This is a genomic window from Deltaproteobacteria bacterium (genome assembly GCA_026712905.1).
Lineage (GTDB): Bacteria > Desulfobacterota > Binatia > UBA9968 > JAJDTQ01 > JAJDTQ01.
Genome location: JAPOPM010000021.1, coordinates 1 through 93,911, shown reverse-complemented (window position 1 = coordinate 93,911; position 93,911 = coordinate 1). Strand labels below are relative to the sequence as shown.

The 93,911-nt window shown below is 66.6% G+C and carries 83 protein-coding genes, 3 tRNA genes, 1 other RNA gene and 3 pseudogenes; 19 read left to right on the top strand and 71 right to left on the bottom strand.

Translation table 11 applies throughout. From position 1 onward, the window contains the following. Window positions 1–150: 150 nt before the first annotated feature. On the top strand, window positions 151–678 hold the full coding sequence (locus OXF11_01615) for a gamma carbonic anhydrase family protein (protein ID MCY4485798.1): 528 nt from the start codon (window positions 151–153) through the stop codon (window positions 676–678). A 10-nt stretch (window positions 679–688) separates the two neighbouring features. Here the strand turns inward: OXF11_01615 and mutM are convergent, their stop codons facing one another. The 7 genes from mutM to OXF11_01580 form a co-directional block, all read right to left on the bottom strand. Beyond that, on the bottom strand, window positions 689–1,510 hold the full coding sequence (gene mutM / locus OXF11_01610; GenBank protein ID MCY4485797.1) for a bifunctional DNA-formamidopyrimidine glycosylase/DNA-(apurinic or apyrimidinic site) lyase: 822 nt from the start codon (window positions 1,508–1,510) through the stop codon (window positions 689–691). Between the two features lie 90 nt (window positions 1,511–1,600). Next, window positions 1,601–2,407 (bottom strand): 16S rRNA (adenine(1518)-N(6)/adenine(1519)-N(6))-dimethyltransferase RsmA, encoded by an 807-nt coding sequence (gene rsmA / locus OXF11_01605; protein ID MCY4485796.1) that lies wholly within the window; start codon window positions 2,405–2,407, stop codon window positions 1,601–1,603. Window positions 2,408–2,459: 52 nt separating this feature from the next. Further along, window positions 2,460–3,455, bottom strand: coding sequence for a tRNA (adenosine(37)-N6)-threonylcarbamoyltransferase complex transferase subunit TsaD (gene tsaD / locus OXF11_01600; protein MCY4485795.1), 996 nt, complete (start codon window positions 3,453–3,455; stop codon window positions 2,460–2,462). 79 nt (window positions 3,456–3,534) lie between these two features. Next, the gene (locus tag OXF11_01595) at window positions 3,535–4,173 is read right to left on the bottom strand and encodes a tetratricopeptide repeat protein (GenBank protein MCY4485794.1); all 639 of its coding nucleotides are present in this window, start codon (window positions 4,171–4,173) and stop codon (window positions 3,535–3,537) included. A gap of 28 nt (window positions 4,174–4,201) precedes the next feature. Next, a complete protein-coding gene (locus OXF11_01590; protein MCY4485793.1) occupies window positions 4,202–6,463 on the bottom strand; it encodes a PBP1A family penicillin-binding protein in 2,262 nt (753 codons plus the stop codon). Between the two features lie 12 nt (window positions 6,464–6,475). After that, window positions 6,476–7,876: a DegQ family serine endoprotease gene (locus OXF11_01585; GenBank protein ID MCY4485792.1), complete on the bottom strand. Its 1,401-nt coding sequence runs from the start codon at window positions 7,874–7,876 to the stop codon at window positions 6,476–6,478. Continuing rightward, window positions 7,873–8,304 (bottom strand): DUF1844 domain-containing protein, encoded by a 432-nt coding sequence (locus OXF11_01580; GenBank protein MCY4485791.1) that lies wholly within the window; start codon window positions 8,302–8,304, stop codon window positions 7,873–7,875. The genes OXF11_01585 and OXF11_01580 overlap by 4 nt, the downstream gene beginning before the upstream one ends. A 183-nt stretch (window positions 8,305–8,487) precedes the next feature. Between OXF11_01580 and cysK (OXF11_01575) the strand changes: the two genes are divergently transcribed. Both cysK (OXF11_01575) and OXF11_01570 read left to right on the top strand, forming a co-directional pair. Continuing rightward, entirely contained in the window at window positions 8,488–9,408 is a 921-nt protein-coding gene (gene cysK, locus OXF11_01575) for a cysteine synthase A (protein MCY4485790.1), read from the top strand. Between the two features lie 71 nt (window positions 9,409–9,479). Next, a tRNA-Glu gene (locus OXF11_01570) sits at window positions 9,480–9,557 on the top strand. A 23-nt stretch (window positions 9,558–9,580) separates the two neighbouring features. On the opposite strand, the gene ispD is transcribed toward OXF11_01570, so the two are convergent. From ispD to OXF11_01550, 4 genes and pseudogenes are all read right to left on the bottom strand, one after another. Continuing rightward, window positions 9,581–10,270, bottom strand: a complete 690-nt coding sequence (gene ispD, locus OXF11_01565; protein ID MCY4485789.1) for a 2-C-methyl-D-erythritol 4-phosphate cytidylyltransferase — start codon at window positions 10,268–10,270, stop codon at window positions 9,581–9,583. 85 nt (window positions 10,271–10,355) lie between these two features. After that, window positions 10,356–10,841 carry a CarD family transcriptional regulator gene (locus OXF11_01560; GenBank protein ID MCY4485788.1) on the bottom strand — a complete coding sequence of 162 codons (486 nt, stop codon included), beginning with the start codon at window positions 10,839–10,841 and terminating at the stop codon, window positions 10,356–10,358. A gap of 242 nt (window positions 10,842–11,083) precedes the next feature. Then, window positions 11,084–11,527 carry a ribosomal protein S18-alanine N-acetyltransferase gene (gene rimI / locus OXF11_01555; GenBank protein ID MCY4485787.1) on the bottom strand — a complete coding sequence of 148 codons (444 nt, stop codon included), beginning with the start codon at window positions 11,525–11,527 and terminating at the stop codon, window positions 11,084–11,086. Window positions 11,528–12,722: 1,195 nt separating this feature from the next. Next, window positions 12,723–12,962, bottom strand: a pseudogene (locus tag OXF11_01550) (YfhL family 4Fe-4S dicluster ferredoxin). A gap of 189 nt (window positions 12,963–13,151) precedes the next feature. Here OXF11_01550 and OXF11_01545 point away from each other — a divergent pair. Then, window positions 13,152–13,227 (top strand) — tRNA-Cys (locus OXF11_01545). A 13-nt stretch (window positions 13,228–13,240) separates the two neighbouring features. Here OXF11_01545 and OXF11_01540 read toward each other — a convergent pair. After that, window positions 13,241–15,061 carry a long-chain fatty acid--CoA ligase gene (locus tag OXF11_01540; protein ID MCY4485786.1) on the bottom strand — a complete coding sequence of 607 codons (1,821 nt, stop codon included), beginning with the start codon at window positions 15,059–15,061 and terminating at the stop codon, window positions 13,241–13,243. 86 nt (window positions 15,062–15,147) lie between these two features. Continuing rightward, window positions 15,148–16,263 carry a DegT/DnrJ/EryC1/StrS family aminotransferase gene (locus OXF11_01535; GenBank protein MCY4485785.1) on the bottom strand — a complete coding sequence of 372 codons (1,116 nt, stop codon included), beginning with the start codon at window positions 16,261–16,263 and terminating at the stop codon, window positions 15,148–15,150. A 133-nt stretch (window positions 16,264–16,396) separates the two neighbouring features. On the opposite strand from OXF11_01535, the gene coaE reads away from it, so the two are divergent. Next, window positions 16,397–17,050 carry a dephospho-CoA kinase gene (coaE, locus tag OXF11_01530; protein MCY4485784.1) on the top strand — a complete coding sequence of 218 codons (654 nt, stop codon included), beginning with the start codon at window positions 16,397–16,399 and terminating at the stop codon, window positions 17,048–17,050. On the opposite strand, the gene efp is transcribed toward coaE, so the two are convergent. From efp to OXF11_01500, 6 genes are read right to left on the bottom strand one after another with little or no spacing between them, the layout of a single operon-like run. Then, on the bottom strand, window positions 16,983–17,543 hold the full coding sequence (gene efp, locus OXF11_01525) for an elongation factor P (protein MCY4485783.1): 561 nt from the start codon (window positions 17,541–17,543) through the stop codon (window positions 16,983–16,985). The two genes, coaE and efp, sit on opposite strands and share 68 nt — an antisense overlap. Before the next feature lie 58 nt (window positions 17,544–17,601). Further along, entirely contained in the window at window positions 17,602–17,946 is a 345-nt protein-coding gene (locus tag OXF11_01520; GenBank protein MCY4485782.1) for a histidine triad nucleotide-binding protein, read from the bottom strand. A gap of 17 nt (window positions 17,947–17,963) precedes the next feature. After that, window positions 17,964–18,323, bottom strand: coding sequence for a Rieske 2Fe-2S domain-containing protein (locus tag OXF11_01515; protein MCY4485781.1), 360 nt, complete (start codon window positions 18,321–18,323; stop codon window positions 17,964–17,966). Between the two features lie 22 nt (window positions 18,324–18,345). Continuing rightward, window positions 18,346–18,834 (bottom strand): Rieske 2Fe-2S domain-containing protein, encoded by a 489-nt coding sequence (locus OXF11_01510; GenBank protein ID MCY4485780.1) that lies wholly within the window; start codon window positions 18,832–18,834, stop codon window positions 18,346–18,348. A gap of 43 nt (window positions 18,835–18,877) precedes the next feature. Next, window positions 18,878–19,207: a hypothetical protein gene (locus OXF11_01505; protein ID MCY4485779.1), complete on the bottom strand. Its 330-nt coding sequence runs from the start codon at window positions 19,205–19,207 to the stop codon at window positions 18,878–18,880. A 1-nt stretch (window position 19,208) separates the two neighbouring features. Beyond that, window positions 19,209–20,033, bottom strand: a complete 825-nt coding sequence (locus OXF11_01500; protein ID MCY4485778.1) for a 3'(2'),5'-bisphosphate nucleotidase CysQ — start codon at window positions 20,031–20,033, stop codon at window positions 19,209–19,211. Between the two features lie 87 nt (window positions 20,034–20,120). On the opposite strand from OXF11_01500, the gene OXF11_01495 reads away from it, so the two are divergent. The 4 genes from OXF11_01495 (at window position 20,121) to metF (ending at window position 25,067) form a co-directional block, all read left to right on the top strand. Beyond that, a complete protein-coding gene (locus OXF11_01495; protein ID MCY4485777.1) occupies window positions 20,121–20,837 on the top strand; it encodes an HAD-IA family hydrolase in 717 nt (238 codons plus the stop codon). A 103-nt stretch (window positions 20,838–20,940) separates the two neighbouring features. After that, window positions 20,941–21,969, top strand: coding sequence for an amidohydrolase family protein (locus OXF11_01490; protein ID MCY4485776.1), 1,029 nt, complete (start codon window positions 20,941–20,943; stop codon window positions 21,967–21,969). Window positions 21,970–21,981: 12 nt separating this feature from the next. Next, a complete protein-coding gene (locus tag OXF11_01485; protein MCY4485775.1) occupies window positions 21,982–24,204 on the top strand; it encodes a xanthine dehydrogenase family protein molybdopterin-binding subunit in 2,223 nt (740 codons plus the stop codon). After that, complete coding sequence (gene metF / locus OXF11_01480) at window positions 24,201–25,067, top strand: methylenetetrahydrofolate reductase [NAD(P)H] (protein MCY4485774.1); 867 nt, start codon at window positions 24,201–24,203, stop codon at window positions 25,065–25,067. Before OXF11_01485 ends, metF begins: the two co-directional genes overlap by 4 nt. A 78-nt stretch (window positions 25,068–25,145) precedes the next feature. Here metF and OXF11_01475 read toward each other — a convergent pair whose 3' ends face one another. Together OXF11_01475 and OXF11_01470 are read right to left on the bottom strand one after the other, a co-directional pair. After that, window positions 25,146–26,633, bottom strand: a complete 1,488-nt coding sequence (locus OXF11_01475) for a UbiD family decarboxylase (protein MCY4485773.1) — start codon at window positions 26,631–26,633, stop codon at window positions 25,146–25,148. Between the two features lie 94 nt (window positions 26,634–26,727). After that, window positions 26,728–27,876, bottom strand: coding sequence for an ABC transporter ATP-binding protein (locus OXF11_01470; GenBank protein MCY4485772.1), 1,149 nt, complete (start codon window positions 27,874–27,876; stop codon window positions 26,728–26,730). A gap of 278 nt (window positions 27,877–28,154) precedes the next feature. Between OXF11_01470 and OXF11_01465 the strand changes: the two genes are divergently transcribed. From OXF11_01465 to OXF11_01445, 5 genes and pseudogenes are all read left to right on the top strand, one after another. Beyond that, complete coding sequence (locus OXF11_01465) at window positions 28,155–29,528, top strand: dihydroorotase family protein (GenBank protein ID MCY4485771.1); 1,374 nt, start codon at window positions 28,155–28,157, stop codon at window positions 29,526–29,528. 19 nt (window positions 29,529–29,547) lie between these two features. After that, entirely contained in the window at window positions 29,548–30,465 is a 918-nt protein-coding gene (locus OXF11_01460; GenBank protein ID MCY4485770.1) for a xanthine dehydrogenase family protein subunit M, read from the top strand. Window positions 30,466–30,479: 14 nt separating this feature from the next. Then, window positions 30,480–30,977 (top strand): (2Fe-2S)-binding protein, encoded by a 498-nt coding sequence (locus OXF11_01455; protein ID MCY4485769.1) that lies wholly within the window; start codon window positions 30,480–30,482, stop codon window positions 30,975–30,977. Then, a complete protein-coding gene (locus OXF11_01450) occupies window positions 30,970–33,261 on the top strand; it encodes a xanthine dehydrogenase family protein molybdopterin-binding subunit (protein MCY4485768.1) in 2,292 nt (763 codons plus the stop codon). The genes OXF11_01455 and OXF11_01450 overlap by 8 nt, the downstream gene beginning before the upstream one ends. A gap of 31 nt (window positions 33,262–33,292) precedes the next feature. Next, window positions 33,293–34,234 (top strand): annotated as a pseudogene (locus tag OXF11_01445) (GTP-binding protein). A 320-nt stretch (window positions 34,235–34,554) separates the two neighbouring features. Here the strand turns inward: OXF11_01445 and OXF11_01440 are convergent. The 6 genes from OXF11_01440 to OXF11_01415 all read right to left on the bottom strand — a co-directional run bounded on the left by OXF11_01440 (window position 34,555) and on the right by OXF11_01415 (window position 38,237). After that, window positions 34,555–34,770 carry a hypothetical protein gene (locus tag OXF11_01440; GenBank protein ID MCY4485767.1) on the bottom strand — a complete coding sequence of 72 codons (216 nt, stop codon included), beginning with the start codon at window positions 34,768–34,770 and terminating at the stop codon, window positions 34,555–34,557. A 142-nt stretch (window positions 34,771–34,912) separates the two neighbouring features. Beyond that, window positions 34,913–35,533: a recombination mediator RecR gene (recR, locus tag OXF11_01435; GenBank protein MCY4485766.1), complete on the bottom strand. Its 621-nt coding sequence runs from the start codon at window positions 35,531–35,533 to the stop codon at window positions 34,913–34,915. After that, complete coding sequence (locus OXF11_01430; GenBank protein ID MCY4485765.1) at window positions 35,530–35,856, bottom strand: YbaB/EbfC family nucleoid-associated protein; 327 nt, start codon at window positions 35,854–35,856, stop codon at window positions 35,530–35,532. Before OXF11_01430 ends, recR begins: the two co-directional genes overlap by 4 nt. A gap of 23 nt (window positions 35,857–35,879) precedes the next feature. Continuing rightward, entirely contained in the window at window positions 35,880–37,775 is a 1,896-nt protein-coding gene (gene dnaX / locus OXF11_01425; GenBank protein ID MCY4485764.1) for a DNA polymerase III subunit gamma/tau, read from the bottom strand. Window positions 37,776–37,892: 117 nt separating this feature from the next. Further along, window positions 37,893–37,990, bottom strand: an RNA gene (gene ffs / locus OXF11_01420) — signal recognition particle sRNA small type. A 157-nt stretch (window positions 37,991–38,147) separates the two neighbouring features. After that, window positions 38,148–38,237: transfer RNA gene (locus tag OXF11_01415), tRNA-Ser, on the bottom strand. 229 nt (window positions 38,238–38,466) lie between these two features. Here OXF11_01415 and OXF11_01410 point away from each other — a divergent pair. Next, entirely contained in the window at window positions 38,467–39,441 is a 975-nt protein-coding gene (locus OXF11_01410) for an alcohol dehydrogenase catalytic domain-containing protein (protein MCY4485763.1), read from the top strand. A 22-nt stretch (window positions 39,442–39,463) separates the two neighbouring features. Here the strand turns inward: OXF11_01410 and phnE (OXF11_01405) are convergent, their stop codons facing one another. The 5 genes from phnE (OXF11_01405) to OXF11_01385 all read right to left on the bottom strand — a co-directional run bounded on the left by phnE (OXF11_01405) (window position 39,464) and on the right by OXF11_01385 (window position 43,886). Beyond that, window positions 39,464–40,318 (bottom strand): phosphonate ABC transporter, permease protein PhnE, encoded by an 855-nt coding sequence (gene phnE, locus OXF11_01405; protein MCY4485762.1) that lies wholly within the window; start codon window positions 40,316–40,318, stop codon window positions 39,464–39,466. Window positions 40,319–40,344: 26 nt separating this feature from the next. Continuing rightward, window positions 40,345–41,190, bottom strand: coding sequence for a phosphonate ABC transporter, permease protein PhnE (gene phnE / locus OXF11_01400; GenBank protein MCY4485761.1), 846 nt, complete (start codon window positions 41,188–41,190; stop codon window positions 40,345–40,347). Window positions 41,191–41,200: 10 nt separating this feature from the next. Then, complete coding sequence (locus tag OXF11_01395) at window positions 41,201–42,013, bottom strand: ATP-binding cassette domain-containing protein (protein ID MCY4485760.1); 813 nt, start codon at window positions 42,011–42,013, stop codon at window positions 41,201–41,203. After that, complete coding sequence (locus tag OXF11_01390) at window positions 42,010–42,873, bottom strand: putative selenate ABC transporter substrate-binding protein (GenBank protein MCY4485759.1); 864 nt, start codon at window positions 42,871–42,873, stop codon at window positions 42,010–42,012. The genes OXF11_01395 and OXF11_01390 overlap by 4 nt, the downstream gene beginning before the upstream one ends. Window positions 42,874–42,938: 65 nt before the next feature. Further along, window positions 42,939–43,886, bottom strand: coding sequence for a selenium metabolism-associated LysR family transcriptional regulator (locus OXF11_01385; GenBank protein ID MCY4485758.1), 948 nt, complete (start codon window positions 43,884–43,886; stop codon window positions 42,939–42,941). Between the two features lie 143 nt (window positions 43,887–44,029). Here OXF11_01385 and OXF11_01380 point away from each other — a divergent pair, with 143 nt between their 5' ends. Next, window positions 44,030–45,091 (top strand): aminomethyltransferase family protein, encoded by a 1,062-nt coding sequence (locus tag OXF11_01380; protein ID MCY4485757.1) that lies wholly within the window; start codon window positions 44,030–44,032, stop codon window positions 45,089–45,091. An 85-nt stretch (window positions 45,092–45,176) separates the two neighbouring features. Here the strand turns inward: OXF11_01380 and OXF11_01375 are convergent, their stop codons facing one another. The 22 genes from OXF11_01375 to pheA form a co-directional block, all read right to left on the bottom strand. Then, a complete protein-coding gene (locus tag OXF11_01375; GenBank protein MCY4485756.1) occupies window positions 45,177–45,629 on the bottom strand; it encodes a redoxin domain-containing protein in 453 nt (150 codons plus the stop codon). 52 nt (window positions 45,630–45,681) lie between these two features. Beyond that, window positions 45,682–46,230 (bottom strand): NUDIX hydrolase, encoded by a 549-nt coding sequence (locus OXF11_01370; protein ID MCY4485755.1) that lies wholly within the window; start codon window positions 46,228–46,230, stop codon window positions 45,682–45,684. 47 nt (window positions 46,231–46,277) lie between these two features. Beyond that, the gene (locus tag OXF11_01365; GenBank protein ID MCY4485754.1) at window positions 46,278–47,063 is read right to left on the bottom strand and encodes a pseudouridine synthase; all 786 of its coding nucleotides are present in this window, start codon (window positions 47,061–47,063) and stop codon (window positions 46,278–46,280) included. 2 nt (window positions 47,064–47,065) lie between these two features. Further along, window positions 47,066–47,761: an SMC-Scp complex subunit ScpB gene (gene scpB, locus OXF11_01360; protein MCY4485753.1), complete on the bottom strand. Its 696-nt coding sequence runs from the start codon at window positions 47,759–47,761 to the stop codon at window positions 47,066–47,068. Then, window positions 47,751–48,518 carry a segregation/condensation protein A gene (locus OXF11_01355; GenBank protein MCY4485752.1) on the bottom strand — a complete coding sequence of 256 codons (768 nt, stop codon included), beginning with the start codon at window positions 48,516–48,518 and terminating at the stop codon, window positions 47,751–47,753. The genes scpB and OXF11_01355 overlap by 11 nt, the downstream gene beginning before the upstream one ends. 69 nt (window positions 48,519–48,587) lie before the next feature. After that, window positions 48,588–49,565, bottom strand: coding sequence for a tryptophan--tRNA ligase (gene trpS / locus OXF11_01350; GenBank protein MCY4485751.1), 978 nt, complete (start codon window positions 49,563–49,565; stop codon window positions 48,588–48,590). A 10-nt stretch (window positions 49,566–49,575) separates the two neighbouring features. Beyond that, window positions 49,576–50,232 (bottom strand): site-2 protease family protein, encoded by a 657-nt coding sequence (locus OXF11_01345; GenBank protein MCY4485750.1) that lies wholly within the window; start codon window positions 50,230–50,232, stop codon window positions 49,576–49,578. Window positions 50,233–50,297: 65 nt separating this feature from the next. Further along, complete coding sequence (xerD, locus tag OXF11_01340; protein ID MCY4485749.1) at window positions 50,298–51,215, bottom strand: site-specific tyrosine recombinase XerD; 918 nt, start codon at window positions 51,213–51,215, stop codon at window positions 50,298–50,300. Beyond that, window positions 51,205–53,949: a [protein-PII] uridylyltransferase gene (gene glnD / locus OXF11_01335; GenBank protein ID MCY4485748.1), complete on the bottom strand. Its 2,745-nt coding sequence runs from the start codon at window positions 53,947–53,949 to the stop codon at window positions 51,205–51,207. Before glnD ends, xerD begins: the two co-directional genes overlap by 11 nt. Then, window positions 53,946–55,058: an N-acetylmuramoyl-L-alanine amidase gene (locus OXF11_01330; protein MCY4485747.1), complete on the bottom strand. Its 1,113-nt coding sequence runs from the start codon at window positions 55,056–55,058 to the stop codon at window positions 53,946–53,948. The genes glnD and OXF11_01330 overlap by 4 nt, the downstream gene beginning before the upstream one ends. After that, window positions 55,059–57,659 carry a DNA mismatch repair protein MutS gene (mutS, locus tag OXF11_01325; GenBank protein ID MCY4485746.1) on the bottom strand — a complete coding sequence of 867 codons (2,601 nt, stop codon included), beginning with the start codon at window positions 57,657–57,659 and terminating at the stop codon, window positions 55,059–55,061. It lies immediately after the preceding gene. Between the two features lie 30 nt (window positions 57,660–57,689). Next, window positions 57,690–58,019: an XRE family transcriptional regulator gene (locus tag OXF11_01320; protein ID MCY4485745.1), complete on the bottom strand. Its 330-nt coding sequence runs from the start codon at window positions 58,017–58,019 to the stop codon at window positions 57,690–57,692. Further along, on the bottom strand, window positions 57,970–58,401 hold the full coding sequence (locus OXF11_01315) for a type II toxin-antitoxin system RelE/ParE family toxin (GenBank protein MCY4485744.1): 432 nt from the start codon (window positions 58,399–58,401) through the stop codon (window positions 57,970–57,972). Before OXF11_01315 ends, OXF11_01320 begins: the two co-directional genes overlap by 50 nt. Window positions 58,402–58,557: 156 nt before the next feature. Continuing rightward, on the bottom strand, window positions 58,558–60,153 hold the full coding sequence (locus OXF11_01310) for a VWA domain-containing protein (protein ID MCY4485743.1): 1,596 nt from the start codon (window positions 60,151–60,153) through the stop codon (window positions 58,558–58,560). Between the two features lie 22 nt (window positions 60,154–60,175). Continuing rightward, the gene (locus OXF11_01305; protein MCY4485742.1) at window positions 60,176–61,573 is read right to left on the bottom strand and encodes a magnesium chelatase; all 1,398 of its coding nucleotides are present in this window, start codon (window positions 61,571–61,573) and stop codon (window positions 60,176–60,178) included. A gap of 72 nt (window positions 61,574–61,645) precedes the next feature. Further along, a complete protein-coding gene (locus tag OXF11_01300; GenBank protein MCY4485741.1) occupies window positions 61,646–61,948 on the bottom strand; it encodes an integration host factor subunit beta in 303 nt (100 codons plus the stop codon). 30 nt (window positions 61,949–61,978) lie between these two features. After that, window positions 61,979–63,781, bottom strand: a complete 1,803-nt coding sequence (locus OXF11_01295) for a 30S ribosomal protein S1 (protein ID MCY4485740.1) — start codon at window positions 63,779–63,781, stop codon at window positions 61,979–61,981. Further along, on the bottom strand, window positions 63,778–64,461 hold the full coding sequence (cmk, locus tag OXF11_01290) for a (d)CMP kinase (protein ID MCY4485739.1): 684 nt from the start codon (window positions 64,459–64,461) through the stop codon (window positions 63,778–63,780). The genes OXF11_01295 and cmk overlap by 4 nt, the downstream gene beginning before the upstream one ends. Window positions 64,462–64,526: 65 nt before the next feature. Beyond that, the gene (gene aroA / locus OXF11_01285) at window positions 64,527–65,804 is read right to left on the bottom strand and encodes a 3-phosphoshikimate 1-carboxyvinyltransferase (protein MCY4485738.1); all 1,278 of its coding nucleotides are present in this window, start codon (window positions 65,802–65,804) and stop codon (window positions 64,527–64,529) included. Between the two features lie 2 nt (window positions 65,805–65,806). Then, window positions 65,807–66,661: a prephenate dehydrogenase/arogenate dehydrogenase family protein gene (locus OXF11_01280; GenBank protein ID MCY4485737.1), complete on the bottom strand. Its 855-nt coding sequence runs from the start codon at window positions 66,659–66,661 to the stop codon at window positions 65,807–65,809. Beyond that, entirely contained in the window at window positions 66,661–67,767 is a 1,107-nt protein-coding gene (hisC, locus tag OXF11_01275) for a histidinol-phosphate transaminase (protein ID MCY4485736.1), read from the bottom strand. The genes OXF11_01280 and hisC overlap by 1 nt, the downstream gene beginning before the upstream one ends. Further along, a complete protein-coding gene (gene pheA, locus OXF11_01270; protein ID MCY4485735.1) occupies window positions 67,764–68,840 on the bottom strand; it encodes a prephenate dehydratase in 1,077 nt (358 codons plus the stop codon). Before pheA ends, hisC begins: the two co-directional genes overlap by 4 nt. Before the next feature lie 183 nt (window positions 68,841–69,023). Here pheA and OXF11_01265 point away from each other — a divergent pair, with 183 nt between their 5' ends. Further along, entirely contained in the window at window positions 69,024–69,899 is an 876-nt protein-coding gene (locus OXF11_01265; GenBank protein MCY4485734.1) for a DMT family transporter, read from the top strand. A gap of 159 nt (window positions 69,900–70,058) precedes the next feature. Here the strand turns inward: OXF11_01265 and OXF11_01260 are convergent, their stop codons facing one another. Genes OXF11_01260 through OXF11_01245 form a run of 4 tightly spaced genes read right to left on the bottom strand, consistent with a single transcriptional unit; the run spans window position 70,059 to window position 74,780 of the window. Further along, on the bottom strand, window positions 70,059–71,546 hold the full coding sequence (locus tag OXF11_01260; GenBank protein MCY4485733.1) for a chlorohydrolase family protein: 1,488 nt from the start codon (window positions 71,544–71,546) through the stop codon (window positions 70,059–70,061). Window positions 71,547–71,578: 32 nt separating this feature from the next. Beyond that, a complete protein-coding gene (locus OXF11_01255) occupies window positions 71,579–72,571 on the bottom strand; it encodes an ornithine cyclodeaminase family protein (protein ID MCY4485732.1) in 993 nt (330 codons plus the stop codon). A gap of 20 nt (window positions 72,572–72,591) precedes the next feature. Beyond that, complete coding sequence (locus OXF11_01250; protein ID MCY4485731.1) at window positions 72,592–73,644, bottom strand: hypothetical protein; 1,053 nt, start codon at window positions 73,642–73,644, stop codon at window positions 72,592–72,594. 47 nt (window positions 73,645–73,691) lie between these two features. Next, the gene (locus tag OXF11_01245) at window positions 73,692–74,780 is read right to left on the bottom strand and encodes an amidohydrolase family protein (GenBank protein MCY4485730.1); all 1,089 of its coding nucleotides are present in this window, start codon (window positions 74,778–74,780) and stop codon (window positions 73,692–73,694) included. A 609-nt stretch (window positions 74,781–75,389) separates the two neighbouring features. Here OXF11_01245 and OXF11_01240 point away from each other — a divergent pair. Next, the gene (locus OXF11_01240; GenBank protein ID MCY4485729.1) at window positions 75,390–75,926 is read left to right on the top strand and encodes a DUF3800 domain-containing protein; all 537 of its coding nucleotides are present in this window, start codon (window positions 75,390–75,392) and stop codon (window positions 75,924–75,926) included. Window positions 75,927–75,992: 66 nt separating this feature from the next. On the opposite strand, the gene OXF11_01235 is transcribed toward OXF11_01240, so the two are convergent. The 3 genes from OXF11_01235 to thrC all read right to left on the bottom strand — a co-directional run bounded on the left by OXF11_01235 (window position 75,993) and on the right by thrC (window position 80,309). Continuing rightward, a complete protein-coding gene (locus OXF11_01235) occupies window positions 75,993–77,585 on the bottom strand; it encodes a UbiD family decarboxylase (protein ID MCY4485728.1) in 1,593 nt (530 codons plus the stop codon). A 4-nt stretch (window positions 77,586–77,589) separates the two neighbouring features. Beyond that, complete coding sequence (locus OXF11_01230) at window positions 77,590–78,957, bottom strand: UbiD family decarboxylase (protein MCY4485727.1); 1,368 nt, start codon at window positions 78,955–78,957, stop codon at window positions 77,590–77,592. A 77-nt stretch (window positions 78,958–79,034) separates the two neighbouring features. Beyond that, window positions 79,035–80,309, bottom strand: coding sequence for a threonine synthase (thrC, locus tag OXF11_01225; protein MCY4485726.1), 1,275 nt, complete (start codon window positions 80,307–80,309; stop codon window positions 79,035–79,037). Between the two features lie 387 nt (window positions 80,310–80,696). On the opposite strand from thrC, the gene OXF11_01220 reads away from it, so the two are divergent. Next, window positions 80,697–83,120: a putative Ig domain-containing protein gene (locus OXF11_01220; GenBank protein ID MCY4485725.1), complete on the top strand. Its 2,424-nt coding sequence runs from the start codon at window positions 80,697–80,699 to the stop codon at window positions 83,118–83,120. Between the two features lie 59 nt (window positions 83,121–83,179). Here the strand turns inward: OXF11_01220 and cysK (OXF11_01215) are convergent, their stop codons facing one another. The 10 genes and pseudogenes from cysK (OXF11_01215) to miaA all read right to left on the bottom strand — a co-directional run bounded on the left by cysK (OXF11_01215) (window position 83,180) and on the right by miaA (window position 93,478). Beyond that, window positions 83,180–84,214, bottom strand: coding sequence for a cysteine synthase A (gene cysK / locus OXF11_01215; protein MCY4485724.1), 1,035 nt, complete (start codon window positions 84,212–84,214; stop codon window positions 83,180–83,182). A 44-nt stretch (window positions 84,215–84,258) separates the two neighbouring features. After that, the gene (locus tag OXF11_01210; GenBank protein MCY4485723.1) at window positions 84,259–85,131 is read right to left on the bottom strand and encodes a DUF6282 family protein; all 873 of its coding nucleotides are present in this window, start codon (window positions 85,129–85,131) and stop codon (window positions 84,259–84,261) included. Window positions 85,132–85,184: 53 nt separating this feature from the next. Continuing rightward, window positions 85,185–85,874: an aspartate/glutamate racemase family protein gene (locus OXF11_01205; protein MCY4485722.1), complete on the bottom strand. Its 690-nt coding sequence runs from the start codon at window positions 85,872–85,874 to the stop codon at window positions 85,185–85,187. Between the two features lie 23 nt (window positions 85,875–85,897). After that, window positions 85,898–88,165, bottom strand: a pseudogene (locus OXF11_01200) (xanthine dehydrogenase family protein molybdopterin-binding subunit). Between the two features lie 83 nt (window positions 88,166–88,248). After that, window positions 88,249–88,746 carry a (2Fe-2S)-binding protein gene (locus OXF11_01195; GenBank protein ID MCY4485721.1) on the bottom strand — a complete coding sequence of 166 codons (498 nt, stop codon included), beginning with the start codon at window positions 88,744–88,746 and terminating at the stop codon, window positions 88,249–88,251. Next, window positions 88,743–89,636: a xanthine dehydrogenase family protein subunit M gene (locus tag OXF11_01190; protein MCY4485720.1), complete on the bottom strand. Its 894-nt coding sequence runs from the start codon at window positions 89,634–89,636 to the stop codon at window positions 88,743–88,745. Before OXF11_01190 ends, OXF11_01195 begins: the two co-directional genes overlap by 4 nt. Before the next feature lie 3 nt (window positions 89,637–89,639). After that, window positions 89,640–90,596, bottom strand: a complete 957-nt coding sequence (locus OXF11_01185; protein ID MCY4485719.1) for a TIGR03619 family F420-dependent LLM class oxidoreductase — start codon at window positions 90,594–90,596, stop codon at window positions 89,640–89,642. An 83-nt stretch (window positions 90,597–90,679) separates the two neighbouring features. Beyond that, window positions 90,680–91,441 carry a hypothetical protein gene (locus OXF11_01180; GenBank protein MCY4485718.1) on the bottom strand — a complete coding sequence of 254 codons (762 nt, stop codon included), beginning with the start codon at window positions 91,439–91,441 and terminating at the stop codon, window positions 90,680–90,682. Next, entirely contained in the window at window positions 91,438–92,394 is a 957-nt protein-coding gene (locus OXF11_01175; GenBank protein MCY4485717.1) for a CoA transferase subunit A, read from the bottom strand. The genes OXF11_01180 and OXF11_01175 overlap by 4 nt, the downstream gene beginning before the upstream one ends. A 154-nt stretch (window positions 92,395–92,548) precedes the next feature. Further along, window positions 92,549–93,478, bottom strand: a complete 930-nt coding sequence (gene miaA / locus OXF11_01170; protein MCY4485716.1) for a tRNA (adenosine(37)-N6)-dimethylallyltransferase MiaA — start codon at window positions 93,476–93,478, stop codon at window positions 92,549–92,551. Between the last annotated feature and the right edge of the window lie 433 nt (window positions 93,479–93,911).

The window sequence follows — 93,911 nt, the reverse complement described above, 5'->3', positions numbered from 1 at the left end:
CGGCGGCATCAAAAAGTTGACCGTCTGAACTCTCAGTATTATCGTTAAGACACCAGAATGTAGTGCCAGAAGAAAAAAATCGACCCGCTAACCCCCCGAATTATAATGACTTTCATTTACCTATGTTAAACTTGGGCTAAGGAGATATTCATGCTCATCCAGTACAAGGGGCAGCGCCCCAGGGTTTCGCCGGAGGCGTTCATCGCTCCCACGGCCGTGCTCATCGGCGATGTCACGGTGGAGGCCGGAGCCAGCATCTGGTTCGGCGCCGTGCTCCGCTCCGACGAGAACCAGAACCCCATCGTCATCGGCCCCAGGACCAGCATCCAGGACAACTGCGTGATCCATTCCGGCGAGGGCGCCGTGATCATCGACGAGGACGTGACCGTGGGGCACGCCGCCATCATGGAGGGGGCCACCATCCGGCGCTCGGCCATCATCGGCATGAACGCGACGTTGCTCGAGGACACCGAGATCGGCGAGGAGTCCCTCATCGCCGCCGGCAGCGTGGTGGTGCCGCACACCCGCATTCCCGCGCGCTGTCTGGCGGCCGGCACCCCGGCCAAAGTCAAGAAGGAGATCAGCGGCGAGGCGCTGAACTGGATCAAGATGGGCTCTTCCACCTACACCGAGCTGTGCCGGAGCTATCTGGGCGGCGACTACAAGGTGGTGGGATGAGGGCGGCGCCCTACCGTTGGCACACCGGGCAGTAGAACACCCCACGGTTGCCCAGGCCGATGCGCTTGATGGGCGTCGCGCAGGTCCGGCAGGGGGCGCCCTTGCGGTCGTAGACTTGCAGGCGCCATTGGAAGCCGCCGCGCTGGTCGTTGCCGTCACGGTAGTCCGACACCGAACTGCCGCGCCAGCGGATGGCTTCGCGCAGTAGCGCGGGAATGGCATCCGCCAGTTCCCGGGTGAGCGCGCGCGAGACCCGGTGTCCCCTGCGGGTGGGGCGTACCCGCGTACGGTGAAGCACTTCGTTGATGTAGATGTTGCCGAGGCCGCAAACGATGCGCTGGTCCAGCAACAGGTCGCGGATGCTGCGGCGCGAGCGGTGCAGCAACGGGTAGAGGTAGCCGGCCGTGAAACCCCGGTCCAGGGGATCGATTCCGAGGTCCGCCAAGGGCGGCCACGCCGCGACTTCCCCTTCCGGCAGGACCACGCACATGCCGAAGCGGCGCGGGTCGTGGTAGCGCAGCTCGCCCCCGTCGCTCAGTCCGAAGACGATGTGATCGTGCTTCTCCAGGGACGCACCGCGCGGCCGGAACACCAGCTTGCCGGACATCCCCAGGTGTGAAACCCACGTCCAGCCGCCGTCCAGCGCCGCCAGGATGTACTTGCCGCGCCGGTTCACGGCCTGCACCGTCCGGCCTTCCAGGCGGGAGGCGAAATCCGCGGCCACCGGCCGCCGCAGGCGGTCCTCGATGACGCGGACCTCCAGAATGCGCACGCCGTTGAGCCGCTCGTTCAGAGTGCGGCAGACGGTTTCCACCTCGGGCAGCTCAGGCATCTCCCCTGCTCCTCGCCGCGCGCCCGCCAACCACCTCGCCGGCCCGGACCGCCACCCCGGCGGGTTGCCGGCTTTCCACCGCCACCCGTCTCAACGCCTCGCCTCCCGCGCGTCCCCGAGGGCTCGGGCGAGCCGACCGAACTCGTGCAGGTCCAGGGTTTCGGCGCGGCGGCGCGGATCGACGGCTGCCTTCTCGAAGACCGAGTCGCCCGCGCCGCCGAGCAGACCGGCCAAGGCATTGCCGAGCATCTTCCGCCTTTGGCCGAAACCGGCCCGCACCACCGCGCGCAACCCTGGTATCTCTTCGGCGGGAAGCGCCGGCGGGTCGAGCAGTTCGATTCGCAGCAGCGTGGAATCGACCTTGGGCCTGGGCGTGAACGCCTCGGGCGCCACCGGCACCTTTTCGGTCACGCGGCCGTAAAGCCGAGACCAGACCGAAAGCGCGCCGTACGACGGTGCGCCGGGCGCGGCCGTCAGCCGGCGAGCCACTTCCTTCTGCAACATGACCACAAGGAGGGAGAAATGCCGCCCTTCCTCGAACAGCCGCAACAGCACCGGCGCGGCCACGCTGTAAGGAAGGTTCGCCACGACCTTGACCTTGCCGGCGGGCAGCAAGCGGTCGAGATCGGCCTCCAGGACGTCGTCGCACACCAGATGAAAGCCCGCGTGCGATGCCAGCGGGCCCTCGCCCAGCCAGCGCACCAAGAGGGGATCCACCTCAACCGCCCACACCTGGCGCTCCGCCCCTACCAGACGCCGCGTGACGAAACCGAGGCCGGGTCCCACTTCCAGGATGCGGTCATCCTCGCCAAGGTGTAAAAGTCGCAGGATCGCGTCGATGACGCGCTCGTGTACGAGGAAATTCTGACCCCGCGCCTTGCTGGGCGTAAACCCCAGCTCGCGCCACGCGGCTCTGGCTTCCTGATACAGCGTCGCGATGGAGACGTCCTCAGAGGGTCAGGGCCGGGTCGGCGTTGAGACGGGGGCCGTCGCGGTCGCCGTCGGCCAGCCGATGGCTGCCCACCAGGGCCACCATGGCGCCGTTGTCGGTGCAGAAGCGCAGCGACGGGTAGTGCAGCTCGGCGCCGGCTTCCTCGGCCTTCTCGGTCATCTTGCCGCGCAGGCGGCTGTTGGCCGACACGCCGCCGCCCAGCACGATGCGGCGGATGCCGGTGTCCGCCACCGCTCTCAGGGTGGGCGCGATCAGCATGTCGACCACGGCTTCCTGGAAGCTCGCCGCGATGTCCGCCATATCGTCACGCCAGTCGTCCTTCCGCTTGCGCGTCAGATAGTGCCACACGGAGGTCTTGAGGCCGCTGAAGCTGAAGTCGTAGGGGGTGCGCAGGCGCGCCCGCGGGAAGGCCACCGCGCGCGGGTCGCCCTGCTTGGCGAGGTCGTCGACGACGCGGCCGCCGGGGAACCCCAGGCCCATCATGTTGGCCACCTTGTCGTAGGCTTCGCCGGCGGCGTCGTCGAGGGTCCCGCCCAGATGCTCGTAGTCGCCGACGGAGCGCACGAGGTAGAGCAGCGTATGCCCTCCGGACGCCACCAGCGCGAGATAGGGGAAGCTCACCTCCCTCTCCAGGAAGATGGACATCACATGCGCTTCCAGATGGTTGACCCCCACGTAGGGAATGCCCGAGCGGAAGGACCACGCCTTCACGAACGACAGACCCACCAGCAGCGAACCGGTCAGCCCGGGGCCGCAGGTGACGGCGAGGCCGTCGAGGTCGGCGGCCGCGACGCCTGCCTCGGTCAACGCCTTGTCCACCATGGGCTGAATGGCGTGGATGTGCTGTCGCGAGGCCATCTCCGGGACGATGCCGCCATAGGGCGCGTGCACCGCATCCTGGGACGAGACCAGATTGGCCCGAACCACCCTGCCGTCCTCGAGCACGGCCGCCGCCGTGTCGTCACACGATGTCTCGACCCCCAGCACGATCACGATGAACCTCCATGAATTCCCGGATGTATCCGGTCCCGTGGCCCGTCCCGGACTGTCTCCGGCGGTGCATCTCGACAGCCTACCATGACAACGCCTTGGAGCGCTGCCGCGCCCACAGGAGCCCGCGATGCGCCGACGGGTTGGTGGGATCCAGGGACAGCGCCCTGCGGTACGCGGCGCGCGCGGGCTTGAAACGTCCCAGGGCCCGCAGGTTGTCGCCGCGCAGGACCAGGGTCTGCACGAGCCAGGGACGGTTGTATCCCAGCACGGCCTCGGCCACCTCCAGGAAGTCCAGCGAGGCCTTGAAGTTGCGCAACCGGTAATGGCTCACCGCGATGTAGTAGTGCGCGTACGGGTTGGAGCCGTCCAGAGACAGACTCCTCTCCAACTCCATCAAGGCCAGGCCGTATTGACCGGACCGAAGCAGTTGCCGTGCACGTTCCGTGCGGCTCTGGGACGCCACCCGCCGGGGCGACGAGCCCGGCTGCATCGGCAGGTCGGGCCGTGGGACGCGGGCTGTCGGCGGCGCCGTGGAAGGGCTGCTCCCCGACCCGGGCTCCGCCGGCGCCGTGGAAAGACCGGTCCCGGGGCGCGGCGTCACGGGCTCGGGTGGCGGCTCCACCCGGCTCGGCGGAAGGCCCGCCGCCGGGACGCCGCAACCCGCCAGCAGGGCGGCGAGCGACAGCCAGGCGCACGCGTGTAGCCAATGCGTGATCATGAGCAGGTTCGCTCCGCTCGACCCGCCTTCACCGGCCCGCCGCCCGCGCGAACGCGTTCCGGCGCGGACCGGGGACCGTTCCGGTGCGCGGATGCGCGCCTCGGGCCGACGTTCCGGGAGGGGTGACGAAATCCGTCACCGGCAACCGGCTGGTGGCGTCCTTCATGAAGTCCGTCCAGATGGGCAGGGCCGCGCGGGAGCCGGACAGGCCCAGCTCCGACTGGCGGTCGAAACCGACCCAAACCAGCGCCAGCAGGTCCGGCGTGTATCCGGCGAACCACGCGTCGCGCGAGTCGTTGGTGGTGCCGGTCTTTCCCGCCGCCGGACGGGTGAATCCCAACTCGCGCACGCGCTGGGCGGTGCCCCGCTCCACCACCCCCCGGAGCATGGTGTGCATGTCGAAGGCCACCCGCGGCGAGAGGACGCGCTTCACCCTTATGTTGCGCTTCTCCAACACTTCCGCGTCACGGTCGAGCACGTTCTTGATGGAGAGGAGATGGGTGCGCACGCCGTTGTTCGCCATCGCGGAATAGGCGCCGGCCAACTCCAGTGGCGTCACTTCCACGGCGCCCAGGGACAACGACGGCAACAGCGGCAGACGGCTCTGGATGCCCATCCGATAGGCCATCTCGCGCACCTTCTTGATGCCCACATCCTGGGCGATGCGCGCGGTGGCGGCGTTGAGGGACTTCTCCATGGCCTGGCGCAGGGTCACCCAACCCTCATACGTGCGGTTGTAGTTCTGCGGCGCCCACTCCTCGTTGCCGTAGCTCCACGTGAACGGCGTGTCCTCGACGTACGTGGTGCTGTCATAGGCCCCCGAGCCCTGCGACGACCCGTGGGTGAGTGCCGCCAGATAGACGAAAGGCTTGAACACGGAGCCGGGTTGCCGCTTGGCCTGGGCCACCCGGTTGAACTGGGACTTGCCGTAATCGCGCCCGCCCACCATGGCCTTGATCTCGCCGGTCTGCGGCTTGATCACCACCAAGGCGCCTTCGAGATCGTCCTGCTTGGCCGTCTGCCTGAGATGGCGGTAGTCCTGCTCCAGTCTGGCGAGCCCCTGGGACAGAGCCTTCTCCGCCGCCCCCTGAAGCTGCAGGTCGAGACTCGTGAAGATGCGCAGGCCATCGGCGGTCAGCGTGTCCTGGCTGTAGTGCTCGGCCAGCTCCTTCTTTACGTAGTCGGTGAAGTAGGGCGCGCTGTTGGTCAGCCGGACGGGCTCGCGCTTCTCGAAGACCTCCTGCAGTGCGTGCTCGTAGGCCCGGCGCGTGATGATGCCGTCGCCCACCAGTTTGGCCAGAATCACGTTGCGCCGGCGCGTGGCGTCGCCGACGCTGCGGTAGGGAGAGTAGCGGTTGGGCGCGCGGATCAGCCCCGCCAGCAGGGCGGTCTCGCCGACCGTGAGCTGCTCCGGCTCCTTGGCGAAGTAGAACCGCGCCGCCTCCCATATTCCGAAGATGCCCTGAGCGCCGTTCTGGCCGAGATAGATCTCGTTGAGGTAGTTCTCCAGAATCTGGTCCTTGCTGTACAGCCACTCGGTGATGAGCGCCATCAGCGCTTCCTTCACCTTGCGCTCAAGGGTGCGCTCGCTGTCCAGGAAGAAGTTCTTCATCAACTGCTGCGTCAGCGTGCTGCCCCCCTGCACCACGCCGCCGCGGCGCACGTTGGCCAGGAAGGCGCGCATCACCGCCACGGGGTCCACCCCCCGATGGTAGTAGAAACGCTCGTCTTCCACCGCCAGCACCGTCTTCCGCACTCGCGCCGGCACTTCGTCCAGGCGCACCACCCGCCGCTGTTCCCGCACCCGGTCGTAGAAGCCGGTCACCACCTCGGGCTCCAGCTCGAGAGACGGCAACACCTCGTTGTCGTCCAGCCGTTGGATGCGATGGATCGTGCCGGACTTGAGGGAAATGCGCACGGGGAAGCCGCGGAAATCGCGCAACGGGTAGCGGAAATCGTGCAGAAACACTTCGATGACGGCATTCTTGCCGAGAATCCGGTACTCGCCCTTGGTCCGGGGGCGGGACTTGGAGATGCGATAGCCCAAGCGGCGCAGCTTGTCGCGCACGTCGTCCGCGGACAGGTACATGCCCGGATAGATGATCTTGCTGTCGGCGTAGATCTTGGAGGGGAACTCCCACTTGCGCCCCTCGAACTTGGCCTTGACGATGCCGCTCAAGTGCGAGACGTACCAGGCGCCCAGCCCGGCCCCCGCCAGACCCAGCACGACGAACAGCGCCGCCGTGATCTTGAGAAAGCGTATGAGGAATCGCTTGAAGCCGCGTTTCATGAATGGCGTTCTTCAGCGAGGAACCCGCAACGCCAGGAACAGCGTCGTATCCTCGCGCCGCACGAGAAACAGAATGCCGGTCCCCTTGTCCAGACCGCCGACCACGCGCCTGAAGTCCTGCACGCTGTCGACGCGCTTGCGATCGATCTCCAGGATGACGTCGCCCGCGCGAATGCCGGCCGTCTCCGCCGGACTGCCCGACTCCACCTCGGTCACCACGACCCCCCGGCGGCTCCGTGAGCCGGGCATGAACCGCTGCGCGTCCCTCACGGTGAGGCCCAGGTCGTTGTCGTCCTCCAGGGCCACGACGACCTCGTCGTCACCCAGCTTCGCGACGGTCACGCGCAACGCCACCGGACGGCCGTCGCGCTGGATCATGACGTCCACGGTCTTGCCCACGGGTGTGCGGGCGACGATCAGCGGAAGCTCGCTGGAAGCCGTCACCGGGGAGCTGTCGAAAGTCACGATGACGTCGCCCACCTGCATGCCGGCGACCTCGGCCGGGCTCCCTTGCGACACGTTGGTTATCAGGGCTCCACGGGCTTCCTCCAGGCCCAGCGCCTCGGCCATCTCGGCGTTGACGTCCTGGATGACGACCCCCAGCCAGCCGCGGGTCACCTTGCCTTCATCCCTGAGCTGGGACAGCAGTTGCTTCACGAGGTTGATGGGTATCGCGAAGCCGATGCCGATGTTGCCCCCGCCCCGGCTGAAGATCGCGGTGTTGACCCCGACCACCTCGCCGCGCAGGTTAATCAGCGGCCCACCCGAGTTGCCGGGGTTGATGGAAGCGTCGGTCTGGATGAAATTGTCGTACGGGCCCGCGCCGATGCGCCGGCCTTTGGCGCTGACGATCCCCGAAGTCACGGTATGCTCGAGACCGAAGGGATTGCCGATGGCCAGCACCCACTCGCCCACCTCCAGCGAGGCCGAGTCCCCCAGTCGCGCCACCTGCAGCGTGCGTTCGGTGTCGATCTTGACCAGCGCGATATCGGTCTTGGGGTCCCGCCCGGCGACGCGCGCCCGATGCTCCGATCCGTCCGCGAGCTTCACCGTGAGGTCCTGGCCCTCCTCGACCACGTGGTCGTTGGTGAGGATATATCCCTTGGGATCCACGATGAACCCGGAACCCACGCTCCGGGACGGGCCCGGGGTCGGGTTCTGCGGGAAGCGCTCGCCGAAGAAGCGCCGCCAGAAATCGCCGAAGGGATCGCCTTCCCGAAAGGGACTGGAACTCGACGCGGCCGACGACGACGAGGAGATGTGGACCACCATCGGCCGGACCTCTTTCGACAGCGTGACGAAATCCGGCAGGTTGACCCTGGCGGCCGCATGCCCGGGTCCGGCCAGCAGCAGGGCAGCCGCCAAACAGGCCAGGGGCCACGCGCGCCGGCGTATTCGTTTAACGGGCGTCATGCGTTCCGTACCGCCTCCACGTAGCGCATCCTGAGGTTGTAGAGAATCTCCTGCACCAGCCGCTCCTCGGTCTCGTCAAGGTTCCCCTTGCTCTTCTCGCTCAGCATCCCGATGATGTCGATGGTCTGCTTGGCCACGGCCACGTCCTTCTCCACTTGGCCCGTCGCCGGGTTGCCGATCTCGCCGAGCTGCAGCAGTGCCTGGGTGCTCAGGCTCATGATGAACGTGGAAAAGTCGATGGGCGGAAGCTCCTGCGTGGCGGACGCTTCCCGTGGCGGTTCCTCGGGCGTTTCCGCCCCCGCCTGCGGCGAGTCAGCGGCCGCGGGTTCGTCCCGGTCCTCTTGTTGTTCACGCGCCTCGCCCTCATCGGTAAACCGGCGCTTGTCGTGAACCTTGAACCCTTTTTGCGTATCGGATTCCTCAGCCATGAACGCTCCTCCACCGTGCTTCGTCGACCCTGGCCCATCCGGCCATCCCTACAATTATTGATGCGCCCAACCGGGGTGTCAAGGTGGAACGGCGGGTGTTCGCCGAACCGCGTTGACTTGGCCGCCGCGCGCCCCTATCATATTCGTTATTTCGGTTGCACCGACTCCCCACCCCACGAACCCATGGCGACCCCTCCCCCGTGCGCGAGATCCATCCTCGACCTTATCGGCTCCACCCCCGTGGTGCGCCTTACGCGGCTCCCCGGGGAGGACAGCGCGGAAGTCTGGGGGAAACTGGAGTCCCTCAATCCCGGTGGTTCGGTGAAGGACCGCATCTGCCGCGCCATGATCGAGGAGGCCGAGCGCAAGGGCCTGCTGGAGCCTGGCGGGACCATCGTGGAACCCACCAGCGGCAACACCGGCATCGGCCTGGCCCTGGCGGCGGCGGTCAAGGGATACCGCCTGGTTCTCACCATGCCCGACACCATGAGCGAGGAGCGCCGCAGCCTGCTGGCCGCCTACGGCGCGCGCCTGATCCTCACGCCCGACACCAGGGGGATGGGCGGAGCCATACGCCGGGCCGAAGAGCTGGCCAACGAGCATCCCGACTTCTTCATGCCGCAACAGTTCACCAATCCCGCCAACCCGGAGGCCCACAGACAGACGACGGCGCCGGAGCTTCTGCGCCAGCTCGGACCCGTGGACGCGTTCGTCTGCGGGGTGGGCACCGGCGGCACCATCACCGGCGTCGGCGAAGTTCTGCGGAAGGAGTTTCCCTCCATTCGCATCTACGCCGTCGAGCCCGCCGCCTCCCCGGTGCTGTCCGGCGGGGAGCCCGGGTTTCACAAGATCCAGGGCATCGGCGCGGGCTTTGTCCCGCCGATCCTCAACACCGGCATCTACGACGAGATCATCACGGTCAGCGACGAGGACGCGGCCGCCACCATGCAGCGGCTGGCGGTGGAAGAGGGCCTCTTCGTGGGCATCTCCTCCGGCGCCAACTGCTTCGCCGCCATGAAGGTCGCCCGGACCATGGGCACGGGCCACCGGGTGGCCACCATGCTCTGCGACAGCGGTGAGCGCTACCTGAGCACGCGCGCCTGAGACTCCACCCTACACAGGCGTCCGCGTTTCTGGTATAAAATCACAACCCTGCCAACGTCCGGTTCGAGCACGTCCCCGTCGTCTAGCCTGGCCCAGGACACCGGCCTTTCACGCCGGCAACACGGGTTCAAATCCCGTCGGGGACGCCAACCGTGTCACTCCGCCGCCGTCCTCACACGACGCCATTGAGCACCAGCGCTTCCGCATAGAGGAGGTCCTCGGGATAGGTGACCTTGAGGTTCGTGCTGCTGCCCTCGACGACCTCGACCGGAACGCCCAGGCGCTCCACCAGCATGGCATCGTCGGTCGCTTCCACCCCCTCTTGCTCCGCCTCTGCATAGGCGTCGCGGAGCAGGTGCAACGGAAACCCCTGCGGCGTCTGGATCTCCCACAAGCTCTGCCGCGGCAGTGTCTCTCGAACCTGTCCGCGCTCCACCGTCTTGATGGTGTTGCGCGCCGGCACCGCGACCGTAACGGAGCGGCCTGCGCGCGCCTCCCGGGCGCAGCGGTCGATGAGGTCGGGCGCGGCGAAGGGGCGCGCGCCGTCGTGGACCAGCACGACGGCGCAGTCGAGATCCAGTGCATCCAGTCCGGCGCGCACGGAGTCCTGCCTGCGCGCCCCTCCGGGCCGCACCGTGATCTCCAGGGAAGACTCCGGCACCGGGGCCAGCATCGCCTCGTAGTCGCCAACCGCATCCGGCGGCACCACGAGGACCGCCTTCCCCACCTCGCGGGAGCGGCGGAAACGCTCAAGGGTATGGAGAATAAGCGGCCGCCCGGCCACCGACAGCAGGACCTTCGGCTCGCGGCTCCCTACGCGGGTCCCGCGGCCCGCGGCCAGGATGATGGCGTTGACCTGCACTAGTGTTGTATCCCGTAAAGCCGGAACCACAAAAAAGAGCTGGAGGAATCCTCCAGCTCTCTTTCACCCCAACCGGAAACGGACGTTATTGGGTAAAGATGTGGCTCAGCTCCTCCATGATCTTCTCTTCGGTGTGCGACCGGGCGATGGACAGCTCCTTGACCAGAAGGTTCCTGGCGGTGTCGAGCACTTTCCTTTCTCCGAAGGAAAGCTCCTTGTCGCCCTTCAACAGGAAAAGGTCCCGGAGCACGGCGGCGATCTCTATGACCGAGCCGGTCTTGATCTTCTCGGTGTACTCGCGGTAGCGACGGTTCCATGTCTGCTGGTCGACGGGCGCTTTCTTCTTTTCCCGCAAGATGCGGTAAACGCGTGATACGGTTGTCTTGTCGATGATCTTCCTCAGGCCCACGGCGACGGCGTTGTCCACCGGCACCATGATCTTCATATCCGTATCGAGAATGCGCAGCATGTAGAACTTCTTCTCCGTGCCGGATATCACCTGACTGCGAACCGCTTCGATCTCACCGACTCCATGGGCAGGATAGACAACCTTCTCTCCGACCTTGAACATTCATTCCTCCTTGAGTGTCAGAACCCGTATGCGGAACAGGGGCAAGAAGTCCGGTTAATCCGGAGGAAGGTGCTTCCAGAGGGGTGGGCCGAGATTTGAAATACACGTTTCAAATACGTTCACTTTCACAATCATTGGCTCCCTCTTTATACATCGGACGGCAAGAGAACGTCAAGAGGTGGATGAACAATTTAATCTCATGCAATAACGGGATGTTAAACTAAATTACCTAATAGAAAAGTTTAATTTTGAGCCGATTCGGAACCCGACGCATCGAGCGGGCGCTCCATCAGCCAGGCATCCTCGCCGTTATCCGAGTAGTAGCCGCGCCGCAGGCCGCAGAACTCGAATCCAAGCGAGAGGTAAAGCGCCTGAGCGGCGTCGTTCGACCTCCGGACCTCCAGGGTCATACGCCGGAAACCGCGCTCCGAGGCCCTGTCGATCAGGCTCTCGAGCATGGCCCGGCCGACGCCGAGGCGGCGGTGTCCGGGATGTACGGCTACGTTGTGGATGTCTAGCTCGTCGACGAGCTCCCAGTAGATGACGTAGCCGACGGGCTCGCCCTCGGAGTGGCACAGGACGGACCGCGAATTGGCCGCCTGCAACTCCTGGAGAAAGAACTGCCGGCTCCACGGACATGCGAACGATGCGCGCTCGATGACCATGACGGAGTCGATGTCCGCCATGGTCATCGACCGGAACTCAAGCTTTCCGCTGGCACTCGCGGGCATGTCCCGAAGGAGGGTGCTAGTTGACCCAGCCCAGTCGTGCCGCGCTTTCCTTGAGGAGGAGGACGTCCAGGACCTTGCTCCCCAGTTGGTGGGCGAAGCCGTAGACACGATCCTGGAGCGGGATGACCGTGGTGAACTCCGGGGGGAAGGCGCCGATGCTGGACGAGATTCTGCGCACGCGGTCGTCCAGCAGGCGGCCTCTGACGATCAGTTGGCCTTCCTTCAGGAGCAAGTCGTAGTCGTAGTCGGGCATGCGCCGGGGAAGCTTGGACGGGATGGTGATGCCGAGGCGCGGCACCTGCGTGGGGAACTCGAGCCGCAGGTGATACGCCTTGCCCAGATCCTGCACGGTGTAGGCGTGGCCGTAGCGGCGCTCGCGTTCCAGCTTCTCCACGAACCGGGAATCGTAGAACCCCTCGACGGGGACCGGGACCCGGCGCAGGAGCTTGCCCTTGCGTGAGAGGAACGGCCGCAACAGCAAGGCCAGCGGTATGCCGTAGAGCGCCCCGCTCACCGTCACCTGCTCCACCGGCACGGCGCGGAAGACACTGTGACGCAAGCGATAGAGCACTTCCGCCAACGCCACCAGGAAGCCCACCAGGATGTACATGTTGACGCCCTTGCCGAACGCCAGCCCGAGCCCTTCCAGCGAGACACCGATGATGATGAACACCACCGGGTAGATGAGCAGATTCAGGATCATGTTGAGAGCCGTGGCGGCGGCGCCTATGAAGTAGGGCCAACCCGCCAGTTCCGCCAGATCGTCGCGCGACTCCGGCGGCAAGGCGCCGAGAAGGGGCTGCAACAGCATCACCGCGACGCGCAGCACGCTCGACTCGCTGGTCTGGATGCGTTGCACCAGCTCGTCGAAACCCATGGGCAACTGCCCCGGAAACATCTTCGGGGCACGCGGCGGCTCCGGTTCCTCTTCGGGCTCCTCGACAGGAGCCGGCGCCGCGATCACCGGTACCGGCACGGGCGCCGGTGCGGCCACGGCAGCAGGCGCGGGAGCGGCGGCCGGGGCGGTGGTGCCGTTGGCCGCCTCCGCGGGCGCCGGGTCCGCGGCGGCGGTAGCCGGAGCGGCCGCCTCGCCCGCACTCTCCCCGGTCCGGAAACGGGATTCGAACTCTTCGCCGAAATCGACGTCGGTGTGCAGCACGCGCGCCCGGTCGATCAGCACCGTCTCGGATTCGACGTTGTTGGGGTCGGTTACGCAGCAGTCCACCGGACACACCGCGGCGCACGCCTCGTAGTCATGGAACCCGACGCATTCGGTGCACAGCACCGGGTCGATGACGTAGATCTCATCGTTCTGGGTGATGGCTTCGTTGGGACACTCGGGCTCGCAAGCGCCGCAATTGATGCAGTCGCTGGTTATCATCGTCGCCATGGGAAACAACGCTCCTGAAAAAGCTCTCGAATCGTATCCGGCCGCCGCGGGACGGTTGCGCACCCGTCCGTTCCGCGAACCGGCCCCTTACGCCCTCTCTCGGTCAAAATAGTTGATTTTTCAAGTTTCCTCAACGTCCGGGCGCCGCCTTGAACAACCCTGAACCCGTGTGTTACACGTTATCTTTCGGGCGGCGTACCCAAGTGGTTAAGGGAGAGGTCTGCAAAACCTCGATGCGGCGGTTCGAATCCGCCCGCCGCCTCCACTTTCCGCGCACCTCAGTCCCGCTTGAGCATCTCGTCGAGCAAACCTGCGTAACGCTCCATCACGATCCCGCGCTTGAGCTTGAGGCTCGGAGTCAGTTCTCCCGTGCCGGTGGAGAAGTCTCCCGGCAGGACGCGGAAGTCCCTGACCGCCTCGAAGGGCGCCAACTCCCGGTTGCGTTCACGGATGCGTTGGCGGAGATGGGTGGCGAGCCGCGGGTCGGCGGCCGCGTCCTCGGGTTTGTCCCACTCGATGCCCTCCTTCTCCGCCCAGCGCCCGGCCTCGCCGGCGTCCAGCGTGACCAGCGCTACAAGGTGGCTGGTCTTGTCGCCCCACACCATGGCCTGGCTGATGAGCGGCTCCTGGCGCAGGTGGTTCTCGATCATTTGCGGCGCGACGTTCTTCCCCCCGGAGGTCACGATCAGGTCCTTCTTGCGGTCGGTGATGCGCAGGAAGCCGCCGTCCTCGATGCGCCCCACGTCGCCGGTGTGGAACCAGCCGTCCTCGTCGATGGCTTCGCGGGTCGCGGCGGGATCCTTGTAGTAGCCCTTCATCACGTGGGCGCCCCGAATGAGGATCTCGCCGTCGTCGGCGATGCGGCACTCCACCCCATCCATGGCGAGACCCACGGTGCCGATGCGATAGCGGTCGATCCGGTTCACATGAGACACGGTAGAGGTCTCCGTGAGCCCGTATCCCTCCACGATCCACACCCCCAGGGCCTGGAAAAAATCGGCGATGGTGTCCGACAGCGGCGCGCCGCCGGAGACCGCCATGCGCAGCCTCCCGCCCAGGCCGGCACGCACCTTCGACAACACCAGGGAATCCGCCAGCCGGTGGCACAGCCGCAGCCACGGGCCGCACGATTCGCCCCGGCGCGCCCGTTCGTTGTGGCGCTGGCCCACGGCCACCGCCCAACGGAACAAACGCTGGCGCAACGGGCTGGCGCTGTCCACCCGGTTGAGGATGCGCCGATGAGCGTTCTCGTACACCCGCGGCACCGAAAAGAGCATGGTGGGCTGGACCGTCTGCAGGTCCGCGGACAGGGTCTCGATGGCGCGCGCGAACGCGCACTCGTAGCCACGGCCCACCACGATGAAATGCTCCAGGCGGCCGAACGAGTGCGCCAGGGGAAGGAACTGCAGCGCCACGTCGTCTTCGCTCACCGATATGGCGGCCAAGGCGGAGGTCATGATGAACAGGTAGTTGCCGTGGGTGGTGAGGACGCCCTTGGGCTCGCCCGTGGTCCCCGACGTGTAGATAATGGTGAGGTCGTCCTCGGGTCCGAGCGCCCCGGCCAACTCCCGGAAGGCCCCGGGATGAGCGCGTCCGTATTCCCGGCCCATCTCCTTCAGGCGTTCGAGGGACAGCATCGGGGCGTCCGCCGCGCCGTCGCCGTCCAGCAGCACGACGTTCCCCAGCGCCGCCAGGCCCGGCCCCGAGCGGTCCAGCCGCTCCAGCACCGCGGGCGAGTCCACCACCAGCACCGTCGCCCCGGAATGCGCGACGATGTACTCCACCTGCGCCGGCGTGCTCGACGGGTAGAGCGGCACGGTGAGAGCGCCGATGCAGATGTCGGCCCAGTCCAGCAGGCACCACTCCACCCGGTTGGCGGCGAAGAGGGCCACCCGGTCGCCCTTCCTCACTCCCGCGGCCACGAGTCCGAGGGCGATCTCCTCCACCTCGGCGGCCACCTCCGCCCATGTCTGGCCGCGCCACTCCCCTTCACGCCAGAAGCGGTACAGCACGCGTTCCCCGTGCGCGTCCACCTGGGACAGGAACAGGTCGGCAAGGCTACGGTAAACCATCGCCGGATTATAGCACAGTGGGCTCATCGCGTGCCTCCCGCCGAGGGACTCCGCTCCGGTGAGCCCGAAGGAGCGTGTCGCCTGGCCATCGCCGCTTCGGGCCGGGACCCGGTTCAACTGCCGCCAAAAAAGCGGCGCACGTGCGTGCCGACGTACTCCTGCTGCGCCACCGTCAACTCCGGGTAGATGGGAAGCGCCAGGGAGGATTGAGCCGCCGCCTCGGCCTCGGGAAAGTCACCGGCACGGTGGCCCAGGGCCAGGAAGCACTCCTGCTGGTGCAACGGCAGCGGGTAGTAGATCTCGGTGGCGACCCCGCGCTCGTCCAGGAAGGCCCGCAGGCGGTCACGCTCCGGCGCGCGGATCACGAACTGGTTGTAGACGTGGCCGGCACAGTCGCCGGGGAGGACCAGTCCGTTCTCCGACGCCACCGGCTCCAGAAGTTCCCGATATCGCCGCGCATTGCGCCGCCGCCCCTCGACCCATCCGCCGAGGCGCTTCAGCTTCACCCGCAGCACGGCGGCCTGGAGGCTGTCCAGCCGGAAGTTCCCGCCCACCAAACGGTGATGGTACTTGGGTTCCTCGCCGTGGACGCGAAGCAGGCGGATGCGTCGGGCCAGGTCCTCGTCGTCGGTGATCACCATGCCGCCGTCCCCGAAAGCGCCCAGGTTCTTGCTCGGGTAGAAGGAGAAACAGCCCAGGGCGCCGATGGTGCCGGCGCTCCGGCCCCGTGAATCCACCGCGCCGAAGGATTGCGCCGCATCTTCCACCACGGCGACGCCGCGATCGGCGGCGGCTTCCAGGATGGTGTCCAGATCCGCGCAGCGGCCGAAGAGATGCACCGGCATGACCGCGCGGGTGCGCGGGCCGATGCGCGCCACCACCGCCTCCGGGTCCATGTTGAAGGAATCGGGATGGATGTCGACGAACACCGGCCGCGCCCCCAGCCGCGCGATGACACCCGCACTGGCGAAGAAGGAATAGGCGGTGGTGATGACTTCATCCCCCGGACCCACTTCCAGCGCCATCAGGGCGGCCAGCAGCGCGTCGGTACCGGACGAGACGCCCACGGCGAAGCGCACGCCGGTGGAGGCCGCCACCTCCTCCTCGAGGGCGGCCACCTCCGGCCCGAGGATGAACCGCTGCGACGCGCACACCCGCAGCACCGCCTCCTGGATCTCCTCCCGGATGGTCTCGTACTGCGCTTTCAGGTCCAGCAACGGCAGTTCCATGCGAGTCACCACACGAGTCCTAGTATCCTGGGGCGGCGGTCAAGTCCCGATCCCGCCGGCGGTTGCCACAAGTACGGGAAGTTGGTACCAACCAGCCAGCGGCGCGCCGACGCGCCGTCCCCGGAGCACGAACATGGCCAGAGTCATCGGACTGACCGGCGGCATCGCCACCGGCAAGAGCACGGTTTCGCGGATCCTGAGCGATCGCGCCGCCCTCGTCGACGCCGACCGGCTGGCGCGCGAGATCGTCGAGCCCGGCCAGGAAGCCTGGCGCGAGATCGTCGAGCTGTTCGGCCGCGAGGCGCTGCGCGAGGACGAGACCCTGGACCGGGCGTATCTGCGGGGCATCATCTTCAAGGAACCCGCCTTGCGCCGGCGTCTGGAGGAGATCACCCACCCGCGAATCCGCGCCCTGGCCAGACAGCGCATCGTGGACCGATCGCGCGACCATGACTTCGTGATCTACGATGCGCCGCTTCTGTTCGAGGCCAAGATCCATCACTGGCTCCGTCCGGTCCTGTTGGTGGCGTGCTCGCGCGAGACCCAGGAGCAACGGCTGCGCCAGCGCGACGGGCTCACCGAGGCCGATGTCGCGAGGCACCTGAAGGCGCAAATGTCCATGGAGGAGAAACGCGCGCTGGCCGACTTCGTCGTCGAGAACGACGGCACCCTGGCGGAGCTCGAACGGCGCGTTGCGCGGGCCTGGCAAGCCGTCCTGGCTACTTCGCCCGCTCGATATATTTTCCTTCTGACGGATCCACCCGAATCCGATCACCCACCTGAATGAACGGCGGCACCTGCACCGTCACACCCGTCTCCAGCCGCGCCGGCTTGTACGACGCGGACGCGGTGGCGCCCTTCATCGACGGCTCCGTCTCCACCACCTCCAGCTCCACCGCCGAGCCGAGACTCACCCCCACGGGACTGCCCTCGTACAACTCCACGTTCACCACCTGATTGGGCAGAAGGAACGGCAGGATGTCCCCCACCTCCTCGGACGAAAGCTCCGTCTGCTCGTAGCTCTCGGTGTCCATGAAGTTGTGACGGTCGTCCTCGGCGTAGAGGTACTGCATCTCGCGGCTCTCCAGGATGGCCCGGTCGACCCGATCATCGGAGCGGAACTTGTGCTCGGTGCCCACGCCGCCACGCAGGCTCTTGAGCTTCGTCTGCATGAAGCCGTGGCCCTTCCCGGGGGTAAGATGCTTGACCGCGGTGACCCGGTAGAGGTCGTCGTCATAGATGATGATCATTCCGGGCCGAAGCTGTGTCGCGTTGATCATGTCGTCGCTTGTCCTTTCGTAAGGCACGCCTCGACCACGCCGGCCGGGTGCCGTTCCCTCACCCCGGCGGCCACGCCAGCGACCGACCGCCCAAGAGATGGAAATGAACGTGGTGGACGCTCTGGGCCGCGTCCGCCCCGGTGTTCACGACCAGGCGGAACCCGCTCCCGGCCACGCCCTGGTCCACCGCGACCTGCCGGGCCACCTCCATGGCGTGCCCCAGCACCTCCCCATCGCCCGGCTCCAGTTCCGCGAGGCTGCCGATGTGCCTGCCGGGGATGATCAGGATGTGCACCGGCGCCTTGGGGTCGATGTCCCTGAAGGCCAGCACCGAGTCATCCCGGTAGACGATGTCGCCGGGGATTTCCCCGTTGGCGATGCCGCAGAACAGGCAGTCGGCCACGATCCGTTCACCTCCCGTCAGTCGTCTTCCGGGCAGAAGGCGCGAACGGTTCCCGCTTCCACCTTGAGCGGGACCCTTTGCAGCCACTCCCCGTGGCATGGCCCCCAGAGACATTCGCCCGTCGTGGGCTCGTACAGCGCGCCGTGGTTGGCGCAGATCAGATAGCGTTCATCCTCGGTGAAAAACTGGCTGTCCACCCAATCCAACGGCAGGGACACATGCTTGCAGCGGTTCACATAGCCGAAGAGCTCGCCCTGGAAGCCGAACACGAACCCTTCCAGGCTCTCTCCGCCGCAACGGAGCGTGAATTTCCGGGCCGCGCCGTCGGGAAAATCCTCCCGGCGGCCGACCCGCTTGCCCACGGGTCTTCGCGCCATGATGCCGGTTCGGGACCCGGTTTCAGTCCGCCACCTCGTGCAGAAAGGAAAGGTCCCCGGCCGGACAACGTACAACGATCTCGCCCCCCTCCACAACCACCGGCAGGGAATACAGCGAGAGCCCCTTGCAGGGACCGTCCACGCACAGGCCCGTATCGGGCTCGTAGAGGGCGCCGTGGGTGGCGCAGATCAGGTGCCGGCCGTCCTCGGTGAAGAACTGGTAGCGCACGAAGTCCAGCGGCGTCACCAAATGGCGGCAACTGTTGATGTAGGCATGGAACTGGCCGCTGTGATTGATCACGAAGCAATCGATCCGGTGCTTGCCGCAGATGAGCCAGAACTTCTTCACCGTTCCCGCCGGCAGCTCGTCCACGCCGGCCACGACCTTCCCGCCGGACCGCGCCTCGCTGCGCATGTGCATGCGGTCACGGCGGAAGCGCAGCCGGCGCACGGTCAACGCCACGAGATACACGGCCAGGAACACGGCCGAAAGGTAGAGGGTCAGTTCCATGACGCAGGGCGCCCCGGCGCACGGTCACACGCTCACCGGGGTGTCATTCCGATTCCGGAGGCTTGTCGTTGGCCTTGCGAATGCGCTCGACGTCGTCGGGGCTCTGGCGCTCGTTGATGCCCATGATGTGGAGCAGCTCGTTGGTCATGTCGGCGGTCAGACGGTCGCGCACGCTGCCGCGCCCGTCTGGGTTGGCTTTCAGAAAGCGCATGATCCTTTCCGGGTGGACGCCGGTTTCCTCCAGCCGGTCCAGCAACTCGCTGAAGCCCACCTGACCGGCGCAGGCCTGCACCGTCTCCGCCAGGCGCCGGCACTCCTTGCAGCTTCGCGCCAGCATTCCGGCGCGCTCGCCGCAGTAGACGCAGGCAGCCATCTCAGCTCTTCCCCGGCAACCGGGCGAGCAGCGCCCGGATCCTCTCGTTGGACAACTCGCTGCCGGCCACGAGCTGCTGCAACACCGGCTCCGGCCGGTTGAATACGGGGCGCTCCCCTTCTCCGGTGGCGGTCCGGCCGCCGGCCTCCTCGACGATGACGATACCCGCGCACACGTCCCACTCCTTCACCCGGCGGAACGTCAGGGTGGCGTCGGCGCGCCCGCGCGCCACCGCGGCGAGACGGTAGGCGATGCTGCCCATGGGCTCCAGCTCGAACTCCCGCGCCAGCTCACCCAGGCGGTTGCGCGGCTCCGAGCGGCTGATAAGCAAGGACGGGCGCCGGTCACCGCCGTTGCGGGCGACGCTCAGCGGCGCCCCGTTCAACCACGCGCCTCCGCCGGTCACCGCGCCGAAGAGTTCCTGGTGCAGCGGATGGTAGATGACACCCAGGACCGCGACGCCGTCCACGGCCAGGCCGATGGATACGCAGAACTCGGGTATGGCCCGGATGAACTCGCGCGTGCCGTCCAGCGGGTCGACGATCCACACACGGCGCTTGTCCAGGCGCTCGGGACTATCGGCGTCCTCCTCCGAAAGCCACGCGTCGTCCGGAAAGCGCGCCTCCAGGATTTCGCGAATGGTCCGGTTGGCCATGATGTCGGCGGTGGTCACCGGGTTGCCGCGGGACTTTTCCGCCACCTGGTACTCGCCACGATAGAGCCTGGCGATGATGGCGCCCGCCTCCCGTGCCGCCTGCGAGGCCGCTTGATACTCCCCCGCGAACCCCGCCGGTACCTCCAGCACGCTGGAACGCGTGCTGGACAAAACTCGTCCCGAGGGTCCATAATGAGGTTCTTCCATTGTCTGAACTATAACAGAATACCCAAAAAAGACGCGAAAGCAGTGCCTTCCATGACATCCCCCGACCCGGCCCCGACACCCAAGGCGGTCTTCCTGGACGCCGCCGGAACCCTGTTCGAGTCCGTCAAGCCCGTCGCCGTGACCTACGCGGAGCTGGCGCGGCAGTACGGCAAGGACGTGCCCTCCGAGGAGGTGTCGCGGCGCTTCCGCGAGTGCTTCGCCGGCGCCCCGCCCATGGCCTTCCCGGAGGCCGACGCGCCGCGCCTGGAGGCGCTGGAGCGCGGCTGGTGGCACGACGTGGTCTGGAACGTGTTCGAAACCACCGGACCGTTCCCGCGCTTCGACGACTATTTCGCCGCGCTGTTCGCGTACTTTGCCCGCGCCGATTCCTGGATGCTCTTCGACGACGCGGAGACGGCCCTGAAAGGGCTCAGGGCGCGCGGCTTCATCCTCGTGATGATCTCGAACTTCGACTCGCGGGTGCTGAAGATCATCCGCGGCCTGGGCATCGCGGACTACTTCGACTCGGTGTTCATCTCCAGCAGCGCGGGGTTCGCCAAGCCCGCGGCGGGCATTTTTCAGCTCGCGCTGGAGCGCCACGGGATCGTCCCGCACGAGGCCGTGCACGTGGGCGACAGCCCCGAGACGGACGTGGAGGGCGCGCGCAACGCCGGTGTCCGGCCCGTGCTGCTGGATCGGAACGGCGGGCTGGAAAGCGACGGCACCGCGCGCATCCGCGGCCTCGGCGAGTTGATGAGCCTGCTGTAGTCGTCTAAATGATGACGTAACGGGTACGTCGGTGCTTCGAGCAGTTTTGACACACCCGCTTCGCGGGAACGCACCAACCTGACACACGACCGGAGGTAGGATCATGGCGATCATCGACGCGGACGCACACGTGCTGGAGACCAACAAGACCTGGGAGTACATGGAGGGCGCGGAGAAGGCCTACCGCCCCCAGATCGTATCCGCCCAGAACGGCACGGGCGACGAAGGCGAATACTGGCTGGTGGACGGCCGGCTGTACATCAAGTCGGACAACGTCGGCAAGGACACGCCGGAGGAGTCCCGGGAGATGGCGGACGTCTCCTCCCGGCTGCGCCACATGGACGAGATGGGGGTGGCCATCCAGGTGCTCTACCCCACCATCTTCCTGCGCCCGGTGACGGACAAGCCCGAGGTGGAGATGGCGCTCTTCAAGAGCTACAACCGCTGGCTGTGCGACATCTGGAAGCAGGGCCAGGATCGCCTGCGCTGGGTCGCGACCCTGCCGCTGCTGAGCATGGACGAGTCGCTGAAGGAGCTCGACTTCGTGCTCCAGCACGGCGCCTGCGGCGTATTCGTCCCGGGCCTGATCGGCGACCGGCGCCTGAGCGACCCTTACTTCACGCCGCTCTACGAGGCGCTGAGCGATGCCGATATCCCCCTTTGCGTGCACTCCGCCACGGGCAGCTTCACCCAGCACGACCTCTTCTACGACGAGCCCGGCTTCAACAAGTTCAAGCTTGCGGTGGTGGGATCGTTCCACTCGGTGATCTGGGACCGGATTCCGGAGAGGTTTCCGAGACTCCGGATCGGCTTCATCGAGGTGAGCGCCCAGTGGGTCCCGTACGTGTTCCATGACCTCGCCAAGCGCTTCCGCCAGAAGCGCGGCGTCGAGCTGTCGCGCGGCTACATGAAGGACAACCGCATCTACGTGGCCTGCCAGACCGACGACGACCTGGACTACGTGCTCGAATACACCGGCGACGACACCATCGTCATCGGCACCGACTACGGCCACAACGACACCTCCAGCGAAATCGAGGCGCTGCAGAAGCTCCAGGACGACGGCAAGGTGAGTCGCGAATCCGTGGCCAAGATCCTCGACGACAACCCGCGGGCGCTTTACGGCTTCTAGAACTCCAGAATCATGGCGGATCATCAATTGAAATACGTCGGCGCCAACACCCGCCGGGTGGACGGCCACGATAAGGTCACGGGGCGGGCCAAGTACACCGGCGACCTGGAAATCCCCGGCATGCTGTACGGCCACGTGCTGCGCAGTCACCATGCGCACGCGCGCATCGTGAGCATCGACGCGAGCGCGGCGGAGCGGCTGCCGGGCGTCGCCGGGGTGCTCACCGGACGGGACGTGGACGACCTCGACCCCCACTACGGCGGCCGTCCGCTCATCGCGCTGGAGCGGGTGCGCTACGTGGGCGAGCCCGTGGCCGTGGTGGCCGCGGACGATCCGCTGACCGCCGAACAAGCCGCGGCCCTGGTGCAGGTCACGTACGAGGAGCTGCCCGCGGCGGTGGGGCTCGACGCCGCGCTGGCGCCGGACGCGGCGCGCGTGCACGAGGACCGGGAAGGCAACATCTGCGCCCACGAGAAGGTGCGGCGCGGCGACATCTCCCAAGGGTTCGCGGAGTCGGACCGGATCTTCGAGCACCACTTCACCTTCCCGATGATCTACCACTACTCCATGGAGCCCCACGGGGTCATCGCCGACTACCGCGACGACGGCATCACCCTGTGGTCGTCGGCGCAGCACCCGTTCCTGGTGCAGGCGGACCTGGCGCGCATCTTCGGGTTCCCCGACAGCAAGGTGAGCCTCAACGTGCCCTACCTGGGGGGCGGCTTCGGCGGCAAATCCTACGCCAAGATCGAGCCGCTGGTGGTGGCGGCCTCACGCAAGGTGAAGCGCCCGGTGCGGGTGTGCCTGTCGGTGTCGGAAGCGATGGTGACGGTCCGGCGGCACAGCGCCAAGGTGCGCGTCAAGACCGGCGTGAAGGACGACGGCACGATCATGGCGCGGGAGGCGGAGATCTATCTGGACACCGGCGCCTACATGGACAACGGCCCGCAGGTGGCCACGCGCGCCGCCACCCGTGTCCTCGGCCCCTACCGCATCCCGCACATCCACACCGACGCCTACGCGGTCTACACCCACGCCGGCGGCGCCGGCTCGTTCCGATCCATCGGCGGCCCGCAGTCCATCTTCGCGGGCGAGAGCCAAGTGAACATGATCGCGGCGAGCCTGGGCATGGACCCGGCGGAGCTGCGTCTCAAGAACCTGCTCAAGCGCGGCGAGGAGTTGCGCCCGGGTCTGCGGCCCCTGGACGTGAACCTGGCCGGGACCCTGAAGCGCCTGGTGAGCGCAAGCCGCTGGAAGGCGCGTTCGAGAAAAGCCGGCGCGCCCGTGGGCCTCGCCTGCGGCATGACCAACGCCGGCGGCCAGCCCATCACGGTGGCCATGGTGCGGCTCCAGGCCGACGGCGCCGCCACCATCATGGCCGGCAGCACGGAGATGGGACAGGGCGTGCGCACGGTGCTGTCCCAGTTCGTGGGGGAAGAGCTGCAACTGCCGCTGGAACGCATCCGCATGTCCGGCGCGGACACCGCCATCACGCCCTACGACCGCTCCACCGGCTCCAGCCGCTCCACCACGCTCATGGGGCGGGCGGTGCAGCAGGCCGCGCGCGACGTGAAGCGCCAGCTCCTCAAGATCGGCGCCGCGGCGTTCGGCGTGCCCGCCAAGGAGATCCGGCTGATGGACGGGGCCTTGCTGTGCGGCGAGGCGCGCATGTCCTTCGCCGAGGCGCTGGAGAAACGTTTCGGCGCCGCCGCCGGCGAGTTGATCGGCACCGGCACCGTCGGACCCGAGATCATCAACGACGTCCTGCCGGTGGTGTGGGAAGTGGGCATGGGCACGGTGGAGCTGGACATCGACCGCGACACCGGCGCGGTCTCGGTGACCGACTACCTGTCGGTTGCCGACGTCGGCAAGGCCATCAACCCCATCCAGTGCGAAGGCCAGGAAGAAGGCGCCGCCATGATGGGCCTGGGACACGCGCTGTTCGAGGAGATGATCTACGAGGGCGGCCAGCTCGTGAACTCGAACCTGGTGGACTACCGGATCCCCTCCTTCACCGACATGCCCCGGGGCTTCCACACGGTGCTGGTGGAGAACGGCGACGGCCTCGGCCCCTACGGCAGCCGCGGCATGGGCGAAGGCGGCATCTTCTCGGTGGCGCCAGCCATCACCGGCGCGCTGACGCACGCCACCGGGGTGCAGTTCTGCGACCTGCCGCTCACCCCCGAGCGCGTCTGGCGCGCGCTGCGCAGCGCCGGAGGAACGGACGGGGCATGAAAATTCGGGATCGTTTCGGTCAGGAAAGCCCGCTCTTCTCCTTCGAGTTCTTCCCTCCCAAGGACGACCAGGGCGTCGACGCGCTGTTCGAGACCGTCGCCAACCTGAAACCCCTGGGGCCGGCTTTCGTGTCCGTCACCTACGGCGCCGGCGGCAGCACCCGCGAGAAGACCATCGCCATCACCCGGCGCATCAAGCGGGAGACCGGCATCGAAGCCATGGCGCACCTGACTTGCGTGGGCCACGGACGCGACGAGATCGCGGCGCTGCTGGACGAGTACGAGGCCGCGGGCATCGAGAACATCATGGCGCTGCGCGGCGACCCGCCGCGCGGCGAAACGACGTTCACGCCCCATCCGCAGGGCTTCTCCCACGCCGACCAGCTCATCGCCTTCATCCGGGAACGCAAGGACTTCTGCCTCGGCGGCGCCGGCTATCCGGAGACGCATCCGGAAGCGCCGAGCCGTGAGGCCGACCTGCAAAACCTCAAGCGCAAGATCGAGGCCGGCTGCGACTTCGTGGTCACCCAGCTCTTCTTCGACGAGCGCGACTACTTCGACTTCGTCGCACGCGCCCGGGCGGCGGGCATCGACACCCCCATCGTCCCCGGCATCATGCCCGTCACCAACACCGCCCAGATCAAGCGCTTCACGCAGATGTGCGGCGCCACCATCCCCGCACCCTTGCTGGCAAAGCTCGAGGCGGCGGCCGGCGACGCCCAGGCGGTCGCCCAGGTGGGCGTCGAGCACGCCACGCGCCAGTGCCGCGCCCTGCTCGACGGCGGCGCCCCCGGCATCCACTTCTACACCCTCAACCGCTCCCTCTCCACGCGAAGGATCCTCGGCAACCTGCAGGAGCCGTAACCGGCCCGCGGAAACCACGAAAAAAGGGCCGGGAGCATCAAGCCCCCGGCCCTTTCCTTTACAGCCGCGAACGAAGCGCTACGCCTCGATGACGTGGCGCCACTTGTCGAACACCTTCTTCTTGAGTTCCGGCGTGGACTCGGCCACGGGCGGGAAGTCCTTCATCCACTCGAAGGGCCGGGTGGCGTCGATGATGGCGCGGGAGTTGAAGCCCTTCTTGCCCGGCTCGATGCGCGGGTCGAGGGGACCGCTCCAGCAGCGCCGCAGGATGTCGATGGAGTCCACCGGATCGGAACGGGTGGCCAAGGCCCAGAGCACGTCGAAGGTCTTGGTGGGGTCGATGTCCTCGTCCACCACGATGACGTAACGTCCGAGGTAGGCGCCCGCGTGCACCTGCGAGGCCACGAAGCCGGCTTGGCGCGCGTGGCCCGGATAGCGCTGCTTGATGGAGATGATGTTCAGCAGACGGCCGCCGCCCGCCTCGTGGCACCACACGCCCTTGACGTCGGGCACGCCGGCCTTCTCCACCTGGTCCCAGATGAGGGCGGCCTTCACCATGCACTTGGCGATGGAGTAGTCCGAAGGCGGACGCCCGGGCCGGGCGGCGGTGAGGATCGGATCGTTGCGGTGGTAGATGCGCTCCACCCGGATCAGCGGCTCGGGGCGGCTGTTGCTGGCATAGTAGCCGGTCCACTCGCCGAACGGCCCTTCCGTCTTCCGTTCGTTGGGGTCCATGTAGCCCTCGATGACGATCTCGGCGTGGGCCGGGAACGGCAGTCCGGTGATCTCGCCGTTGATGACATCGATGGGGTGCCCCTTGAGCCCGCCGGCGTAGTCGTACTCGGACACGCCGTAGTCCACCTCGTTGCCGGACACCATGAACAGCACCGGGTCCTGGCCGACGCACACGATGACCGGGCACTTCTCGCCCCGGTCGAACCACTTGTCACGCTGGATGCGGCCGTGCTTTCCGGGCGAGATGTACACGTTCATGCTCTTCTCGTCCTGCACCATGCCGCGGTAGGTGCCGAAGTTGACCCAACCCTCGTCCGGGTCCTTGGTCACGACCAGGCAACCCGTGCCGATGTAGCGCCCGCCGTCCAGCTCGTGGACGAACGGCACCGGGAACTTGAGCAGGTTGATGTCCTCGCCCTTGAGCACGTTCTCCATCACCGGGCCGGTTTCCACCACATTGTGAGGAATCGGGTTGTGCTCCGAGATCTTCGTACGGGTGGCCCGCACGAGGTCCAGGTCGGTGTAATCGAGGGGCAGGCCCAGCGCCAGCGCCATGCGCTTGAACGAGGCGTTCTGCGCGAACAGCACCCGGAAACCCTCGGGATAATCCTTGATCTTGTCGTAGAGGACGGCGGGAACCGGTCCGCTGCTCCCCTGGGCGATGAGCTCGGAGAGCGTTCCCATCTCCAGGTTCCAGTCGACCCCGTCGACCCTCTTCAACTGTCCGAAGGCCTCCACGATCTGCAGCCACTCCCGCAAATCGGTGTAGCTGGGGGTACCCTCGGCTCTGAGCTCTTTCTCGGCGATTTTGGTTGCCTCTACTGCGGCCATAGAATACTGGCTCCTTCCTTCAATTTTCTGGTGTCATTCCAAGGCGGTATCTCAATGTTTATAGCGGTCCGCGCCGAATATTGCCAACGCGCGACTAGTCCCCCAACATGGTGTCGTCCATGCCCTCGGTGTCGTCCGCGGGCAGTCCGTTGCAGTTGTCGGGGTCGAGAGTCAGATAGACCTCGTTGCCGATGGGGACCGCGGCGGACGGATGGGTATGCACGCGGATCAACTGCTCCCGCACCTTGACCTGGCAGTGATACGCATCGCCCATGAAAACGGCGTCGTGGAGCTTCCCGTGCAGCACGTTCTGGCTCTGGGCCGGCGCCACCGCCCCCACGGTGATGTTTTCCGGGCGGATGGAGATCGCCGCGCTGGCGCCCTTGTCCATGGGCACCGCGGGAACGAACTCAAGCATGCCGAACTCGGTATCCAACCGGCTCGGGTGGGAGTTGGCGCCCACCTCCGCGACCTTGCCGTTGATGAGGTTGGTCAGGCCCAGGAACGTGGCGGTGAACTTGCGCTTGGGCCTGGCATAGAGCTGGTGGGGCTCCCCCACCTCGATCAGCTTGCCGCCGTGCATGACCGCGATCTGGTCCGAGATGGCCAAGGCCTCGGCCTGGTCGTGGGTGACGTAGATGGTGGTGATGTTCACGCGCCGCTGCAGCGCCTTGATCTCGTAGCGCATCTGCTCCCGCAGTTTGGCGTCCAGGTTGCTGAGCGGCTCGTCCAGGAGCATGACCTTGGGCTCGTTGATCAGCGCCCGGGCGAAGGCCACCCGCTGCTGCTGCCCACCCGAGAGCTTGGGCGCCGGCCGGTCTTCCAGGCCCGCGAGGCCAACGACCTTGAGCACGTCTTCCACACGGCTGCGAATCTCGGCCTTGGGACGGCGTTGGATGGTCAGGGGATAGCCTACGTTCTCCGCCACCGTCATGTGCGGCCAGATGGCGTAGGACTGGAACACCATGCCGATGGGACGGTGGTTGGGGGGCACGTAGGCGCCGCCAGCGGAGTTGAACACCGCCTTGTCATCGATGTCGATGACGCCGCTCTCCGGCCGCTCGAGCCCGGCCACGCAGCGCAGCGTGGTAGTCTTGCCGCAGCCGCTGGGACCCAGGAACGTGTAAAGGGAGCCCTCCGGGATGCGCAGCGAGACGCCTTTCAGAACGTGAACCCTCTCCGGCCCTTCTCCGAAGAACTTCTCGAGGTTCTGGATTTCGACCATGACTCTGTCATCGCTCAACGGCAACCTCCGTTCGCAGGCCGTGCCACCGGGAGGATCGACGATCGAACGCCCCACGCGCACCACCCCGTCACTGGAATGAGCCACCTATCGCACACACGACCGGCGATTTCAACATCAAACGGCGAAGCCCCGCAGGCTTGATTTCACGCCCGATTTTTCCTAACAAACACCTTTCACGCGGACAGTTCCGGCGCCGCCGACCCACGGCGGAACCCCCCTCTACCCGCGCGCGTCGCGTCCGTTCGTACGGCACGCCCAATGCGAAGGGAGCATCCATGAAGGCAGATCTCGTGATCAAGAACGGCACCGTCGTGACCCCCGAGTCCACGTTCGACGGTGGTGTGGCGATCCACGAAGGGAAGTTCGTGGCCATCGGCACCAACGCTTCGCTCCCGGAGGGGACCGAGGAGATCGACGCCACCGGCAAGCACATCCTTCCCGGGCTGATCGACGCCCACGTGCACTTCCGCGAACCCGGCATGACCCACAAGGAAGACTTCGGCACGGGTTCGCGCGCGGCCATCGCCGGCGGCATCACCTGCGTGGTGGACATGCCCAACACGATCCCGCCGGTGACCCATCCCGAGCAGGTGGAGGAGAAGAAGAAGCTGGCGGAGGAAAAGTCGCTGGTGGACTTCGCGCTCCTGGGCGTGGTGGTGCAGACCAACGCCGACCAGATCCTGCCCATGGCCCGGGTGGGCGCGGTGGGCTACAAGATCTTCTTCGGCGAGACCATCGGCAACCTGCCCTTCCCCGACGACGGCGTGTGCCAGGACGTGTTCCGGAACATCACCGAGTCGCGGCTGCCGCTGTGCATCCACGCCGAGAACCGGCAGATCATGTACCACCACCTGAACCGCATCAAGGAGGAAGGCAAGACCGACCCGGTGAACTGGGAATCCACCCGCCCGTACATCTGCGAGGCGGAGTCGGTGCACCACGCCCTCTTCTTCGCCGAGACCTTCGGTACCAAGATGCACGTGCTGCACATGAGTTCCAAGCAGGCCGCCGGCATGGTGCGGGACGCCAAGGCGCGCGGGCTGCGCATCACCGCCGAGACCGGCCCGCACTACCTTCTGCGGGAACCCAAGGACATGGACAAGGCGGGCCCGCTTCTCAAGATGAACCCGCCCGTGCGCACCCGCGACCACGGCGAGGCGCTGTGGGACGGCCTGCTCAACGGCTACGTCGACATGATCGCCACGGACCACTCGCCCCACACCCTGGAGGAGAAGGGCGCGGACGTTGACGGCAACATGCTGAAACCCGCCATCTGGGAATGCATTTCGGGTTTCTGTGGCGTGGAGACCGGTGTCCCGCTGATGCTCACGGAGGTCAACAAGGGCCGCATGACTCTCAACCATTACGTGAAATTGGCATCGGAGAACCCCGCGAAAGTCTGGCAGCTTTATCCCCAGAAAGGCGCTCTCCGGGTAGGCTCCGACGGCGACGTGACCATCGTGGATATGGACAAGGAAGGCGCCATCGACATCCACAAGCTGCACAGCAAGAACAACCCCTCGCCGTGGCACGGCTGGAAGATCAAGGGCATGCCCGTGACCGCCATCGTGCGCGGCCACGTGCAGATGCAGGACGGCGAGCCGGTGGGCGGGCCCATCGGCCGCATGGTGTACCCGGTACCGGACTGAGGCAGGGACAAGGAAAAGAATGAAGCGCACCGAACCACTCGAATTCCACCAACCCACGAGCCTCGCGGAGGCCACCCGGATCATGCTCGACGGCGGCCCCGGGGGCTACTTCCTGGCGGGCGGCACCGACTTGGTCATCGCCATGAAGGAAAAGGGGCTGGTGCCCCGGTACGTCGTGGACCTGAAACGCATACCGTCGCTTTCGGGAATCCGCGAGGAGGACGACGGCGGCATCACCATCGGCGCCCTCACCACCCTGCGCGCGGTGGAGATTTCCCCGCTCATCGTCGAACGCTACCCGTTCCTGGCCCAGAGCGCCGCGGAGGTGGGCTCCATCCAGATCCGCAACCGCGCCACCATCGGCGGCAACATGGCCAACGCCACGCCGTCGGCGGACGTGGCGCCGGCGCTGCTGGCCCTGGACGCCAGGGCCACGCTGATGGGCGCCGGCGGCGAGCGGACCATGGACCTCAAGGACTTCTTTCGCGGGCCCGGGCAGACCGTGGCCGAGCCTGGAGAGATCCTCACCGAGTTGCAGATTCCGCCGCGGGACCCGGGTCTCGTGGGCGAGTACATCAAGTTCTCGCCGCGGGACATGATGGACCTGGCCTACATCGGCGTGGCCGTCACCCTGGTGCTGGCTGAAGCCGACCGGCGCTGTGAGTCCGTCGCCATCGCCCTCGGGGCCGTCTCCCCTACTCCGATGCGTGCCCCAGGCGCCGAAGCCGTGGTCCAGGGGCAGGTGTTGACGGAAGAGCTGGCGGAGGAAGCGGGCCGCAAGGCAGCCGATGAATGCAGCCCCATCAGCGACGTGCGTTCGTCCGCCGATTACCGCCGTGCCATGGTGCGGGTGAACACCAAGCGCGCGCTTCTCAACGCCGCCGCGGGCGGCGGCCCGGTGCCGTGGACCAGCCGGCGCGACCGGCGCTATGGATAGGAGCTACCGATCTCATGAGCCAACCCATTGAATTTACCTTGAACGGAACGGCGACGTCGGTGGACGCGCCGGCGCACCGCCTGCTGCTGGACCTGTTGCGGGACGAGATCGGCATGACCGGCACGAAGGAAGGCTGCGGCACCGGCGACTGCGGTGCGTGCACGGTGTACCTCAACGGCAAGCCCGTGAACTCGTGCCTGGTGCTCACGGGCGAGTTGGCGGGGGCCGACATCGTCACCATCGAGGGGCTGAAGGAAGGCGACGCCTACCACCCCATCCAGGCCGCCTTCATCGAGGACGGCGGCGCCCAGTGCGGCTACTGCACCCCGGGCATGCTGATGATGGCCAAGTCGTTCCTGGAAGAGAACCCCAACCCGACGGACGACGAAATCCGCTTCGCCCTGTCGGGCAACCTGTGCCGCTGCACCGGCTACGTAAAGATCGTCGAGGCGGTGCAGGACGCGGCCGCCGAGCTGCGGCGCCGCGCCGCCGAGGGACCGAACAATGGATGATCTCAAGGTAGTCGGCCGTCCCGTCACCCGGGTCGACGTCGACGAGAAGGTCACCGGAACCGCCACCTACGGCTACGACCTGGTGCTGCCGGACATGCTGCACGGCAAGGTGCTGTTCAGCACCCGGGCGCACGCGCGCATCGTCCGCATCGACCTGGAGAAGGCGCGCCAACACCCGGGCGTGGTGGCGGCCATCTCCGGCGCCGACACGCCCTGGACCCACGGCGAGTCCATCAAGGACAAGCCCTTCCTGGCCCAGGGCAAGGTGCGCTACATCGGCGAGCCCGTGGCCGCCGTGGCCGCGGTGGACGAAGACACGGCCCAGGAGGCGCTCAAGCTCATCGAGGTGGAGTACGAGGACCTGCCCGCCTACTTCACCCCCGAGGACGCCTGCCAGCCCGGCGCCGTGGCCATTCACGAGGAGTTCGAGAGCTACCGCAAGGCGCCCTTCATCGTCGGCGCGCCCATGCCCAACGTGTGCGAGCACTTCAAGCTGCGCACCGGCGACACCGCCGAGGGTTTCAGGCAGTCGGACATGGTGTTGGAGGAAAAGTACTACGTGCCGATCATCCAGCACGCCGCCATGGAGCCCCATTCGGCCCATGCCCAGGTGGACCCCGAAACCGGACGGGTCACCGTGTGGGTGGCCAACGACGCGCCCTTCCGGGCGCTCACGGAAGTGTCCGAGGCCCTGGGCCTGCCGCAGGAACAGATCCGCCTCATCAACCCGCTCCAGGGTGGCGGCTTCGGCTCCAAGGGCGGGCTCAAGCTCGAGCCCATCGCCATGGGCCTGGCGTTCCAAACCGGCGGGCGGCCGGTGCGGCTGAAGTTCAATCGCGAGGAGACCTTCATCTCGACGCTGGTGCGGCACGAGGCCACCGTGCACATCAAGAGCGGGGTCAAGAACGACGGCACGCTCATGGCCCGGCACATGACGCTCTACTGGGGCGGCGGCGCATACGCCGAGAAGAGCCCCACGGTGTGCATCCGGGGCAGCCTCCCCTCCCCCGGCCCCTACCGCATCCCCCACGTGCACGTGGACGGCTACGCGGTTTACACCAACAAGCCCGTGGCAGGCGCCTTTCGCGGCTACGGCATCCCTCAGGGCGCCTGGGCCACCGAGCAGCACATGGACGAGCTGGCGCGCCGGCTCGCCATGGACCCCCTCGAGTTCCGCCTCAAGAACGTCTTCGTGGACGGCGACATGGCCTACTGGGGCGAACAACTGCACAGCGTCGGCCTCACCGAGACCCTGACCAAGGCGGCGGCGGCCATCGACTGGGGCAAGCCCAAGCCGGCAGGAGTCGGCCGCGGCCTGGCCTGCATCTCCAAACCCACCCGTTCGCCCACCACCTCGAAGGCGGGCGTGCTCGTGGACGCGGACAACCGGGTGACCGTGCTGGCCGGCACGGTGGAGATCGGACAAGGCAGCAACACGATTCTCTCGCAGGTGGCCGCCGAAGAATTGCGGATACCCATCGAGCAGGTGCAGGTGGCGCCCCTGGACACCGACGCCATCCCCTTCGACGCCTCCACCACGTCCAGCCGCAGCACCTACCACATGGGCAACGCCGTGCGCGGAGCCGCCATCCACGCGCGCGAGCAGCTCCTGGAAATGGCCGGACCCGCGCTCGAAGGCAAGCAGGAAGAGCTGGTGGCGGCCGACGGCAAGGTGCGCCTCAAGGACAACGAGGACATGGCCCTGACCTACGGCGAACTGATCCGGCGGCGCCTGGGAACCGACGCGGTGGTACGCGGGGACGCCTCCTACACCTACGAGATCGGCAAGGACCTCGATCTGGAGACCGGCCACAGCGACCACGCGTCGGCCTTCTACATGTACGCCACCCAGGCCGCGGAGGCCTCGGTGGACGAGGAGACCGGCCGGGTTCGGCTGCACCGGGTGTCGGCGGCTCACGACGTGGGCAAGGCCATCAACCCGCTCAACTGCGCGGCGCAGATCGAGGGCGGCGTCGCCCAGGGCATCGGCTCCGCGCTCCACGAGAACCTGGTCATCGACGAGACCGGCAAGGTGCGCAACCCCTCGTTCCTGGACTACCACCTGGTCACGTCGGTGGACGTGCCCGAGATCATTCCCATCGTCGTCGAGTGCGCCGAGCCCGAGGGCCCCTACGGCGCCAAGGGACTCGGGGAACCGGGGCTGGCGCCGACCCCCGCGGCCATCGGCAACGCCGTGGCGGACGCGATCAAGTCGCGCATCCGGGACCTGCCGCTGACCCCGGAACGCGTCTTCTGGGCGCTGGAGGAGCGCGACCGGAAGTAGCACGCCGGCACGGACCCGCACGGAGGCTGTCATGGCCAAGATACCCGTCGTCATCCTCACGGGCTTTCTCGGAGCGGGCAAGACCACCCTGCTGAACCGCATCCTCACCGCGCCCCACGGCCACCGCATCGCCGTGGTCATCAACGAGTTCGGCGAGGTGGGCATCGACCACCACCTCATCGTCGCATCGGAAGAAGAGATCTTCCAGATGAACAACGGCTGCATCTGCTGCACGGTCCAGGGCGACCTGCTGCGGGTGCTGCTGCAGCTCCTGGAGCGGCGCCGCGACTTCGACTACCTGGTGGTGGAGACCTCGGGGCTCGCGGACCCGACGGTCATCGTGCAGACGCTGCTGCTGGACGAGCGCATCCGCCTGGACTTCGAGCTCCAGGCGGTGGTGACCGTGGTGGACGGCCTGCACATCGAGCAACAGCTCGCCGCCCAGCACGAGGCGCGGGAGCAGATCGCCTGCGCCGACGCCATCCTGCTCAACAAGACCGACCTCATCACCCCGGAAGAAGCGGATGACCTGACCGCCAGGCTCGGGGAGATGAACCCCACGGCCCGCGTCACCCCCACCCGGAACGCCGAAGTGGATATCGGCGAGCTATTGGAGATGCGCGCCTTCGACCTGGAGGCCAAGCGGGAAGCCGTGCGCAACGGCCATCACCACGAGCACCAGCCCTCGGTCAAGACCGTCTCCTTCGTGCAGCCCGGAGACCTCAACAAGACTCGCCTCAGCCACTGGTTCCGCGGGGTGCTGGCGAAGAAGGGACCCGACATCCTGCGTATGAAGGGCATCCTCAACATGTACGGCGACTCGCACCAGTTCGTGTTCCACGGGGTGCACAGCATGTTCGAGGGGCGGCTCGGACGGGAGTGGGAGGACGGCGAGGAACGGCTCAACCGGCTGGTGTTCATCGGCCGGGACCTGGACGGGGAGGAGCTGCAAGGCGGCCTCAGGACCTGCCTCCGCTCCGAGGACGAGGCCCCCGCCGACGGCGAACTCGACATCTACCGCGACGTCTCCTCCCTCACCCTCGACCAGATCCGCGTGTGGGTGACGCAGGCTCTGGAGTTCCCGTCCAAGACCCCCATCACCATCAAGGAGGTCCCTTGCGTGAAGCCGGACTGCCCTCCCATCGAGACCGCCATCATGGTCTTCCTGAAGAACGAGCCGCCGCGCTTCTACAAGATCCAGAAGACCATCAACGAGGTCAACTTCGACAGCGTCTACAACCTGATCGAGAATCCGATGCCGTGCTGCTAGTGTGGTGTTGGTCCTGACGGCGTTCAGCCCGTCTTGATTCCCATGCGCTCATTTAACGCGCCGACGGCCTCGCGCAGATAGTTGACGTCCCGCCGCAGTTCCCGAACGTCCTCGCGCGTTTCACGGAAGCGCCGGTCCATGTCGGCACGCGACTGTTTGAACCCAGCCATTGTAAGGGCGCCGCCCGCTGCCCCGACCATGATCACGGATATGATGATGCTGATTGTCTCTACGTTCATTGCTCCCCGCTCCTTCGTCAGCGTTCGCGGTCACGCGCTCTTCCACTACCCCCTCATCATGATCCATCGGCCAGGTTCGCTGAAAACTTTAATGATTCTTCCAGATAAACACAACAAGACGCGGCTCAGCACACCCCAGCCGCTACAGATCGCGCCGACCGTCGAGGGCTTCGCCCAGGGTGCCGGCGTCGGTGTATTCGATCTCGCCTCCGATGGGGAGGCCGCGGGCGATGCGGGTGATGCGGATGCCCAGGGGCTTGATCATCTTGGCGAGGTAGAGGGCGGTGGCGTCTCCCGCCCGGGTGGCGTTGGTGGCGGCGATGACTTCGGCGGGAGGGTTGGCGCGGAGCCGCGTCATGAGCTCCTTGATCTTGAGGGCGTCCGGACCGACGCCGTTCAGCGGGAAGATGGCGCCGTGAAGCACGTGGTAGAGGCCCTTGTACTCGGCGGAGCGTTCCACCGCCATCAGGTCCGAAGGCTCCTCGACGACGCAGATGATGGAGGTGTCGCGGGCCGGGTCGCGGCACACCCTGCACGGGACCACTTCTTCCCCTCCCGGCGGGATCTCGCTCAGCCCGAAGCACTGGGGACAGAGGCCCATCTCCTGCTTGAGCTTCTCCATGCTGCCGGACAGGGCCAGCACCGCTTCCTTACGCTCCTTCAGCAGGTGAAAGGCGAGCCTCCCGGCGGTCTTCTCGCCGATGCCGGGCAGCTTGGACAACTGCTCGATGACCCGGGCCAGCGGTGCCGGGTAACCGGTCATGGAGTGATTCCGGGAATCTTGAAGCCCCCGGTGAGCTTACTCATTTCCTCCGAGGCCATCTCGCGGGCTCGCCGGAGGCCCTCGTTGACCGCTGCCCGCACCAAGTCCTCCAGCATCTCCACTTCCTCGGGATCGATGACGGCGGGGTCCACCTTGATGGAAACTAGCATGAACTGGCCGTTGACCGTGACCCGCACCATGCCGCCGCCGCTGGAGGCCTCCACGGTCTTCTTGGCAAGCTCCTCCTGGATCTTCGCGAGCTTCGCCTGCATTTCCTGGGCCTGCTTCATCAGCCCGCCCATGCCGCCCAAACCCTGACTCATGAGACCACTCCCTTCACGGTACCCTACTTGACCGAACCACCAAAAATCCGCAATGCCTCGCCGACGATGTCCACCGTGCTGCCATCGTCACCGTCCGGGACTGTCTCGGTGCCGCCCTGCCCGCCCGAATCCGCCACCACCACGACGGACATCGGGCGCTCGAAAAAGCGTGCCAGGAACCCTTCGAGCAACGTTATCGCCTCCCTGTCTCCAAGATACCGCAGATGAAAGCCCCCTTCGAGTCCCAGCCTCACGCTGTCGCCCGAAAGTTCCAGCATTCTGGCTCGATGCAGGGAGGCGCCCAGCATGGGCTCCTCGGCGTTGACGAATTCCACGAACCCCTTCCAGCCGGCAGGGGTCGGTTCAGCGGGCTGGGCCTCGCCCGCCGGCGGCGGCGCGGGCGTGGCCGTTTCTCCGGCGCTACGGTCCGGCGGTGTCCCCGGGTCGGATGGCGCCTCGACGTGCGATGGCGGTGCCTCCGCGTGGATGGGCGGCTCGTCGGTGTGGATCGGCAGTTCGTCTTGATGGATGGGCGGTGCCTCGGCACGCGCCGGCGCCGCATCCTGAACCGGTGTGGCGGCTTCGGGCGGCGGCGCATCCTGGGACGGAGCCGCGGCCTGACGCGGAGCCTCCTCACGGGACGCTGCTCTGCCCGGTGGCGTAGCGCCTCCAGCCGGTCCCTTCCCTCGTTCAACCGAACCGTCGGACTGGGCAGGCTCCTCGGCGTCGAGCTTCCGCTCCAGCCGCCGCAGCTCGTCGATGGCGTCGGCGATGTTCACGGTGCGCGGCAGCGTCGCCACCCGTACCAGGGAGACTTCGAGATCGAACCGCGGATAGGGCGACCGGGACACGGTGTCGTCACCCTGCACCACGAAGCGATAGAAGTTGATGAGGGTCTCGGGATCGACGTCCCGAGCCTGCTCGCGCAGCAAAGCCATTTCCTCGGCCGTGAGGTCCATGAGCCGCCGCGACCCCGCCAACGGGCCGGCCTCCGGCGTCCCCGCCCGCGCATCCATCAAGCGTAGCACCAGGAGGTTGCGGAAATGTTCCACCAGCTCTCGCGACAACGCGGCCAGGTCCACTCCATGGGTGGCCACCTCCGCCACCAGGTCGAGACACGCCGCGGCGTTGCCGGCGATGATCGCCGCGGAGATCTCGTACAGCACACGCCGCTCGGCCACCCCCAGAATGTCCCGCAAGAGAGGCTCGTCCACGGCCCCGTCCGCTTCCGGGTCGGCGAACGACAGCACCTGCTCAAGGAGCGACTGGGCGTCGCGCATGCTGCCCTGGGCCGCGCGGCTCAGGAGCGTCAACGCGCCGTCGGTGATGTTCAGCCCCTCGACCTCCGCGATTTGCCGCAGCCGCTCGTGGATGTCCTGAACCCCGATGCGGCGAAAGTCGAAGCGCTGGCAGCGCGACAGGATGGTCTCCGGAAGGCGGTGGACCTCGGTGGTGGCAAGGATGAACTTGGCGAAGGGCGGCGGCTCCTCCAGGGTCTTGAGGAGCGCGTTGAAAGCGTCCTTGGTGACTTGGTGCACCTCATCGATGATGTACACCTTGAAGCGTGCCGCCGCCGGCTGGTAGCGCACGTTCTCGATGATCTGCCGCACCTCGTCGATGCCCCGGTTCGAGGCGCCGTCGATCTCATAAACGTCGAGGGAGCGCGCGTCGCCGATCTCCCGGCAGCGCGGGCACTCGTTGCATGGCGTCGGCGTAGGCCCGTCCACGCAGTTCAATGCCTTGGCCAGGATGCGCGCGGCGCTGGTCTTGCCCACGCCGCGCACTCCGGTGAACAGATAGCAATGGGCGATACGCTCGCTCTGGATGGCGTTGGTGAGGACGCGTGCGATGTGCTGTTGCCCGACCATGTCCGCAAGACTCTGCGGACGCCACTTGCGCGCCAGGACAAGGTAGGACATGACTCTTCAGCACCGCTCCGGGTGCCCGCGGCAGGCTTTCGAGGCACCCCTCAGAAAGTGACCGACCCGCCGCGCCTCCGCGACGGAACCCGCTCGCGCGGCGGAATGCTCATTGCCGACAGCCAGGCTTCCCCGTGGCACAGGGGCGGTCCGCTACCGCTGCTTCCTTCCGGACCTGACGGGGTTTGCGGGACCCACTTGCACGGGACCCGACTGCCAGCAATCAACATCCTCCACGCGCTCCATGTTCACTGAGCGGGGACCTGTGTTTAGCAAATTCTACGGGCCACGACCAGCAGTTTGAGCCCTGTCCATCAAAAGAGGGGAGAGCACGTGTCTTCGTGATCCGTTCTTGCTTGGCTGGAAATCAGGTGGCGGAGAGGGAGGGATTCGAACCCCCGTTACCCGTAGGTAAACCTGATTTCGAGTCAGGCGCCTTCAACCGGACTCGGCCACCTCTCCGCGGTTGGATCACTAGCGTAGCATGCCCTCTGGCGGTTGGGAACTCAGGCCGCGGATTGACGGTGCCGTCGCTGAGCGGCACGCCTTCCCCTGCCCTCCCACATCAATTTGCCTCCACCGCTCATCGGTGCTAGGCGGTGGGGACACCTTTCTGGCGTCTTCCACTGCCATGACACACAGGGTCGTATATCTGCTCGGTCCCGAGCGTATCGAAGTTCGCGAAGAATCCGTGCCCGTGCCCCGCGAGGGAGAGTTGTTGGTGCGCATTCGGGCGGCTACCACCTGCGGGACGGACGTGAAGGTGTTTCGGCGCGGGGGGCATCCGCGGATGTTGCGGGTGCCGACGCCGTTCGGGCATGAGTTCGCGGGGTCGGTGGCGGCGTTGGGTCCCGGCGTGTCCGGCTACAAGCCCGGAGACCGGGTGGTGGTGGCCAACTCGGCGCCGTGCGGACGCTGTGCGTATTGTGAGGCGGGGCGGGAGAATCTTTGCCGCCACCTCGAGTATCTGAATGGCGCGTTCGCGGAGTACATCCGTATTCCCCGGCGGTTCGTCGAAGTCAGCACGTATCGTCTTGACCCGGAGCTTCCCTACGAGGTCGCCGCGCTGGTGGAGCCGGTGGCCTGTGTCATCCACGGGGTCGACGCCAGCAGGCTGGACGACGGTGCCGACGTTCTGGTCCATGGTGCGGGGCCCATCGGCCTGCTGCTTACCGCGGTGCTGGCGGTCCGCGGCCACGGCGTGGTGGCTACCGATCCCAATCCGCACCGACTCGACGTGGCGCGGGCTCTTGGAGCGCGGGACACGGTGGAAGTGGACCGCCGCACCGCCCAGAGTGAACGTCTGCGGTCCCGTTCACGGGACGGGGACGGCTTCGACTGTACCATTGACGCCACCGGCATACCCGCGGTCTGGCAGGACGCGGTGGCCTGCGTGCGCCCGGGAGGGGTGGTCAACCTGTTCGGCGGGTGCGCGCCGGGGACGACGATTCCTTTGGACACGGCTTCGGTCCACTACAACGAGCTTACCGTCATGGGCGCCTATCATCACCGGCCGGCCACGGTGGCGCGGGCGCTGGAGATGTTGAGCCGGAAGACGCTGGACCCGCGGCCCCTTCTGTCCGCCGAGGTGCCGCTTCAGGGCCTGGAGAAGGCATTGCGGTCGATGATGGCGCGGGAGGCACTGAAGGTCGTGGTGCGGCCTTGACGCAACATGCCATTGCCGCGTGTCACACCACCCGCCGCCGCAGATACGCGCTCAGGTAATCCACTCCCGTCACCAGGACGTACAGGGCGATGAGCAGCGTCAGCAGTTGCTGTTCCAGGAACAGGCTCATGGCGATGTGGATGCGCTGGCCGAGGCCGCCGGCGCCGACGAAGCCCAGCACCGCGGCCACGCGGATGTTCACCTCCCAGCGGTACAGCGTGTAGGAAATGAACTGGGGCAGCACCTGGGGCAGGATGCCGTAGAACAGGATCTGGATCTTGCCGGCGCCGGTGGACTGGAGCGACTCGACGGGTTGCAGGTCCACGTCCTCCAGCACCTCGGCGAAGAGCTTGCCGAGCACGCCGCCGGTGTGCACGCCGAGAGCCAGCACGCCCGGGAACGGGCCCAGCCCCACGAGAAAGACGAAGATCAGCGCCCACAGCATCTCCGGGATGGTGCGCAGGAAGTTCAGGATCGCCTTGGCCGCGAGGTACGGAACGCGCCGCAACGCGCCAAGGCTGCGTCGGGTTTCCATCTCGTAAAGCAGGCCCGCGTACACGAGATTGCGCGCGCCGAAAAAGGCCAGCGACAGCGCGATGACCACCGACAGCACGGTGCCGACCAGAGAGATGGCCAGGGTCTCCCAGGCGCCGGCCACGGCGTCGGCCACCACCTTGGGCGAGAGGTCCGGCGGGAAAAGGCGCTCGACGTAATCCGCGATGGCGCCGCCGCCGTCCGCGCTGAAGAGCATGCCGAGGTCGATCTCCGACCCCTGGTAGCTCCAGACGAAGAGCGCCGCCAGCAGGCTCAGGATCACATAGGTGAAGACGCGCGAGCGCGAGCGCGCCCCGGCCCGGAGCGCCCGCACCTCGTCCATCGCAGCCGCGCCTTGATTCGCCGGCGTCACAGCAGCGACCTCACCTTCGCGCTCACGTAGTCCGCCCCCGCCACCAGCGCGAAGAGGATGAGCAGCAGGGTGGTGACCTCATGGAAGTTGAACATCCGGATGGAGATCTGAATCTGCTGGCCGATGCCGCCTGCCCCCACCAATCCCAGGATGGCCGAGGTGCGCACGGCGCACTCCCAGCGGTACAGGGTGTACGAGGTGATGTTGGGCAGCACCTGCGGGAACCAGCCGTAGAAGAAGATCTGCAGCCGCCCGGCGCCGGTGGACTGGATGGCTTCCAGCGGGCGCTCGTTCACGGACTCGAAGATCTCGGAGTACACCTTGCCGAGCATGCCGCCGTAGGCCACGCCGATGGCGAGCACGCCGGGGAACGGCCCCAGGCCCACGGCGCGCACGAACATGAAGGCCCAGACGAACTCGGGGATGCAGCGGAACAGGCTGAGCAACGCCCGCGCCAGGCCGTAGAAGCAGACCTTGAGGCCGTGCCGCAGCCCGGCGTTGCGGAACTCGGTCTCGTGGAGAATGCCCTGAAAGCTGAAGGTGCTGGTGGCCAGCAGCCCCAGAGGGAAACCGATGACCACCGCGATCAGCGTACCCATGACCGAGATCTGGATGGTCTCGATGGTCGGCCGGACCATGAACTGCAGGAACTCCCAGGACAGTTCCGGCGGATACATGCCGGTGACGAACTGCCACAGGTGCTCCCGGCCCTCGGGCTCGAAGAAGATCCCCGGGGCGACCTCGGCGCGGCGCCAGCTATCGGCCAGGAGGATAAGGAAGAGCCCGCCGAAGACGTAGGGAAAAACCGATCGGGACCCCAGAGTCCGGGAAGGGAAGCTCATGGATATAGGGTCAGATCGCGACCTGCGGATGCTCCGCTTCATGGACCGCCGAGCCCGTACCGTTGACCGAAGCCGGGCCGGAGTAAAGCTCCCGCAGAAGCTCCGGGGTCACTTGGCCCGCGGCGGTGTCGAAGAGCTTCACGCCCTGCTTCATGCCCACGACCCTGGGGAAGTAGGACAGCGCCAGGTCGGTGCTGTGCAGGTTCACCATCAGGGTCTTGCGGGTCTGGTCGCTGATGGTCATGAGCAGCTTGATAATCGTTTCGGCCAGGGACGGATCCACCGACGACACGGGCTCGTCCGCCAGGATGACCTCGGGGTCCTGCATCAGCACGCGGGCGATGGCCACGCGCTGCTGCTGGCCGCCGGACAGCTCGTCCGTGCGGCTGAAGAGCTTCTCGGGGATGCCCACGTCGGCGAGCGCCCGGTGGGCGGCGTCCAGGTGGGCGGGACGCACCAGGGAGGCCAGGGAGCCCAGCAACGACCAGCCCCCAAGCCGCCCGGAGAGCACGTTGTGGACCACGCGCAGGCGCGGCACCAGGTTGTGCTGCTGGTAGATGGTGCCGATGCGGCGGCGCATCTCCCTGAGGCGCCGGCCGTACAGCTCCCGCACCTCCTCGCCGTCGATGCGCAGCCGGCCCGAGGTGGGCCGGATGGTGCAATTGAGCATGCGGAAGAGCGTGGTCTTCCCCGCGCCGCTAGGTCCGATGAGGGCCACCCGCTCGCCCTGGGCCACCGTCAGGTCGAACCCTTCCAGCGCCACCTGGCCGCGTGCGAATTCCTTGCGCACGCGCTCCAGGTGGTATTGTCGCGGCGCCGTCAATTCACCTTCAGCATGCCGGCGGCGATGGCCGCCTTCTTGATGCCGTCCCAATCCGAGTCCTTGGCGGGAATGAACTTGCGGGTGCGCTGCAAGTCCATGATCTCCTTGTCCGCGGGCTTGGTGTAGTCGAGCTTCAGGAGCGCCTGCTTGAACTTCTCGCGGACTTCCTCGGAAACGCCTCCCCGGGCAACCCATACGTAGTCGACGTACGGCGGCGTGGTCCAAAAAGCGTGGACCTTGCCGGTGTCGATCTTCTTGTTGTCAACGAGCTTCTTCCACACCAGGAAATTGAGGGCACCGGCGTCCACCCGGTTCGCCGCCACCCACGCGGCCGTGGCGTCGTGCGCGCCGCTGAAGCCGAATTTCTTGAAGTCCCGCTCGGGGTCCACGCCGGCGGCCTTGAGGAAATGACGCGGCATCAGGTGTCCTGAGGTGGAGCTGACGCTGCCGAAGGCGAAGGTCTTGCCCTTGAGGTCGGCCAAGGTCTTGATCCCGGAATCCGTGCGCGTGACGAAGACGCTCTTGAAGCTCGCGTCCTCTTCGCGCATGGCCAGCCGCGTGGCCCCCTGGGCGCGCTCCACCGCCTGGACCGAGGTGAAGCCGCCGTACCAGACGATGTCGAGACGGTTCGCGGCCAGCCCTTCCACGGTGGCCGCGTAGTCCACCACCGGTACGAACTTGACCTCCAGGCCCACTTCCTTTTCGATGTAGTCGGTGAAGGGCTTGTACTTGCGCAACAGCTCCTGCGGGTCCTCGTCCGGGATCGCGGAGAGACGCAGCGTGTCGGCCGCCGCGACGCCGACGAGGAAGAACAGAGTGAACAAGAGCAGGAACAGCCGCCGGGCGAGTTGTCGCGTCATGGATACCTCCAGGTGAAAATGTTCGACCGAGTAGATATCATCGCAAGCTATATGTCAAATAGACATTAGCTATCATGCATATCCTGCCATAGATGGGCGCGCGGGGCGCGGCTCAGGAACTGGGTGAACGCACGCGGCACGGGCGCCAGCGGGCGGTCCCGGTGCGTCACCTGGTAGAACGGGCGGGTCAGGTCGAGTCCCTGGATACGCACCTCCTTGATGAGCCCGTATTGGACCTCCCGCCGGATGGCCGCGCGCGAAAGGATGGAGAAACCGAGCCCCTCCATGAGGGCCTCCTTGACCGCCGCCGTGCTGCCGAGCTCCATCCCGACCTTGAGGAGCTTCGCCGGGTCCTGGCCGCGCTTGACCATGGACTGCAGGAACGAACGCAACGTCCCGGAACCGGCCTCGCGGGCGATGAACGGGTGCTTGCCCAAGTCCTGGACCGGCACCTGCTTCAAGCCCGCCCAGGGGTGGTTCGCGGGCACCGCCACCACCATCTCGTCCTGCCAGCGCTTGTGGTAGCTCAGCCGGGCGTCATGGGTGCGGAAACCGGTGAATCCCAGCTCCAGGGTGCCGTCGAGGACCGCCGACACGATCATGGCCGAGTCGCCGATGCGAAGCATCGGACGCACGTCGGGAAAGCGCGCCACGAAGCTCCCCAGCAGGCTTGGCAGGATGTACTCGCCGGGCACGTTGCTGCCGCCCACCCGAAGCTCGCCCTCCACCTTGCCCTGGATGCGGTCCAGCGCCGCCAGCGTCTGGTTCTTCAACTGCAGCACGGCGCCGGCCTTCTCGAAAAGGAGCCGTCCGGCATCCGTCAGCTCGAACTTGCCGCCGAAGCGCCTGAAGAGCCGCGAGCCCAACTGCTGCTCCAGGGACTTGACATGGGCGGTGACGGTGGGCTGGCGCAAGGAGAAGTGTTCCGCCGCGAGCGAGAAGCTGTGCAGCTCCGCCACCCAGTAGAAGATCTCCAGCTTGCGCAGGTCCAGGTCTCTGGAAACCTTGCTCATGCTCTCCTCTCGTTCTCGGAACTGGGCGGCGCCCCGCACCGGCAAAGCCCGTTGCCAAGGGGTGCCAACCCGGCTACTGTAGAGGTCCCGTTGGCCATACGGTCAACGGGAAAGGATGCACGGGAACACGGTTTGTCGCAAGGATGAAGCAGACACCCCTCCACGACTTTCACCAGGACAACGGCGCCGCCTTCGTTGAACGCAACGGGTGGACCCTGCCGCACCACTTCGGCAGCCCGGCCGCGGAGTACGACGCCGTGCGCGCCCGCGCGGGCTGGCTGGACCTGGCGGATCGCGCCGTCCTCGAGATAAACGGACCCGACAGCGCGGAGTGGCTCCAGGGGATGCTGTCCAACGACGTCCAGGCCCTGAACGCCGGCTCCGGCGTGCCCGCGGCCGTGTTGAACATTCAGGGCAAGGTCCTGGCGGACGTGCACGTGCTGCGCACGGAGGAGGCGTTCCTCGTGCTGCTGGACGAACCCTTGGCGTCGGGCGTGGTGGAGCACCTGAACCGTTACCTGATCGCGGACGAAGTGGAGATCGTGGACCTGTCCGGGGAGTTCTCTGTCGTATCCATCCAGGGACCCGAGGCCGGTGGCGGCTTGGGTGAGGTGCTGGGCCTCGACGCACCACCGGCGGCAAGGCTCTCGCACGCGGAAATCGCCTACGCCGGCGGGCGCCTTCGGGTCGTCCACGCTTCGCATACGGGCGAGCCCGGGTTCGACCTCATCGTGCCGAAGACCCAACTCCAGGGCCTGGCCGAGCTGCCCGCGTCCCGAGCGATTCCGTGGGTGGGCGTTCACGCCCGGGAGACGCTGCGCGTCGAGGCCGGCATTCCCCGTTACGGCGTCGACATGGACGCGGACACCCTTTTGCTCGAGACCGGTCTGGACGACGCCGTGAGCTTCACCAAGGGCTGTTATCTCGGACAGGAAACCGTGGAACGCATCCACTCCCGCGGCCACGTGAACCGCAGGCTCACGGGCTTCAAGGTGGAGGGCGCCGAAGCGCCGGACGCCGGCGACGCGGTCCTCGACGGCGACCGCACTATCGGCCGGGTCACCAGCGCCGTCCCCTCGCCCCGGTTGGGCTGCCCCCTCGCCCTCGGCTACCTGCACCGGGACTACCTGGAGCCAGGCACCTCGGTCGCCATCGGACATGGGCGACAGGTCCTCCACGCCACGGTGCACGCCCTGCCCCTCTGAGCCGCCCCCCACGATGAGACAAGAAAAGGGCGACGCGCTTGCGCCGCCCTTTTGTCTTGCAAGGTTCTGTCGCGGAAGCCGCCGTCTACAGCTTGTCGAGTTCCGCCAACAGGTCCTTGTTCTCGGGAATGCCGCCCTCGTAGAGCTGGGCGTAACGCACGGTTCCCTCTTTGTCGATGATGAAAACCGCCCGCTTGGGAAAGCCCTGGGGGCGCAGGCAGTCGTACTGCTCGCACACCTCCCCGTGGGGCCAGAAATCGGAGAGCATCGGGAAGCTGATGCCGCCCATCTTCTCCGCGAACGCCTGGTGGGCGAAAACCGAATCCACGCTTACGCTCAGTACCTGAGCGTCTTTGGCCTCGAAGCTGCTCTTGTCAGCCTCGAAGTTGCTCAATTCCCTCTGTCAGCCGCCGGTAAAATCCAGCGGATAGAACGCCAACACGACGTTCTTCTTGCCCGCGTAGTCGTCCAGGGACACCTTCTCGTCCCGGGACACCGGCAGGCTGAAGGCGGGGGCCTTCTCCCCTACACTTGGCATTGCCATCCACGGTCTCCTTTCCGATCATGTGTTGAGTCGCGGCTTAACACATTTATTCCGCCCAATAAAGACGGCCGAAATCCTTGAGAGCTTCGACGGTGCTGTGGAAGCCGAGTTCGTCCCAGGGTATGCGCCCGGGCGGGAACACGCCGGCCTCGGTGCTCTCGTCACCCGCGGCGAGGGTGCCGCCGACGACGTCCGCCACGTAGACGATGATGACGTTGGGATTCCCGGGGTAGGAATAGACCCCCAGGAGCGACCGGGGCACCACCTCCAGGCGGCTCTCCTCCCGAGTCTCGCGCACGGCCGCGTCGGCGGTGCTTTCACCGCGGTCGACGTAGCCCCCCGGGAAGACCCACTTGCCCATGGCGGGCTCGATGCCGCGGCGCAGCAGCACGACGCCGCCGTCGAGCACACAGACCGCACCGGCCACGACCTTGGGGTCCTGGTAGAAGATGAAGGAGCACTTGTCGCACACGAGCCGCTCGGGCTCGTTCTCCTTGAGGGTGCGCGGCGACAAGCTCCCGGCGCAACGCGGGCAGAAGCGGTAGCGGGCGCCGCCGTGGTGGTGATGCCCGTGGTGGTGGTCGTGGGTCGCCATGGTTCCTCGACTACGCAGCCTTTTCCCTTTCGTCCTGAACGGCTCGATCAACTCCGTTCGTCGCGAGTGTAGCGCTTACCCTTCCGGGGCGCGGCCGTTTCCGGCGTCGCCAGCCCCACGGCACGCCTCAAGCGCGTCTCCTCCTCGCCGGTGAGCGGCCTGATCGCGCCGCTCTCCAGAGTACCGAGGGCAATGGGACCGAAGCGGACGCGCACGAGCCGCTCCACGGTCTGGCCCACCGCTTCCACCATCCGGCGGATCTCCCGGTTGCGTCCCTCACGCAACTCCACCCGGAGCCACACCTTCTGCTTGAGGCGCCGCGCCACCCTCACCGCCGCCGGCGCGGTCACGCCGTCGTCCAGCCGTACCCCGTGGCGGAGCCTTTCCAGTTGCACTTCCGACGGCATGCTGCTCAGCTTCACCTCGTAGGTCTTGGGTACGCCGTAACGAGGATGGGTGAGGCGATGGGCCAGGTCGCCGTCGTTGGTGAGCAGCAACAGACCCGACGTGGCATAGTCCAGACGGCCCGCGGGAACGACACCCGGACTGTAACCCGCGAAGCGCAGGTAATCGGCCACCGCGGGCCGCCCCTCGGTGTCGCGCATGGTGGTGATGACGCCGGCGGGCTTGTGGAAGGCAAGACAGGCCCGCGCCGGCGCGGGCCGCAGCATCCGTCCGTTGACCCGGATGCTGTCCCGGGCGGCGTCCGCCTTGGTGCCCAGTTCCTGGACCCGTTCCCCGTTGACCGTCACGCGGCCTTCGAGAATCCACTGTTCCGCCTGGCGGCGGGAGGCGAGGCCCGCGTGGGCAATGATCCGCTGAAGCCGTTCCACGCTCACCCCCGCGTCGGTTCTTCCGGGTCCGGGAACCCGGCGCTCTCGGCGCCGGCATCGCCGGGGCTTTCGCCCGCGGTCTCCGCGATGTTCACGGGCCTTGCGTCGCTCAAGTCGTCTTCCGTAACACCTTCCTCCGGGAACAGCTCCGCGGCCTCGGCCCCACGCAGCGCCTGGGTCATGTCCTCCATCTCCTCCAGGGTCGGAAGGCCCGCCAGGTCCTTCAGGTTGAACGCCTCCAGGAACTCGCGGGTGGTGCCGTAGAGAAACGGCTTGCCGGCGACGTCCTTGCGCGCCACGATGCGGATCATGCGGCGCTCCAGCAGCGTGGACACGACGCCGTCGACGTTGACGCCGCGGATTTCCTCGATCTCCGCGCGCGTCACGGGCTGCCTGTAAGCGATGATCGCCAGGGTCTCCAGGTTGGCCCGGCTCATGCGCGCGGGCTTGACCGCGGTGAGCCGGCGCACGAATTCGGCGTGCTCTCTGGCGGTGCGCAACTGGTAGCCGTTGGCCACCTCCGCCACGCGCAGGCCGCGGCCCGTGTGCTCGTATTCGTGCCGCAGGGCTTCGAGCGCATCGATGATCTCCTTGCGCGGCACCTCGCCCACGGCGTCCCGCAGCCGCTCCGCGGACACCGGCCCGTCCGCGGCGAAGAGGAGGCTCTCGAGAACCCCCCTGAGTCGATCACTCTCCATACTCATCTCCCCTCACATCCACCTCCAGGACCGCGCTGGCCTCGGAGAGAGACAGCATGGGCTCCATCACGATGGGACCGAGGCGCTCCTTCTGCACCGCGTGCACGGCACGGATGCGGATGAGCTCCAGCAGCGCCAGAAAAGTGACCACCACGTCCATGCGCGAGCGCGCCGCGTCGAACAACTCGTGGAATTGCACCGATGACCGGCGGTGCAGTGAATCGAGGATATGCGTCATGCGCTGGCGCACGGACGCCGTTTCCCGCACCACGGTGTGCACCGACGGTCCCGGGAACCGCTCCAGCACCTTTTGCAGCGCGGATACCAGGTCGAACACGGAAAGCTGCTCGAAGCTGACCTCCGTGACCGGAGCGGACCGCCCCTGGCGCGCGAACACGTCGCGGTTCAGAATGTCGCGATCTTCCAGTTCCCGTGCCGCGTTCTTGAAGCGCTCGTACTCCAGCAGGCGCCGGACCAGCGCGTCGCGGCTGTCGAGGCCCTCGTCATCGTCGTCGTCTTCCTCCTCCTCCGGCGGGAGCAAGGTCTTGGACTTGATGTGGAGGAGCGTGGCCGCCATCACCAGGTACTCGCCGGACAGGTCGAGGTTGAGACCCTGCATCAGCTCCAGCGCGGCGAGGTACTGCTCGGTGATGGACGCGATGGGGATGTCGACGATGCTGAGCTCATTCTTCCGGATGAGGTGGAGCAGCAGGTCCAGCGGGCCTTCGTAGATCTTCAGTTGGACGTGTACCGCCATGGTGGGGCCCTAGCCTCGCGCGCACCCCGCGATGAGTCCGTGCCGCACCCCCGGCCGGGGGCGCGGTCATCAGAGCGTCAATGCCGAACGCACCTCGCTCATGGTGGCGGCGGCCTGAGCGCCGGCCACTCGATTCCCTTCCGCGATCACGTCGCGGATGTCGTCCGGATGTTTCTCGTACTCCGCCTTCTTCTCCCGGAACGGGGCGAGGTCGTCGACGACGTGACGGATCATCACCTTCTTGCAGTCCAGGCAGCCGATGCCGGCGCTGCGGCATCCCTCCGACACCTCCTGGATCTCTTCCGGGGTGCAGTAGATCTTGTGCAGGTTGAAGGCCGGACACTTCTCCGGCTCACCCGGATCGGTGCGCCGGGCACGCGCCGTGTCGGTCACCATGCGGCTGAGCTTGCGGTCGATGGTCTCCGGCGGGTCCGACAGCAGCACCGAGTTGTCGTAGCTCTTGCTCATCTTGCGGCCGTCGAGTCCCGGCAGCCGCTGGGTTTCCGTGAGCAGCACCTCGGGCTCGGGAAAGACCGCACCGTAGAAGCCGTTGAAGCGCCGCACGATCTCCCGCGTCAGTTCCACGTGAGGCGCCTGATCCACGCCCACGGGCACCCGGTGCGCCTTGTAGATGATGATGTCCGCGGCCTGGAGCACCGGATAGCCGAGGAAACCGTAGGTGGACAGGTCGCGCTCGCTCAACTCGCGCATCTGTTCCTTGTAGGTGGGGTTGCGCTCGAGCCACGACACCGGCGTCAACATGGACAGGAGCACGTGCAACTCGGCGTGCTCCTTGATGTCCGACTGCCGGAAGATCGTGCACTTGGCGGGATCGAGGCCCACGCTCAACCACTCCGTGACCATGGCCTCGGTGCCTTCCCGGATTCCGTTCGGGGACTGGTAGTCGGTCGTCAGCGCGTGCCAGTCCGCGACGAAGAAGAAACAGCGATAGTCTTCCTGCAACCCGACCCAGTTGCGCAGGGCTCCGTGGAGATGACCCAGATGGAGCAGTCCGGTGGGGCGCGCCCCGCTTACGATGGTTTGCATGGACTCCAGCTTACACGACTCCGACGATCACGGCCAGAAACCAGATCACGAGGTCCATGATCGGCACCAGCGTGTAGGTCAGCGCCCCGGTCATCAGCAGCGCGACCACGATGATGAACCCGAAGGGCTCGATGCGGGCCACCTGGGAGGATTGGGGTTCCGGCAACAGGCCCACCAGCACCCGGCCCCCGTCCAGGGGCGGCACGGGCATGACGTTGAACACCGCCAGCATCACGTTGATGCGGACGCTGGTGAGCCCCATGTACCAGAGGTACGACGACACCGTGCCGGTGGCGCCACTGCCGCTCATGATGATGAGCTTCACCAGTATGAGGCTCAGCACCGCCAGGATGATGTTGGCCCCCGGCCCGGCCAGGGCCACGCGGACCATGTCCCGGCGCGGATCCCGAAGGTTGTCGAAGTTGACGGGCACCGGTTTGGCGTAGCCGAACACCGGCCCGCCCGCCCAGATGAGCAGCGCGGGCAGCAGCACCGTGCCGACGATGTCGATGTGGGCGATGGGGTTGAGCGTCAACCGTCCCATGATGGCAGCCGTGGGGTCCCCCAGGCGGTAGGCCACCCAGCCGTGGGCTACCTCGTGGAAGACGATGGCGACGAGCACGGGGAATGCCCACACGGAGAGCTGCCACAGGAAGTCTTGGGCCATCGAACTTTTTTAAGGGACGGGCCGCGAAAAAACAACGCGCCCTGCCAGTGTCTCGGGACGCGGCACTAATCCCCCCCGTCCGGGGTCTCGCGCGGGTGGAAGCGCCGGTGCACCTGCTTGACGCGGCTACGGCTCACGTGGGTGTAGATCTGGGTGGTGGTGATGTCCGAATGGCCCAGCATGGACTGCACCGCGCGCAGGTCGGCGCCGCCCTCCAGGAGGTGCGTGGCGAAGGAGTGGCGCAGGGTGTGAGGGGTCACCCGGTGCTGGAGTCCCGCGCGCAAGGCATAGCCCCGCAGCAGCTTCCAGAACCCCTGGCGCGTGAGCGGCTTGCCCGAACGCGAGAGGAACACGTAGTCGCTGTAGCGCCCGCGCAGAAAATGCGGGCGCACGTCGCGCAGGTAGCGCTGGAGGCACTCACGCGCATAGCGGCCGAAGGGGACCAGCCGCACCTTGGCGCCCTTTCCCTTGACCGTCAGGTAACTCCCGTCGAGGTTGACCTGCTGCAGGGTCAGGGAGACCAGCTCCGAAACCCGCAGCCCGCTGCCGTAGAGCAGCTCGAGCATGGCGCGGTCCCGCGCGCCGAGGGGCTTCGCCTCGTCGGGCTGTTCCAGGAGGGCGCGCATGTCCTCCGCCCCCAGGGTGCCGGGCAGGCGCCCGGTGCCGCCGCGGGACGAGAAGTCGGGCACGGGATCGGCGGTGATCACCTCTTCTTTCAAGAGGAAACGGAAGAAGCGCCGCATGCTGCCCAGCAGCCGCGTCACGGACAGGTCGCTCAGGCCGGAGCCGCGCACCTCGGCGATGTAGGCGCGCAGTTCCCCCCGCGTGGCGCCGTCCCAGTCGCGCACGCCGCGCTTGGCGAGAAAGTCCGCCAGGCGGTTCAGGTCGCGGCTGTAGGCCTCCAGGGTGTTGGCGGAGAGCCCCCGTTCCACCGCGGCCATCTCCAGGTACTGGTCCACGTGGCGGGTCAACTCATCCGTCATGGCGCGGCTCCAGCTCCCGGTGCAGCGCCTCCCGCAGGTCCCGCAGCCGTCCTTCGTCCAGCACCTTGCGGCCGTGCGCGTCCGCCACGTAGAAGACATCGGCCACGCGGTCGACGTCGGTGGAGATCTTGGCCAAGTGGATGGCGAAGTCCAGCTCCGAGAGCCGGTAGGTGATGCTGAAGAGGACGCCCGCCCGGTCCTCCGTATAGACCTCGACGATGGTGAAGTCGTCGGAGGCGTCGTTGTCCCAGCGCACGTGCGTGGACGCCTTGACCACCGGCCTCAGCGACAGGGAACGGCGCGAGCGCGCCACCAGTTCGGCGACGTTCACTTCGCCCCGCAGCACCCGTTGCAGGATCGACTCCATGCGCGACCACTTCTCCGGATCCATCACCACTTGAGCCTGTCCCTGGTGCGAGATGCGGAATACGTCGAGGATCAGCCCGTCACGGCGCGTGTTGATGCGCGCGCTCAGCACGTTCAGCTCCATGGCGGCGAAGACGCCTGCGATGGATGCGAACAGTCCGGCCTGGTCGCGCGCGCAGATGGCCACCTCGCTGTGGCCGTGCTCGGGATGATGGCGCACCTCGGCCAGGAAGGGTTCGTCGCCGAGGCGCCGCAGAAGCCGGTAGTGGGACGGCATGGCCTCCTCGGGCGTGGTGAGGAAGTAGCGCCGGGGCATGGCGTCGATGAACTCCCGCCGCACCTCTTTTTCCGGACAATCCGCCGCGAGTTGCGCCAGGAGCCGGTCCTGGACGCGCCGCACCTTGAGGTCGCGGTCGGGCGCCGGCGCCTCGCCCTTCTCGCGTTCTTCCAGGACGTGCAAGGTACGATTGAAGAGCTGCTCCAGCAGCGACCCTTTCCAGTTGTTCCACACCTCCGGCCCCACCGCCTTCATGTCCGAATACGTGAGCACGTAGAGCGCCTTGAGGTTTTCCACTCCGCCCATGGCGTCGGCCAGATCGGCGACGGTCTTCTCGTCCTCGATGTCGCGGCGGAAGGCCGTGCCGGTCAGCAGCAGGTGGTGCAGCACCAGGAACGACAGCAGCTCCTGCTCGTCCTCGTTGAGGCCCATGCGTGCGGCGGCGTCCAGCGCCATGGCCCGGCCCCGCTCCGAGTGGTTGCCTCCCTGGCCCTTGCCGATGTCGTGGAACAGGATTCCCAGGATCAGCACTTCCGGCCGCTCCACCTCCCGGGCAAGCTGCGACAGGCGCGGCAGCGATTCCTCGAACTCCCCCGAGCGCAGCCGTTCGAACTCCTTGACCGCGCGCATGAGGTGCTGGTCGACGGTGTAGATGTGATAGAGGTCGTGCAGCGCCATGCAGCGCACGCGCCCGAATTCCGGAATCAGGGCATCGAGCGCGCCGGTGCGGTGCATCTCCAGCAGCGTCTCGTAGATCCAGTCATTGGATCGCAGGATGTCGAGGAAGCGCCGGTTGGCCTCGCGCGACGACGCCAGCGCCGCGCCCACGGCCTCGATCCGCGCGCGGATCAGCGCGCGCGAGTCCTGCCCGAGGTTGAGCCGGTGTTGCTGGAGATCGGCGAACAGCTCCATCAGTTCCTCCGGCCCGCTCCGGCCGTTGCCGGGCGCCAAGGCCAGCGTGCCCCCGGTGATGCGCACGCCGTGACGCAGCTCGCGTCCGGGACGCGCGTGGCGGCGTTGCGCGGGGTCGTGGTCCACGGCCCGATGGATGACGAGCGACGACAGCCGGCTTACCTCCTCGGCGTGCCGGTAGTAGCTGCGCATGAAGGTCTCCACCTCGCTCAAGCGCTCCTCTTCGGCGAAGCCCAGCCCGCGGGCCGCCTGTTCCTGGGACTCGAAGGTCAACCGGTCCTGATGCCGCCCCGCCAGGAAATGCAGCTCATTGCGCGTGCGCCAGAGGAAGTCCCGCGCGCTCTCCAGCGTCGCCGCGTCGCGGTCGTCCAACAGACCGGTCGTGGCCAGGTCCTCGACGCGCGCGGCGCCGCACTTGGCACGGGCCACCCACAGGGCGCCGTGGATGTCCCGCAGGCCGCCCTGGCCCTCCTTGACGTCCGGTTCCAGCAGGAACACGGACTCGCCGTACTGCTGGTGGCGCCGATGGTGTTCGGCCATTTTCTGCCGCACGAAACTGTCACCCGCGCCGCCCGCGAGCTGTCGCGACACCACGCGCTCCAGCTCGCGCGCGAGACGCCCGTCGCCGCAGACGTAACGCGCGTCCAACAGCGCCGTCTGGATGACGTCGTCGCCACGGGCGCGGCGCGCGCATTCCGTCACCGTACGCGTCGCGTGGCCCACGGTAAGGCCCGCGTCCCACAAGGGATAGAGGATGCGCTCGGTGACGAACTTCACGTAAGCGGCGGCACGCCAGCCGTACAGGAACAGGACATCGATGTCCGAACAGGGGTTCAGTTCGCTCCTGCCATAACCCCCTTGCGCTACCACGGCGCAACGGCCGCGGAGCGCCGGGAGCCGTATGGCGTAGTCCCGTTCGGCATTCTCGAACAACCGCCCCAAGAGGCCGTCCATCATCGTCCCGCGTGCCCGCACCACCTCCGTTCCCGAGGCGCCGGCGCGGTGCGCCGCGAGCAAGAGCTGCTGTCCCTGGGCGATGTAGGCGCGCACGCCCTTCGCCGGCTCCGGGCCGGCCAGGTGTTCGTCCAGGAGCCGGTGCCAGGGAAACACCCTGTCCTCCTCCACCCGCGCGGAGCGGGGGGCACCGTCCTCGTCTACCGGTAGCGATGGCAACGTCATGGGTTCTCCCTCTTGCGCAGTCCGTCGGCGTAGTTCTTGATGCCACGTGACAAGCCATCCACTAGGGCCTTCCGCATCGCGGGGCGCTGCAGTTCCCGCGCCTCGCGGCGGTTGCTCACGAAGAACAGTTCCGCCAGCGCCGCCGGCATGCGCGCTCCCACGAGCACGTAGAAGAGGCCCTTCTTCACCCCCAGGTCCTTCGCTCGCGAATAACGGGGCCGGGTGTTCTTCACCAGCGAGGATTGCAGATGGCTCGCCAGGCTGATGGAATCGGGCAGGTATACGTTCAGCTTGAGGTCGCTCAGCATGATCTGCAGGTCCGTGAGGTTGCGGCGCGCGGTGCGGTTCTCCCGCGCCGCCAGCTTCAGTGTAGCTTCGTCCGTGGTCTTGTCCAGGTAGTAGGTCTCAAGCCCGCCGGCGCGCCGGTTGCGGCTGGCATTGGAGTGGATCGAGAGGAACAGGTCCGCCTTCTCCCGGTTGGCGATGGCCGTGCGTTCCTTGAGCGGCACGAACACGTCCCGGGTGCGGGTCAGCACGACATCCACGCCCATCTCTTGCCGCAGCCGGGGCGCCAGGTTCCGGCCGACCCGCAACACCACGTCCTTCTCCCGGAGGCCGCCGGACCCCACGGCACCCGGATCCTTGCCCCCATGGCCCGGATCCAGCACGATCTTCCGCACCGCGAGATGCCGGCGTGCGGCCGCGCCCCTACGGCGCTCCACGTCGACGACGATGCGATGCGGGTTGGCCATGAGCACGGCGTCGTGCGTGCCGGGGTGCTTGAGGTCGAGGACCACGCGCACGACGCCGGGCTTGAACTGATTGACTCGGACCCGGCGCACCAAGCGGTCGTTGATATTGATCCGGGGGCGCCGCATGGTCAGGCGAGCGCCGGAGATGTCCAGATAGATGCGCGGCGGAAGCCCCTTGGCGGGCGCTGGCGCCAGGGTGTGCACCGAGTACTTGACCGGGCGGGTCACGTCGAGGATGACCCGCGTGTAATTGAGCCCGGAAAGATGGCGCACACGCGTCAGATGCGCCGCCGCGTCGGCCGCGGCCGCCGGGACGACGATGCAAAGCACCACCAGCAAGGACAGCAAACGCGCCAATCAGCCTTCCCTTCTGGCCTCCGTCACGAGCCCTTCCAGCAGGTTCAGCGCCTCCAGCGGCGTGAGTCCGTTCACGTCGATCTCCCGAAGCTTCTCCCGCAGCCGTCCGTCGCGATCGCGCGGTTCGTACAACGAGAGCTGGGCTCCCTCCGTGGCGTGCTCGGCTCCCGCCAGTCGCGGCTGCCCCCAGGCGTTCAACTCCTCGCCCTCGAGATTCTTGAGGATCTCCTTGGCGCGCGCGATGAGGGAACCCGGCAGCCCGGCCAGACCGGCCACCTGGATGCCGTAGCTGCGGCTTGCCGGACCCTCCTTCAGGGTACGCAGGAAGATCACCTCTCCCTCCCATTCCTTCACCGCGAAGTTGAAGTTCTTCACGCGCTCCCGGGTGCGCGCCAGACCGGTCAGCTCGTGATAGTGGGTGGCGAAGAGCGTGCGCGGCCGGTGCGGCGATTCGTGCAGGAACTCGGCCAGCGACCAGGCGATGGAGATGCCGTCGAAGGTGCTCGTACCGCGCCCCACCTCGTCCAGCAGGATCAGGCTGCGGGGCGTGGCCAGACGCAGGATGCGCGCGGTCTCCTTCATCTCCACCATGAACGTGGACTCCCCCGATGCCAGCGCGTCGGTGGCGCCGAACCGGGTGAAGAGACGGTCCACGAGGCCCACGTGAGCCTGGTCCGCGGGCACGAAGCTGCCCATCTGCGCCAGGATCACCACCAGCGCCACCTGCCGCATGTAGGTGGACTTGCCCGCCATGTTGGGGCCGGTGAGGAGCTTGATCTGGGTAGCCTCGGCGTCCATCTCGCAGTCGTTGGGGACGAAGCCGCCGCGCCCCAGCACCGCCTCCACCACGGGATGGCGCGCCGCGCGCACCGACAGCCTCAGGCTCGAGTCCACCCGCGGGCGCACGAAATGCCGGCTCACGGCCGTCTCCGCCAGCACGCCCAGCGTATCCAGTCGCGCCAGCGCCAGACTGGTCTGCTTGAGGGCCGTGTAGTGCGTGGCGATGCGTTCGAGAAGTTCCTGGAAGATCCGCGCCTCGATCTTGAGAATCTCTTCGTCGGACCCCAGTACCCGGGCCTCGTAGTCCTTGAGCTCCGGCGTGATGAAGCGCTCGCCGTTGGTCAGGGTCTGCTTGCGGATGTAGTCGTCCGGTACGTGCGCCAGGTTGGCCTTGGTGACCTCGATGTAGTAGCCGAAGACCTTGTTGTAACGCACCTTGAGGGACTGGATGCCGGTGCGCTGGCGCTCCTGGTGCTGCAGGTCGGAGATCCACCCCTTGGCGTTGCCGCGGATGGCGGTGAGGGAATCCAGCTCGGAGTCGAATCCGGGACGCACGTAACCCCCGCTTCGCGCCGCGGCGGGCGGCTCGTCCACCAGCGCCCGCTGCACCAGATCCACCACCTCCGGCACGGAACGAAGTTCATCGCGAAGGTCCGCCGACAACGCGCTCGCGCACCCCTGGAGGGGATCTCGCACGCGCTCCAGCGCGCGCAGGATGTCCTTGACGGCCGCGAGATCCCGTGGCCCGGCCGTGCGCGCGGCCACGCGGCCGGCCAGCCGCTCGAGGTCCTGCACCCCTCGCAGCGCGTCACGCAGGCGGCGGCGCCGATCGGGATCCTCCACCAGCTCCTCCACCGCGTCCTGGCGGCGCCGGATGCCGCGCTCGTCGAGCAAGGGATACAGGATCCACTTGCGCAGCTCGCGCGCGCCCATGGCCGTACACGCGGGCTCCAGCACACCCAGCAGCGAGCCCCGGCGGCTGCCGTCGAAGCTCTGCAACAGCTCGAGGTTGGCCTGGGCATGCTCGTCGAGCATGAGGAAATGCGCGGCGCGGTAAGCCTCCAGCACGGTGAGCACCGGCACCGCGCCGGGCGAGCGGTCCTCCAGGTAGGCCCGTAGCGCGGCGGCGGCGCGTACACCCAGGGGCCATTCATCGGACGGACCGCCGTGCAGGCCGGCACCCTCGAGCCGGCGCACCGCGGCGGCGCCGAACCACTCGTCCGGACCCGCCGTGCAATGCACCGCGGCATAGTCCTCGCGCACGCGCCGGTGCGCATCGGAGCCGGTCTCGGGGACCAGCAGCTCGCGCGGCTGAATGCGCCCGAGCTCGTTGGCAAGGGCGGCATAACCTTCCATCTGCGTGAAGCGGAACTCGCCCGTGGTGATGTCCGTAAACGCGAGGCCGTACTCGTCCCGGGACGCCGTCACCGCGACGAGGTAGTTGTTGACCCCTGCGTCGAGCCCCTCGCCTTCCGTGAGGGTGCCGGGGCTGATGACCTTGATCACCTCCCGGCGCACCACCCCCTTGGCGAGCTTGGGGTCCTCGGTCTGCTCACACACCGCCACCTTGAATCCCGCGGACAGAAGCTTTCCGATGTAGGGGGTGGCGGCATGGTGCGGCACGCCGCACAGCGGCACCGGCGCGCCGTCGCTGCGGTTGCGGCTGGTGAGCGCGATGTCCAGCACCTTGGACGCCTTCTCCGCATCCTCGAAGAACATCTCGTAGAAGTCCCCGAGCCGGAAGAACAGGATGGCGTCCTGGTGACGCTCCTTGATCTCCAGGTACTGATGCATCATGGGCGTGAGCCGTGTCCGCTCCATCATGTCCCCAGGAAACCCGGCGTTACCGCGTCAAAGAGCCTCTGTTCGATCATTTGGGATCAGGTCCATGCGCTCTTCCCCAAGACCACCGAGATGGACCGGCACCCGGTCGGGAAACGCCACCACCAGATCCAGACGCCCACCCATGGCCTCGATATAACTCCGCAACGTCGAGATCAGGAGGTCGCTGCGCTTCTCCATCTGCGCCACCGTGGACTGGCGGATGCCAAGGCTCTCTGCAAGCTGCGACTGAGTCAGCGCCTTCGCCTTGCGCAGATCCTGAAGGGTCAGATACTCCTGATGCAGACGCTCAGTCTCTGCCTCGATCCGTTCGCGACGGTCGGGGGCGAGCCGCGACATCTTCTCCCTCAATGTCGTCCCCATCGTCCTCTCCTTTCCTCTTCGCCAGATGGCGGTCGAAGCGCTCATCGGCCTTGGCGATAAGCCGTCGGTAAAACCACTTCTCCTTGACACCGGATTTGTCTCCGGGCACCAGGAGGATCGCCTGCCGATCGGGATCAAACGCAAAGAGAACACGCCAAGCCCCGCCATGCGCTTCACGACGCAATTCCTTCATGTTCGCGTGCTTCGATCCCTTCAGCGTATCCGCATGTGGCCGACCGAGTCGTGGGCCTTCCAGTTCCAGCAGACCCGCCTTCACCAGGACCGCGTCCTGGACGGTCGCCGGGAACAGATCGAACTCAGCCTCGAAATCGTCAAGAAATGTGACGACCCAGCCCATGGATCAATATAGCATACGGCCTATATTGGGCTCAATCTATGGGCCGCTAGAGTGATGTATGAGAGTTTGTGTCAGCCGGAGAGGAGCAGGCGCGGGAGGCGTGGCCGTCGATCCGCCGAACCATCGCGAAAATCGCGTTGACCAAGCGCCCGCCGGCTACACCTTGCGCCGCTGGCCCAGCAGATAGTCTACCAGAAGGTATTGTCCCAGACGATCGGGACGGGTGTAGAAGGCGCGGCCCTTGTTGAGGCGGGTCATCTCGTCCACGAAGCCCTTGAGGACCGGGCTGTCGTCGAGCATGAAGGTGTTGATGGTGATGCCCCGCTGGGTGACCCGCTTGGCTTCCTTGAGGGTTTCCTCGGCAGCGCGCTGGCTGATGCCGCCGAAGCTCAGGGGCCACTCGCAATAGAGCCGGCCCTGGCGGCAGTATGCCGTGGGTTGGCCGTCGGTGATGACGATGATCTGCTGATTGCGCGTGGAACTGCGCTTCTTGAGCAGGTCGATGGCGAGATGGAGCCCGTCCTGCAGATTGGTGAAGGGGTCGCCCATGTTCCAGGTGGCTTCGGGCAGGTCCTTGGCCTTGAGCTCCACCGCGCGGGTGAAGAAGCCGACGATGCCGAAGTAGTCCTGGGGATACTTGGAGCGGCACAGCGACTCCATGGCCAGGGCCACCTTCTTGGCCGCGGCGAAGCGGCCGTCCCAACTCATGGACCAGCTCATGTCCAGCAGGAGCACGGTAGCCGCGCGTGTGGAGTACTCCGATTCGAACACGCGGAAATCCGCCGGGTCGAGCTTGAGCGGCAGCGTCGCGTCCCGGCGCAGGGTGCTCTTCAGGGTTTCCATCAGGTTCAGGTTGAGAGGATCGCCGGACACGTACGGCTTGCTCGACTCCGGCACTGGTTCCTGGGAGCCGTGGCGCGCGATCTGGTGCCGTCCGGCGGCGTCGCGCGCGAGCTGCTTGTAGATGTCGCGCAGGGCGATCTGGCCGATGCGCCGGACGCCGCGCGGCGTCAGCTCGAAGTGGTCGCCCTTGTCGACCACGTAGCCGCCCTCTTCCAGCGCCGACTCAAGACGCATGACCCCTTCGTAGTCCTCCTGGGCCTGCGGGCCGAGGAGGCTGTTCAGCAGGTCCATGTCCACGTCCTTGGGACGGCTGCTGGAGAGCTGGCCCTCGAGCTTCTGCAACCCCTCCATCTTCTCCTGCAACTCGGAGGCCTCCTCGAAGTTCAACGACTCCTGGCCCCTGAAGAGGTTTCCTTCACGTCGGATATAGTTTTCCAGCCGGCGGATCTTGTCGAGTTGGGAGAGGATCTCCTCGAAGTCCTTGCGCGCCTCCGCGTTCTCGAAACTGTAGCTCGCCAGCCGCTCGATGGCGTCGCTCAGCTTGGGCGGCAAGTGTTGCAGGAACTCGTCCTTCTGCTGCGCCTCGGCCCGGTCCTCGCTCTCTTTCAGGGTCTCGCGTTCGCGGTTGACGATGTCCTGGAGCATGTCCTGGATCTCGTCCAGGGCGGAACGGATCTGGTACTGCTCGTACATGCGGCGCTTTTCCCGCGCCACCTGGGACAGGAGGTCGTCGAGGCCCGGCACCCGCTCCTCGTCCTCGCCCATGCCGCGCTGCATCATGCGTCGCATGGACTGTTGCAGGTCGCCGGTCTCGTCGAGGTGCTCGTTGAGCTCGTCGAAGACGTCGTCGGACCGGACCGACCTGTCCTGAAAGGCGTTCCAGCGGCTGTAGCGGGCGTGGTGGATCATCGTGCGTCAACCGCGGTCGTCATCACTTCCCGTACGTAATGCGACCTCCCGCGGCCTCCTTGTTGAGCTTCTGATGCAGGTGCAGGCCCTCCAGCACCAGCTCCGTGGCCGAGGCCAGGAGACCGGGCGAGTCGATGTCACCCAACGAGCGAATGGCCTCCTCCAGCCCCGGGATCGCCTTGATGCCCTCGAGGTAGTCCTCGGAGCGCATGTCGTCGGAGACCTCCACGCCCCAGCCCGTGTTGAAGTACTCGATGATTTCCTGGAGCGCGTTGACGTCGAAGCGGCTGTCGAAGGTCTTGAGGATGGCCCGGTTGAGCAGACGCTCGATGAGTTCCTCCTCGTTCTTCTCCTCGCCCACGTACTCCACCTCGATCTTGCCGCAGGTGGAAGGAAGCACCGCGTGGAGGTCGCTCACCCGCGGCACGATGGCGTTCTCGCCCGCCCGCAGGGCACGCTTCTCGGCGTTGCTCACCATGCTCTCGTAGTTGTTGATGCTGACGCGCACGCTCACGCCCGACGACTGGTTGATCTCGCTGGAGTTGCGCGCCTCGAAGGTGAGGTGGCCCAGGACCTCCTTCATGAAGTCCGGGATCACCACCTGGTGGCTGCGATCATCCAGGGGCGCCGATTCCTGCTCCATGATGTCGATCTCGTGCTCGACCTGGCGCGGATAGTGAGTGCGGATCTGAACGTCGAAACGGTCCTTCAAGGGCGTGATGATGCGCCCGCGGCTGGTGTAGTCCTCGGGGTTGGCGCTGGCGACGATGACCACGTCCAGAGGCATGCGGATCTTGTAGCCCTTGATCTGGACGTCCTTCTCTTCCATGAGGTTGAACAGGCCCACCTGGACCTTCTCCGTCAGGTCCGGCAACTCGTTCACGGCGAAGACGCCCCGGTTGGTGCGCGGCACCAGGCCGTAGTGGATGGTTTCCTCGTCGGCCAGGTAACGCCCTTCCGCTACCTTGATGGGATCGATCTCGCCGATGAGGTCGGCGATGGACACGTCCGGCGTCGCCAGCTTCTCGCCGTAGCGCAGATCCCGGCCGATCCACTCCACCTCCAGGTCGTCGCCCTGCTCCGCCAGGCGCCGGCGGCACGGCGCGCAGATGACATTGAATGGGTCGCAGTTGATTTCGCAACTCTTGACCCTGGGAATCTTCTCGTCCAGCAACTGCGTCAGGCCACGGATGATGCGCGACTTCGCCTGGCCGCGCTCCCCAAGAAAGACCATGTGGTGGCCCGCCAGGATCGCGTTCTCGATCTCCGGAATGACGGTCTCTTCATAACCCACGATACCCGGCAGGAGGCGCTGCCCCGACTTGAGAATCTCCGTGAGATTGTGGCGCATCTCGTCGCGCACCGTGCGCACGGGCATACCGCTGCGTTTCAATTCGCCGAGGGTGTTGATGGAATCCACTCCGTTACCTCCTGCCAATACGTAGGTCCTGTTGTCTGTTTCCGTAAGAGTGCGCGGGCGCCTGCGCGCGTGCTAGCCGCCGCCCTCGATGTCGGCGCTCTGGTTGACCCGCAGCCGCAACTCCTTGCCGACCTTGAAGAAGGGTACTCTCTTGGACGACACGGAGACGACCTCTCCCGTCTTCGGGTTACGGCCGTCCCGAGCCCGGCGGTGCTTCACCACGAAACTGCCGAAGCCGCGAATCTCGATCCTCTCCTCCCGTTGCAGGGCGGTAATCAGGGAATCGAAGACAGTGTTGACGATCACCTCCGCATCGAAACGCGACAGGTGGGGAAACCGGTCGTTAATCTCTTCGATGAGATCGCGCTTGGTCATGCCGTTCCCTGAAAGCGTGTCCCACGAAGCCTATCGTCTGTTCCGTTCCCGCCCGCGGCCTCCACGGCCTTCGCGATCCAGCTTCAACTCCTCGTTCAGGATGGTTTCGAACGAGAACCGGCCGGCCTCCTTCTCGCGTTCGAGATAGGTCTCGAGCTCCTCTCGTTCCTCCGACCGCTTGAGGGCACGAATGCTGAGACCGATCTTGTGCTCCTGGATGTCGATGTTGACGATCTCGGCCTCCACCTCGTCCCCTACCTGATACAGGCTCGAGGGCTTGTCGACATGCTCCGTGCTGAGCTGCGAGACGTGGATCAGCCCTTCCACCCCCTCGGCGATACGCACGAACACGCCGAAATCCAGCACCCGGACGATTGCGCCGTGGATCCGGGTTCCGACGGGGTGCTCGCTGACCACGCGCTCCCAGGGGTCCATGGTCAACTGCTTGACGCCCAGCGAAAACCGCTCCACCTGCGGGTCGACGCCGAGTACCTTGGCCTCCACGATGTCACCCTTCTTGTAGAGTTCGGAGGGGTGTTTGATCTTCTTGGTCCAGTCGAGGTCGGAGATGTGGATCAACCCGTCGATGCCCTCCTCGACACCCACGAACACGCCGAAGTCGGTGATGTTCCGTACCGGCCCCGAGATGATGCTGCCCTCGGGATACTTCTCCTTGGCCAGGAACCACGGGTTCGGCAACACCTGGCGCAACCCCAACGAGATGCGGCGCCGTCCAGGGTCGACGTTCAGCACCATGGCCTCCACGGTCTCGCCCACCTGGACCACCTTGGAGGGATGCGACAGTTTCTTGGCCCACGACATCTCCGACACGTGGATGAGACCCTCGACTCCCTTCTCCAGCTCCACGAAGGCGCCGTAGTCGGTCAGACCCACCACCTTGCCGGTGATCTTCGAGTCCACGGGATACTCTGCCGTCACCGCTTCCCAGGGGTCCGGAGTGATCTGCTTCATTCCCAGGGAAATCCGCTCGCGCTCCTTGTCGAACTTGAGCACCACGACCCGGATGGTCTCCCCGATGCTGAGAAGGTCGCTGGGGTGGTTGACCCGGCCCCAAGACATGTCGGTGATGTGCAGGATGCCGTCGATGCCTCCCACGTCCACGAACGCGCCGTAGTCCGTGATGTTCTTCACGACGCCTTCCAGGATCACCCCCTCATCCAGGACCGCCAGGGTCTCCTTCTTGAGCACCTCGCGTTCCTGCTCGAGCAGCATCTTGCGTGACACCACCACGTTGTCGCGCATGCGGTTGTACTTGAGTATCGTGAACCGGTCCTGCTTGCCCACGAACTGGTCCAGGTTTCGCGTCGGACGAATGTCCACGTGCGAGCCGGGAAGGAAGCCGTCCACCCCCACGTCCACCTTGAAACCACCCTTGACCCGCGCCACGATGGTTCCCTCGATGGGTATGGTCTGCTCGTAGGCCTTCTCGATCCGGTCCCAGACCTTGATGCTCTCGGCCTTCTGACGCGAGAGCACGATCTCACCCCGGTCCCCTTCCGGGGACTCGAAGAACACGTCCACGTCCTCCCCCACCGCCACCTGCAAGGCACCTTCGCGATCCTGGAACTCCTGCACGGGGATCCGGCCCTCGGTCTTGTAGCCCACGTCCACCACCACGTGAGTGGGGTTCACGTCGACGATCTTGCCGCTCACCACCCCGCCCGGCTGCACCGCCTGGATACTCTCCTCGAACATCGACCGAAAGTCATCCTCGGCTGGCATTGCCTCCTCGCCCTGCCCCGTCTCCTGGCTCGCGAGAGCCTCGCCGTCCTGCGACGTTTCCTCGTTCTTGTTCTCCTCGACTTCCGTCATGAAACAATTCTCCCATTCTCATTGGATTTCTTCTTGACTGCCTGCAGCACCTGCTCCACCACCGCTTCCACCGGCAACAGAGTCGAATCGATGAACACCGCGTCGTCCGCCCGGCGCAATGGCGCAACGGCCCGCTCCTTGTCGCGCCGGTCCCGCCGCATCACGTCCGCCAGGGTCTCCTCCAGTGTCAGGTCCGGCTCCTTCCCGGCAAGCTCTCCGAAGCGCCGGCGCGCGCGCGTTTCCGGGGAAGCGTCCAGGTACACCTTGACCGCCGCCTCCGGGAACACCACGGTACCCATATCGCGCCCTTCGGCCACGACCGCGCCGCCACGTCCCATGGCGCGCTGCAACTCGGCCATGCGCTCGCGGACGATGCCCAAGCCGGATACCCTGGACGCCACCTGTCCCACCTCGGCGGTGCGGATAGCGCCGCTCACGTCCACACCGTCGAGCATCACCGACGGCGCGTCCGCGTCCGCGCCCAAGTCCACCGCGGTGTTCCGCAAGATCCTGCCCAACGCCACCTCGTCGCCGGGATCCGTCCCATGGCTCATGACCTTCCACGCCAGCGCCCGATACATGGCCCCGGTGTCCATGTAGCGGTACCCCAAACGCTTCGCCACGGCCTTTGCGACCGTACTCTTACCCGCGCCGGCCGGGCCGTCGATGGCCACGATCAACTATCCTAACCTCCCTCGGCAGCAGGCACAAACGGTGCGCCGCCGCCCAAACGTCGATTTTCCCTTCAGCCACGGAGCTGCTCCAGGCTCTCGAAGAAGCCGGGAAATGAAACCTTCACGCAATCCTCACCCGTCAGACCTATCCCGCCCGCGGCGGAGAGGCCCGCCACCGCCAGGGCCATGGCCACGCGATGGTCGCCGTGACTCTCCACGGAAGCCGCCTTGAGGGAGGTGCCTCCGTCGATGGCGACGTCGTCGCCGCGCACTTCCACCCGCGCGCCCATCTTGGAAAGCTCGCGGGTCATGGTGGCAATGCGGTCGGATTCCTTGAAACGCAGTTCGCCCACGTCGCGGAAGAGCGTCTGTCCGTCGGCCAGGGCCGCGGCGACGAACAGCACCGGGTACTCGTCGATGGTCCGGGGAGCCAGCTCGGGCGCTACCTCCGTCCCCGTGAGCGCTCCGCCGCGCACCCGGATATCCGCCACCGGCTCGCCCGCCTCCTCGCGTCGCCCCGTCAACTCGATGTCCGCGCCCATGGCGCGCAGCACCTCGATGATGCCGCTGCGGGTGGCGTTGCAACCCACGCCGCGCACGGTCACGTCGGAACCCGGGACCGTGGCGGCCGCCACCGCCAGGAACGCGGCCGACGAGATGTCTCCCGGCACGGTCAGGCGCGTTCCCGAAAGCTCCTGCGCGCCCGGCAGGACCACCGTGCCGCCGACGCATTCCAGCTTGGCCCCGAAGCCCTGGATCATGATCTCGCTGTGATCGCGGGAGCGGTAAGGCTCCTGGAAACGAGTCTCGCCCCGGGCCTGCAGGCCCGCCAGCAGCACCGCGGACTTGACCTGGGCGCTGGCCACGGGCGAAGCGTATTCGATGCCCTGAAGCGCACCGCCGTGGATCTCGAGCGGCGCGCATCCTTCACGGTCCGACATCCGCGCTCCCATGCGCGCGAGCGGCTCCGTCACACGCTTCATCGGACGGGTGCGCAACGAGCCATCGCCGTCCAGGATGGTCGGGAACGGCCGGCCCGCCAACACCCCCGCCAGCAGGCGTATGGTGGTGCCGGAATTGCCGCAATCGATGGCTTCCGAGGGCGCCTGCAGTCCGTCCCAACCCCGGCCCTCGATGCACAGAACGCCGTCGTCGCGCCGGAAAGCCACTCCCATGCGCCGGAAAGCGGACACGGTGCTGGAATTGTCGGCGCCTGCCGACATGTTGTGGATGCGCGTCTCTCCCCCCGCCACCGCGCCCAGTATGACCGCGCGATGTCCGATGGACTTGTCCCCCGGCACTTCCAATGCGCCCCGCAGCGGGCGCGAAGCCTGTTCCACCCGTACCATGCCTATGCGATCCTCTTGCGCGTCTCCAGCGCCCGTTCGAGTTCCCTTTCCAACCCCGGCCCGTCGCTCCGCTCGACGCAATCCGCGAAGCGATCGATGGCCCGGCCGAGTTCCCGAAGTCCCTTCAGCACCGGCTCCCGGTTGAGCAGACAGATGTCGCGCCACAATTCCGGACGCCCCGCGGCGATGCGCGTGGTGTCCTTGAACCCGGAGCCACAGTACTCCGCCAAGTCCAGCGAGTCGATCCGGGTACGCTCCAGGACGTTCACCAGCGCGGCCGCCGCGACGTGGGGTAGATGGCTCACCGCCCCCAGAATCCGGTCGTGGCGCGCGGCCTCCATCAACTCCACCTTCGAGCCGACGCCGCGCCAGAACGCGCGCAGCTTCTTCACCGCCGCGGCATCGCTCTTCCGCGTCGGCGTGATGATGCAGCGGCGCCGGACGAAGAGGTCGGCCCTCGCCGCGTCCGGGCCCCACTGATCGCTGCCAGCGATGGGATGCGCGCCGACGAAAGGAGGCCCGCCCTTGAGCAACCGCTCCATGTCCGCCACCACCCGGCGCTTGACGCTGCCGACGTCGCTGATGAGACAGCGCGAGTCGAGCCGCGGCAGGAACGACCGGGTCAACGGCGCGATGGCGCTCACCGGCGTCGCGAGCACCAGGAAATCCGCGTCCTCGGGGAACTTCCCGGCCTGCAGGAAGTAGCCGTCGAGGATGCCGATTTTCCTGGCCCGGCGCAGGGTCTTCTCGTTGCGGCCGTAGCCCATGACCCGCTCCACCAGCCCGCGCTCCTTGGCGGCCAGCGCCAGCGAGCCGCCGATCAGCCCCACGCCCGCGATCACCAGGGTGCGGAACATCAGCCGGCGCCCCCGTTCCCCGCCCGGATCTTCGAGAGAGCCTCGATGAACCGCCGGTTCTCGTCCGCGGTCCCCACGGTCACGCGCACGTGGTCGGGAAACTCGGGACCCACGGGGCGCACGATGACGCCGCGGCGCAGCAACTCCTCGTACACGCGCGCCGGGTCGCCGGTGCGCACCAGAATGAAGTTGGCCTGGCTCGGCACCCACTCGACGCCGCGGGACGTCAACTCTTCGGTCAGGTACAACAGTCCCTGCCGGTTGACTTCGATGCTGCGGCTCAGATGCTCGACGTCGTTCACCGCCGCGGCGGCCGCCCACTGAGCCGCGGCATTGACGTTGAAGGGCTCCCGCACCTGGTTCATGACGGCGACGATCTCGGGATGGGCGATACCGTAGCCGACGCGCAGCCCGGCCAACCCGTAGGCCTTGGAGAAAGTCCGCAGGGTCAGGAGCGAGCGGTCCTCCCGGTGATCGTGCAACGAGTCCGGATAATCCGGGTCGTCGACGTACTCGAAGTAGGCCTCGTCCGCCACCACCAGCACATCGGGTCCCACGCGTTCGAGAAAGGCCTCCCACTCGGCCCGCCGGTAGACGGTGCCCGTGGGGTTGTTGGGATTGGCGAGGAAGACGCAGCGCGTCTCGGGCGTCAGCGCTTGTGCCATGCCTTCGAGGTCGAAGCCGTAGTCCTTGAGCGGCACGGTCCGGACCGACGCGCCCATGGCGGCGAGCGCGAGGCCGTACGCCACGAAGCTGCCGCGGGACATCAGGGCCTCGTCCCCCGGACGCAGGAACGTCCGCACCGCGAGGTCGATCAGCTCGTTGGATCCGTTGCCGAAGACGAGCCGTTCCGGCGCCACGTCCAGCCTGGCCGCCAGGGCGTGGCGCAGGTGGAAACAGTCGCCGTCGGGATAGAGGTTCAGTTCCTCCAGGTGCTCCCGCAAGGCGGCCAGGGCCTTGGGCGACGGTCCCAGAGGGTTCTCGTTGGAGGCGAGCTTGGCCGAGCCCTGGATGCCGTACTCCCGCTCCACCTCGTCGATGGGCTTGCCGGGCACGTAGGGCACGATGCGCCGGATGTACTCCGGGACCTTGTCGGTGATGCTCATAGGCCTTGCGGATACGATCCCAGTACCTTCAGGAAGACACAGCTTTGGGCAAGTTGCTCCAACGCCTTCTCAACGTGCTTCTCCTGCCGATGGCCCTTGAAATCGATGAAGAAGACGTACTCCCACGCTTTCTGGCGCGAGGGCCGGGACTCGATCTTGGTGAGGTTGATGCCGTGTCCGGCGAACGGCGCGAGCATTTCGTGCAGGACGCCGACGCGGTCCTTGGCCGCGAACACGATGCTGGTCTTGTCCTCCCCCGTGGGCGACGGCGGGTCGTCGCCGATGACGAAGAAGCGCGTCATGTTGTCATGATTGTCCGCGATGTTGGCCTGGACGATCTTGAGGCCGTAGACGTCGCCCGCCAGACGGCTGGCCACCGCCGCCACCTGCCGGTCCGCGCGCGCTTCCCTGGCCGCCTGGGCCGTACTCGCCACCGCCTCGACCGAGGCGTCCGCGTGGTGCGCCCCCAGCCAGCGTCGGCACTGGCCCAGCGCATGGGAATGGGACAGGATGCGGCGCACGTCGGCCGCGCGCCCCGAGCGCGACAGGAGGCACAGCTCGATGTCGATGCTGACCTCGCCGCAGATCTGTGCGTCCGCGTCCTGGAGCAGGTCCAGGGTGTGGGTCACCACCCCCTCGGTGGAGTTCTCGACCGGCACCACGCCGTAGTCCACGTTGCCGGCGCCGACTTCGCGAAAGACATCGGCGATGGTGGGCTCGGGACGGTAGCGCACGGTGCTGCCGAAGTGCCGCTGCGCCGCCATGTGGGTGAAGGTCGCCTCGGGCCCGAAGAAGGCCACCTTCATCTCCGCTTCGATACCGCGGCAGGCGGACAGCACCTCGCGGAACACCGCGCGCACCGACGCCGTCGGCAACGGCCCGGGATTGGCTTCGGCGATCCGGCGGTACACCTCGCGTTCGCGGCTGGCCACGTAGACGCGTTCCCCGGTCCGATCCTTGTGCTGCCCGATCTTCAGGGCGAGGGATGCTCTCTCGTTGAGAAGCGCTACAAACCTGGAATCAACTCGGTCGATCTTTTTCCGGAGGGCATCTAACGATTCTCGGCGGCTCAATGACAACCTCGAGGGGAAGGATTCGGGACGGAAACCGCTACGTTAGCCCAAGAGCCGGGCAATTGCAAATCTGCCTGCACCGACCATGCCAGCGTAGACGTGCTCAGGCCCTGCCCGCGTTCCTTCACGCTCGTCGATGCCGAACGGCAATCATGCTACCGTTGTCGCGGGCGGCGACCTTCCATGCAGCGACAGACCCAAGCCTATCTCTACGCCGGCGCCACGGTGCTGTGCTGGTCCACGGTGGCGACGGCGTTCAAGCTCTCCCTGCGTCACGTGGGCGCCGATGCCCTGGTGTTCTACTCCTCGCTGGTCTCCACCGGCGTGCTGCTGTGCATCACCCTCGCCACCGGGCGCCTCGGACAACTCCGGGAGTGGCGCCCGGGAGACCTGCGCACCTCCCTGGTCCTGGGTTTCCTGAATCCGTTTCTCTACTACGTCGTGCTGTTTCGCGCCTATGACGTTCTCCCCGCCCAGGAGGCGCTCACGCTGAACTTCACCTGGCCCATGGTGCTGGCGCTCTTCTCCATCCTCCTGTTGGGGCAACCCATCCGCCTCGGCGCGGTCCTGGCCATGGGCATCAGCTTCTCCGGCGTGGCCGTCATCGCCACCCGCGGCGATCTGTTCGCCCTCGACCTCGCCAACCCGCGGGGCGTGGCCCTGGCACTGGGCAGCACGCTCATCTGGACGTTCTACTGGATCTACGGGGTCAAGGACGGGCGCGATCCGGTGACGCGCCTGCTGATCAACTTCGTGTTCGGATGCGGTTTCTCGGGAGGCTTCCTGTGGCTCTCGGGCGCCATGGAAACACCCGCGCCCCTGGGGCTGGCAGGCGCCGCCTACATCGGCACCTTCGAGATGGGCATCGCCTTCGTCACCTGGCTCCAGGCGCTGAAGCTCTCGCGTACCACCGCTCAGGTGGGACAACTGATCTACCTCACTCCCTTCCTCTCACTGCTGGTGATCGCGTTGGTGGTGGGAGAGCCCGTCTACCCCAGCACCCTGGCGGGGCTGGCCCTGATCATCGGGGGAATCGTTCTGCAGCGCCGGAGCGGTTGACCAACGGAAGAATACGCACGGAGCCGCCGCCGTTGAAATACGTCATTCCCGCGAAGCAGGCTGTGTCAAAACGTCGTCCGGACAAGAATTGGCGCCAACCCCCGGAGTCGTCATTCCCGCGCAAGCGGGAATCCAGGGGTGGCGAGGGGTATAGGCTCCTTACTTCATGAGGGGAAACGACCAGGGGCTCATTTCCTCCGCGGTGCGGCCGAGAGCATCCCAGTCCCGCAGGTGGTCCCAGGCGTACTCCGCCGCCTCCTGGGCCTGGCGGCGCAACGCTTCCAGGTCCACGCCCGGAATCCGGCCCTCCTCCACCCGCACCACGCCGTCCACGATCACCGTGCGCACATCGTCACCGATGCCGCACTCCACCAGGCTCTTGATGGGATCGCGGACAGGGCCATAGCGCAACGTCCCCCGCCCCGAGATGTCCACGATGATGATGTCGGCGCGTGCGCCGGGCGCCAGCCGTCCCAGGTCGTCGCGCCCGAGCGCCCGGGCGCCCCCCAGGGTGGCGGCCTCGAAGACCTCGGCGGCGGTGGCGGCGCGCAGGTTGTGGCCGATGACCTTCCCGAAGTAGGACGCGATGCGCATCTGCATCATGAAGTCGCGCGGATACGTATCGCTTCCCAGAGCGATGTTGACCCCCGCCTTGCGATAGCGCTCCCAGGAGTCGAGGCAGCGCCCCCGGCGCGCGATGTTCACCGGGCAGTGGGAGATGGAAACGCCGTATCCCCCCATGAGCTCCAGGTCCCGGCCGCCCGAATAGTTCATCTGCGGGTTCTCAGCGACGAAGTTCCCGTGTCCGATGGTGAGGTCGGGTCCGAGGAGGCCGACCGACTCCAGTATCTCCACCGGCGTCATCCGATGGTCCATCAAGAGCTGGAAGAACTCGATGACGTTGTAGGCCGCGTGGGTCGACACCGGCACCTTGAGATCGTCCGCCGCCGTCCGCGTCGCGCGCAGGAGATCCAGCGTGCAGGTCTCGACCTCCCGCGGAATCAGGATCCCGCGCACGCGGTCGCCGCAACTGCCTTCCACACGCTTGATGAAGTCCACGGCGCCCTCGAACTCGCGCCACCCCGCGGCCTCGTCCACCACCCGCTTGAGACGGCCGTGGCCGTCCGCCACCCAACGGCCGGAATCGAAGCCGGGACCCAGGTAGGCGCGCGCTCCGAGCCGTTCCACTTCCTTGAGGAGCCCCTCCTGCACACGGAGCTGACTGCCGATCTCCATGAAGGTCGTGACGCCGTTGCGCAGCAGCTCGGCCACCGTGAAGGTGCCGTGCAGGTCCGTGCCCTCGCCGGCGCCGGACTGGTCCGGCCGGGTGTACCGCGGATCGCCCGCGGGCCGGGTCCCTTCCCGCGGCACGCTGATCTCCAAAAACGGCTGGCCGAAGTAATCCGGCCGGCCGGTGTCCGTGATCAAACGGTGCGACGCGCGGTGGCCGCCGTGGACGTGCATATCGATGAACCCCGGCGCCACCACCATGCCGCGCGCGTCGATCTCACGGTCCACGGTGCCGTCAAACCCCGCCCCCACGTGCACGATGCGCCCGTCCTCATACACCACCACCCCGTCGCGCCAAAGCGTATGGTGTCCGTCCTCATGGCCAACGATCCATCCGCCACGAATCAACGTACGCATGTTCGTCTCCGTGCCCCGCGCGGGAATCCCCGCTACCCCGCCTCTTCGCCGAAAGGCAATTCGGTCCCGAGGCCCTTCTCCCGCGCCAGTCCGTAGATCCAGCTCGCGACCCCGACGTCCAGGATGCCCATGCCCGGGGACTCGTACAGGATGATCTCGTCGTCGCGCCGGCGCCCGGGCTCCTTGCCGGCGACCACGTCGCAGAACTCCGCCGCCACGTCGTCCCTGGAGAACTTCCCGCTCGCCAGCAACGACGGAAACGGCTTGCGCGGGGGCTTGTCGCCCAGCACCTGGTCCGTGCCGGAGAGGAACACCCGCGACCCTTCCACCGTGGCCTCGTCGAACTCGCCCGGAGCCAGCGACATGACCAGGGCGCCGGGCTCGAGCCAGCTTCCCTCGAACACGACGGTGTTGCCCGAGGTGGCCAGCAGCATGATGTCCGTGTTGCGCACGGCCTCCCGGCCCGACTCCACCGTCTCCACCTCGATGCCCAGCGCCGCCGTCATCTCCTCACGGAAACGGCGCCGGTTGTCGGCGCTCCGGCTGTAGGCCTTGATGCGCCGGATGTCGCGCACCGAGCAGCACGCCTGCACGAAGCCCTTGGCGTAGCGTCCGGTGCCGATGACCCCGAGGGTATGCGCATCCGTCCGCGACAGATACTTGGCCGCCACGCCGTAGGGCGACGCGGTGCGGATGGCGTGCAGGTGGTAATCCGAGATGATGGCCACCATCTCCATCTCCTTCCAGTCGAACAGGCAGATGACCTCGGAGCGGTTGGTGCCGCGATACCCCGAATAGACCCGCACCGCCGCGTAGCCCAGCTCCGGCACCATCCCCGGAAGGATGCGGATGTTGTGCCACAGGTGTCCCGGATGATCCGGGTGCTCCATGGTCAGGCGTTTGAGATGGAACGTGCTGCCCTCGGACTGCTGGCGCAGCACCTCCTCGATGACCGTGACCGCCTCGCCGCAGGCATTGCGGCCCTCGATGGCCTTGAGAACGTCTTCTTCGGTGAGAAAGAGCATGGTTGCGCGTCGTCCGTAGCCTACTTCTTCTTTTTTCGCACCAGGAAGCCCAGTCCCTTCCTGGCCTCCGCCGACATGGAGAAGATATTCTCCACGTGCTGATCGACCTGCTCGCCACTCACCGGGTTGATGGCCAGCTTCGACCGCGCCGCGTCGGCCAGGAACTGCTTGTCCTTCACCGTGGCGGCAAAGGCCGTTCGCAGGATGGCCACGCGCTCGGCGGGCGTGCCCGGAGGCACCGCGAGCGGACGCATGAACTGGGTGGGGCCGAGGTAGGCCTGGTAGACGGCCAGCGCCTGGGCGCCGCCCTTCTCCTTGAAGACCTCGGCGAGAGTCGGAAGGTCCTTGACCTCGGGCTCGTCCCAGTTCCGATGGATGATGACCGGAACGAGCTTGTCGTCGCCCTTGGCGTCCAGCATGGCCCGGGCGGTCCCGCGGATCGGCTCCCACCCGGAACAGAAACCGTCCACCTCCCGCGACTGCATGGCCAGGCGGATGGGCGCGACTCCGCGGTAGCCGGAGATCACGTTGAAACGGGTGCCCAGAAACTTGTTCATGATGGTCGGAAGGTCCACCGTGTTGGAACCGGCACGGGTCGCTCCCATCTTGATGGGCTTCTTGGACCGCAGCACGTCGTCAAAACTGCGTATGCCGGTGAAACCCATGAACGCGCAGGTGAGCGTTTCCGTGCCCGGCGCGCCGATCCAGCCGACGTCCCGGTGCTTGAGCTTGACGCCGCGATCGCCCAGCGCCTCCCGGAGCGCCATGGAGCTGTTCCAGATGCCGATCGTGAGGCCGTCCGGCTTGGACTTCGCGCCCACGTAGTGCGCCGTCACCAGGGTGCCGGCGCCCGGCCGGTTGATGACCACCGTCGCCGGGTTGCCGGGGACGTACTTCCCGAGGTGACGCGCCGTGAGCCGCGTATAGGCGTCATAGCCGCCGCCCGGTGGCGCCCCCACCACCAGCCGAATGGTCTTGCCCTTGTAGAACTCGGCGCCATGGATGACCGAGGCCGCGGACAAAACCAGCAGCATGGAGACCAGTAGCCCTACGATTGTCGCGTGCTTGGACATGGAAGTCGCTCCTTTTCCGGTAGCTGCCGCCATCGGCTCTTGTATCGTTAATCGAGACCGTACAACCGCGCGGCATTGCCGCCCAAGACCGCTTCCTTCTGCGCCTGGGTGAGATCGTCCCGCTCGAGCAGCTCGTCGATCTCATGCCGGCACGACGCCGCGTCGAAGACCTCGTGGGGGAAGTCGCTGGCGAACAGAAACGGCTCGGCGCCGGCCTGCTGGACGGCGAAGGCCAGCCCGGCGTCGTCGCAGTCGAAGCCCACGAAGATGCGCCCCTCCCGGACATGGCGCTTGAAGTGCTCGCTCGCCTTCTCTCCCGGCCGCGGACCGGGCACCGGGTTGCCCGCCAGATCGATCTGCAAGTGCCCCTCGTTGTAGGAGCGGTCGAGCCGGTCCATGAAGAACGGCACCCAGGTGGCGCCCCCTTCGAGGAAGGCCACCCGCAGGCCCGGAAAGCGCTCGAAGATGCCGTGGCTCAGCATCGCCGCCGCCTGCACCATGATCCCGAAGGGATGGCCCAAGGCGTGCACCGGGTAATAGACGCTGAAACCGTCGAGGCCCAGGTGATGGTGCGCGCCGCCGTGCACGGTGAGGCCGCAGCCGAGCTTCTCCGCCTCCTCGTAGATGGGCCAGTAGGCCTTGGCGCCCAGGTGGCCCTTGATGCCCTCTCCGTTGGAGGGCAGCATCGCGCCGACCATGCCGAGCTCCCGGACGCAACGCCGCAACTCCTCCACCGCCGCCTCCTCGTCCTGGATCGGGATGAGGCCGACTCCCTTGAGGCGGGGCGTGACGCTGGTGAAACGGTCGTGCAGCCAGTTGTTGTAGGCGCGACAGGCGGCGATGGCCCACTCCACCGAGACGATGCGACCGAACCCCAGTCCCGCGCTGGGATAGAGCACGCTCCAGGCGATGCCGGTTTCGTCGATGAACCGCAGCCACTCCTCGGGACCCGGGGCGGTCTTCATGCTGCCGCCGACGTACTTGGGCACGCGGTTCTTCATCAGGTAGCGGAAGTGCAGGTGGTCGAACACGGGGAACATCTGGCTGAACTGGTTCCCCTCGGGCATGTACTTGGCGATCTCGTCGCCGAAGTAGTAGTCGTTGACGTGGCCGTCGGCGTCGTTGATGGTCGGCATGGATCCTTCTCCTTTCGCCCCACCGCCAGTTATCGCAGCGCTTGGAGGCTGTCAACTCCAGAGCGTTGTTCCCCGGTTGTTCCGTCTGACTTGACAGCTCCCGCCTGATCAGGACAACACAGGGAGGCAACCATCATGGCAGACCAAGCATATTCTGCGAGCTTAAGCCGGACCCACGGTCGGTCTGGTTACTCGATCATCTTCCGACATCCCTTAAGGCTGGACCCGGCGACAGGCAAGCCAGGTATCCGGGTCCGTCGCGGACTGGGGACTCGAGACAAATTGAAGCCGAACCTTTGCGAGCTCAGCTTAACGCACTCCTCTCCGAGACAAGATACCATCATCCCAGCGCTCGCGCGGAAGCCGAGCGGCGTTTCGATCAGCGAGTCGTCGACATCTTCTTCGACAACATGGTCCCAGAACCGACAGACTTCGAGGCGCTACGCGAGGCGGTGAGTGGAATTGCGCAGATAGCACCCATAAGGAACAGGAATCGACCGAGGAGGAGAAGAGAAACACCTATGACACCTTTACGAACGACATAAGAAACCGCCATCCCGCGCCGAGTTCACAGCCTACGGCCAAGCGTGCCTGGAGATGGCTACGGGAGTGTTCGAGTTGCTCGTGAGTCACAAGGCTCGGCTCTTCGCGTCTGCTATTCCATGCGACGTCGTCAAGCCGCAGACGTTCCAGGCCGAGGAATTCTTAAGGAAGGATCTGGTATTTCTGCTTGAACGCTACTTCTCTTTGCTAGAGCAAGAGAACGAGTACGGCCTTCTGGTCATGGATGAGGTGGAGAAGACCGCCGACCAGCGATTCGTGCGCCAACTGGAGGCTTACTTCCGCAAGTCTCAAACCGGTCGATATCGCTCCACGTGGATCGTGCCGACGCCCTTTTTCGTATCTTCGGACATGGCTTACCCGGTTCAAGTGGCTGACTTGGCAATCTATTGCGTGAATTGGGGTTTCCGCGTGCCGACGCGAGGAATGAACGCCGAAGTGCGAAGGGAAATCGCCGACGGTTTCGGCCGCTGGCTCGCGCGGCTTCAGTTCCGAGGACAAGTCTACAAGGAAGGGTCAGTGCATGATCTCTACGGGATCGTATTCGTGCCGGACCCGTACACGGCGAGACAGGATAACGAATAAAGAAAGGAGGCAACGCCGTCGGAGCCACCCGAAAGCAGCCCCTAGGCAGAGCCTCCATTGGAGATACTACTTCTTGAGTTGCATCACGTCAAGGGTCGCGACGATCCGGTAGCGGCCCTCGGCGTCTTGGTCGATCTCGCCGGCCGCATGAAGCTCACCCATGGCGCGGGCGACGCCCGGGAAGTCGCATTCGGAGACTTGGCGCGCGATCTCGCTGAAGTACAGGGGCTCGGTCGTGAGTAGCTCGCGTATGCGCGCGGCCGCGCCTTCGATGAGTATGACGCCAGAGGCCCCGGCACCTCCGGAGACATCAACCGCCTCCGCCTCGCCCAGATAGGCGCCGAGGTCCAGCTCGTCCGCGTAAGGATAGGTGATGCGCTCATAGCGCGCCCTGGGCACGCCGTCGGGAATGGTGGCGTCGATGCCCATCTTGGCGGTGGTGGGGATGCCGTCCGACACGGGAAGGCTCGGGTCCAGCGGCTTGGAGCGGGCGTCGGAGAGGATGGTGACGTCGCGGTCGGCCTGCACCCGGGTGGCCATGGCCCATTCCACTTCCATGGCGTCGTAGACGTCGATGTCGTCGTCCACGATCACCACGTGCTTCAGGTCGGCCACCGAAAGCGCCGCCATGATGGCGTTCTGGGGGTCGCCGGGCTGCTTGCGGATGGCGATGATCGCGTGCCAGTGACAGCAGCCTCCGGGTGTGACGTTCACCGCCGTCACCGTCACGCCGGCGGCGTCCAGGACCCGCTTGAGCACCGCCTGGAAACCGTGCTCCTTGATCCAGATGTTCTCCCAGGGCATGTGCAACGCGTAGTAGACGGCGTCCTCCCGCCGCGAGATCGCCTTGATCCGCACGTGCGGATTGTAGTGCACGTCGCCCATGAGACGGGTCATCTCGCCGAAGCGGCCCTCCTGGCGGGTCCAGCCCGTGGGCAGGATCTCGGCCTCCAGCACGATCTCCGCGTCCGCCAGGCACGGGGTGTCTATGGTGCGGCAGGCGCCCAGACGCACCGCCCTTCCCAGCATGCCGCCGGCGATGGCCAACTCGTTCCGTCCCAGGGGAGCCTTGTAGAGCGACGCCATCAACTCCAGCGGGTGCGTGCCGATGTTGATGGAGATGGGCAGCGGCGCGTTGGCCGCCAGGGCCTTCTCCGCCAGCCGGCGCAGGTTGTTGGGCGTGACGATGTCGATGCCGGTGAGGTTCCGCTCCTTCACCTGGAAGCGGTACGTGCCGGCGTTCAGGCCGTGTTCCGGATCGTGCGCGAGGGTGACGCCGGCGGTAATGGTGGGGCCGCCGTCGAACTCGGAGAAGACCGGCACGGGAAGATCGAAAAGGTCCACTGCGGCGCCTTCCCTGAACCAATGCCGTTCGCCGCCGTCGTCTACCTCCACGGGGTCGACGGGATGGTCGAGCGCCTGGCTCAACCGCCGTTCCATTTGCGCGTAGTCGCAGCCGGCCGACAGCGCGATCCTCTTCCGGTCGTTCAACAACCCGGAGACGATGGGAAGGTCGTAGCCGCCGACCCTGTGGAACAACAGCGCGGTGGACGCCTGATCCACCAACGCCGCCACGTGACGCACGTCCACGGTCTTGTGCACATCCACCAGCTCGCCGGCGTCGCGTAGCGCGTCCAGGAAGGTGCGGAAGCTCTCCATGACGCTATCCGGCGAGCTTTCGCATGAGGCTCCGCGCCCGCTCCACCGCACCCGGCTCGATGGACAGCGTCGAGGCGAAATCGCCCAGGGGCTTGGTGGCGTCGATGCCCATCTTGGCGGTGATGGCGTCGGTGGCCGATGGGTCCAGCAAGGTCCCCATGGCCTCGTCGACGATGAAGACGTCGCGGTTGGCCTGCATGCGGGTGGCGATGGCCCAGAGCACCTGTTCCTCGTCGAAGACATCCACGTCGTCGTCCACCACCACCACGAGCTTGACGTAGTGGTCGGCCCCCATGACGCTGAAGATGGCCTGCTTGCCCTGCCCTTCGGCGGTCTTGCGCATGGACACGTAGCAGTGGAAGCTGCCGATGCCCGAGCGCACGGGCACGTGCACCGCCTTGAGGTTCGGGATGGTCTTCCCCAGGCCGTTGGTGAACTCCACTTCCCGCGGCATGGACAGGCAGCGGCAGTGCTCCATGCTGTCGCCGCCGTTGATGTCCTGGTAGACCGCGCCGTTGCGGTAGTGCAGCGCCGTGGCTTCGAACACGTTCTCGGTGCTGCGGTTCGACGCGTAGCCGGTGAACTCGCCGAACGGGCCCTCCTTCTCGCGCACGCCGGCGAGGATCCGCCCCTCGATGACGATCTCCGACCAGCGCGGCACGTTCACGTCCAGGGTCTCGCACGGCCCCAGCTCCAGCGGCTCGCCCAGCAGCCCACCCTGGAGGGCGAACTTCTCGACTCCCGCGGGCGGCAGCGTCAACGCCCCCAGGGAAACCAGCGGATGCACGCCGATGCATACGGCCGCCTCCAGGGACTCGCCCTTCTCCTCCGCGCGGCGGAAATACTCGAACATGCGCCGCCGGGAGTGGAGGCTGACGCCCAGCCGGCGCGGCCCCTTGAGCTGCATGCGGTGGAAACCCAGCGTGCTCATGCCCGACTCGGGGTCCCGCGCCACCACGAGCCCGGCGGTGACATAGGGACCGCCGTCCTGTTCGAAATGGGTCAGGACAGGCAGTTGACGGAGATCCACGGCGTCGTTCAGCACGCTGTTGTCCTGGTACGGCGCATCCGTCAGGACCCTGGGCGCCACCGGGCGCTGGATGCGCTCCTTGAACTCGGGCACCAGCCCTTCCTCGGACGTGCCGAAGGCCCACGCCAGACGCGGCCGGTGCGCCAGCACGTTGGCCGCCATGGGGAATTCGCTGCCGGTCACGTTGCGGAACATCACCGCCGGGCACGACGGCAGCCGCTCCGCCTCCATGACCAGGGCCGTGGCCTCGAACTCCCGCGCCACGGGCTCGTCCACCTCGAGGAACTGCTCGGGACACTCCTCTTTCAATCGCTTCAGGAAACTCTGTAAATCCTGTGGCACTCCGATTCTCCTTGCCTTTCCGTCATTGCCCGAAACAGGCCGTGTCAGAACTCACGAGGCACCAACGCCCCGAAACGTCATTCCCGCGAAAGCGGGAATCCAGGGGCCGGGAGGGGCACGGTCTGCGAAACCCTTCCCGCTACCGCCTCTATGGCGCAGTCAACCGGCTCGGGCGGCTCGACGGCCCGCAGCGCGGCGTCCACATCCTTGAGGCCGTGACCCGTGGACAGGACCACGACGCGTTCCGCGGACGAGACGTCGCCGCGGTCCACGAGCTTCACCAGGGCGGCGACGGCCGCGGCGGCGGCTGGCTCGGCGAACAGTCCGGCCTTCCTGCCCAACAGCGGCATGGCTTCCAGGATCTCGCCGTCCGACACGGTTACCGCGATCCCGCCGGAGGCGCGGAGGTCCTGCACCGCCATGACCCCGTTGCGCGGCAACGCCACGCTGATGCTGTCCGCCAGCGTATCGTCCACCACGGGACGGATGGTCCCGTCGCCGTCGAAGGCCTGCTTGATGGCCTGGGAGCCCTCGGCCTGGGCCGCCACCAGCCGCGGCAGGCGCGGTATCCACCCCAACCGGTGAAGATCCGTGAACCCCTTCCAGACGCCGCTCAGGATGCAGCCGTCTCCGGTGGCGACGATGACCGTGTCGGGCGGCTCCCAGCCGAGTTGCTCGGCGATCTCCAGCGCCACCGTCTTCTTCCCCTCCACCGTGTACGGATTGTAGCCGGTGTTGCGGTTGTACCAGCGGAAACGGTCGGCCGCCTCGACACAGAGGCTGAAGGCTTCGGAATAGCTGCCGCGGATGGCAAGAACGTCCGCGCCGAAGATCAGGAGCTGCGCGACCTTGGCCCGGGGCGCCGTCTCGGGCACGAAGATGTGACAGGGCAGTCCCAGGGCCGCGGAAAGGCAGGCCAGCGACGCCCCCGCGTTGCCGGTGGAAGCGGTGGCGAACTCCCGGCGGCCAAGTTCCTGCCCCTTGAGCAGCACCACGGAGCTGGCACGGTCCTTGAGGGAAGCGGAGGGGTTGGCGGTATCGTCCTTGATCCAGAGGCGTTCCAGGCCCAGGGCCCTTCTCAAACCGGGGACCGGGTAAAGCGGCGTTGCTCCCACCGCCAGCGGAAACTCCACGTCGTCCCCCGCCAGCGGCAACAGCGGAAGGTAGCGCCAGTGATCCCGGAAGGGCGCCGCGGCCAAGCCGTCACGGCTCGCCGACGCGTTGATGAGGTCATAGTCGTAGGAGATCCGCAGGGTGCCCAGCTCGCCGCATTCGGGGCAACTGTACCGGATGGAATCTCCCGGGTAGGCGGCACCGCACAGGACGCAGGTCATGCTTTCCGGAAGAGGCATCTTCGGTGTCCGGTGGTCCTGTCCGGTTCGTCTGAACGAGTTTGAACGATATCGTGTGGTTCCCCACACACCGGCGGGCTTGACCTTGGCTGACATCCCGCCGAAGTGATTTTCGAATATAGCACACGCACCGCAGGGCCGTAAGGAAGTTGTCGACCACCGCGTAGCCACGACCGGGACCGCAGTGGCCTGGTCCATGGAGTCCATCCTTGCCCCTTCCTTCCGGTCAAGGGGACATCCCGCTTTGCACAAAGGGGAAATTATCGCTTTACGCCAACCCACCGCTTGCCTTGACCTTCTTTCTCTTTCAGTAAAGAATGGTCGGTGGCGGGGCATACGAATTCGGTCGGCGTGATCCTGCCATGTTCCATGGAGCGGATCACTCCAATGAAAAGCATCAGGTTTGTTGTCTTCGTTTGTCTTGCCTTTTCGGTCGCCGCGTGCGGCGGCGGCCATCTTTCCATCGACCTTCCCCGGGGGGAGGGAGGGACGCTCAATCTCGATTTTCCTCCAGGGGAAGCCGTTGAGCATCGGCTTTCCGTTCAGATTTCCGGCGGCTTCCGTCCCTACGAATTGACTATCGACGGCTGTCCCGACTGGGTGACTCTCTACCCGGACCAGAGAATACTTGCCGGCACCGGCCCCGCGGCCGATGGCGGCACGACCTTCTTCTGCACCTTCCGGGTCACCGAATCCGACCCCGGTTTTCGGCCGGCGCGGAGCGTTTCGTACGGGCTCAGGCTAACGGTCCCTGTGAAACAACCGCTGGAGCTCCCCATGGAGATCCTCGATATACTCGACGAATCCATGGAGAAATCTGGCCGTGTCGATGTTCACGATGTTGAAACCGGCGGTAACCGACATAAACAACTCACTTTCAAAATCGGAAGGTTCGGAGGGATACCCTTTCCGGCGGCTTCGGGCGGCGTAGAACCGTACACCTACGAGCTGGTTGACTGTGTGCTACCCGCCGGGCTCGAATTTCACCCCAACACCCGCGTTCTGTCGGGGATACCCAACGCGGAGTACCGTGGGTCGAACTGTACCTATCGGGTGACGGACAGTTCGTCTGCGTCCGTCTCGCGGTCGTTCGTCCTTGTCGTCGACCCTGTTGAGAACAGCGCTTGGCGCTTCAGGACCAGGACGGTCGAACCTGGGGGGCCATGCGTGCTTCCCGGCACCGGACCGATACAGGTAGCGACATTTCCCCGTGCGCACGGTGGAGAAGGCACGGCAGCGTACCGACTGCCCGGAGCGCCCCCTCCAGGTATTCCTGGCTTCTTGTTGTCCTTCGATCCGAACAGCCGGGTCCTGACATTCGCCAACCCTAGTCCGCCACCGATCCGCGGTACCCCCAACACGTACCGTTATCTAGTCGAGGCTGGTCCGAACGAGCATGACGCTCTTTGCCTGGATGTCCAGTATGATCCCGGCGTCGATGTTTGTCCCGGTGACGACAGTGTCGAACCTCCTCTCATACCCCATCAGTACATCCACGTCCTGCTTCGACTGCGCGACGACGCGTTCTGGGAACCCAATGCAAACTGGGACCCCAATGCAAATGATGGATTGGGCGGGTACCTGGGCGAGTACCGGTGTCCGGACACCACCGCACCGCTGCCGCGTCCCCCCATTGCCGAAGGAGTCTCCAACCCGGTTCACGAGGCGCTGGGACCGGTGCATGCAAGGCGTGCCACCGAGGTGGCCCACGCCGCCGTTCGCGATCGTGTCCGCAGGTGGTCGCCCGGATCGGAACAGGCGTCGTTCGCCGTTACGCCCGAGGTCGGGCTCGCTTCGCTGTCAGGGCAGCATGAAGGCTTCGCCTACACCGGAAACAGCGAATCGGTGACCTTCGGCGCCGAGTCGGGAGCCGGCGCGTGGCAGGCGGGATTGGTCGCCTCGTTCACCGGCACCGATCTTCACTACCGGGCCGCGGCGAGTCTGTCCGAACGGGGTTACCGCACCGGCGAGCACGACACCGAGATTCTCTCCCTGCATCCCTTTGCCGCCTGGCACCTTCCGTCCGGCGGACACCTCTGGGCATCGCTGGGCGGCGGAATCGGCCGCCTGCGCCATCGCGACGACCTGGGCTTCCCGTCGTGGTCCGGCTCCGACGTGCGGCTTCTCGCTCATGCCGCGGGCGCGTCCGTTCCCCTGGCCGACGTTCTATCCGGAGAGCTTCAAGCCGAAGCCGGCATCGAGTCATTCGCCTTCGACATCGAGGGAGGCGGCCGGATTTCTTCCTCCCTGCCCGCGATGCGCGGGCTCGACTATCGCGCCGGCCTGGCGTGGAGCGCGCCGGTTCCCGGCGCACCTTCGGTGTCCGTAGCCTACAAGCATTTGACCGGGGACGGACCCGGGGGCGGTCAGTTGGAGGCGAGAGGCTCCGTGTCCGTGGAGGGTATTTTCCACCCCCGCGTTACCCTGATCGGGAATGCCGAGGGCTCGTTGGGACTCGGCGGCGACGAGCAGAATTTCTGGCGCCTTGGCGGCAGCGTCCGTTTCGTGCCCGACAGTCTCGGCCGCGGGCTCGGGCTGGAACTCGACACGCGCCTCCTGTCCCTCGACGATGGCGGATCGTCCGGCGTCGGCATACGAAGCGAGGTCGGGTACGGCCTGTGGGGCGGTCCCTTCTTTCGAACGATGCGGCCGTATGTCGGCCTGATGCGAGATTCGGATGATGATTCCATCCGGCGAACCCTGGGGCTCGACCTTGGCGACACGTCGGACTGGCGGATCAAGGTCGAAGTCCTCGACCATTCCAGCGATCGATCACCCGCGCTCAGGTTCTCGGTTCGTCACCGCTTCTGACCCTCACGCAGGGCGCGCGACGGACCGGGCGCGGAGGCGACAGCCACTGAAGCCCGTCCCTACCGTACGATGTGGAGATTCCGGCGCGCCAGGTTGGCCTTGTCCTCTTCGCGGATGGGGTGGTCGCGGTCGGGAATATCCACGCCCTCTTCCTTGCCGAAGAGCGGCGTGGAGAAGTAGCGCATGCCGGTGTCGTTGATCATGGTCACGATCATCTTCGTGGACGGGAGCGCCGCCGACAGCTTGTTGGCCGCAGCCACGTTGCAGCCGGACGAGATGCCGCACAGGACCCCCTCTTCCCGCGCCAGGCGCCGGGCCATGGCGATGGAGTCCTCCGACGAGACCGTCACCACGCCGTCCACGTAGTCCAGGTCCAGGTTTTCGGGGATGAAACCGTCGCCGATGCCCTCGATGGCGTGGGGCCCCCAGGTGCCGCCGGACAGGATCGGGCACTCCGCCGGTTCCACGGCGTAGATCTTCGCGTTCGGGTTCTGCTCCTTCAGGTACTTGCCGACGCCGGACACGGTGCCGCCGCTGCCCTGGGAGGCCACGAACACGTCCACCCGGCCGCCGGTCTGGTGCCAGATCTCCGGGCCGGTGGTCTCGTAGTGGGCGGCGATGTTGTCCCGGTTGGAGAACTGGCCGGGTTCCCAGTAGCGGTCCGGCTCGGCTCGCTTCAACTCCTCCACCTTCTCCAGGCACAGGTCCACGTCGCTCTCCGCGCCCGGGGTGAGCACCAGCTCGGCGCCGTAGGCGCGCATGGAGGCCTTGCGCTCCTCGCTCATGCCCTCGGGCATCACCACCACCACCGGATAGCCGCACACCGCGCCGATCATCGAGGTGGCGATGCCCGTACTGCCGGTGGACGCTTCCAGGATCGTCATGCCGGGCTTGAGGTCGCCGCGTTCCTCGGCGCTCCGCACCATGCGCCGCAGGATGCGGTCCTTGAGGCTCGACGACGGGTTCATGAACTCCAGCTTGCCGCACAGGCTCTGCGGCCCCGCCGCCACCTTGCGCAGGCGCAGCAGCGGCGTCAGTCCCGCCGCTTCGGTGATGTCCTCCGCGATCCGTCCCCGGGATGCCCAATCCGTCATGGCTGTCCTTTCCAATACACTCCCAACGATTTCCAGGACGTCCGTCAGATACCCAGCATCGCCCGCGGGTTCCCGATGATGAGCTTCTCCACGTTGCGGGGCGACACCCCCTTCTCGTACAGGCCCTGGGCGTAGAGCCACAGCGCCTCCGGTGGCAGCGGGTTATGGGACTGGCCGGTGTCGCTCATGACCACGCAGTTGTCGAAGCCCATGGAATCCATGATGCCCTTGGTGAACTCCAGGTTCACGTACGCCCACATGGGCGAGATGGTGCAGTAGCCGAACTCGCCGATGGCGCCGTAGCGCATCATCTGCTTCAGGAAGTCCAGGTTCATGCCCGCGGGCACGCGGAAGTAGGGATGGGTGATGAGGATCTTCTTGACGCCGCGCTCGTGGGCCGCCTTCACCAACAACTCGATCTCCCCCAGCGAAAGGTGCGCGGTGCCGAGGATGGCGTCGTACTTGGCGATGAGCTCCAGCACCACCAGGGCCTCGTCCACCACCTTGCCGTCCTTGACCGCGGAGATGGGGTCGCCCCAGACGAAGTCCGAGCCGCTGGTCTGGGTGTCGTAGCTGCCGCGGGCGCCGTGAACGTCCACGTGGTGCGCCGCGTCGAGGGTGGGCATCCAGATCTCCTTGGCGCCGAGCCGCAGACCCACCTCGGCCGCGGCCGGGTTGATGCCGCCGACGAACTGGTTCATGACCACGCCGCCGAACACCTTGATGTCCGGAAACTCCTTCTGGATGAGGTAGGCGCGGCTCACCGTGCTCTCGTGGTGGCATTTGAGCACGATGGCCGCCATGCCCGCGTCCGACGCGGCCTTGACGGCTTCACGGTCATCCACCCGCCGCTGGAACACGCAGGGATACGAGTGTACGTGCAGATCCACGGCGCCGTCGAGCTTCATGAATTCCATGGTGTCCCTCCTCCGCTATGCCCAATCAATTGCCGTCATTCCCGCGAAATCCATCATCCCATTCCCACCAACTCCACGCCCAGTTCCCGGCCCACGGCCTCGAGGGCGGCCTGGTTGCTGGTGACGATGGGCAGGTCGTACGCCGCCTTGAGTTGCAGCAGGGTCGCCACCGCCTGGAAGTTGGTGCAGGAGATGAACAGCGCGTCGACAGCCGGGGCCGCGCCGAGCTTCTCCCGGGCGAAAGCCATGATCTCCGGCGGTTCCACCAGCGCCAGGTTGAAGTTGACGCTGATGCCCATGCCGTGGATCGACGCCACTTCGATGCCGTCGTCCTCCACGCTGGCCTTGATGCGCACGTTGAGGTCGTCGATGTAGGGCGTGATCACCGCCACCCGCCGCGCTTGGAGGCCCATGAGCTTGCGCCGCACCGACTCGATGACGCTCACCGTGGGCTTGCCGGTGACCTCCGAGATACGCCGGCACAACTCCCCGTCGTAGGCGTTGCCCCGGAGCGCCCCGGCGCTGGTGCAGCCGAACACCACCACGTCCGGCTTGGCGGTGGCCACGTCGCCGGCGGTGGGCAGGCAGTGATCGTCGAGCATCTCCTCCTCGCCCTTTACGGTGGTGGCCTCCATGTACATCCGTCCCGGGTGGACCGTGGCCGACGCCGGCAGATGGCGGTAGAAGTCCACCTCCATAACGGTGTTCGACGAGGGGATGAGCAGTCCGACCCGTTGCGCCAATGTGCCGCCTCCTTTGCCCGCTGTCAGTCTTCCTCGAACTCGCCCCGGGCCCTGGCCTCCTGGATGGCGAAGAAGACCCGCTCGGGCGTGATGGGGGTTTCGGTGATGCGGATGCCGATGGCGTCGTAGATGGCGTTCAGGATCGCGGGCGTGGTGGGGATGGTGGCGGGCTCGGCCACGCCCTTGGCGCCGAACGGCCCCCGGGGGTCGGGCACCTCCACGATCTCGCACTCGATGTCGGGAACGTCCATGGCGGTGGGCACGAGGTAGAACGCCAGCGAGTTCGTGCGCGGGATGCCGTCCTCCAGGATGTGCTGTTCGTAGAGGCCGTAGCCCAGCCCCATGGTGGCGCCGCCTTCGATCTGCCCTTCCACCGCCACCGGGTTGATGGCCTTGCCGGCGTCGGTGGCCGACACCAGCTTGGTGAGGCGCACGCGCCCGGTCTCGGTGTCCACCTCCACTTCCGCCAACTGCGTGGCCCAGCCGTAGGTGGCGTAGGCGTCGCCCTGGGAAGTCTCCGGGTCGACGTCGGCGGTGGTGTTGTCGTGCCAGCCCCACGCGGCCGCGCGCCGTCCGTGAAAGTGGAGCTGGTGCGCCACCTTGCCCACGGACACGAGCTCGCGGCCCGACTCGACCTCGCACACCTGCCCGCGCCGCACCACGAGGTTCTCCTTCGGGCACTCCAGCATGCGCGAGGCCATGTCGCGGATCTCTTCCCGCAACTCCGCCGCGGCGTTTTGCACCGCCACGCCCTGGACGAAGGTGGCCCGGCTGCCCGAGGTGGGCCCGGCGTCCGGCGTGCTACCGGTATCCGCCGCCACCACGCGAATCTGGTCGGGCTCGATGCCCAACTCTTCCGCGGCCACCTGCGTGACCACGGTCATCACCCCCTGCCCCATGTCGCAGGCGCCCGAGTACACCGTGATGGTGCCGTCCTCGGCCATCTCGATCTCCGCCGAGCCGATATCCGCCCGGCTGAAGCCGTAGCCGATGCCGTAGTACATGGAGCCGATGCCCAAACCTTTTCTGATCGCCATGGACGTCCGCCCGTCTCACGAAGCGGCCTGAGGCCGTTTGAAGCGCAGGTCGCGCGCGCTCATGTAGTCCTTGATCCGCTGCAGCGTCGCCTCGATGCCGCAACCCTCGTTCATCAACTGCCCGGTGGAGGAGGCAAGTCCGGGCTTGAGGCAGTTCTTCAGGCGGAACTCCAGCGGCGACATGCCCAGTTTGTGGGCCAACTGGTCCATCTGGGACTCGTGCGCCACCGCCGCCTGCATCACCCCGAAGCCGCGCATGGCCCCGGAGGTGAGGTTGTTGGTGTAGAGCGTATACGTATCCACGCGGATGTTGGGCACGTCGTAAGGGCCGCTGGCGTGGATGCCCGCTTTCTTGATGACGTACGCTCCCAGCGACACTCCCGCGCCGGTATCGCCGTAGATGTCGCCGTCGAGGAAGGTGAGGCGCCCGTCGGCGTCGGCCCCGGTGCGGAAGTTCATGGCCATGGGATGGCGCTTGGTGTTGGCGACGAGCGACTCCTCGCGGGTGTAGACCAGGCGCACCGGACGGCGCGTCTTGAGCGCCAGCAGCCCCACGTGGATCTCGGCGGTGATGTCGTCCTTGCGCCCGAAGCCGCCGCCGATGGGCGCCTGGATCACGCGCACCTTGTTCATGGGCAGGCCCAGCGCGGGCGCGATCTGCCGGCGGTCGCGGTACGGGTACTGGGTTCCCACCAGGATGTTGAGGACGCCCGACGGATCGACGTAGGCCAGTCCCGCTTCGGGCTCCATCGGCACGTGGTCCATCCGGTGCGTGTGGTAGGCGTTCTCCACGATCACGGCCGACTCCTGGATGCCTTTGTCCAGATCACCCTTGCGCACCGTCGTATGCTGAAAGACGTTGCCGCCTTCGTGAATCCGGGGCGCGTCGGGGTCCAGGGCGTCCGCGTAGGTGAGAATCGGCCGCAGGTGCTCGATGTGCACCTTGATCTTCGACACCGCCTCCTCCGCCGCCTCCTCGTCCTCCGCCGCCACCAGCGCCACGGCGTCGCCCACGGAACGCACCTTTTCTTCCGCCAGCGCGCACTGGTCGGGCACCGCCAGTCCGAAGCGGTTGCTGCCGGGCACGTCCGCGGCCGTAAGCACGGCGTGGACGCCGGGCACGCGCGCGGCCTCCTCGGTCTCGATGCGCTTGATCACCGCGTGCGGCGTGTCCGCCCACAGGATCTTGCCGTGGAGCATGCCCGGCACCACCATGTCGCCCACGTACTCGGTGGCGCCGAGGGCCTTCTCCATGGCGTCGGGCTTGGTGACGTTCTTGCCGATCCAGGAATACTCGCCCTGGGCCTCTTCCGCGTTCCCGGTGGAGGGGTCTTCGCTCATGACACAGCGCCTCCGTTCCCTGCCTGTTCCTTCATTTCGACGGCGGCCGCCCGCACCGCCTTCACGATCTTGCCGTAGCCCGTGCAGCGGCAGATGTTGCCGGAGATGGCGAAGCGGATCTCGTCATCGGTGGGGTCCGGGTTGTCCTGCAGCAACGCATAAGCGCTCATGATCATGCCCGGGGTGCAGTAGCCACACTGGACGCCGCCCTGTTCCACCATCTGGCGCTGGATCGGGTGTGGCATGCCCTCCTCGGCCAGCGCCTCGATGGTGACCACGTCCCGGTTCGCCGCATCCGGCACGAGCACCAGGCACGAAACCACCGGGCGGCCGTCCAGCAGCACCGTGCACGAGCCGCACTCGGCCTCGTTGCAGCCCTTCTTGCTGCCGGTGAGCCGAAGGTTCTCCCGCAGCACGTCCAGCAAAGACTCGTAGGGCTCGGCCGCCGCTTCCATGTCCCGGCCGTTCACCCGGAGAACATACCGCTGTTTCATGGCGTCTCCGTCCCGTGGTCGCTCCGCGCGCGCTCCAGCGCCCGGCGCAGCACCCGCTGCACCAGGATGCCCACCAATTCCTTGCGGTACGCCGCCGTGCCGCGAATGTCGTCGATGGGGCTGCACTCCTCCATGGCGGCGATGCCGGCCTGCCGCAGCAGCTCCGGCGTGGGCTCCTTCTCGAAGACCTGTTCCTCGGCGCGCACCGCACGGACCGGCGTGGGCGCCACCGCCCCCAGGGCGATGCGTACCGCCTCGACCCGCTGGCCCTCCGCGGCCAGGGTTACCCTGGCCGCCGCGCTGGCGATGGCGATGTCCATGGCCGAGCGCGGCGTGAAACGCTCGAAGGCGTCGCCGGTGTGCGGCGCCGGCTCGGGCACGTCCACCGACAGCAGCAGCCCCGCGTTCCCCAGCACCGAGGTCCCGGGTCCCGCGAAGAAGTCCTCCACCGGCAGGCTCTGCTCGGCCCCATCGTCCGTCCGGTAGCTTACCATCGCGTCCAGCACCATGAGCGGCGGCGCCGTATCGGCCGACGGCGAGGCGTTGCACAGGTTGCCGCCGACGCTGGCGATGTTTCTCAACTGCAACGATCCCACCACTCGAATGGCCTCGCACAACGAAGGATAGCCGCCGGCCACGGCCGCCGCGGTCTCCAGGTCGCGCATGGGCGTGCACGCGCCGATGTGGAGCCCGCCGCCGCGCGCGCAACTCCAGTCGGCAAGACCGGGTATGCGCTTGAGGTTCACCAGCCCCTGGCACCGCGCCACCCGGCGGCGCAACTGTATGACGATGTCGGTGCCGCCGGCAAGGGGTTTCCGCGTACCCGCGCCTTCCCGCAGCAGGTCGGCCGCTTCGTCGAGCGACGTGGGCTCGAAGTAGTCGAAGCGCATGGGTCAGGTCCCCGCCCGGGCCGTCAGCTTGGGAATCACCTCCGAGGCGATGATCTCCAACTGCTCCGGCTGATAGCGGTACGGGATCAGGATGATCCGGTGGACGCCCGCGTCCACGTGGGCCTGGAGCTGCTCCACGCACTCGTCCACGGTGCCGCGGATGGCGTGGTCGATGGTCGAGTCGCTCCACTTGGCGATGTCCCACTCGGTGGACAGCCAGTGGCGCATGGGCGCGTCGGCTTCCTCGCGGGGAGGCCCCACGTAAATGGCCAACTGGTTGGTGGCCGTGAGCTTCGAAGGATCGCGGCCGGCCTTCTCGGCGGCCTCCAGCACCTTCGCCCAGCTCTTGGTGAAACCCTCGGGGGTGTAGAAATAGGTCAGCCAGCCGTCGCCCTTGCGACCGGTGCGGCGCAGCACGCGGTCGATGTAACCGCCGATGAGGATGGGCGGATGGGGCTTCTGCACCGGCTTGGGCAGGAGCACCGCCGAGCGCAGGTTCAACTCGTCCACCTGCTCGGTAACGAAGTCCTCGGTCCACAGCCGCACCAGCAGGTCGAGGTTGCGCTCGAAGATGCGCCCGCGGTCCTTGAAGGAGATGCCCACCGCATCGAATTCCCGCGCGTACCAGCCGGACGCCGCCCCCAGGAGCAGGCGCCCGTTGGAGATCTGGTCCAAGGTGCCCAGCACCTTGGCCGCCACCACCGGGTTGCGCAGCGGCAACACCATCACCCCGGTGCCCAGGCGCACGCGCCGGGTGCGCACCGCGATGGCCGTGAGGATGGTCAGGGAATCCAGCACCGGAAAACTCGGGTCCACGCCCAGCAGGATATGGTCCCAGGCCCAGAGGGACTCGAACCCCAGCTCCTCGGCGCGTTGCGCGTAACGGATCAACCCCTCCACGTCCGGGGTCTCGCCCGGACCGACGAAATTGCGAATGGCGACTCCAAACTGTACCGGCATGCGTTTTGACTCCTCGCGCGGCCGCTGCCCGCGCATGCGGTTATGAACGTCCTTTCATGTCCGCGGCCATGTCCATGCACTCCTCAACCGAGAAAGTTCCGCTCTGGGTCGATGCTGCGCAGCGTCTCCAGCTCTTCGGCACTGGGTGCCTCGGTCACGGGCACGCGGTCGGGCACGGGCAACTCGAAACCGGTATTGTCCCGCACCTGTTCGACGGTGACCCCCGGATGCAGGCTCTCCAGCCGCAGGCACCGGCTTTCGGGATCGAACGCCAGGGTGCCCAAATGGGTGACGATGCGGCTCACCGTGCCGAAGACGAGCCCGGCCTCGCGGCGCGATTCACCGCCCGACAGAAAACCCGGACTGGTGACGAAGTCCACCTTCGGCACGAAGCGGCGCCGTTCGTGCATGGTCACCACCATGACCCGGCGGCACAACGAGATGATGTCGTTGGCGCCGCCGCTGCCCGGCAGGCGTACCTTCGGACGCTCGTAGCTGCCGATGACGCTGGAGTTGAGGTTCCCGTAAGGGTCGATCTGCGCACCGCCCACGAACCCCACGTCGAGGAAGCCCCGCTGCGCGAACAGGAACGTATCGGTGATGCCCGGCAACATCTGCGCGCGCGGCGCGGTGCGCATCTCGTTGGTGGAGTACGGCAGCCGCCCGGGCACCATGCGCGGTCCCATGCTGCCGCCTTCCACGACGATGACGAGCTGGGGCGCGCGCGTCTTCTGCGCCAGCACCGCCGCCACCAAAGGCACGCCCACGCCCGCGAACACGGAGGTGACGCCGGCGAGCTGGCGTGCCGCGACCACGGCCAGAAGCTCGGTGTCCGAGTAGTTCATCGCGGTCCCAGAAGCTCCTCGGCGCAGCGCCGCTGGCGTTCCAGCGTCTCCTCGCCGAACAGCGCCAGATACTGCTCGTGGCTGGAAACGCCGTGGACGTAGCGCTCCAGATAGTCGTCGAGGGCGCCGGTGCCGTGCTCCTTGACGGCGTCCGTATAGGCCTCGAAGTGGGCGAAGTCGGCCTCGTAGAGGCCGTAGCATTCATGCGGGAAGGAACCGTAGGGCACCTCCACCACCGCGTCCACCACGAGCCCCGGGATCACCGTGCGGTCGGGCTGGCGGCGAATCTCCTCCTCGTCGACGATTTCCTCGGCCGTGACGATGACGGTGGCGGCGGCCTTGGCGATGTCCGTGTCCATGTGCGGATAGCCGTCGATCTGGCAGTTGCCGAAGCGGTCGGCGCGGTGCACGTGGAGCAACGCCACCTCGGGGAACAGGGCCGGCACCAGGCACAAAGTCTCCCCGGTGAAGGGACACTGCATGGTCTTCGTATCGGTCACGCCCATGAGGTCCGAGCCCAGCATGGTGAGGGTAGGCAGGAACGGCACCCCCATGGCGCCCGCGCGGTAGCGCAGCCCGAGCCCCAGGTGGCTCCATTCCTCGAAACGGATGCGCCCGCCTTCCACCTCCTCGCGCAGCTTGAGGGACAGCCCCCAGGGCAGCGCGATGTCGAACCAACTGGTCATGAGGCCATCCACGGCCTTGGACGCCATGAACAGTTCGCCCTCGTAACACATGAGGTTGCGCGACAGGGTGAGGCCGCGCCGGCGCTGGCGCAGCACCTCCATGAGCGCCGCCAGCGGACTGCGCGAAAAGAGACAACCGCCGATGGCAATGTGGTCGCCGTCGCGGACCTTTCCGACCGCCTCTGTAAGGGTGGTGAGCTTGTCGCCCGTGGACTGGGGTTTGGCCTCGAGCCGCCGCCGGGCTTCCACGAAATCGGCCGATTTCATCGGAAGAGAGCGCCTTCTCGCGACCCTCCGGCGAGGCTGTCGGAGCCGCGGTGAACAGGAGTCCGTGTTGTGTGCATCGTGCGCTCCGCCATCCTCACGGCTGCTAACACCTTACCCGGATTCAGTCAACTCCGCTGCATGCCCCTAACCAACTCTAACGGCCGTCCAGAAAGCGGGCGCAAAGCCCTGTGATGGCGTCGACCCGGTCCGGGTGCAGCCGCTGGAGATCCGGGTCCGCGCGAAACCACGTGAGCTGGCGCTTGGCCAGGCGCCGGGTCGCCTGCCGCATGGCGGCGAGCGTGTCGTCCTCGCCGATCAGGTCCGTGAGACGTTGCACCGCCTGACGGTAGCCGACGCTCTGCATGCTGCGGAGGCCCGCGTGATAGCCTCGCTCCAGAAGCGCGCGTGTCTCGTCCAGGAGCCCGGCCGCCAGCATCTCCCCGCAGCGCCGGTCGATGCGCGCGTAGAGTTCCGCGCGCGACCGCTCCAATGCCACCCCGAGCACGTCGAAGGGACGGTCGTCGAAGCCGTGCTCCCGCTGCCACTCGCTCAGGGGCCGGCCCGTGCTCGCATGGACCTCCAGCGCGCGCACGATGCGCACCCGGTCCCGCCGCTCGATCCGGCGCGCCGATTCCGGGTCCACGCGTTCGAGGCGCTCGAAGAGATGATCGACACCGTGTTCGACAGCGGCCCGCTCCAGGTCGGCGCGGAGCGCGTTGTCCCGGCCCGGTCCTTCGAAGAGGCCCCGCGTCAGCGCCTTCAGGTAAAGTCCCGTGCCGCCCACCACGAGCACGTTGCGTTCGCGCGCGCGGATGTCCGCGATGGCCGCCAGGGCGTGCTCCCGGAACAGCGCCGCGTTGAAGTCCTCGTCGGGATCCACCACGTCCAGCAGGTGGTGCGGCACCTGCCCGCGCTGCGCCGGCGTGGGCTTGGCCGTGCCGATGTCCATGTAGCGGTACACCTGCATGGAGTCGGCGCTGACGATCTCCGCGTCCACGCGCTCCGCGACATCCAGCGCCACGTCGGTCTTGCCCACGCCGGTGGCGCCCACGATGCACACGATCCTGGGTTTGGCCGGCGTCATGAAGTCATCTCTCGCGGAACATGTGCGGTACGAACACGTCCCGCCCGCGTTCCAGGCTGTGTCAACAGTTCACTCGGACACGAAGGGCACGCCGGCCCTTACCGTCATTTCCGCGGAACAGGTTGTGTCAAAACTCCGCTCGGATGAGAATTGGCACCAACGCCCCGAGTCGTCATTTCCGCGGAAGCGGGAATCCAGGGGTGGTGGTGGGACACTACAGCGGCGTTGCCCCACCTCACCCCTCCTGGATTCCCGCCCCCGATCGGGGTCGAGGGCAAGCTTTCGCGGGAATGACGGCCGGGTAGGAGGGGTCGTCACCGAGCCCCTCCCCCCACAGATCCGAGCGTGCGCGATTGACGCACTCGGTTCCTCATCTGACAGGTTCGCTCATTAAACGTTGCCATGAGCGCGTGAACGTGACGTACGGCAGAGG

Excerpts from the sequence above, each read along its gene's own strand:
- OXF11_01310 (MCY4485743.1), bottom strand. The coding sequence starts at position 60,153 with ATGATCCACCACGCCCGCTACAGCCGCTGGAACGCCTTTCAGGACAGG.
- OXF11_01450 (MCY4485768.1), top strand. The coding sequence starts at position 30,970 with ATGGATGATCTCAAGGTAGTCGGCCGTCCCGTCACCCGGGTCGACGTC.
- OXF11_01355 (MCY4485752.1), bottom strand. The coding sequence starts at position 48,518 with ATGGCGGTACACGTCCAACTGAAGATCTACGAAGGCCCGCTGGACCTG.
- OXF11_01615 (MCY4485798.1), top strand. The coding sequence starts at position 151 with ATGCTCATCCAGTACAAGGGGCAGCGCCCCAGGGTTTCGCCGGAGGCG.
- OXF11_01195 (MCY4485721.1), bottom strand. The coding sequence starts at position 88,746 with ATGAAACAGCGGTATGTTCTCCGGGTGAACGGCCGGGACATGGAAGCG.
- OXF11_01455 (MCY4485769.1), top strand. The coding sequence starts at position 30,480 with ATGAGCCAACCCATTGAATTTACCTTGAACGGAACGGCGACGTCGGTG.
- OXF11_01255 (MCY4485732.1), bottom strand. The coding sequence starts at position 72,571 with ATGCTCTTTCTCACCGAAGAAGACGTTCTCAAGGCCATCGAGGGCCGC.
- OXF11_01295 (MCY4485740.1), bottom strand. The coding sequence starts at position 63,781 with ATGACGGAAGTCGAGGAGAACAAGAACGAGGAAACGTCGCAGGACGGC.
- OXF11_01510 (MCY4485780.1), bottom strand. The coding sequence starts at position 18,834 with ATGGAACTGACCCTCTACCTTTCGGCCGTGTTCCTGGCCGTGTATCTC.
- OXF11_01250 (MCY4485731.1), bottom strand. The coding sequence starts at position 73,644 with ATGTCCAAGCACGCGACAATCGTAGGGCTACTGGTCTCCATGCTGCTG.
- OXF11_01380 (MCY4485757.1), top strand. The coding sequence starts at position 44,030 with ATGAAGCAGACACCCCTCCACGACTTTCACCAGGACAACGGCGCCGCC.
- scpB (MCY4485753.1), bottom strand. The coding sequence starts at position 47,761 with ATGGAGAGTGATCGACTCAGGGGGGTTCTCGAGAGCCTCCTCTTCGCC.
- OXF11_01585 (MCY4485792.1), bottom strand. The coding sequence starts at position 7,876 with ATGACGCCCGTTAAACGAATACGCCGGCGCGCGTGGCCCCTGGCCTGT.
- OXF11_01220 (MCY4485725.1), top strand. The coding sequence starts at position 80,697 with ATGAAAAGCATCAGGTTTGTTGTCTTCGTTTGTCTTGCCTTTTCGGTC.
- phnE (MCY4485762.1), bottom strand. The coding sequence starts at position 40,318 with ATGGACGAGGTGCGGGCGCTCCGGGCCGGGGCGCGCTCGCGCTCGCGC.
- OXF11_01490 (MCY4485776.1), top strand. The coding sequence starts at position 20,941 with ATGGCGATCATCGACGCGGACGCACACGTGCTGGAGACCAACAAGACC.
- phnE (MCY4485761.1), bottom strand. The coding sequence starts at position 41,190 with ATGAGCTTCCCTTCCCGGACTCTGGGGTCCCGATCGGTTTTTCCCTAC.
- mutS (MCY4485746.1), bottom strand. The coding sequence starts at position 57,659 with ATGGAGCGGACACGGCTCACGCCCATGATGCATCAGTACCTGGAGATC.
- OXF11_01235 (MCY4485728.1), bottom strand. The coding sequence starts at position 77,585 with ATGGAGAGCTTCCGCACCTTCCTGGACGCGCTACGCGACGCCGGCGAG.
- OXF11_01190 (MCY4485720.1), bottom strand. The coding sequence starts at position 89,636 with ATGCGCTTCGACTACTTCGAGCCCACGTCGCTCGACGAAGCGGCCGAC.
- OXF11_01320 (MCY4485745.1), bottom strand. The coding sequence starts at position 58,019 with ATGTCGCGGCTCGCCCCCGACCGTCGCGAACGGATCGAGGCAGAGACT.
- OXF11_01590 (MCY4485793.1), bottom strand. The coding sequence starts at position 6,463 with ATGAAACGCGGCTTCAAGCGATTCCTCATACGCTTTCTCAAGATCACG.
- OXF11_01390 (MCY4485759.1), bottom strand. The coding sequence starts at position 42,873 with ATGACGCGACAACTCGCCCGGCGGCTGTTCCTGCTCTTGTTCACTCTG.
- OXF11_01505 (MCY4485779.1), bottom strand. The coding sequence starts at position 19,207 with ATGGCTGCCTGCGTCTACTGCGGCGAGCGCGCCGGAATGCTGGCGCGA.
- OXF11_01245 (MCY4485730.1), bottom strand. The coding sequence starts at position 74,780 with ATGCCGACCATCAACGACGCCGACGGCCACGTCAACGACTACTACTTC.
- xerD (MCY4485749.1), bottom strand. The coding sequence starts at position 51,215 with ATGACGGATGAGTTGACCCGCCACGTGGACCAGTACCTGGAGATGGCC.
- OXF11_01180 (MCY4485718.1), bottom strand. The coding sequence starts at position 91,441 with ATGAACTACTCGGACACCGAGCTTCTGGCCGTGGTCGCGGCACGCCAG.
- OXF11_01540 (MCY4485786.1), bottom strand. The coding sequence starts at position 15,061 with ATGAGCCCACTGTGCTATAATCCGGCGATGGTTTACCGTAGCCTTGCC.
- OXF11_01385 (MCY4485758.1), bottom strand. The coding sequence starts at position 43,886 with ATGAGCAAGGTTTCCAGAGACCTGGACCTGCGCAAGCTGGAGATCTTC.
- efp (MCY4485783.1), bottom strand. The coding sequence starts at position 17,543 with ATGATCAACGCGACACAGCTTCGGCCCGGAATGATCATCATCTATGAC.
- OXF11_01265 (MCY4485734.1), top strand. The coding sequence starts at position 69,024 with ATGCAGCGACAGACCCAAGCCTATCTCTACGCCGGCGCCACGGTGCTG.
- OXF11_01485 (MCY4485775.1), top strand. The coding sequence starts at position 21,982 with ATGGCGGATCATCAATTGAAATACGTCGGCGCCAACACCCGCCGGGTG.
- OXF11_01185 (MCY4485719.1), bottom strand. The coding sequence starts at position 90,596 with ATGCCGGTACAGTTTGGAGTCGCCATTCGCAATTTCGTCGGTCCGGGC.
- metF (MCY4485774.1), top strand. The coding sequence starts at position 24,201 with ATGAAAATTCGGGATCGTTTCGGTCAGGAAAGCCCGCTCTTCTCCTTC.
- OXF11_01460 (MCY4485770.1), top strand. The coding sequence starts at position 29,548 with ATGAAGCGCACCGAACCACTCGAATTCCACCAACCCACGAGCCTCGCG.
- cysK (MCY4485790.1), top strand. The coding sequence starts at position 8,488 with ATGGCGACCCCTCCCCCGTGCGCGAGATCCATCCTCGACCTTATCGGC.
- OXF11_01260 (MCY4485733.1), bottom strand. The coding sequence starts at position 71,546 with ATGCGTACGTTGATTCGTGGCGGATGGATCGTTGGCCATGAGGACGGA.
- OXF11_01440 (MCY4485767.1), bottom strand. The coding sequence starts at position 34,770 with ATGAACGTAGAGACAATCAGCATCATCATATCCGTGATCATGGTCGGG.
- OXF11_01210 (MCY4485723.1), bottom strand. The coding sequence starts at position 85,131 with ATGGAATTCATGAAGCTCGACGGCGCCGTGGATCTGCACGTACACTCG.
- OXF11_01280 (MCY4485737.1), bottom strand. The coding sequence starts at position 66,661 with ATGTTCCGCACCCTGGTGATCGCGGGCGTGGGGCTGATCGGCGGCTCG.
- OXF11_01465 (MCY4485771.1), top strand. The coding sequence starts at position 28,155 with ATGAAGGCAGATCTCGTGATCAAGAACGGCACCGTCGTGACCCCCGAG.
- hisC (MCY4485736.1), bottom strand. The coding sequence starts at position 67,767 with ATGAGCATCACCGACAAGGTCCCGGAGTACATCCGGCGCATCGTGCCC.
- rimI (MCY4485787.1), bottom strand. The coding sequence starts at position 11,527 with ATGGCGGACATCGACTCCGTCATGGTCATCGAGCGCGCATCGTTCGCA.
- coaE (MCY4485784.1), top strand. The coding sequence starts at position 16,397 with ATGGCCAGAGTCATCGGACTGACCGGCGGCATCGCCACCGGCAAGAGC.
- miaA (MCY4485716.1), bottom strand. The coding sequence starts at position 93,478 with ATGACGCCGGCCAAACCCAGGATCGTGTGCATCGTGGGCGCCACCGGC.
- OXF11_01430 (MCY4485765.1), bottom strand. The coding sequence starts at position 35,856 with ATGAGTCAGGGTTTGGGCGGCATGGGCGGGCTGATGAAGCAGGCCCAG.
- OXF11_01475 (MCY4485773.1), bottom strand. The coding sequence starts at position 26,633 with ATGGCCGCAGTAGAGGCAACCAAAATCGCCGAGAAAGAGCTCAGAGCC.
- dnaX (MCY4485764.1), bottom strand. The coding sequence starts at position 37,775 with ATGTCCTACCTTGTCCTGGCGCGCAAGTGGCGTCCGCAGAGTCTTGCG.
- OXF11_01560 (MCY4485788.1), bottom strand. The coding sequence starts at position 10,841 with ATGTTCAAGGTCGGAGAGAAGGTTGTCTATCCTGCCCATGGAGTCGGT.
- OXF11_01535 (MCY4485785.1), bottom strand. The coding sequence starts at position 16,263 with ATGGAACTGCCGTTGCTGGACCTGAAAGCGCAGTACGAGACCATCCGG.
- mutM (MCY4485797.1), bottom strand. The coding sequence starts at position 1,510 with ATGCCTGAGCTGCCCGAGGTGGAAACCGTCTGCCGCACTCTGAACGAG.
- OXF11_01315 (MCY4485744.1), bottom strand. The coding sequence starts at position 58,401 with ATGGGCTGGGTCGTCACATTTCTTGACGATTTCGAGGCTGAGTTCGAT.
- recR (MCY4485766.1), bottom strand. The coding sequence starts at position 35,533 with ATGACCGGTTACCCGGCACCGCTGGCCCGGGTCATCGAGCAGTTGTCC.
- trpS (MCY4485751.1), bottom strand. The coding sequence starts at position 49,565 with ATGCAAACCATCGTAAGCGGGGCGCGCCCCACCGGACTGCTCCATCTG.
- OXF11_01300 (MCY4485741.1), bottom strand. The coding sequence starts at position 61,948 with ATGACCAAGCGCGATCTCATCGAAGAGATTAACGACCGGTTTCCCCAC.
- cysK (MCY4485724.1), bottom strand. The coding sequence starts at position 84,214 with ATGACGGATTGGGCATCCCGGGGACGGATCGCGGAGGACATCACCGAA.
- OXF11_01175 (MCY4485717.1), bottom strand. The coding sequence starts at position 92,394 with ATGAAATCGGCCGATTTCGTGGAAGCCCGGCGGCGGCTCGAGGCCAAA.
- OXF11_01345 (MCY4485750.1), bottom strand. The coding sequence starts at position 50,232 with ATGGCCCAAGACTTCCTGTGGCAGCTCTCCGTGTGGGCATTCCCCGTG.
- OXF11_01580 (MCY4485791.1), bottom strand. The coding sequence starts at position 8,304 with ATGGCTGAGGAATCCGATACGCAAAAAGGGTTCAAGGTTCACGACAAG.
- OXF11_01495 (MCY4485777.1), top strand. The coding sequence starts at position 20,121 with ATGACATCCCCCGACCCGGCCCCGACACCCAAGGCGGTCTTCCTGGAC.
- OXF11_01595 (MCY4485794.1), bottom strand. The coding sequence starts at position 4,173 with ATGATCACGCATTGGCTACACGCGTGCGCCTGGCTGTCGCTCGCCGCC.
- OXF11_01370 (MCY4485755.1), bottom strand. The coding sequence starts at position 46,230 with ATGGCGACCCACGACCACCACCACGGGCATCACCACCACGGCGGCGCC.
- thrC (MCY4485726.1), bottom strand. The coding sequence starts at position 80,309 with ATGCCTCTTCCGGAAAGCATGACCTGCGTCCTGTGCGGTGCCGCCTAC.
- aroA (MCY4485738.1), bottom strand. The coding sequence starts at position 65,804 with ATGGTACGGGTGGAACAGGCTTCGCGCCCGCTGCGGGGCGCATTGGAA.
- glnD (MCY4485748.1), bottom strand. The coding sequence starts at position 53,949 with ATGACGTTGCCATCGCTACCGGTAGACGAGGACGGTGCCCCCCGCTCC.
- OXF11_01515 (MCY4485781.1), bottom strand. The coding sequence starts at position 18,323 with ATGGCGCGAAGACCCGTGGGCAAGCGGGTCGGCCGCCGGGAGGATTTT.